The organism is Aquimixticola soesokkakensis (assembly GCF_900172375.1).
GTDB lineage: Bacteria > Pseudomonadota > Alphaproteobacteria > Rhodobacterales > Rhodobacteraceae > Aquimixticola > Aquimixticola soesokkakensis.
Genome location: NZ_FWFS01000001.1, coordinates 453,002 through 565,145 on the forward strand (window position 1 = coordinate 453,002; position 112,144 = coordinate 565,145).

The 112,144-nt window shown below is 61.9% G+C and carries 109 protein-coding genes and 1 tRNA gene (1 of these 110 only partly in view); 59 read left to right on the forward strand and 51 right to left on the reverse strand.

Annotated features, from left to right (window positions below):
- Positions 1-92: 92 nt before the first annotated feature.
- Both rpsE and rpmD read left to right on the forward strand, forming a co-directional pair.
- The gene (rpsE, locus tag AQS8620_RS02220; RefSeq protein ID WP_085835174.1) at positions 93-671 is read left to right on the forward strand and encodes a 30S ribosomal protein S5; all 579 of its coding nucleotides are present in this window, start codon (positions 93-95) and stop codon (positions 669-671) included.
- Between the two features lie 11 nt (positions 672-682).
- A complete protein-coding gene (gene rpmD, locus AQS8620_RS02225) occupies positions 683-871 on the forward strand; it encodes a 50S ribosomal protein L30 (RefSeq protein WP_085835175.1) in 189 nt (62 codons plus the stop codon).
- 226 nt (positions 872-1,097) lie between these two features.
- Here rpmD and AQS8620_RS02230 read toward each other — a convergent pair.
- Positions 1,098-1,174: transfer RNA gene (locus AQS8620_RS02230), tRNA-Met, on the reverse strand.
- 194 nt (positions 1,175-1,368) lie between these two features.
- On the opposite strand from AQS8620_RS02230, the gene AQS8620_RS02235 reads away from it, so the two are divergent.
- Entirely contained in the window at positions 1,369-2,478 is a 1,110-nt protein-coding gene (locus AQS8620_RS02235) for a polysaccharide biosynthesis/export family protein (protein WP_085835176.1), read from the forward strand.
- Positions 2,479-2,565: 87 nt separating this feature from the next.
- Here the strand turns inward: AQS8620_RS02235 and AQS8620_RS02240 are convergent, their stop codons facing one another.
- The 3 genes from AQS8620_RS02240 to puuE are packed head-to-tail and all read right to left on the reverse strand — an operon-like array spanning position 2,566 to position 5,299.
- The gene (locus AQS8620_RS02240; RefSeq protein ID WP_085835177.1) at positions 2,566-3,048 is read right to left on the reverse strand and encodes an ureidoglycolate lyase; all 483 of its coding nucleotides are present in this window, start codon (positions 3,046-3,048) and stop codon (positions 2,566-2,568) included.
- On the reverse strand, positions 3,045-3,878 hold the full coding sequence (locus AQS8620_RS02245) for a bifunctional allantoicase/(S)-ureidoglycine aminohydrolase (RefSeq protein ID WP_085835178.1): 834 nt from the start codon (positions 3,876-3,878) through the stop codon (positions 3,045-3,047). Before AQS8620_RS02245 ends, AQS8620_RS02240 begins: the two co-directional genes overlap by 4 nt.
- Positions 3,875-5,299 (reverse strand): allantoinase PuuE, encoded by a 1,425-nt coding sequence (puuE, locus tag AQS8620_RS02250; protein ID WP_085835179.1) that lies wholly within the window; start codon positions 5,297-5,299, stop codon positions 3,875-3,877. The genes AQS8620_RS02245 and puuE overlap by 4 nt, the downstream gene beginning before the upstream one ends.
- A 146-nt stretch (positions 5,300-5,445) precedes the next feature.
- Between puuE and uraH the strand changes: the two genes are divergently transcribed.
- On the forward strand, positions 5,446-5,805 hold the full coding sequence (gene uraH, locus AQS8620_RS02255) for a hydroxyisourate hydrolase (RefSeq protein WP_085835180.1): 360 nt from the start codon (positions 5,446-5,448) through the stop codon (positions 5,803-5,805).
- A gap of 5 nt (positions 5,806-5,810) precedes the next feature.
- Positions 5,811-7,046, forward strand: a complete 1,236-nt coding sequence (locus AQS8620_RS02260) for a urate hydroxylase PuuD (protein WP_234990350.1) — start codon at positions 5,811-5,813, stop codon at positions 7,044-7,046.
- A 3-nt stretch (positions 7,047-7,049) separates the two neighbouring features.
- Here the strand turns inward: AQS8620_RS02260 and AQS8620_RS02265 are convergent, their stop codons facing one another.
- Together AQS8620_RS02265 and AQS8620_RS02270 are read right to left on the reverse strand one after the other, a co-directional pair.
- Complete coding sequence (locus AQS8620_RS02265; RefSeq protein WP_085835181.1) at positions 7,050-7,880, reverse strand: 2-dehydro-3-deoxygalactonokinase; 831 nt, start codon at positions 7,878-7,880, stop codon at positions 7,050-7,052.
- A gap of 59 nt (positions 7,881-7,939) precedes the next feature.
- Positions 7,940-9,052 (reverse strand): zinc ABC transporter substrate-binding protein, encoded by a 1,113-nt coding sequence (locus tag AQS8620_RS02270; protein WP_159453183.1) that lies wholly within the window; start codon positions 9,050-9,052, stop codon positions 7,940-7,942.
- Positions 9,053-9,172: 120 nt separating this feature from the next.
- Here AQS8620_RS02270 and AQS8620_RS02275 point away from each other — a divergent pair, with 120 nt between their 5' ends.
- From AQS8620_RS02275 to AQS8620_RS02285, 3 genes are read left to right on the forward strand one after another with little or no spacing between them, the layout of a single operon-like run.
- A complete protein-coding gene (locus AQS8620_RS02275; RefSeq protein ID WP_085835363.1) occupies positions 9,173-9,694 on the forward strand; it encodes a Fur family transcriptional regulator in 522 nt (173 codons plus the stop codon).
- Complete coding sequence (locus AQS8620_RS02280; RefSeq protein WP_085835183.1) at positions 9,691-10,476, forward strand: metal ABC transporter ATP-binding protein; 786 nt, start codon at positions 9,691-9,693, stop codon at positions 10,474-10,476. The genes AQS8620_RS02275 and AQS8620_RS02280 overlap by 4 nt, the downstream gene beginning before the upstream one ends.
- A complete protein-coding gene (locus AQS8620_RS02285; RefSeq protein ID WP_085835184.1) occupies positions 10,469-11,260 on the forward strand; it encodes an iron chelate uptake ABC transporter family permease subunit in 792 nt (263 codons plus the stop codon). Before AQS8620_RS02280 ends, AQS8620_RS02285 begins: the two co-directional genes overlap by 8 nt.
- Positions 11,261-12,366: 1,106 nt before the next feature.
- Here AQS8620_RS02285 and AQS8620_RS02295 read toward each other — a convergent pair.
- On the reverse strand, positions 12,367-12,567 hold the full coding sequence (locus AQS8620_RS02295) for a hypothetical protein (protein WP_085835186.1): 201 nt from the start codon (positions 12,565-12,567) through the stop codon (positions 12,367-12,369).
- A 487-nt stretch (positions 12,568-13,054) separates the two neighbouring features.
- Here AQS8620_RS02295 and AQS8620_RS02300 point away from each other — a divergent pair, with 487 nt between their 5' ends.
- The 5 genes from AQS8620_RS02300 (at position 13,055) to AQS8620_RS02320 (ending at position 22,501) form a co-directional block, all read left to right on the forward strand.
- Positions 13,055-16,612 (forward strand): Ig-like domain-containing protein, encoded by a 3,558-nt coding sequence (locus AQS8620_RS02300; RefSeq protein ID WP_085835187.1) that lies wholly within the window; start codon positions 13,055-13,057, stop codon positions 16,610-16,612.
- Positions 16,613-16,701: 89 nt separating this feature from the next.
- Positions 16,702-18,057: a TolC family protein gene (locus tag AQS8620_RS02305; RefSeq protein ID WP_085835188.1), complete on the forward strand. Its 1,356-nt coding sequence runs from the start codon at positions 16,702-16,704 to the stop codon at positions 18,055-18,057.
- Positions 18,054-20,708, forward strand: a complete 2,655-nt coding sequence (locus AQS8620_RS02310) for an ATP-binding cassette domain-containing protein (protein ID WP_442319876.1) — start codon at positions 18,054-18,056, stop codon at positions 20,706-20,708. The genes AQS8620_RS02305 and AQS8620_RS02310 overlap by 4 nt, the downstream gene beginning before the upstream one ends.
- Entirely contained in the window at positions 20,705-21,874 is a 1,170-nt protein-coding gene (locus AQS8620_RS02315; protein ID WP_370737871.1) for a beta-barrel domain-containing protein, read from the forward strand. The genes AQS8620_RS02310 and AQS8620_RS02315 overlap by 4 nt, the downstream gene beginning before the upstream one ends.
- A 21-nt stretch (positions 21,875-21,895) precedes the next feature.
- Positions 21,896-22,501 carry an NUDIX hydrolase gene (locus AQS8620_RS02320; RefSeq protein WP_085835190.1) on the forward strand — a complete coding sequence of 202 codons (606 nt, stop codon included), beginning with the start codon at positions 21,896-21,898 and terminating at the stop codon, positions 22,499-22,501.
- Here AQS8620_RS02320 and AQS8620_RS02325 read toward each other — a convergent pair.
- From AQS8620_RS02325 to AQS8620_RS02360, 8 genes are all read right to left on the reverse strand, one after another.
- Positions 22,498-24,648: a 3'-5' exonuclease gene (locus AQS8620_RS02325; protein WP_085835191.1), complete on the reverse strand. Its 2,151-nt coding sequence runs from the start codon at positions 24,646-24,648 to the stop codon at positions 22,498-22,500. The two genes, AQS8620_RS02320 and AQS8620_RS02325, sit on opposite strands and share 4 nt — an antisense overlap.
- Positions 24,638-25,057: a response regulator transcription factor gene (locus AQS8620_RS02330; RefSeq protein WP_085835192.1), complete on the reverse strand. Its 420-nt coding sequence runs from the start codon at positions 25,055-25,057 to the stop codon at positions 24,638-24,640. Before AQS8620_RS02330 ends, AQS8620_RS02325 begins: the two co-directional genes overlap by 11 nt.
- Before the next feature lie 33 nt (positions 25,058-25,090).
- Positions 25,091-25,612 carry a hypothetical protein gene (locus AQS8620_RS02335; RefSeq protein WP_085835193.1) on the reverse strand — a complete coding sequence of 174 codons (522 nt, stop codon included), beginning with the start codon at positions 25,610-25,612 and terminating at the stop codon, positions 25,091-25,093.
- Positions 25,613-25,622: 10 nt separating this feature from the next.
- Positions 25,623-27,452 carry a DUF294 nucleotidyltransferase-like domain-containing protein gene (locus AQS8620_RS02340; RefSeq protein ID WP_085835194.1) on the reverse strand — a complete coding sequence of 610 codons (1,830 nt, stop codon included), beginning with the start codon at positions 27,450-27,452 and terminating at the stop codon, positions 25,623-25,625.
- Between the two features lie 96 nt (positions 27,453-27,548).
- The gene (locus AQS8620_RS02345; RefSeq protein WP_085835195.1) at positions 27,549-29,276 is read right to left on the reverse strand and encodes a sodium:solute symporter family protein; all 1,728 of its coding nucleotides are present in this window, start codon (positions 29,274-29,276) and stop codon (positions 27,549-27,551) included.
- A gap of 12 nt (positions 29,277-29,288) precedes the next feature.
- Positions 29,289-29,546, reverse strand: a complete 258-nt coding sequence (locus AQS8620_RS02350; RefSeq protein WP_085835196.1) for a DUF4212 domain-containing protein — start codon at positions 29,544-29,546, stop codon at positions 29,289-29,291.
- A gap of 185 nt (positions 29,547-29,731) precedes the next feature.
- Complete coding sequence (acs, locus tag AQS8620_RS02355) at positions 29,732-31,702, reverse strand: acetate--CoA ligase (RefSeq protein ID WP_085835197.1); 1,971 nt, start codon at positions 31,700-31,702, stop codon at positions 29,732-29,734.
- A gap of 308 nt (positions 31,703-32,010) precedes the next feature.
- Positions 32,011-33,024, reverse strand: coding sequence for a LacI family DNA-binding transcriptional regulator (locus AQS8620_RS02360; protein WP_085835198.1), 1,014 nt, complete (start codon positions 33,022-33,024; stop codon positions 32,011-32,013).
- Positions 33,025-33,361: 337 nt separating this feature from the next.
- Here AQS8620_RS02360 and AQS8620_RS02365 point away from each other — a divergent pair, with 337 nt between their 5' ends.
- From AQS8620_RS02365 to AQS8620_RS02400, 8 genes are all read left to right on the forward strand, one after another.
- The gene (locus tag AQS8620_RS02365) at positions 33,362-34,600 is read left to right on the forward strand and encodes an ABC transporter substrate-binding protein (protein ID WP_085835199.1); all 1,239 of its coding nucleotides are present in this window, start codon (positions 33,362-33,364) and stop codon (positions 34,598-34,600) included.
- Positions 34,601-34,720: 120 nt separating this feature from the next.
- Positions 34,721-35,659 carry a carbohydrate ABC transporter permease gene (locus AQS8620_RS02370; RefSeq protein ID WP_085835200.1) on the forward strand — a complete coding sequence of 313 codons (939 nt, stop codon included), beginning with the start codon at positions 34,721-34,723 and terminating at the stop codon, positions 35,657-35,659.
- Positions 35,652-36,572 carry a carbohydrate ABC transporter permease gene (locus AQS8620_RS02375; RefSeq protein WP_370737872.1) on the forward strand — a complete coding sequence of 307 codons (921 nt, stop codon included), beginning with the start codon at positions 35,652-35,654 and terminating at the stop codon, positions 36,570-36,572. The genes AQS8620_RS02370 and AQS8620_RS02375 overlap by 8 nt, the downstream gene beginning before the upstream one ends.
- 21 nt (positions 36,573-36,593) lie before the next feature.
- A complete protein-coding gene (locus AQS8620_RS02380) occupies positions 36,594-37,703 on the forward strand; it encodes an ABC transporter ATP-binding protein (protein ID WP_085835202.1) in 1,110 nt (369 codons plus the stop codon).
- 21 nt (positions 37,704-37,724) lie between these two features.
- Positions 37,725-38,477, forward strand: coding sequence for a sugar phosphate isomerase/epimerase family protein (locus tag AQS8620_RS02385; RefSeq protein ID WP_085835203.1), 753 nt, complete (start codon positions 37,725-37,727; stop codon positions 38,475-38,477).
- Positions 38,478-38,482: 5 nt separating this feature from the next.
- Positions 38,483-39,613, forward strand: coding sequence for a Gfo/Idh/MocA family protein (locus AQS8620_RS02390; RefSeq protein ID WP_085835204.1), 1,131 nt, complete (start codon positions 38,483-38,485; stop codon positions 39,611-39,613).
- A 10-nt stretch (positions 39,614-39,623) separates the two neighbouring features.
- A complete protein-coding gene (locus tag AQS8620_RS02395; RefSeq protein ID WP_085835205.1) occupies positions 39,624-40,694 on the forward strand; it encodes a sugar phosphate isomerase/epimerase family protein in 1,071 nt (356 codons plus the stop codon).
- Positions 40,691-41,785, forward strand: coding sequence for a Gfo/Idh/MocA family protein (locus AQS8620_RS02400; RefSeq protein ID WP_234990351.1), 1,095 nt, complete (start codon positions 40,691-40,693; stop codon positions 41,783-41,785). Before AQS8620_RS02395 ends, AQS8620_RS02400 begins: the two co-directional genes overlap by 4 nt.
- A 32-nt stretch (positions 41,786-41,817) precedes the next feature.
- Here the strand turns inward: AQS8620_RS02400 and AQS8620_RS02405 are convergent, their stop codons facing one another.
- Together AQS8620_RS02405 and nikR are read right to left on the reverse strand one after the other, a co-directional pair.
- Positions 41,818-42,834, reverse strand: a complete 1,017-nt coding sequence (locus AQS8620_RS02405) for an FUSC family protein (RefSeq protein WP_085835207.1) — start codon at positions 42,832-42,834, stop codon at positions 41,818-41,820.
- A gap of 90 nt (positions 42,835-42,924) precedes the next feature.
- A complete protein-coding gene (gene nikR / locus AQS8620_RS02410; RefSeq protein ID WP_085835208.1) occupies positions 42,925-43,398 on the reverse strand; it encodes a nickel-responsive transcriptional regulator NikR in 474 nt (157 codons plus the stop codon).
- 259 nt (positions 43,399-43,657) lie between these two features.
- On the opposite strand from nikR, the gene AQS8620_RS02415 reads away from it, so the two are divergent.
- Genes AQS8620_RS02415 through AQS8620_RS02435 form a run of 5 tightly spaced genes read left to right on the forward strand, consistent with a single transcriptional unit; the run spans position 43,658 to position 47,056 of the window.
- Entirely contained in the window at positions 43,658-44,419 is a 762-nt protein-coding gene (locus AQS8620_RS02415) for a DUF4198 domain-containing protein (RefSeq protein ID WP_085835365.1), read from the forward strand.
- 3 nt (positions 44,420-44,422) lie between these two features.
- The gene (cbiM, locus tag AQS8620_RS02420; RefSeq protein ID WP_085835209.1) at positions 44,423-45,061 is read left to right on the forward strand and encodes a cobalt transporter CbiM; all 639 of its coding nucleotides are present in this window, start codon (positions 44,423-44,425) and stop codon (positions 45,059-45,061) included.
- Positions 45,058-45,624, forward strand: a complete 567-nt coding sequence (locus AQS8620_RS02425; RefSeq protein WP_085835210.1) for a NikL family nickel/cobalt ECF transporter subunit — start codon at positions 45,058-45,060, stop codon at positions 45,622-45,624. The genes cbiM and AQS8620_RS02425 overlap by 4 nt, the downstream gene beginning before the upstream one ends.
- Positions 45,621-46,334: an energy-coupling factor transporter transmembrane component T family protein gene (locus AQS8620_RS02430; RefSeq protein WP_085835211.1), complete on the forward strand. Its 714-nt coding sequence runs from the start codon at positions 45,621-45,623 to the stop codon at positions 46,332-46,334. The genes AQS8620_RS02425 and AQS8620_RS02430 overlap by 4 nt, the downstream gene beginning before the upstream one ends.
- Positions 46,331-47,056: an energy-coupling factor ABC transporter ATP-binding protein gene (locus AQS8620_RS02435; protein WP_085835212.1), complete on the forward strand. Its 726-nt coding sequence runs from the start codon at positions 46,331-46,333 to the stop codon at positions 47,054-47,056. Before AQS8620_RS02430 ends, AQS8620_RS02435 begins: the two co-directional genes overlap by 4 nt.
- On the opposite strand, the gene AQS8620_RS02440 is transcribed toward AQS8620_RS02435, so the two are convergent.
- From AQS8620_RS02440 to AQS8620_RS02465, 6 genes are all read right to left on the reverse strand, one after another.
- On the reverse strand, positions 47,043-47,258 hold the full coding sequence (locus tag AQS8620_RS02440) for a hypothetical protein (protein ID WP_085835213.1): 216 nt from the start codon (positions 47,256-47,258) through the stop codon (positions 47,043-47,045). The two genes, AQS8620_RS02435 and AQS8620_RS02440, sit on opposite strands and share 14 nt — an antisense overlap.
- 4 nt (positions 47,259-47,262) lie before the next feature.
- Complete coding sequence (locus AQS8620_RS02445; RefSeq protein ID WP_085835214.1) at positions 47,263-47,697, reverse strand: 2-oxoglutarate and iron-dependent oxygenase domain-containing protein; 435 nt, start codon at positions 47,695-47,697, stop codon at positions 47,263-47,265.
- Positions 47,697-48,710 (reverse strand): isopenicillin N synthase family dioxygenase, encoded by a 1,014-nt coding sequence (locus tag AQS8620_RS02450; RefSeq protein ID WP_085835215.1) that lies wholly within the window; start codon positions 48,708-48,710, stop codon positions 47,697-47,699. Before AQS8620_RS02450 ends, AQS8620_RS02445 begins: the two co-directional genes overlap by 1 nt.
- A gap of 132 nt (positions 48,711-48,842) precedes the next feature.
- On the reverse strand, positions 48,843-49,700 hold the full coding sequence (locus tag AQS8620_RS02455; RefSeq protein WP_085835216.1) for an ABC transporter permease: 858 nt from the start codon (positions 49,698-49,700) through the stop codon (positions 48,843-48,845).
- 3 nt (positions 49,701-49,703) lie between these two features.
- Positions 49,704-50,504 carry an ABC transporter ATP-binding protein gene (locus tag AQS8620_RS02460; protein ID WP_085835217.1) on the reverse strand — a complete coding sequence of 267 codons (801 nt, stop codon included), beginning with the start codon at positions 50,502-50,504 and terminating at the stop codon, positions 49,704-49,706.
- A 6-nt stretch (positions 50,505-50,510) separates the two neighbouring features.
- On the reverse strand, positions 50,511-51,518 hold the full coding sequence (locus AQS8620_RS02465; RefSeq protein WP_143267386.1) for an ABC transporter substrate-binding protein: 1,008 nt from the start codon (positions 51,516-51,518) through the stop codon (positions 50,511-50,513).
- Positions 51,519-51,983: 465 nt separating this feature from the next.
- Between AQS8620_RS02465 and AQS8620_RS02470 the strand changes: the two genes are divergently transcribed.
- From AQS8620_RS02470 to AQS8620_RS02500, 7 genes are all read left to right on the forward strand, one after another.
- Positions 51,984-52,484: a nucleoside deaminase gene (locus AQS8620_RS02470; protein ID WP_085835218.1), complete on the forward strand. Its 501-nt coding sequence runs from the start codon at positions 51,984-51,986 to the stop codon at positions 52,482-52,484.
- Between the two features lie 47 nt (positions 52,485-52,531).
- Positions 52,532-53,698, forward strand: a complete 1,167-nt coding sequence (locus tag AQS8620_RS02475) for a lipid A-modifier LpxR family protein (protein WP_143267387.1) — start codon at positions 52,532-52,534, stop codon at positions 53,696-53,698.
- Positions 53,699-53,852: 154 nt separating this feature from the next.
- Positions 53,853-54,947, forward strand: coding sequence for a Hint domain-containing protein (locus AQS8620_RS02480; protein ID WP_085835220.1), 1,095 nt, complete (start codon positions 53,853-53,855; stop codon positions 54,945-54,947).
- Positions 54,948-55,232: 285 nt separating this feature from the next.
- On the forward strand, positions 55,233-55,853 hold the full coding sequence (gene rpsD, locus AQS8620_RS02485; RefSeq protein WP_085835367.1) for a 30S ribosomal protein S4: 621 nt from the start codon (positions 55,233-55,235) through the stop codon (positions 55,851-55,853).
- Positions 55,854-56,055: 202 nt separating this feature from the next.
- Positions 56,056-57,141 carry a histidinol-phosphate transaminase gene (gene hisC / locus AQS8620_RS02490; RefSeq protein ID WP_085835221.1) on the forward strand — a complete coding sequence of 362 codons (1,086 nt, stop codon included), beginning with the start codon at positions 56,056-56,058 and terminating at the stop codon, positions 57,139-57,141.
- Positions 57,141-58,079 carry a prephenate/arogenate dehydrogenase family protein gene (locus AQS8620_RS02495; RefSeq protein ID WP_085835222.1) on the forward strand — a complete coding sequence of 313 codons (939 nt, stop codon included), beginning with the start codon at positions 57,141-57,143 and terminating at the stop codon, positions 58,077-58,079. The genes hisC and AQS8620_RS02495 overlap by 1 nt, the downstream gene beginning before the upstream one ends.
- A complete protein-coding gene (locus AQS8620_RS02500) occupies positions 58,076-58,942 on the forward strand; it encodes an extensin-like domain-containing protein (protein WP_234990352.1) in 867 nt (288 codons plus the stop codon). Before AQS8620_RS02495 ends, AQS8620_RS02500 begins: the two co-directional genes overlap by 4 nt.
- A 4-nt stretch (positions 58,943-58,946) precedes the next feature.
- Here the strand turns inward: AQS8620_RS02500 and AQS8620_RS02505 are convergent, their stop codons facing one another.
- Positions 58,947-59,960: a DUF2125 domain-containing protein gene (locus AQS8620_RS02505; protein ID WP_085835223.1), complete on the reverse strand. Its 1,014-nt coding sequence runs from the start codon at positions 59,958-59,960 to the stop codon at positions 58,947-58,949.
- 80 nt (positions 59,961-60,040) lie between these two features.
- On the opposite strand from AQS8620_RS02505, the gene AQS8620_RS02510 reads away from it, so the two are divergent.
- The 3 genes from AQS8620_RS02510 to AQS8620_RS02520 all read left to right on the forward strand — a co-directional run bounded on the left by AQS8620_RS02510 (position 60,041) and on the right by AQS8620_RS02520 (position 63,485).
- Positions 60,041-60,580, forward strand: a complete 540-nt coding sequence (locus AQS8620_RS02510; RefSeq protein ID WP_085835224.1) for a gamma-glutamylcyclotransferase — start codon at positions 60,041-60,043, stop codon at positions 60,578-60,580.
- A gap of 90 nt (positions 60,581-60,670) precedes the next feature.
- The gene (locus AQS8620_RS02515; protein ID WP_085835225.1) at positions 60,671-61,873 is read left to right on the forward strand and encodes a biopolymer transporter ExbB; all 1,203 of its coding nucleotides are present in this window, start codon (positions 60,671-60,673) and stop codon (positions 61,871-61,873) included.
- Position 61,874: 1 nt separating this feature from the next.
- A complete protein-coding gene (locus tag AQS8620_RS02520; protein ID WP_085835226.1) occupies positions 61,875-63,485 on the forward strand; it encodes a peptidoglycan -binding protein in 1,611 nt (536 codons plus the stop codon).
- An 18-nt stretch (positions 63,486-63,503) separates the two neighbouring features.
- Here the strand turns inward: AQS8620_RS02520 and AQS8620_RS02525 are convergent, their stop codons facing one another.
- The 3 genes from AQS8620_RS02525 to gloB all read right to left on the reverse strand — a co-directional run bounded on the left by AQS8620_RS02525 (position 63,504) and on the right by gloB (position 67,899).
- Entirely contained in the window at positions 63,504-64,400 is an 897-nt protein-coding gene (locus AQS8620_RS02525; RefSeq protein WP_234990353.1) for a M23 family metallopeptidase, read from the reverse strand.
- A gap of 75 nt (positions 64,401-64,475) precedes the next feature.
- On the reverse strand, positions 64,476-66,809 hold the full coding sequence (clpA, locus tag AQS8620_RS02530; protein ID WP_085835228.1) for an ATP-dependent Clp protease ATP-binding subunit ClpA: 2,334 nt from the start codon (positions 66,807-66,809) through the stop codon (positions 64,476-64,478).
- Between the two features lie 322 nt (positions 66,810-67,131).
- The gene (gloB, locus tag AQS8620_RS02535) at positions 67,132-67,899 is read right to left on the reverse strand and encodes a hydroxyacylglutathione hydrolase (protein WP_200809577.1); all 768 of its coding nucleotides are present in this window, start codon (positions 67,897-67,899) and stop codon (positions 67,132-67,134) included.
- A gap of 60 nt (positions 67,900-67,959) precedes the next feature.
- Between gloB and AQS8620_RS02540 the strand changes: the two genes are divergently transcribed.
- From AQS8620_RS02540 to AQS8620_RS02570, 7 genes are all read left to right on the forward strand, one after another.
- A complete protein-coding gene (locus AQS8620_RS02540; protein ID WP_085835229.1) occupies positions 67,960-68,706 on the forward strand; it encodes a class I SAM-dependent methyltransferase in 747 nt (248 codons plus the stop codon).
- A 523-nt stretch (positions 68,707-69,229) separates the two neighbouring features.
- A complete protein-coding gene (locus tag AQS8620_RS02545; RefSeq protein ID WP_085835370.1) occupies positions 69,230-69,790 on the forward strand; it encodes a F0F1 ATP synthase subunit delta in 561 nt (186 codons plus the stop codon).
- Positions 69,790-71,325 (forward strand): F0F1 ATP synthase subunit alpha, encoded by a 1,536-nt coding sequence (gene atpA / locus AQS8620_RS02550; RefSeq protein ID WP_085835230.1) that lies wholly within the window; start codon positions 69,790-69,792, stop codon positions 71,323-71,325. Before AQS8620_RS02545 ends, atpA begins: the two co-directional genes overlap by 1 nt.
- A gap of 12 nt (positions 71,326-71,337) precedes the next feature.
- On the forward strand, positions 71,338-72,213 hold the full coding sequence (locus AQS8620_RS02555) for a F0F1 ATP synthase subunit gamma (RefSeq protein ID WP_085835231.1): 876 nt from the start codon (positions 71,338-71,340) through the stop codon (positions 72,211-72,213).
- Between the two features lie 18 nt (positions 72,214-72,231).
- Complete coding sequence (atpD, locus tag AQS8620_RS02560; RefSeq protein ID WP_085835232.1) at positions 72,232-73,653, forward strand: F0F1 ATP synthase subunit beta; 1,422 nt, start codon at positions 72,232-72,234, stop codon at positions 73,651-73,653.
- A 28-nt stretch (positions 73,654-73,681) separates the two neighbouring features.
- The gene (locus AQS8620_RS02565) at positions 73,682-74,101 is read left to right on the forward strand and encodes a F0F1 ATP synthase subunit epsilon (RefSeq protein WP_085835233.1); all 420 of its coding nucleotides are present in this window, start codon (positions 73,682-73,684) and stop codon (positions 74,099-74,101) included.
- Between the two features lie 135 nt (positions 74,102-74,236).
- On the forward strand, positions 74,237-74,584 hold the full coding sequence (locus AQS8620_RS02570) for an H-type lectin domain-containing protein (protein WP_085835234.1): 348 nt from the start codon (positions 74,237-74,239) through the stop codon (positions 74,582-74,584).
- A gap of 80 nt (positions 74,585-74,664) precedes the next feature.
- On the opposite strand, the gene AQS8620_RS02575 is transcribed toward AQS8620_RS02570, so the two are convergent.
- Complete coding sequence (locus AQS8620_RS02575; protein ID WP_085835235.1) at positions 74,665-75,684, reverse strand: ribose-phosphate pyrophosphokinase; 1,020 nt, start codon at positions 75,682-75,684, stop codon at positions 74,665-74,667.
- A gap of 104 nt (positions 75,685-75,788) precedes the next feature.
- On the opposite strand from AQS8620_RS02575, the gene AQS8620_RS02580 reads away from it, so the two are divergent.
- Positions 75,789-76,400, forward strand: coding sequence for a 2-hydroxychromene-2-carboxylate isomerase (locus AQS8620_RS02580; RefSeq protein ID WP_085835236.1), 612 nt, complete (start codon positions 75,789-75,791; stop codon positions 76,398-76,400).
- Here the strand turns inward: AQS8620_RS02580 and AQS8620_RS02585 are convergent.
- The 6 genes from AQS8620_RS02585 to AQS8620_RS02610 form a co-directional block, all read right to left on the reverse strand.
- Complete coding sequence (locus AQS8620_RS02585) at positions 76,397-77,416, reverse strand: threonine aldolase family protein (protein ID WP_085835237.1); 1,020 nt, start codon at positions 77,414-77,416, stop codon at positions 76,397-76,399. The genes AQS8620_RS02580 and AQS8620_RS02585 overlap by 4 nt on opposite strands.
- A complete protein-coding gene (locus AQS8620_RS02590; protein ID WP_085835239.1) occupies positions 77,413-77,901 on the reverse strand; it encodes a YcgN family cysteine cluster protein in 489 nt (162 codons plus the stop codon). Before AQS8620_RS02590 ends, AQS8620_RS02585 begins: the two co-directional genes overlap by 4 nt.
- Positions 77,898-78,836 (reverse strand): bifunctional riboflavin kinase/FAD synthetase, encoded by a 939-nt coding sequence (locus AQS8620_RS02595; RefSeq protein WP_085835240.1) that lies wholly within the window; start codon positions 78,834-78,836, stop codon positions 77,898-77,900. Before AQS8620_RS02595 ends, AQS8620_RS02590 begins: the two co-directional genes overlap by 4 nt.
- 27 nt (positions 78,837-78,863) lie before the next feature.
- The gene (locus AQS8620_RS02600) at positions 78,864-79,319 is read right to left on the reverse strand and encodes a MaoC family dehydratase (protein ID WP_085835241.1); all 456 of its coding nucleotides are present in this window, start codon (positions 79,317-79,319) and stop codon (positions 78,864-78,866) included.
- A 198-nt stretch (positions 79,320-79,517) separates the two neighbouring features.
- Entirely contained in the window at positions 79,518-80,390 is an 873-nt protein-coding gene (locus tag AQS8620_RS02605; protein WP_085835242.1) for a TIGR01459 family HAD-type hydrolase, read from the reverse strand.
- A gap of 85 nt (positions 80,391-80,475) precedes the next feature.
- Entirely contained in the window at positions 80,476-81,396 is a 921-nt protein-coding gene (locus tag AQS8620_RS02610; protein ID WP_085835243.1) for a manganese-dependent inorganic pyrophosphatase, read from the reverse strand.
- 461 nt (positions 81,397-81,857) lie between these two features.
- On the opposite strand from AQS8620_RS02610, the gene groES reads away from it, so the two are divergent.
- The 3 genes from groES (at position 81,858) to AQS8620_RS02625 (ending at position 84,548) form a co-directional block, all read left to right on the forward strand.
- Positions 81,858-82,145 (forward strand): co-chaperone GroES, encoded by a 288-nt coding sequence (gene groES, locus AQS8620_RS02615; protein WP_085835244.1) that lies wholly within the window; start codon positions 81,858-81,860, stop codon positions 82,143-82,145.
- 48 nt (positions 82,146-82,193) lie between these two features.
- Positions 82,194-83,843: a chaperonin GroEL gene (gene groL, locus AQS8620_RS02620; RefSeq protein WP_085835245.1), complete on the forward strand. Its 1,650-nt coding sequence runs from the start codon at positions 82,194-82,196 to the stop codon at positions 83,841-83,843.
- Positions 83,844-84,056: 213 nt separating this feature from the next.
- Positions 84,057-84,548, forward strand: coding sequence for a GNAT family N-acetyltransferase (locus AQS8620_RS02625; protein WP_085835246.1), 492 nt, complete (start codon positions 84,057-84,059; stop codon positions 84,546-84,548).
- Here the strand turns inward: AQS8620_RS02625 and AQS8620_RS02630 are convergent.
- Positions 84,538-85,005 (reverse strand): NUDIX domain-containing protein, encoded by a 468-nt coding sequence (locus tag AQS8620_RS02630; RefSeq protein WP_085835247.1) that lies wholly within the window; start codon positions 85,003-85,005, stop codon positions 84,538-84,540. The genes AQS8620_RS02625 and AQS8620_RS02630 overlap by 11 nt on opposite strands.
- Before the next feature lie 42 nt (positions 85,006-85,047).
- Between AQS8620_RS02630 and AQS8620_RS02635 the strand changes: the two genes are divergently transcribed.
- Complete coding sequence (locus AQS8620_RS02635; protein WP_085835249.1) at positions 85,048-85,878, forward strand: DMT family transporter; 831 nt, start codon at positions 85,048-85,050, stop codon at positions 85,876-85,878.
- 29 nt (positions 85,879-85,907) lie between these two features.
- Here the strand turns inward: AQS8620_RS02635 and AQS8620_RS02640 are convergent, their stop codons facing one another.
- The 3 genes from AQS8620_RS02640 to AQS8620_RS02650 form a co-directional block, all read right to left on the reverse strand.
- Positions 85,908-86,981 carry a 5-(carboxyamino)imidazole ribonucleotide synthase gene (locus AQS8620_RS02640; RefSeq protein WP_085835250.1) on the reverse strand — a complete coding sequence of 358 codons (1,074 nt, stop codon included), beginning with the start codon at positions 86,979-86,981 and terminating at the stop codon, positions 85,908-85,910.
- Positions 86,974-87,483, reverse strand: a complete 510-nt coding sequence (gene purE / locus AQS8620_RS02645; RefSeq protein WP_268805293.1) for a 5-(carboxyamino)imidazole ribonucleotide mutase — start codon at positions 87,481-87,483, stop codon at positions 86,974-86,976. Before purE ends, AQS8620_RS02640 begins: the two co-directional genes overlap by 8 nt.
- 97 nt (positions 87,484-87,580) lie before the next feature.
- The gene (locus AQS8620_RS02650; protein ID WP_085835252.1) at positions 87,581-87,799 is read right to left on the reverse strand and encodes a YdcH family protein; all 219 of its coding nucleotides are present in this window, start codon (positions 87,797-87,799) and stop codon (positions 87,581-87,583) included.
- A 276-nt stretch (positions 87,800-88,075) separates the two neighbouring features.
- Between AQS8620_RS02650 and AQS8620_RS02655 the strand changes: the two genes are divergently transcribed.
- Positions 88,076-88,489 carry an Hsp20 family protein gene (locus AQS8620_RS02655; protein ID WP_085835253.1) on the forward strand — a complete coding sequence of 138 codons (414 nt, stop codon included), beginning with the start codon at positions 88,076-88,078 and terminating at the stop codon, positions 88,487-88,489.
- A gap of 3 nt (positions 88,490-88,492) precedes the next feature.
- On the forward strand, positions 88,493-88,720 hold the full coding sequence (locus tag AQS8620_RS02660; RefSeq protein ID WP_085835255.1) for a DUF1150 family protein: 228 nt from the start codon (positions 88,493-88,495) through the stop codon (positions 88,718-88,720).
- Between the two features lie 158 nt (positions 88,721-88,878).
- Here AQS8620_RS02660 and AQS8620_RS02665 read toward each other — a convergent pair whose 3' ends face one another.
- Together AQS8620_RS02665 and trxB are read right to left on the reverse strand one after the other, a co-directional pair.
- Positions 88,879-90,591 (reverse strand): bifunctional sulfate adenylyltransferase/adenylylsulfate kinase, encoded by a 1,713-nt coding sequence (locus tag AQS8620_RS02665; RefSeq protein WP_085835256.1) that lies wholly within the window; start codon positions 90,589-90,591, stop codon positions 88,879-88,881.
- Positions 90,592-90,963: 372 nt separating this feature from the next.
- Positions 90,964-91,962, reverse strand: coding sequence for a thioredoxin-disulfide reductase (gene trxB, locus AQS8620_RS02670; protein WP_085835258.1), 999 nt, complete (start codon positions 91,960-91,962; stop codon positions 90,964-90,966).
- Positions 91,963-92,192: 230 nt separating this feature from the next.
- On the opposite strand from trxB, the gene AQS8620_RS02675 reads away from it, so the two are divergent.
- The gene (locus AQS8620_RS02675; protein ID WP_085835259.1) at positions 92,193-92,693 is read left to right on the forward strand and encodes an Lrp/AsnC family transcriptional regulator; all 501 of its coding nucleotides are present in this window, start codon (positions 92,193-92,195) and stop codon (positions 92,691-92,693) included.
- 76 nt (positions 92,694-92,769) lie between these two features.
- Here the strand turns inward: AQS8620_RS02675 and AQS8620_RS02680 are convergent, their stop codons facing one another.
- From AQS8620_RS02680 to lgt, 5 genes are all read right to left on the reverse strand, one after another.
- Positions 92,770-93,747 carry a Hint domain-containing protein gene (locus tag AQS8620_RS02680; protein WP_085835260.1) on the reverse strand — a complete coding sequence of 326 codons (978 nt, stop codon included), beginning with the start codon at positions 93,745-93,747 and terminating at the stop codon, positions 92,770-92,772.
- A 335-nt stretch (positions 93,748-94,082) separates the two neighbouring features.
- Positions 94,083-94,265 (reverse strand): hypothetical protein, encoded by a 183-nt coding sequence (locus AQS8620_RS02685; protein ID WP_085835261.1) that lies wholly within the window; start codon positions 94,263-94,265, stop codon positions 94,083-94,085.
- A 294-nt stretch (positions 94,266-94,559) separates the two neighbouring features.
- Complete coding sequence (gene pgeF, locus AQS8620_RS02690) at positions 94,560-95,315, reverse strand: peptidoglycan editing factor PgeF (RefSeq protein WP_085835262.1); 756 nt, start codon at positions 95,313-95,315, stop codon at positions 94,560-94,562.
- Positions 95,312-96,382, reverse strand: a complete 1,071-nt coding sequence (locus AQS8620_RS02695) for a class I SAM-dependent methyltransferase (RefSeq protein WP_085835373.1) — start codon at positions 96,380-96,382, stop codon at positions 95,312-95,314. The genes pgeF and AQS8620_RS02695 overlap by 4 nt, the downstream gene beginning before the upstream one ends.
- Positions 96,379-97,257 carry a prolipoprotein diacylglyceryl transferase gene (gene lgt / locus AQS8620_RS02700; protein ID WP_200809578.1) on the reverse strand — a complete coding sequence of 293 codons (879 nt, stop codon included), beginning with the start codon at positions 97,255-97,257 and terminating at the stop codon, positions 96,379-96,381. Before lgt ends, AQS8620_RS02695 begins: the two co-directional genes overlap by 4 nt.
- 160 nt (positions 97,258-97,417) lie before the next feature.
- Between lgt and AQS8620_RS02705 the strand changes: the two genes are divergently transcribed.
- The 5 genes from AQS8620_RS02705 to AQS8620_RS02725 all read left to right on the forward strand — a co-directional run bounded on the left by AQS8620_RS02705 (position 97,418) and on the right by AQS8620_RS02725 (position 100,671).
- Positions 97,418-97,666 (forward strand): accessory factor UbiK family protein, encoded by a 249-nt coding sequence (locus AQS8620_RS02705; RefSeq protein ID WP_085835263.1) that lies wholly within the window; start codon positions 97,418-97,420, stop codon positions 97,664-97,666.
- Between the two features lie 295 nt (positions 97,667-97,961).
- A complete protein-coding gene (locus AQS8620_RS02710; RefSeq protein WP_085835264.1) occupies positions 97,962-98,465 on the forward strand; it encodes a type III secretion system chaperone family protein in 504 nt (167 codons plus the stop codon).
- 123 nt (positions 98,466-98,588) lie between these two features.
- Positions 98,589-99,404, forward strand: a complete 816-nt coding sequence (gene proC, locus AQS8620_RS02715) for a pyrroline-5-carboxylate reductase (protein ID WP_085835265.1) — start codon at positions 98,589-98,591, stop codon at positions 99,402-99,404.
- Entirely contained in the window at positions 99,401-99,733 is a 333-nt protein-coding gene (locus tag AQS8620_RS02720) for a tRNA-binding protein (protein WP_085835266.1), read from the forward strand. The genes proC and AQS8620_RS02720 overlap by 4 nt, the downstream gene beginning before the upstream one ends.
- Positions 99,730-100,671, forward strand: a complete 942-nt coding sequence (locus AQS8620_RS02725; protein WP_085835267.1) for a 2-hydroxyacid dehydrogenase — start codon at positions 99,730-99,732, stop codon at positions 100,669-100,671. Before AQS8620_RS02720 ends, AQS8620_RS02725 begins: the two co-directional genes overlap by 4 nt.
- 81 nt (positions 100,672-100,752) lie before the next feature.
- Here the strand turns inward: AQS8620_RS02725 and AQS8620_RS02730 are convergent, their stop codons facing one another.
- The 3 genes from AQS8620_RS02730 to carB form a co-directional block, all read right to left on the reverse strand.
- Positions 100,753-101,334, reverse strand: coding sequence for a thymidine kinase (locus AQS8620_RS02730; RefSeq protein WP_085835268.1), 582 nt, complete (start codon positions 101,332-101,334; stop codon positions 100,753-100,755).
- A gap of 85 nt (positions 101,335-101,419) precedes the next feature.
- A complete protein-coding gene (locus AQS8620_RS02735; RefSeq protein WP_085835269.1) occupies positions 101,420-102,727 on the reverse strand; it encodes a DEAD/DEAH box helicase in 1,308 nt (435 codons plus the stop codon).
- A 412-nt stretch (positions 102,728-103,139) separates the two neighbouring features.
- A complete protein-coding gene (gene carB / locus AQS8620_RS02740) occupies positions 103,140-106,412 on the reverse strand; it encodes a carbamoyl-phosphate synthase large subunit (RefSeq protein WP_085835270.1) in 3,273 nt (1,090 codons plus the stop codon).
- 203 nt (positions 106,413-106,615) lie between these two features.
- On the opposite strand from carB, the gene aspS reads away from it, so the two are divergent.
- Positions 106,616-108,394, forward strand: coding sequence for an aspartate--tRNA ligase (aspS, locus tag AQS8620_RS02745; RefSeq protein WP_085835271.1), 1,779 nt, complete (start codon positions 106,616-106,618; stop codon positions 108,392-108,394).
- A gap of 115 nt (positions 108,395-108,509) precedes the next feature.
- Here the strand turns inward: aspS and AQS8620_RS02750 are convergent, their stop codons facing one another.
- Positions 108,510-108,986: a hemerythrin domain-containing protein gene (locus AQS8620_RS02750; protein WP_085835272.1), complete on the reverse strand. Its 477-nt coding sequence runs from the start codon at positions 108,984-108,986 to the stop codon at positions 108,510-108,512.
- Between the two features lie 203 nt (positions 108,987-109,189).
- Between AQS8620_RS02750 and AQS8620_RS02755 the strand changes: the two genes are divergently transcribed.
- Together AQS8620_RS02755 and AQS8620_RS02760 are read left to right on the forward strand one after the other, a co-directional pair.
- Positions 109,190-110,566, forward strand: a complete 1,377-nt coding sequence (locus tag AQS8620_RS02755) for a DUF1800 domain-containing protein (protein WP_085835273.1) — start codon at positions 109,190-109,192, stop codon at positions 110,564-110,566.
- Between the two features lie 9 nt (positions 110,567-110,575).
- Positions 110,576-111,808: a DUF1501 domain-containing protein gene (locus AQS8620_RS02760; RefSeq protein ID WP_085835274.1), complete on the forward strand. Its 1,233-nt coding sequence runs from the start codon at positions 110,576-110,578 to the stop codon at positions 111,806-111,808.
- A 1-nt stretch (position 111,809) separates the two neighbouring features.
- On the opposite strand, the gene AQS8620_RS16995 is transcribed toward AQS8620_RS02760, so the two are convergent.
- Together AQS8620_RS16995 and AQS8620_RS02765 are read right to left on the reverse strand one after the other, a co-directional pair.
- Positions 111,810-111,986: a hypothetical protein gene (locus AQS8620_RS16995; RefSeq protein WP_159453184.1), complete on the reverse strand. Its 177-nt coding sequence runs from the start codon at positions 111,984-111,986 to the stop codon at positions 111,810-111,812.
- A gap of 58 nt (positions 111,987-112,044) precedes the next feature.
- Positions 112,045-112,144, reverse strand: partial view of a response regulator gene (locus tag AQS8620_RS02765; RefSeq protein WP_085835275.1) — the 3' end only. It continues 614 nt past the right edge of the window; 100 of the gene's 714 nt are visible here — the last part of the coding sequence; its start codon lies off the right edge, out of view; its stop codon occupies positions 112,045-112,047.

The window sequence follows — 112,144 nt, forward strand, 5'->3', positions numbered from 1 at the left end:
GAACCGCCCGCGATCCTTCCCGGATTTGCGGGCGTGTTACCTGGATTGGTTCAAGTCGGCGTGCAAGCGCGCCACCATTTAAGGAATGCCCCATGGCAGAACGTGATAACCGTCGGGATAACCGCCGCGACCGCGACGAAACTCCCGAATTCGCAGATCGCCTTGTCGCGATCAACCGCGTCTCGAAAACCGTGAAAGGTGGTAAGCGTTTCGGCTTTGCTGCTCTCGTGGTTGTCGGTGACCAAAAGGGCCGCGTCGGCTTTGGCAAAGGGAAAGCGAAAGAGGTCCCCGAGGCCATTCGTAAAGCTACCGAGCAAGCCAAGCGTCAAATGATCCGCGTGCAGCTTAAAGAAGGCCGCACCCTTCACCACGACGTGAACGGTCGCCACGGCGCTGGCCGCGTTGTGATGCGCACGGCACCTCAGGGTACCGGTATCATCGCCGGTGGTCCGATGCGTGCCGTTTTCGAAATGCTCGGCGTCCACGACGTTGTTGCAAAGTCGATCGGCTCCTCGAACCCCTACAACATGATCCGCGCAACGCTCGAAGGCCTCCGTCAGGAAGCATCCCCGCGTTCCGTGGCGCAACGTCGCGGTAAAAAAGTCGCTGACATTCTGCCCGCTCGTGAGGCCGCTCCGGTCGACGCGACTGCGGTTGCAGAAGAAGCATAAGGATCTGAACCATGGCTAAAACCATCGTCGTCAAGCAGATCGGCTCGCCGATCCGTCGCCCCGCAGAACAGCGCGCTACGCTGATCGGTCTGGGTCTGAACAAGATGCACCGCACCCGTGAACTCGAAGATACGCCTTCGGTTCGTGGCATGGTCCGCTCGATCCCGCACCTCGTCGAGATCGTCGAAGAGCGCGGCTAAGACCTCGGTCTTGGTTTCAAATAGAACGCCCCGCAGGTGACTGCGGGGCGTTTTGCGTTGCGCGGCAGGGGCGGCAGCGACAGAGGGTGTCTGCGCCGGTCCGCGCGCGCAAGGTCGCGCCGAACCACATGGCACGGACACCTCATCGTGCAGACACCTGCGCGCAGACCAAAAACACCGCTCGTGTCGAGCCGTGTTGCGCTTGTCTATGAAGATTTTGGGGTAATGGTAGCGGAGGAGGGACTTGAACCCCCGACACGCGGATTATGATTCCGCTGCTCTAACCAACTGAGCTACTCCGCCGAAGTGCCGCGTAGGTAGACTTTCACGCGCCAAGGGTCAAGCACAAAAAACCTGTCCGCCGCGCTTTCTTGCGCAGGCGCAAAATATAGGGGGCTGATGGCGGGTTTCCCCTATATGCCTGCTGTATCGGGTTGTTTGAAACGATTTTCCGTCCTAATTTGAGGGCGCTGAAATTTTGACGTCCGGGGGGACCGATGAGGGGAATTACTCTGCTGCGCGCCGCAATGGTGGTGATGGCTGTGGCCACGACGGGCTGTTCGCTGCCGCGTGGCGCTGCCATGCAATCTGAGATCACGGGTGCTGCGCGCAACGCCGAGACGGCGGACTTTGCGGTGCAACCTGTGACGCGTGCGGCGTTGCCCGCGTTGCTCAGCTGGCCCTCGACCGACAACACGCCGCGCTACAGCTGGATGGGCCGCACAGGTGGGTCTTCGACGCCGCTGCTTGCCGCAGGTGATGTCATTTCGCTGGTGATCTGGGACAGTGCACAGTCGGGGCTTCTGGCCGGACCGGGGGCCTTGGTGACACCGATGTCCGATTTGCGCGTTTCCGGCGCGGGCGAGATTTTCATCCCCTATGTCGGGAATCTACGCGTCTCGGGCATGTCGCCCGATCACGCGCGTGAAACCATTCAGACTGCCCTTGATGGCTATATTCCGGGCGTGCAGGTCCAACTTGCCGCGCAGCCGGGACGCGGGAATACCGTCGATATGGTCAGCGGTGTCGCCGGACCTGGCGCTTACCCGCTCGTGGATCGCAACACGACCGTCTTGAGCCTGATTGCCCAGGCCGGAGGTGTTCCTGCGGCGCTCAACAACCCGCGGGTCAAGATTTTCCGCGGCTCCAAAATTTACGGCACCTCCCTTGAATCGCTTTATGAAAGCCCTGATCGGGACGCGCTTGTCCTGGGCGGGGACCGGGTGATCGTCACGCCCGACGAGCGTACTTTTCTCGCTCTTGGGGCGACAGGGTCGGAGGCTATGATCGAGTTTCCCAAGGATACGGTGACGGTGGCGGATGCGTTGAGCTTGATTGGCGGGATTTCGGACAGTCGGGCCGATCCGCGCGGTCTGTTGATCCTGCGCAGCTATCCGGCCAGCGCGTTGCGCAGCGGCGGTCCGACCCGCGCGCAGGTCGTTTTCACGGTTGATTTGACCTCGGCGGACGGGCTGTTCGCGGCAAGCAAATTTCCGATCATGCCCGATGATCTGGTCTATGCGACCGAAAGCCCTGTGGCCAATATCCAGACGGTATTCGGGCTTGTGGGGCGTGCGTTTGGCCTATCGAGCACGCTCGGCCTCTAGCCTGTCGGTCCGGCCTGTGTCGCGGAGGTCCTGCGCACGAGCGCGTTACGATCCCCTGCGCCCTAGCGCGTTATGATCCCCCGCGCCTTAGCGCGTTACGATCCAAGGGCTGGGGTAGTGGTATTCTTCAAGATTGGCGGTGGGCCCGATGCGGTCCACCACCGCAAACAGCCCCGGTGCCGCAAGCGGCGTAAGGACGCCGTGCCATGTGCCGCGATGAAAATTGATGGCCTGCGCCCCATCGGTGACAAAGGCGCGCGGCGTGGCTGTAGGACCATCGGCGACAATGACCAAAAACGGATCGCGGCTCATGGGAATGAAGCACTGCGAGCCCTCTGGGTGGCGCTCGATCAGGTCAAGCGTGTAGGGCAGGCTGCGCGCCTCGGCCTGAAAGATCGACACCCCCGCGCGCCCCGCTGTTTCAGCGCCAAAATCAAGCGTTGCACGATCGTGATAGCGTCCGCATTTGCCCGCATTGATGATCTTGTCCGGCGCACCGCTGGCGTCCAGCACATCGCCATAGGGCGCGAAGGCCGGGGCCGAAAGCGGCGCCACCGTGACGCGCCTCATGTCAGGTCCAAGGCCGCGTGGCGATTGACATCTTTGTAGAGCAGATAGCGGAAGGGGCGGCGTCCCGCAGCGTAGCAGGCTTGCGGGCAAAAGGCGCGCAGCCACAAAAAGTCGCCTTCTTCCACCTCGACCCAATCCTGATTCAACAGATACACGCCGCGCCCTTGCAGCACGTACAGCCCGTGTTCCATCACATGGGTCTCGGCAAAGGGAATCGTGCCGCCGGGCAGGAAGGTGACGATGTTCACATGCATGTCGTGGCGCAGATCGTTGGGGTCGACAAACCGTGTCGTCGCCCAGTAGTCCGAGGTTTCGGGCATGCTGATGGCGGTCACCGCCTCATCACTGGTTACGAAACTTTCGGGGCGCTCGATGCCTGCCACATCCTCGTAGCGCTTGCGCACCCAGACAAAGCTGACTGGCGTGTCGGAGGTATTTTCCACCGTCCAGAGTTCGTCGGGCGACAGATAGGCATAGCCGCCATCGCTCATCTCGTGGGTTTGCCCGCCAAAGCGCAGGGTCAGGTGGCCGGCCAGAACGAACAGAACGCCCTGCGCGCCCGCATCCGGTTCGGGGCGCTGCGACCCGCCGCCGGGGGCGATTTCAACGATCAGCTCGGCAAAGGTTTCAGCAAAACCGCTGAGCGGGCGGGCCAGCACCCATGCGCGGCTTTTGGTCCAATGCGGCAGGAAACTGGTGGTGATGTCCGACAGCACCCCGCGCGGAATCACGGCGTATGAATTGGTGAAGACCGCGCGTTCGCGCGCGCGTTGGTTTTGATCGGGAAGGCCGCCGGTGGGGGCGTAGTAGGTCCGTGAAGCGTCGGTCATGCAAAGAGGGCTTTCAGTCGGTGCAGGGCAATCCGTTCCACTTGACGACAGGCGGTATCCAGTTCCGCAGCGCGGTCCTGGGCCAGCCGTGCGTGAAAATTGGCAAGGATCGACTCTTTGCTATGCTCTTTCACCGCGATGATGAAGGGGAAACCGAATTTCGTGGTGTAGGCGGTGTTGAGAGCCTCGAACGTTGCTTTTTCCTCGGCGCTCAGCGCGTCAAGCCCGGCTGAAGCCTGCTCGGCGGTGCTGTCGGCTGTAAGTTGCTTGGCGGCGGCCAGTTTGCCCGCAAGATCGGGGTGGGCGGTCAGCACCCCCAGCCGTTCTGTTGCGCTGGCACTGCGAAAGGCGCGGCACAGGGCGGAATGGACGCCGATCGCGCTGTCATGCGCAGGCCCGAGTTCCAGCCCGTGGGCACGTTCTGCCACCCAGGGCGAATGCTCGAAAATACTGCCATAAAGGTCAACGAAGCGGGCGTGATCCATCTCGCTGGGGCGCTCGATCCGTTTGGGCGGGTGGGTCTTGGCCCAATGCTGCGCAATCTCGCGCCGCGTCGGCGTCCAGACGTCGTCAAACCCCGCGATGTAGTCGAGGAATTTCGCCAGTCCCGCCATCTTTCCGGGCCGTCCGATCAGGCGGCAGTGCAGGCCGATGGACATCATTTTCGGAGCCGTTTCCCCTTCGGCGTAGAGCGTGTCGAAGGCGTCTTTGAGGTAGGTGAAAAACTGCTCGCCCGTGATGTATCCGGGGGCAGTGGCAAAGCGCATGTCGTTGGCTTCCAGCGTGTAGGGGATGATCAGCTGGTCGCGCGCGCCCGCGTCGATCCAATAGGGCAGATCGTCGTCATAAGTGTCGGAAATATAGTCAAACCCGCCCTCCTCGGCGACAAGGCGCACGGTATTGGCGCTACAGCGGCCCGTGTACCAGCCAAAGGGGCGCTCGCCGGTGACTTCGGTGTGCAGGCGAATGGCCTCGGCAATCGCGGCCCGTTCCTCGGCTTCGGGCATGTCCTTGTGTTCGACCCATTTCAGCCCGTGGGACGCAATTTCCCAGCCTGCGTCCTGCATGGCGGCAACCTGCTCGGGGCTGCGGGCAAGGGCAGTGGCCACGCCGTAGATCGTCAGCGGCACCTGCGCGCCGGTGAACAGGCGATGCAACCGCCAAAATCCCGCACGCGCGCCGTATTCATAGATGGATTCCATATTCCAGTGGCGCTGGCCAGGCCAGGGGGCGGCGCCCGCGATATCCGACAGAAAGGCCTCCGAGCCTGCATCGCCGTGCAGGATGTTGTTCTCGCCGCCCTCCTCGTAGTTGAGCACGAACTGCACGGCAACGCGCGCGCCATTGGGCCATTTCGGATCGGGCGCATTGGCCCCATAGCCGATCATGTTGCGTGAATATCGTGCCGGAAGTTTTTGCATGTGCGACAAGCCTTTCGTCCATATGGTCAAAATCTGGACGCTTGCGACGCAAAGCACAAGAACAAGGCATTTGGCCTCAGCAAGTGTTTGCAAGGTTGCGGGATTTCCGACAGCCTAAGCCTTAGATTTGAGCAAATAGAGATCCCATGACCACTGGATACCTGACCACCCACGTCCTGGATACCGCCCGCGGTGTCCCCGCCGATGGCATGAAAATCGACCTGTTTCGCATTCTCGACGACCAGCGCCGCCCCCTTGTGAGCATGGTGACCAATGCGGACGGGCGGACAGATGCCCCGATCCTGCCTGCCAGCGATTTCGCCACGGGCAGCTATGAGTTGCTGTTTCATGCGGGCGATTATCTGCGCGCTTCGGGACAGGCGGGAGACGCCCCCTTGTTTCTTGACCTTGTGCCGATCCGCTTTGGCATCAGTGATCTGAGCAGCCATTATCACGTGCCTTTGCTCCTCTCGCCCTTCAGTTTTTCGACCTACCGCGGGAGCTAACCCAGATGGCTACGAATTTCGCGTTTTTCATGGAATGGATCGAATTTGCCGTCCGCTGGCTGCATGTGATCACGGCCATCGCATGGATCGGCTCGTCCTTTTATTTCATCGCGCTCGATCTGGGCCTGCGCCCCTCCTCCTCGAAGGCCAAGGGCGTGGCAGGCGAAGAATGGCAAGTCCACGGCGGCGGCTTTTATTTCCTTCAAAAATACACGGTTGCGCCGGATCAGATGCCGGATGACCTAATCTGGTTCAAATGGGAAAGCTATTCGACGTGGTTGTCGGGTTTTGCGATGCTGGTGTTGGTCTATTACTTCGGCGCAGACCTTTATCTGGTCGATCCCGACGTGGCGGCGCTCTCCATTGCGGGCGCGATCGCGCTGTCTCTGGCGTCGCTCGGCTTTGGGTGGTTGGCCTATGACGCGCTGTGCAAATCCAGACTCGGTGCGAATTCCACGACGCTGATGGTGGTGCTCTACCTGTTGCTGGTGGGAATGGCTTATGGCTATGCGCAGGTGTTTTCGGGCCGCGCGACGATGATCCACCTTGGGGCCTTCACCGCGACCATCATGACAGCGAACGTGTTTTTCGTGATCATGCCCAATCAACGGATCGTGGTTGCGGATCTCAAGGCGGGCCGCACGCCGGACGCGAAATACGGTAAAATCGCCAAGCAGCGTTCGACCCACAACAACTACCTGACGCTGCCGGTCATCTTCCTCATGCTCTCGAACCACTATCCGCTGGCCTTTGCGAGCAAATACAACTGGTTGGTCGCGGCGCTCGTGTTCTTGATGGGGGTGACAATCCGCCATTTCTTCAACACCAAACACGCTCATAAAGGCAGCCCCTATTGGACCTGGGCGGTGACGGCCGTGTTGTTCGTGCTGATCATGTGGCTTTCGACTGCTGGAATCTATCGCACCAATACCGATCAGGAGACGGCCGCCCTCACGGGGGCTGCGGCGAAATTTGCGCAGGCGGAGGGGTTTGAGGATGTGCACCAGATCGTTCTGGGGCGCTGCGCGATGTGTCACAATTCCGATCCCGGTTGGCCGGGCATGTCCGGTCCGCCCAAGGGGGTGCGTCTGGATACGGCGCAGCGCATCGCGACGCAGGCGCGCGACATCTGGCTGCAAGCGGGGGTGACTCATGCCATGCCGCCCGCGAACGCGTCACATATCGAGGAAGAAGAGCGCGCCGCAATCCGCGCGTGGTACGAAGCGGCGGTGAATGGCTAGGCGTTAGCCGATCTGGGCGCGCGCGGCCCGAAAACCGGCCATGGTCATCGTATCGCGATCTGCGGTGATCACCGGACAGCCCTGCGCACGCAGCACTTCGGTGTAGCGTTTGGTGTTATCGTCCTGTCCGATCACTGCAATCTGCTGTCCAAGCCAATAGGGTTTGGCAACGGCCAGCTCGGTGCCCATGACCAGTCCGCGCAACCGCGCCCGCGCCAACCCCGGCGCAAGACCTTCGCGTTCGGCTTCGGCGTGGAGAGAATAAATGCGGGTGAGCAGACGCTCGGGGCGCTCGAAACCGTCCTCGAACCCGGTCTGGAACGCGACATCATCCGCCCCGCTGCTGCCCACCGTGTGGCGCAGAACCGAGGCCGCAACGAGGCTGTCGATCAGCTCGCCGGTCACAAAGCTTTGGAAACTGACGATTTCGCCGGCGCTGACATGGACCCAGCGGCTCACGGGGCCGGTCATGCAAAGCACGCCATCAAACTGCGGGTTGGTCGTCATGAACCCGGCGATGCGCACCACATCGCCGCGCATCACATCCGCCGGGGCGTTTTGCGCGATGGCAGGAACCAGACGCAGGTCGATCCCGGCATCCGATTGCGCATTTGGCAGGGTGGCAAAGGGTTTGCACGGCACGAAGGAGGCCGGGCTTCCGGTCTCCCCGCTCACCAGAACAAGCGGACGCCCTGCACCGCGCCACGGCGCGATGAGCTGCGCCAGATCTGTGTCGCGCGCGCGGGCGTGGTCGTTGACGGCCCCGTCGCGATCCACGGCCCAAGCACGGACTTCATCCCTGTCGATTTCGACCGCAATCCAGTCCGTTTTCACTAGTCTCTCCTGTCGAGCTTGCGCGCAGTATCAAGCTCGACAGGCGGAGTTTCAATGCCTCACGGGGTGCAGGTGGCGATTGCGGCGGCAATGTCGGTCAGGAGTGTGGCATAAAGGTCAGCCCCCGGCGCAAGCGTCGTGCCCGAAAGGTCGGCCTCGGCATCTTCCACCGTCACCTCGCCGGTGATCGCGCGCGCAAGGGACAGGTTCTGCTGCGGCTCGGCCAAGAGGCACAGCGTGTCGCGCTGGTCTGCGGCGGCGGCGATCTGCGCCCCCAGAGCCGATAGATGCGCCGCACCCGGTTTCGAGGCATCGGACGCGGAAACCGGCAGGATGTCATGCAGCTCGAACGCACGGGCAAAATAGCCGATCGCGTCATGGGTGGTCAGGATTGGCGTGTGTTCATAGGGGGCAAGTGTCGCGCGCAGTTGGGTCGTCAGCGTGGCAAGGCTGGCCTGAAGCAAAGACAGGTTGCGCGCGTAGGTCGCGGCGTTATCGGGATCCTGTGCGCTCAGAACGTCCACCATTTCACGGGCCATGATCTGTGCATTGGCGGGATCGAGCCAGATGTGGGGGTCCACACTGCCGTGGTCGTGTCCCTCCTCAGCGGTGTGATCCGCGTCGCTGTGGTCCGCGTGGTCGTGTCCCTCCTCAGCGGTGTGATCCGCGTCGCTGTGGTCCGCGTGGTCGTGTCCCTCCTCAGCGTCGTGATCGGCGTGGGCGTGGTCCTCTGTGTCGTGATCGTCGTGCTCGGCGTGGGCGTTAGCCGCATCGTGACCCTCATGTTCCGCCTCTCCAAGCGGGAGGAGCGGCAGGTCGGGGGCATCAAGCAGCGCGACAGAGCGCGCTTGGGGCGCAAGCTCGGGCAGGGCGCTCGCAAGCCAGGGCGTCATGGACTCACCGATCCAGAACACCACATCGGCTTTGGACAAAGCCCGCGCCTGCGAGGGTTTGAGTTGGAAATGATGCGGATCAGCTGCGCCGGTCACGATCAAGCTGGGGGTCGCCACGCCCTCCATCACGGCGCTCGCCAGGGCGTGGGTCGCGGGAAGGTCGGTCACAACCATCGGGGCCTGAGCATGGGCGGCGCTGGCGAATGTGGCGAGGAGAAGCGGCAAAGCGCCGCGCGCGGCGCGGTTGGATGTCAGGAGAAAGGGCAAAGGGATGGGCATTGGGCCTCCGGTGCAAAGGGCTTGTCGGTTGCGAAGTGTTATAATAGTACATTTCGCAGAATGACAATCTGCAAAAGTGATAATATCACATTTTGCCGACACCAAACCGAGAGGCCCTTCATGACCGCGCCCACCCCGTCCGACACTGCCGCCGCTTTCGAACGCCACGACCACAGCCATTGCGCGGGTGCGGTGATGCAGGCCGCCGAAGGACGCGCGCGCGCCGAGGGCCTGCGCCTGACCCCCGTGCGGCGGCGGGTTTTGGAGATCCTGCTCGAAGAACACCGCGCCCTCGGGGCCTATGACATTCTCGACCGGCTCAAGGCCGAGGGCTTTGGGCATCAACCACCCGTCGCCTATCGTGCGCTCGACTTTCTGGTGGAGCACGGGCTTGCGCATCGCATCCGCCGCCTCAACGCCTTTGCGGCCTGCATGCATCCCGACACCGACCATGCGCCTGCCTTTTTTATCTGTGCGCAGTGCAGCGCGGTCGCAGAATCCGCGGCAACCCCGTTGCGCGACGCGGCGCAGGCCGCGGGTCTGGCCATCGGTTTTACGATCGAACGGGTGACCATCGAGGCCATTGGTACCTGCCCTGCGTGCCACCCGGGCACCGCCCCCTCCCCACAGGTGCCCTCGTGAGCGCGCCCTTGTTGTCGACACGCGACCTGACCGTCCAGTTCGAGGGTCTGCCCGTGCTGCAAAACGTCAGTCTCGATATCGCGCGCGGGGAAATCGTCACCGTGGTAGGGCCGAACGGGTCGGGGAAATCCACGTTGTTGAAGGCGCTTCTGGGCACCGTCCCGCCCGAATCGGGCTCCGTGCAGCGCGCCCCGGCGATCAGCATCGGCTATGTCCCGCAAAAGCTGGCGCTGGATGCCTCGTTGCCGATCAGCGTGGCACGGTTTTTATCCCTGCCCAAACGCCAGTCTGCAGCGCGAATCGCGGCGCAACTGGATCGCGTGGGTGTGGCAGGGCTTCAGTCCCACCCGATGCAGGGCCTCTCGGGCGGACAGTTCCAACGGGTTTTGCTGGCGCGTGCGCTCTTGATGTCGCCGGACCTGCTGATTCTCGACGAGGCGACTCAGGGGCTCGATCAACCGGGAGTCGCGCGATTCTATCGTCTGATCGAAGAGGTGCGGCGCGACATGGGCTGTGCCGTTTTGATGGTCAGCCACGATCTGCACGTCGTGATGTCGGCCTCGGATCGTGTGATTTGCCTGAACGGGCACGTCTGTTGCCAAGGCACGCCGCATGTCGTGCGCTCGGCGCCTGAATATCGCGCGTTGTTCGGCTTGGGCACCGAAGGCACATTGGCGCTGTACCAACACGAACATGATCACGCGCATGACGCCGAGGGCACCCATATCCACGGCCCCGATTGCGCCCATGCGAAGGCCACTTTGGAGCACAGCCATGATTGACGCTTTTCTGGTGCGCGCCGCGCTTGCGGGACTGGGGGTGGCATTGGCCACCGGCCCGCTTGGGGCCTTCGTCGTGTGGCGGCGCATGGCCTATTTCGGCGATGCGACCTCTCATGCGGCGGTGCTGGGCGTGGCCCTGGCGCTGGGCACGGGGGTGCCTGTCTTTGGCGGGACGCTGGCGGTTGCGCTTTTGATGGCGCTGGCGGTGTCGATTTTGGCATCGCGCGGTCATGCGATGGACACCACCTTGGGGGTTTTATCCCATAGTGCCTTGGCTTTAGGGCTTGTGGCTGTGTCTTTCGTTACCGGCGTCCGCGTGGATCTGGAGGCCTTTTTATTCGGTGATATTCTCGCCGTGTCCTGGGCCGATGTGGCCTTGATCTGGGGGGGCGCCGCCGTGGTGGCGGGGCTGGTCGCGGCACGCTGGTCGCGGCTTTTGACCATGACGCTCAGTGCGGATCTGGCGCAATCTGCGGGAATCAATCCCAAGCGCGAGGGGCTGATTCTCACCCTTGCCATGGCCGTGGTTGTCGCTGTCGCGTTGAAGGTGGTGGGGGCACTTTTGATCGCCGCCTTGCTGATCATTCCCTCCGCGGCGGCGCGCCTTATCAGCCGCTCGCCCGAGCAGATGGCAACGCTGTCGTCTGTGATCGCAGCCCTTGCCGTGATTGCAGGGTTGGGTGCCAGTTGGACATGGGACACGCCCGCAGGCCCCTCGATTGTGGTCTCTGCGGGGGCGGTTTTCCTGATTTTGCAGCTGCGTCCGAAAGGCGCAAAGGTTTAAGGCATCTGCTCTTTAAATCAGCACGATAGTCGGTAATCAAAAAAATAATCGATGATTGTTTACATGCCCTTAAAGATATGTTTTCTTATCACAACTTCGGGAGGCTCGGCGGTGACGTCCGGCGCTTGAAGCACTCGGACGAAGGATTTGGGAGGATCTTTTGTCAGGCAGGAAGGGTCATCTGAGGAGGGGCCTTTTTCCTGTCGAGTGACACTGTTGGACTAAAGGAGTCGCGCTTGAGCGGGAGTGGCATCAGCCGGTCTCGAACCTGATTTGGGAGTATCAGGATGGGAATGGTTCCAACGTTTTCCGGTGATCGTACCGGCGCCCCCTATGGGTCGTGCGCCTGCGGTTTCGGGGAAGGCACCTCGGGAGAGGGTGTTTGGCGAAAGCAGATCGCGCGTGCTTTGGAGAGAGGGCATGCAGGCGATCCAGTTGCGGAGGTGGGAGGCTCCGCAACGACGCCACGTTCAGTGGTACAGCCTGTTTCGCGGTCCGTGCAGGTGATGATGGCTGGCGAGGAGGTGGCCAGCGCAGCAACGCCGCAGAGCCACCCCTTGCCGGCCCTTCACATCGACACCTCCACCACAGCTTGTCCGACTGGCCACATGGGGCCGTCTGGATGTCTGGCTCCGTCTGGTCATCTGGGGCAAGCGGAATGGATTGCCGACACGTTGCGCGGCATGGAGCGGATCGCGCGCGAACAGGCGCTGCCCGAGGCGGCACTGGTTTTGAGTGAGGCGCTGGACGCGCTGGTCCAGCGATGTCGCACTCTTGGAGCTGCCTCTGGTGAACCTGAATCTGGCCCTAATCAGGGGCGACGATAACAAGCCGCCAGCGTGACACGCGGCTGCTTGGCCGGATGACGGTCCGGTACTTCAATCCTCTTGCGCCCCCGACCGGCGATTGGTTTGGCCGCAAGCTCGGCGTGGCAATGCCACGTCCCCTCTCACATCAGAACAGAACGATCCGGCGGAGCGATGGCTTGGCCGGACACGGTGTTCCTGTATGCGCGCGGTTCCGTGGCGCACCGCCCTGCAGGAGCAGGGTGGACCGGAGGAGGAGACCGGTCCGCCCACCCCCTTTCGCGACAGCGGCGACAGGGCCTAGCTGGCAAGGCTGGCCGGATAGCCCGCCTCGGAGAGCGCGCGCAGCATGGCCGCGTCGCCCGCAGCGGAGGTGATGGTGATCAGCCGCGCGTCCGCGTCGATGTTTACGTCTGCGCCATCATCGACGGCTTTGATCGCTTCCAGAATCGGGGCGTGCTGGGCGTCGGGGGTGAGGTCGGGGGTGCGAAAGGTGCTCATGTTGGTCTCCGTAATGTTTCAAACACAACGCGGCGCAGCGACAGAAGTTCAATGGCTGTCACCTTTGCGCGGGGAGAGCGGCGCCCTTCGCCCTGTGCAGCTGTTCCTGACACAAGGCCAAGGGATCAAATCCTGCGGCGAGCTGTTGGCAAATTTGCGCAAATACTGGCCCGAGAGGGGCGCAGTCTGGTATCAAGTGCGGCGCATTAAGGCGGGGCGGGCAACTAGATGTTGTGTTGTGCAACCGCGCTATAGCGTTTGATTTACCTGTCAGGAATGGGGCAGGCGTCAAACCAACATATGGCCCTCGTCCCTACATCTTGATTTGCACTGTAAGAATCTTCCCTATCTTGTGGGAAAATATGGCATTTATGAGGCTCACATCCTTTTGCTACTAGAAAACGAATCGCGTTTTGTGTATGTTTGATCGCAAAATCAGGGTCGTCCGAAAGTAGTCGACCCATCTTGAGGATGTGAGAGTAGTAACATGTTGGACACGAATTACGTTATTCGCGACGCCGCCGGTGCGACCTTTGAAGGCGCAATTTATTCCGACAGCGACGCAGGCTTTGTGCAACTTCCTGCGGGTTCGGACATTTCGCTGAACCTGCGGCAGGCTGAAATCACGCATTACGTGCGCGCGGGCAACGATCTTCAGATCGTGCTGGTCGGCGGCGAGGTGATCACTGTCGAAGGGTTTTACGCCGGCGCTGGAGATCAAAAACTTTTGCTGTCGGATGCGGGCGAAATCGTCGAGGTCGATCTGACGGATACGGGCGATGCGACCCTGCTTGCGGGCTATGATCCCGTTGACTTGAGCGGAAAGTGGAGCGAGTTCGACCAGATGGTCTTTCTCGATCTTGACCGTATCGAGCCTGTCGTCGCGCCGCTCGCGGCTGCGGCCTTGTTTCCGCCGCTCTGGCCCTTTGCAGCGGCTGCGGGTGCTGCGGCTGCGGGCGCGGCGCTGATCGACGGTGGCGGTACGGGGGGCGGCACTGATCCCGACACGGGCACCGACCCTGACACGGGCACCGACCCCGACACGGGCACCGATCCCGACACGGGCACCGACCCTGACACGGGCACCGACCCTGACACGGACCCTGACACGGGCACCGACCCCGACACGGGCACTGACCCCGACACGGATGCGCCGACCGTGAACACGGATCCCATCGTCGTTGCGGGTGACGATGATGCAACGGTCACGGGCACCGGCGGTGCGGGGGACACGGTTTACGTGACCATCGGCGATACCACCGGCAGCACGGTTGTCGGTGAAGATGGCACTTGGGTCGTTGTGTTCGATCCCGAAGACATCCCCGAGGACGGCACCTATGAGACCGAGGTGCTCGTGGTGGATGGCGAGGATGGCTCTGAAACCGATCTGACCGGCCCCCAAGTGCTGGTCGACACCACGCCGCCGGACCTGACCTTCACAACGGGTGTTGAATCCACCGGTGATTTGGTCAACGGAGCGGGCTACGCCGAGGGCAGCGTCGTGATCGGCGGCACAGGTGAAGCGGGCGCAACCGTTGTGGTCACTGTGGCGGACACCGAGATTTCGACGATTGTCGGCGCGGATGGCAGCTGGTCCGTCGGCTTTGATGCCGCAGACGTTGCGGCGGGTGAATATTCCACCGATGTGACGGTCGTCACGACCGATGTCTACGGCAATGCCGCGACCTATTCGGACGTGCTGGTCGTGGATACCGAAGCGGAAAACCTGACCTTTGACGCCGTCACCGGCGATGATGTCATCAACGGGGCCGAGGCCTCGGGCAATGTCACCATCTCTGGCCAGTCCGAAGCGGGCGCCACGGTTGCTGTGACCTTCGAGGGGCAAAGCCTGACCACGACCGTGGGCGCGGATGGCAGCTGGTCGATGACCTTTGACGGCACGCAGCTTCCCGCAGGGGAATACGACAGCACCATCACCGCCACGGTGACGGATGCGGCGGGCAATGCGGCGAGCTTCGAACATGAGGTGCATATCGACACCAACGGTACGGTGACCTTCAACCAGCCGCCCCTGGGGGGGGATTTCATCGCCAACAAGGGCGAAGTCGAAGCCGGCATCACCCTGACCGGCACGGCCGAACCCGGCTCTAGCGTTCTGGTCACAGTGGCGGGCGTGACGCGCGAAGCCTCGGTCACAACCGGCGGGTCGTGGTCGGCAACCTTCGAAAACGGCTCGATCCCGCAAGGCACCTATGACGCCACTGTGTCGGTCGCCGCGACGGATGCCAATGGCAATACCTCCTCGACAAGCGGCAGCTTTGCCATCGACACGGAAACCAATGTCGCGATCTTCTCGGGACAGGCGGGGGGCGACGATACCGTCAACTTCACCGAAGCCGCCGCAGGCGTCAGCTTTAGCGGCTCTGCCGAAGCAGGGTCGAGCGTGTTGGTTACCTTGCAAGGCGTGGCGCGTCAGGTCGTTGCCGGTGCGGATGGTCAGTGGACCGTCAGCTACGGCGCGGGCACCATTCCCGCAGGCGAATATGATGCCACTCTCACGGCGGTCGCAACGGATGCTGCGGGCAACACGGCCACGGCTGTTTCCTCGATCCGTGTCGACACGGTTGCAGGGCAGGTGGCGTTGTCGACGACCCCCATCGAGGGCGACGGCACCATCAACCTGATCGAACAACAAGACGGCGTGATCCTGACGGGCACGGCAACCGCCGGCCTGCCCGTCACAGTCACATTGGGTGACGCTGCTGTGACAGTTATGGCAAGCGCTGCGGGCACCTGGTCGGCCGCCTTTAGCAGCGCGCAGATCCCCCAAGGCACCTACGACAGCCCGATTACGGCGACGATCACCGACGCGGCTGGCAATACCTCGACCGTCTCGGGGGCGGTGCACATCGACACCGAAATGGCGCTGACCTACAATGACACGGCAGGCGGCAGCGACCTTGTGGTCAACGCCGCCGAGGCCGCTGCGGGCGTGACCCTCACCGGCACCTCCGAGCCGGGGGCGACAGTCGTCGTGCAACTGGGCAATGTCAGCCGCACGGTCACAGCCGACGGGGCGGGCAACTGGTCCTCGACATTTGGCGCAGGAACGATCGCGGGCGGCGAATACGACGCGGCAGTCACCGTTACCGCCACGGATGTTGCGGGCAACGTGATGCACCTGAGCGACACCATCGCCATCGACACGCAGGTGAACCACCTCACCACCGTGGGGGCCATCGGCGGCGACGGCATCGTGAACGCCGCTGAAAACGGCGCAGGCTTTGCCATCGGCGGCTCGAGCGAGGCCGGCGCGACCATCGCCGTCACCATCGCAGGCCAGACCTATTCCACCGTTGCCGGTGCGAATGGCGGCTGGAGCGTCACCGTGCCGTCGGGCGCGCTTGCGGGCGGCGAATATGACACCCAGGCGGTGATCACGGCGACGGATCGCGCGGGCAACTCCTCGACCATCACGCAAGGCTTTGCGGTCGATACCGTGGCGGATGCGCCCTATGTTTCGGCCTTCGAGCGCGGCTCGACCGGCGTGCGCGGCATCAACATCACCAACACCGGCGAGACCGTCGATGTGTATCAGGTGGCTGCGGATGGCAACACGTCGGATGTCGGCTTTGACAGCACCTACAACGCCAAATACGGCGAACTCGAGCTGGATTTCGACGCGCCGGTGCCCGATGGCTCGATGCTGGTGGTGACGGCCGAAGATACCGCAGGCAATCAGGCCGACACGCTGTTCGTTCTCGACGACCGCTCGACAGCGGGCGACGGTGTGTACCAGCAGATCAACATGGGCAACGCAGGCTTTGCGCAGTTCGAAATCGGCGAGGTGGACCTCCAGTTTGTCACCGGTGCCGAATTGTCGATCACCGCGCAACAGCTGGAAGGTCTGGCGGATCACACCAACACCCTTACCATTCACGGGGGCGCGGATGACCGCGTTGTCGCGACGGGTGCGGTGGCAACCGGAGAGACAGCCGTCATCGACGGTCAGGCATACGATATCTACACGCTCGGCGACGATGGCACGCTCATCGTTGATCACGACGTCGATATCGTCATCTAAGGCAGGGCTGGCCGGCGGGGAAGGGACCCCATGAGGGTCCTCCCGCCGGACCATTAATCCCCAAGGGCGACACCGTCAGGGAGAGGAACATGGCACACAAACGGATCAGCGCCACGCTGCTGTTTGCGGCACCCGTTCTTTTGTCTGCCTGTATGGGCGGCGAGGGGGCTGGGCTTGCAAACCTGCGCCCTGTTGCCGCCGCGCGTGCGATGGTGTCGGGCGCGCCTTCGGCCCAGACCGTTGCAACGCCAGCGCAGGACACCTCGATTTTCGCCAATCCAACGGGGCAAAAGCAGCCCTCGCCGATCGTGACCAGCCTGCAAGCGCGCAACTCGGTTTTGATCAGCGGCTCGGACTATCAGGCCATCGTGACGGCGGTACTGCAATCGGCATCGGGCGCGACTGCGGCGGATCTGAAAGCGGCGCGCCTGCGTGCCGAAGCCCGTGAGAAAAACTGGTTGCCCACGATTGGCCCCTCGATCAGCCTGACCTCGCTGGGCGATCTGGTCGCCAATATCATCATCGAGCAGGTGATCTACGATAACGGGCGGCGCAAGGCCGAACGCGAATTTGCCCGCGCGGATGTCGAAGTGGCGGCCGTGGGCCTGTCGGAGGCGGTGAACGACCGGCTGGCCGAGGCGCTGACGCTTTATATTTCCGCCGCCAAGGCCCGCGATAAATCCGCAATGGCGGCAACGGGCACCAGCCGGATGCTGGAATTCCAGCGCGTGGTCACAGCGCGCGTGGACGGCGGCGTGTCCAACCCGTCGGATTTGCAGGTCGTGCGCTCGAAAGTGGCGGATATGGAAAGCCTGACCTCGACGCAATCGGAAGCCTCCAACACGGCTCTGGCCGAACTTTCCGCAATGACCACGCGCCGCATCGGCTTGCCCGCCGCGATCCAGCCCATGCCGTTGCCCCAAGCGGATTTGCCCGCCCTGTCGGTGTTGCGCGCGCAGGCCGAGGCCGAGCGTACCCGCGCCGAAGCCGACATCGCCCGCGCCTCTGCCCTGCCCACGCTGGGGGCCAGCGCAGCGGTGGGCTCAAGCAATACCGCCGGCCTGTCGGTGGATGGCGCCGGTTTGGGCTTTGGCACTGCGGCCAGCCGCGAGGCGGCGCAATACAGCGCCCAAGCCGCGCAGGCGCGTGTGATCGACGCGCGTGAGGATGCCACCCGACTGCGGGCGCGTCTGGAAAGCCGCCTGACGGCCTTGGCACGCCAGGACGGGGATGAAGCCGCGCTGGTGCAACAGACCCGCGCCAATTTCCGGTTGTTTTTCGACCAATTCGATGGCGGGCAACGCTCGGTCATGGATGTTGTGAATGTTTATGAACAGATGATCCATCAGGAGTTGGAACATCTGGATGTACAGTATGAAATTGTCCTGACGCAGCTTGAACTTGCACGGCTGACGGGGACGCTTGCCAACGGATCTGACATTTGACGAAGCCGCCAAAGCTGACCTTCAAACCGGGGGGCGCGAAAGCCCATGCAAAGGCGCGCGAGGCGGAGAACCGCGCCAGGGCGGCGGCCGAAGCCGAGGCCGAACGCGCAGCGCAGGAGGCCGCGCGCCAGCCCACTGCGACTGGCGCAGCGGGGCGCAAAGGCGGGGTGTCGCTGTCGCTTGGTGTGTTGAAACCCGCCACACCCGCCCCTAAACCTGCCCCCAAATCCACTTCTGCGGCCAAAGCGCCGGTGACATTGACGCTGGGAACGCCAAGCCCGCTTGCGCCCGCAACCGCAACCCCAATCGACAAAACGCCGACGGCACAGGTAAAGCGCAAACTGGCCACACCGGCACAGGCCGATCCGAAAATCATCACGCCGCAATTCGGCCAGTCCAGCGCCGTGGCGACGCCCGCACCCACCTCAGCGCCCAAGTCCGCACCCAAGCCCTTTTCCGTCGCACCGCCCTCCGCCGTGGCTGGCCCCAAAGCGGGGCCGCCGGACCCGGCGTCCCCTCGACCCGTTCAAACGAGCGCGGTGTTCACCCGCAGATTGGTGCAGCGCGCTGAACTACTGGCCAGTTTCGCCGCGGTGCTGGGCGTCACGGCCATGGTGTCGGATCTGACCGAATGTCTTGCGCAGAGCGGCGATGACAGCACGCCGCCCGAGGCCTTGGCAGGCGCGCTCGAGTTCATCGGGCTGCAAACCGAGGTTTCGGTGGTCGAGGCGCTGACGGCCAGGATCTGGCCCGCGATTGCCCAGATGACCTCAGGCCAATTGGTGTTGGTCCTCGCACAGGACGGCGATGTGTTGACGATTTTCGACCGCACCTGCCCTGACAATCGTGCCGAGGTGCCTTTGCATGAATTCGGGCCGTTTTTCTCCGGTATCGTGGTGCGCGCGGGAAAATCCTTGCATGCAATCGCGCGCGAACATGTGCCGACCACGCCGACCGACCATTGGTTTTGGGGGCAATTTCGCGCGTTTCGCAAGCCGATTGGCGAGATTGCGCTGGGCTCGCTTGTGGCCAATATGCTGGCCGTGGGCGTGGCGCTGTTTTCGCTTCAGGTCTATGACCGCGTGATTCCGCACCAGTCGCAAGCAACCTTGTGGGTGCTGGCCTTTGGCGCTTTTCTGGCCATCGCGATGGAAGGCATCCTCAAACTTGCGCGCTCGCGGCTGATGGACAACGCCGGCCGTCAGATCGAGATGAAAGTGCAGGCAATGTTGCTGGATCGCATCCTGGGCATGCGCTCTGACGGGCGGCCGGCATCGCCATCGGGCTTGTTTGCCTCCATGCGCGAATTTTCCTCGGTGCGCGAGTTTTTCACGGCCTCCACCATCGGCACCATCACCGATGTGCCCTTCATTTTCCTGTTCCTCTTTCTGGTCGCCTCTATCGCGGGCAACCTGATGTGGGTGCTGGTTGCGGGAGGCATTTTGATGGTGCTGCCCGGCTATTTTTTCCAAAAACGCATGATGGCCCTGACGCAAGCCACGCAGGGGGCTTCGGCCAAGGCGTCGCGCATCCTGCACGAAGCAATCTACGAACTCGACACGGTGAAAACCACCCGTGGCGAGGACCGGATTCGCCGGATTTGGGACGAGTTGAACCTGTTGTCCTCGTCCAAATCCTCCGAGCAGCGCAAGCTGGCCGCGATCCTGACCTTCTGGTCGCAAGGCGTGCAGCAATTGACCTATATCGCGGCGGTTGTCATCGGGACCTACCTTGTGTTTGCAGGGGAATTTACCGTCGGCACGATTATCGCCACGGGCATTTTGACCTCGCGCACGCTCGCGCCGCTGTCGTCGCTGGCAGGAACAATGGCGCGCTGGTCCAACGTGAAAACCGCGCTGCAAGGGCTGGATGCCATCGTGCAATCGCCCCAAGAGCAGGCGCAGGGCCGCAGCTACATTCGCAAGGAAGCATTGCAGGGCGCGTTCGAATTGCGCGGCGTCGAATTCCACTATGACGCCGATAGCGCCGCGACGGTCGAGGTCGCAGGAATTTCGATCAAGGCGGGGCAAAAAATCGCGGTCCTGGGATCGAACGGTTCGGGGAAATCCACGCTTCTCAAACTGCTGGCAGGGCTCTACGCCCCGCAAAAAGGGCGCATCCTGCTGGACGGGGTGGATATTGCGCAGATCGACCCGCGCGACCTGCGCCGACAGATCGGGTATCTGGGACAGGATGTGCGCCTGTTTGCCGGTAGCCTGCGCGAGAACCTCAACCTCACGGGGTTGGAGCGCGACGAACACCGGATGCTCGATGCGCTGGATTTTGCAGGGCTTGGCCCTTTTGTACGCAGCCACCCCAAGGGGCTGGACCTTGAAATCCGCGACGGGGGCGAGGGGCTGTCGATCGGGCAGCGCCAGTCGATCGGCTGGGCGCGCTTGTGGATGCAGGATCCGGTGATCTGCCTGCTCGACGAGCCGACAGCCGCGCTGGACCAGACGCTGGAAACCACTCTGGTCAGCCGGTTGGAGACCTGGCTTGCGCAGCGTTCGGCGGTGATTGCGACCCACCGCTTGCCGATCCTCAAACTGACGGAACGCACGGTGATCCTGCAAAACGGGCGCTTGATCGTGGATGGTCCGCGCGACGAAGTGGTGGCCCATCTGACCCGCCAATCAGGAGACCGCGCGTGACGACCTTTGACCACATGCTCGAACGTGACATGCGTGGCCCGGGCTGGGTGATCCGGCTCTGCGCCGTTGCGCTCTTCGTGTTTATCGGCTGGTCCGCGATTGCGCGCGTCGATGAAATCGTGCGCGGCGAGGGCACGATGGTCTCGGCAGAACCGCCGCAAATCATCCAGAACCTCGAAGGCGGGATCGTCGAAGCGCTTTTGGTGCAGGCCGGTGATACGGTCGAGGAAGGGCAGGTCCTAGCCCGCCTGCGCGCAACCCAGTTCCAGACCCAAAGCGACGATCTGCAGGATCAGATCGACGCGCTTGAGGTGCGCAAGCTGCGCCTTGAGGCGGAGTTGGCCGGAGAGAGCAGCTTTGAGGTGCCCGAGGCGCTGGCCGCCCGCTCGCCCGATATCCTTGCTTCCGAGCGCGCGTTGTTGACGGCGCGAATGGCCGATATTGCCTCGCGGGCCAGCGGGGCGCGGGCGGTGTTCGATCAGGCCGATACCGAGCGCAGCCTGATGAACGACATGTATGAAAAGCGGGTGATCTCGCTGCTGGAAGCGACGCGGGCGCGCAAGGCGGCATCGGATGCGCAGCTCAAGCTGGATGAAATCATCACCAGCGCCGATCTGGACCGCGCGCAGGAATATTCCAAGACGCTGGCTGATCTGACCTCGCTCAAGCAGGGGCTGAAACTGGCCTCCGACCAACTGGTGCGCACCACGATTGTCGCACCGATGAGCGGGGTTGTGAACAATCTCAACGTCACGACAATCGGCGGTGTGCTGCGTCCGGGCGAAGAGATTTTCCAGATCATTCCCGGCGGCGATAAAGTGTTCGTCGAGGCGCGCATCAAACCCGAAGACATCGCCAACGTGCAGATCGGGCAGGAGGCAACAATCAAGCTATCTGCTTATGATTACACGATTTACGGTTCGCTCAAGGGCGAGGTGACCTTCATTTCCGCCGATACGTTCGAAGATGATCGCAACCCCAATATCCCGCCATTTTACAAGGTGCGCTCCACGGTGGATCTGGCGCATCTGACCGAGCGGCAGCGCGATATCGCGATCCGTCCGGGGATGCGGGCGACGGTGGAATTGCACACAGGGTCCAAGACGTTTCTCAGCTACCTGCTCAAACCGCTCTATAAATCGCGCGAGGCCTTTCGCGAGCCGTAAGGCCCGCCTAAGGTGAAGGCGATGGAACATGCCCCGATCAGAGATGCCGCGACATTGGTGCTGGTGCGCTTTGACGGCGACGGCCCGCGCGTGCTGATGGGCCAGCGCGGCGCATCGGCGGTGTTTTTGCCCCATGCGGTGGTCTTTCCGGGCGGGGCGGTTGAGGCGCAGGACGCGGGGGCGCCGTTGCGCGGCGGCGTGCCGATGCCCTGTCAGCGGCGCCTGACCAAGGGTGCGTCCGAGGGGTTGGCCCATGCCCTGCAGGTGGCGGCCTTGCGCGAATTGCGCGAGGAAACGGGACTGGTTTTACCCGATGCCTCCAGCTTGCGGTTTATCTTTCGCGCCATTACACCGCCCGCGCGCACACGGCGCTTTGATGCGCGGTTTTTTGTCGGCGATGCGGCTGGAATTCTGGGGGACCCCGATGATTTCAGCGCCGCCGACGGCGAGTTGTCAGACCTGCGCTGGTATCGCTTTTCTCAGGCGCATCGCCTTGGCCTGCATCACGCCACACAGGCGGGCTTGCGCGCGGCACAGGCGGCAATCGGTCCAGCCGGGCTGGTGGATAGCCCCGGGCAGGTCCTGTTTTTTGACGGGCTCGACCCTGCGCTCAAGCCGATCCGCTAGGCCTGCTCGGCGGTCTTTGCGGGGGCTGCATTCAGGTCCTTGAGCAAACGCCCGTGCTGGCGGCTGGCGGCAATCGCCTGACCGAATGTCTCGATCCCGCGCTCGTGCAACATGGCGATCATCTGCACAAAGGCCTGCGCGGTCAGCTGCGTGTCGCCCATCGCCGTATGGCGCAGCTGCGGGGCAACATCTATGCCCAGCCGCGCGCAAATCGCGTCGAGCGAATGATCGGCCTCCTGACCGAACAATACCGCGGACAAAAGGACGGTATCCAGCACAGGGTGATCAAAGCTGCGTTTGATCTGGGCGCTGTGGCGGGCCAAAAAGCCCAAATCGAACGGGGCATTATGGGCGACCAGCACGGCGTCGCGCGCAAAGCTGTGGAACTGGCGCGCCACGGGGCCAATCGTGGGCTGATCGGCAACCATCGCTTGGGTGATCCCGTGAATGGCGCTGGCGCGCGCGGGGATATCGCGTTCTGGGTTGACCAGCCGCTCCAGCTGCTCGGCGGCGATGATGCGCCCGTTCACCACCCGAAGAGCGGCAATTTGAACGATCTCGTCCTCCTCGACCGACAGGCCCGTGGTTTCCGTATCAAAGACCACGCAGCTCAGGTGGGATAGCGGGCGTGCGGCCAGATCGGCGGTCGGATGCTGCCACAGAAGGTCGAAATCATAGGCGACGAGGCGGCGTTCGGGGATGGCATCCGTACGGCGGGCGGGGCGCAGCGGCAGTTTCAACACCGCGCGGCCCAGCCGCCCGAATTCGGGCCAGCAGTCGGTGCCGTGCAGGTCCAGAATGCGCCGCCCCGTCAGATCGGGCAGGCCCGTTTCCAGCGGCTCGTCGAGCCATTTGTGCAGCCGGTCGACAGGCAGCGGTTCGCCCGTCCATCCAAGGGCAATCATGGCGCCGCCGGTGTCGCCGTCTTGTGACACCAGCAACGACAAGGCGCGACCCTGATGGGGGCCGGCGATGGCGCGCGCCAGATGTGCGATAAGCACCGGCAGTGCCGTCGGGTCCACCGAGAGCGGGAGGTTGTCCAGCGTATCGGTCGCGATCGCCAGATCCGCCTGCGCGAGATGGGCTTCGACCGCTTGGGTCAGCCCCTGAGCATCCAGAGTATCCATTGGCCACCAGTCACTTTGCATTTCTTGCGCGCGCGCATCAAGCGACGCAACGGCCTGTGTCACCCGCGCCATGTCGTCGAGCAGCGCACGGGTAAGATAGGGGTTTTGCGCCAGCGTCGGATCGGTTTCGCGGGCGGCGATCACGGTGCGCAGCGACGCAACCGCGGGGCGCAGCGTGTCGAGCGTTTCGAAAATCAACGCCTCGCGCGCGGCAGTCTGCGTCAAGCGGCCGGTGATGTCGTCGAGCGTCAAAATATAGGGCGGCTCCGGCGTCTCGGTGCTGGGACGTTGTAACAGGCGCAGCCGCGCGCCGATCAATGCCTTGCCGTTCACAGTTGCCAGCGTGAGCGCCAGGACGGGATCGTCCGCATCGGGGGGCGCCGTGCACAGGCGGGCATAGGCGGCGCGCACGGGGGCGGGGCGAATGAAGTCGAACAGGGAATGCCCCAGCCCCGTCATCGCGCCGGTTTCAAGCGCCTGCGCGGCGGCCCCGTTGTAAAAGGCAAGGCGATGCGTGCCGGAGGCCAGAATAATGCCCACCGGCAAATCGCCGGTCAGCGCTGCGAGGCGGTCTTTTTCCGCGATAAGCTGAGTGGTCTCGGCTGCGAGGGTCTGGGTCAGGGCGTGGCGGCTGTCGGCAAGATGGCGGGTGACGGCGCGCGCGGCGGGGGCCAGTGATCCAAGGTAGCGGGCGCTGTCGGGATCGATGTCGCGGGCCTGATCCGAGCGGGCGCGCACCAGCAGACTGCCCGCAAGACGCTGGATCGGCTTGGCGAGATGTTCATCGAACAACAGCCAGATCCAGGTGATCATCGCCAGCGCGCCAAAGGCGGCAATGATGCCCGCCAGAAGGAACCCGTCCTGGGGGCGGCCCGTCTGTGCGGTCTTGTTCAGGCCAAGCCACATGCCAAGTCCGATGAGGGCGACAACCGTTCCCGCAAGCAGGGCAAAAAAGCAAAACACCCGTGCGCGCAGGCCAAGGCGGGCGGTCAAGCTGCGGGTGAGACGCTCAATTGCCACGGACCGCCTCCTGATCCTGCAGGGTGGCTTGGGGCGCGTGCAGTGGCGCAAGCCGCGTCACCTCAGCGAGCAGGTCCTCGATTTCAAAGGGCTTCGTCAGCACCGCATCCGCGCCCAGGGCCAGGGCTTTGCGCCGCTCGACAGGCGTGGCGCGCGCGGTCATCAGCAACACGGGAATGCCACTGAAGTCTTCGTCCATGTGCAGTTGCTGGCAAATGTCATAGCCGGATGCTTCGGGGAGTGTCACGTCAAGCAGCACCAGAGCGGGGCGTCGCGCGCGGATATTGGGCAGGGCCTGTGCGCCGGTTTTGATGCGGTGAACTTCGTAACCCGCTCGTTTGAGCAGGATCTCCAGTGCCAGTGCAATGTTGTCCTCGTCCTCGACAAGCAGGATGTAGGATCTGTCCATGCTGTGCCTCCCCGTCGTCCCTCTTTGATTGGTCTAACCGTGTTTACAGGCAGTTGTCAGTAGCGGATCGTCATTTTCAAGCGACACGCCATCGGCCTGCTGCGCTAAATCCACAGGTTGCGCGGGCAATCCGGCGGGAAAATCATAGCGGGTTGCGCTTGTGCAGTCGAAGACCACGGGCACGGCAAAGGCCTCCTTCCAGCGTTCGACAAGGACGATATTGGCGGAGCGCTGATCGGCGTTTTGCGCGTCCGGCCAAGGCGCGATATCCGACAGCGCGATAAAACGCATGACGGTCGGCGCCGCAAAGGTCCAAGGGCGATACAGCCGTGCTTCGGGCACGGCTTGGGCCTTGATCGTGCCCTCGGGCAGATGCGCTACCGTGTTGGGATACCACGCGTATTCATTGAAAATCGTGAAGGCCAGCATCGCGAGCCCTGCGCAGGCCGGCACGATCCAGCCGGGCAGGCCCTTGGCAATGGTTTTGCGCAAAGCGATGGCGATGCCGCCGGCACCCACGCCAAACACAATCGTCGCCAGAAGGTCGTAGAGCATAAACAGCGTCCTATCGTTTTGCCGCGCTGGCACCCAGCGCGGATTGCATGGTGCGCACGATGACGAATGCATCGCGCAAATGGCTGCGTTCGAACGCCGCGAGAGAGGAGGGCGCAAGGAAATTGTCAGGCGTTTGGCCAGTTTGCACGAGGTTTGCCTGATGTTCCAGCCGCGCGGTGGCGATGGTGTCATAGGCGGCAAGCAGATCACGCCCGCCCGCCTCTGACAAGACGCCCGCCTCGATCCCCGCGTCGATGCGCGCGCGGGTGTTCACCGCGCTCAACCGCCCGCGCAAGGCGTAGATGCGGCCCAGATCGACAACGGGGACGACCCCGTTCATTTTCATGTCCAGCCTGTTGCGATGTTCGCCAGAGCGGATGGTCGCAAATCCGCGCAACAGCGACAATGGCGGGACATGGGTCAGCGCGTTGCTGGTCATATGGGCCACAAAGATCGAATTGCGCGCGGCCTGTTCCAGCGGTCCCGATTGCAGAGCCTCAAACAGCCGCGCATCCCCGGCGATGGGGCGCAGGTCGAACATGACCGAGGCCAAAAGCTGGGCTTCGCCGTCGGGTCTCGTGATCCACTGGTCGAAATAGCCCTGCCAGACCGCAAGCGGTTGGCGCCAGCGCCGCGCGCTCGCCATCATGTCGCCGGGGCAATAGACATAGCCGCAGGCGTTCAGCCCGTCGCAGACGCTGCGCGCAAGCTGTTCGAAATAGGGCAGGTCGTCGTCGGTAACACTGTCGTGTAAAATCAGGCAGTTGTCCTGATCTGACACGCCGGTTTGTTCGCGCCGCCCCTGCGATCCACAGGCCGCCCAGCAAAAGGGCACGGGGGCAGGACCAAGCGTCTCTTGCGCCATGCGGATCAGGCGGCGGGTGACAAGATCGGCCACATCGGAAATCTTGCGGGTCACGACATCATGGGCAAGGTGGCTGCCCACCAGTTGCATCAGAAGATTCGGCAGGCGGGCGGTAATCTCGGCCAGAGCGGCAACGGATCGCGCCGCCGAGAGATCGGCATGCATCTGGGCCTGCGAGCTGGCTTGATGGCGCGTGAGGTCGGTTTGGGTGATCATCCCGACAAAGCGGCCTTTTTCGGTGACAGGCAGGTGGGCGATGCCATGTTCGACCATTTCGTGCAGCACATCCGAACCAAGGGCAGAGGGCGGCAGGGTGACCGGATCAGCGGTCATCACCTCGCTGACGGGGCGCGCGGTATCAAGGGCGCCAGCGACCACTTTATTGGTCATGTCGCGCACGGTAACGATGCCCATCAGCCGTTCGCCCCGCACCACGCCAACGCTCGATACCCGGTTGTCGCGCATCAGCCGCGCGCAGTCGCGGATCGACATTTCGGGCGGGCACGACACGGGGGCTTGTGCCATCAGGTCGGCCACATGAAGCGTCATCAAACCCGAGGTCTGGCCGCCGCGCGAGCCTGTGCGGTTGAAATATCGCGCCACCACGGGCGCGTCGCGCAGCAGGGATTTGAACGTCGTCGCGGGCAAAAGGAACAGCTGCAAATCGCTTGCGGCTTTGGCGGTGGTTGCGGCGGTGCCATCACGCAGCAATCCGCGTTCGCCAAAATGGTTGCGCGCTTGCAGGTGGGACACGATTGCCCCGTTCACATCGGTGATTTCAACGGTGCCATCGGCGATCAGGTAGAGCGCTTCAAGCGGCGCGCCTTGCGCGAAGATCACGGTGCCTGCGGGCAGGGTCTTGGCGTAAAATTTGGCCGCGAGTTGGGCCAGCGCGTCCGCGTCGAGCGCGTCGTAGGGGTGGACCGTTTGCAGGAAAGCAAGTGTTTGCCGCGTCTGATCGGGTGTTGGGGACATAACACAGCACCTCCAAGGGGCGGAAAAAAGGGGCGCGGAACCGGATTTCGGTCCCGCGCCCCGAGGTCGGCAGGTCAGACCTGCCTTTTCAGGTGCTTAGTGGTCTTGTGCCGACCCGGCGCCGCGCGGAATGCGGATGCTTTCGACCAGTTCGACCACATGCGCGGGCACAGCGCCCGTGGATTTGGACACGAAATAGGCGACCACAAAGTTGATCAGCGCGCCGATGGCCCCAAAGGAGGTCGACTTGATCGACAGCAGCAGCGGATCGGCATCCGTGAAGCTGTTGGTGTTGGGGATAAAGAACCACCCCTTGTGCAGGAAGATGTAGAGCAGCGTGATCCCGAGACCGGCGAGCATACCGGCGACCGCGCCCTTGTTGTTGATGGTTTTCGAGAAAATGCCCATCATCAGCGCGGGGAAGATCGAGCTTGCCGCAAGACCAAAGGCCAGTGCCACGGTTTGCGCCGCAAAACCCGGAGGGTTGAGGCCCAGATAGGTGGCGACCACGATGGCCACCGCCATGGAAACCCGCGCTGCCAGCAGCTCGTTTTTCTCGGAGATGGCGGGGTTCAGACGGCCTTTGATCAAGTCATGCGAGACCGCAGAGGAAATCGCCAGCAACAGGCCCGCTGCCGTGGACAGGGCCGCCGCCAGCCCGCCTGCGGCGATCAGCGCGATCACCCAACCGGGAAGCTGTGCGATTTCGGGGTTGGCCAGAACCATGATGTCGCGGTTCACGTCCAGTTCGTTGGCGCCTGCGTCACCGACATAGTTGATCAGCCCGTCACCGTTCTTGTCGTCAAAGGTCAGCAAGCCGGTTTTCTCCCAGTTGCTCACCCAATCGGGGCGCGCATCATAGGCCAGTGGTGCCTCGGTGGTGCCATTGGGGTAGACGGTGTTGATCAGGTTCATGCGGGCCATCGCCCCCACTGCGGGCGCGGTGAGATAGAGCAGCGCGATGAACACCAGGGCCCAGCCTGCCGACGAACGCGCGTCCGATACCTTGGGAACCGTGAAGAAACGCACAATAACGTGGGGCAGACCTGCGGTGCCGATCATCAGCGACATGGTGAACAGGAACATGTTCAGCGTGGTGTCGTGCTGTTCGGTGTAGGAGGCAAAGCCCAGATCCGCGAGCAGACCGTTGAGCGTGCTCAGGATCGGTTCACCCGTAGTAACATCGCTGGAGAACAGGCCCAGACCCGGGATCGGGTTGCCCGTCAGTTGCAGCGAAATAAACACCGCCGGAATCGTGTAGGCGATGATCAGCACCACATATTGCGCCACCTGCGTGTAGGTGATGCCCTTCATGCCGCCAAGCACAGCGTAGAGGAACACGATCGCCGCCCCGATGTAGAGGCCGGTGGCGTTCGACACCTCAAGGAAGCGCGAGAAGGCCACGCCAACGCCCGTCATCTGGCCGATCACATAGGTCACGGAAGCGACGATCAGGCAGATCACGGCCACAAGGCGCGCGGTGGGGGAATAGAACCGATCCCCGATAAACTCGGGCACGGTGAACTTGCCGAATTTGCGCAGATAGGGCGCAAGCAGCATGGCAAGAAGCACATAGCCACCCGTCCAGCCCATAAGGTAGGCAGAGGTGTCATAGCCGCCGAAAGCGATGATCCCCGCCATCGAAATGAACGAGGCCGCGGACATCCAGTCCGCACCGGTGGCCATGCCGTTCATCACCGGATGGACGCCACGACCCGCGGCATAGAATTCGGAGGTGGAGCCGGCACGGGCCCAGATTGCGATGCCGATGTATAGCGCGAATGTCGCGCCTACAACCAGCAGGTTGAGCGTAAATTGATCCATGTTTTCTGTCCCTTACTCGTCTACGCCAAATTCTTTGTCGAGTTTGTTCATGCGCGCGGCATAGACAAAAATCAGCACAAGAAAGACGAGGATGGAGCCCTGCTGGGCAAACCAGAACCCAAGGTCCGTACCGCCAACGGGAATGCCCGCCAGCAGCGGGCGCAAGATGATCCCAAAGCCGAAAGAGACGATGAACCAGATGACCAAAGAGATCTTGATGATCCGCATGTTGGCCGCCCAGTAGGCGTTGTTGTCCGAATGATCCGCCATAGCGGTTTCCTCCCATTTTCCCCGATCCCGTTGCGTCGAAGATGGCAAGTCGGGATCGCGTTATGTACCGGCCTGCCACGAGGGCGTGCCGATACCTCCCTGTTTTGTGGCTCTCCTTGCCGCAAAACCGTCAAACGTCCGCCGCAGGCTCCCTCCCGCGACGCACCTTTGTATCAGGTCTCTCCTCAGACCTGTTCGCGCAGCTTCCAAATGGAATTCGCGATCAATTCCTCGACGACCGACGGATCGGCCAGCGTGGAAATATCTCCCATGGCGCCGGTATCGTTTTCGGCAATCTTGCGCAGGATTCGGCGCATGATTTTGCCCGACCGGGTTTTCGGCAGGCCCGGCGCCCATTGGATAAAGTCGGGTTTGGCGATGGGGCCGATTTCCGCACGGACCCATTTTTCCAGTTCCGCGCGCAACGCATCCGAAGGCTCTTGGCCATTCATCAAGGTGACATAGGCGTAAATGCCTTGGCCTTTGACTTCATGGGGGAAGCCGACCACGGCGGCTTCGGCCACTTTGGGATGGGCCACCAGAGCGCTTTCAACTTCGGCGGTGCCCATACGGTGCCCCGAAACGTTGATCACATCGTCTACGCGCCCGGTGATCCAGTAGTAGCCATCTTCGTCGCGCCGACAGCCGTCACCGGAGAAATAATAGCCTTTGTATTGCTGGAAATAGGTTTCCTGAAACCGTTCGTGATCGCCCCAGACGGTGCGCATCTGGCCGGGCCAGCTGTCTTTGAGACAGAGGACACCCTCGGTCGCGGTGGCCTTGAGCTCCTCCCCTGTTGTGGGCTCCAGAACCACCGGCTGAACGCCGAAAAACGGAAGCGTGGCCGAGCCGGGTTTGGTCGGCACAGCACCCGGTAGCGGCGTCAGAAGATGCCCGCCCGTTTCTGTCTGCCACCACGTATCGACGATGGGCGCGCGGCCCTTGCCGACGATGTCGTTGTACCAGTTCCAGGCTTCGGGATTGATCGGCTCGCCCACGGTGCCAAGCAGTTTGATCGAGGAAAGGTCGTATTTCTCCACCCAGGAATTGCCCTGCCCCATGAGCGAGCGCAGCGCGGTGGGAGCGGTGTAAAACTGGTTTACCTTGTGCTTTTCACACACGGCCCAGAACCGGCCCGCATCGGGATAGGAGGGCACGCCCTCGAACATCAGCGTGGTCGCGCCATTGGCGAGGGGGCCGTAGACGATATAGCTGTGGCCCGTCACCCAGCCCACGTCCGCCGAACACCAGAACACGTCGCCCTCGTGGTAATCGAACACATATTCATGGGTGATTGAAGCATACAGAAGGTAGCCGCCGCTGGTATGCACGACCCCCTTGGGCTTGCCCGTCGAGCCGGAGGTGTAAAGGATGAACAGCGGGTCCTCGGCGCCCATAGGCCGCACGGGACAATCAGGTGAGGCCTGCTGCATCTGTGCTTTGACATCCACATCGCGCCCTTCGATCCAGGTGATCTGGTCGCCGGTGTGTTTGACAACGAGGCAGCGCACGCGATCCGAACAATGCAAAAGCGCGGCATCGGCGTTGGATTTCAGGGCTGTCTTGCGGCCACCGCGTGGGGCGCTGTCGGCGGTGATGACAACCTTTGCCCCGCAGTCGTTGATGCGGTTGGCAAGGGCATCGGGAGAGAAGCCTGCGAAAACAATCGAATGGATCGCGCCGATGCGCGCACAGGCAAGCATGGCATAGGCGGCTTCGGGGATCATCGGCAGGTAGATCACCACACGATCGCCGCGCATTACACCCTGTGACAGCAGGACGTTGGCGAAACGGTTCACCTTTTCCGACAGCATGTTGTAGGTGATGTGCTGGGCCTCGGCGGCGGGATCGTCGGGTTCGAAAATGATCGCCGTCTGGTCGCCGCGTGTGGCCAGATGGCGATCCACGCAGTTATAGGCGACGTTCAGAACGCCATCCTCGAACCATTTGATGTCAACCTTGCCGAAATCGAAACTGGTGTTTTTGACGGTGGAATAGGGCGTGATCCAATCCAGACGCTTGCCCTGCTCGCCCCAGAACCCCTCCGGGTCGCTGACCGATTGCGCATACATTTCGTCGTATTTCGCGCGGTCGATATGGGCATTTTTGATGAAGTCGTCCGATGCCGGATACAACTTGGCGTGATCTTGCGCCATGGTAGGTTCCTCCCCGATTTATCTGTGCTCCGCGCAGCTTACTCCCATAGGCTGCACACAGGCTGTGCTCAGTTTACACGAAAGATGTGTCAAATATCTCCTAACCATAAGTCTTAGAGATGTTTTTTTGTAAATGGTTTAACTAAATTTACAGAAAGCATGTAAATTCACTTAACAGATCGCGAAGCGCAAGCAGATCAACGCCTTAGAGGGGACTTTCGCTCTGGTTGTGTTGAGGTGTGGCCGTTGATGCGCCCGGCGCGGCGCGGGGCTGCGTGCCGGCCCGCGTGCCAGAGTTGCGCTTGGCCTTAGCGCGGCACCGCGGTCGAGGCGCGAATCTGCAAGCTGACAGGCAGCGTCACAACATGGTCGCGCGGCACCGATTTGCCGTCGATCAAGTCAAGCAGAACCGTGGCCGCTTCCACGCCCAGTCCAAGCCGGTTTTGGCGGATGGTGGTCAGCGCGGGCAGGAAATAGGCCGAGGTGATGATATCGTCAAAGCCCATGACCGACACATCTCGGGGCGCGTGAATGCCGTGCTTTGACAGGCCATGGATCAGGCCCATCGCCAATTGGTCCGAGGCGCAGATCACCGCTGTCGGGCGCTCGGCCATCTCGACAAAGACCTGCGCCGCTTTTTCGCCCGCCTGAAGGGAAAAATCGCCCTCGAACACCCGACTGTCGGGCAAAGTCAGACCATGCGCCGCCAAGGCCTCTTGTGCTCCGGCGCGCCGCTCGATGTTCAGCACGTTTCCGGCAGGGCCCGCGCAATAGGCAATGCAGCGATGCCCCAGTCCCGCCAGGTAATCAATGGCAAGCCGCATGCCTTCGCGGTTGTCCGAGCGCACCGAGGGAAACCCGCCAGCCATCGGCCATTCACAGGCAAAAACCACGCGGTTTTCCATGCCCGACGCGGCGAGTTCCCTGCGGGCCTCGTCGGAAAATCCGCCATCCAGACAGATCAGCCCATCGGCCCGTGCGTCGCGCAGTTGCGACAACACCGAACGCCCCGAGGGGTGCAGGGATCGATTGTCCGCGACCAAAAGATCGACGCCAGCTTGGGACAGGCGGTCTTGGATGCCCGCGAAGATCGCGGAAAAAAACGGGTTCCCGAGATCCGGCACGAGGGCAAGCACAGAATCAGCCCTTTGGCGGCGCAGGTTGCGTGCCATGGAATTCACTCGGTAGCCATGTTCCTCGACGACCTGCATGACCTGTTCGCGGGTTTGGCGAGTCACTTTTTCAGGGGCCGACAGGGTGCGGCTGACCGTGGCCGTCGAAACGCCGGACAGGCGCGCGATATCTTTGATGCTCAATGACATAGCGCCTCCTCCTTTGGCGTGATGTGCCGGGGTGCCCGGGGTGAAATACGGGGCGGTTCCATGCTGCGTTGTTGCAGTGCTGTAAAGGTTTACATTTTTTCTTGACGGAAATCAAATCGCATGAAACGATCATGTAAACGATTTCAGCGGCGGCTGGGAGGATTGTTTTTGTAATCGTTTACACGCTCAGTGACGGGGAGGACCGCCAGTGAGCGCAACACGACAGGGCGCTGTGAAAGGGGAGGACCTTTGACAGGTATTCCTGCGCAAAAGGACAGTTTTCGACTGTTCTGAGCGAAATCTTAGTCACGGGCGAAAGCCCAAGGGAGGAAGAAAAATGACCAACCGTATTCTCACGAAATTGCTCTGTGCCTCGGCGCTTGTGGCTGTGCCGCTCGCAGCGAACGCCGTCGACCTCGAGATCACCCACTGGTGGACCTCGGGCGGGGAAGCCGCCGCCGTGCGCGCCTTGGCCGAGCAGTTCGAGGCGACAAGCGACAACACCTGGGTTGATGGCGCGATTGCCGGTTCCGGCGGCGTGGCGCGCCCGATCATCATCTCGCGCATCCTTGGCGGCGACCCGATGGCCGCGACCCAGTTGAACCACGGCCAGCAGGCCGTCGAGTTGATCGAAGCGGGGTTGATGCTGGACCTGACGGATATTGCAGAAGCGGGCGATTGGGCCAATATCGTGAACCCGCCCTCCCTTCTGGAGGCCTGCACCGTCGAAGGGCGTGTCTATTGCGTGCCGCTCAACATCCATTCGCCGCAGTGGATGTGGACCAGCCTGAGCGCGTTTGACGCGGCCGGTGTTGCGCCTGCGCAAAACTGGGACGACCTGAAAGCTGCGGCCCCCGCGCTGCGTGAAGCGGGAAAACAGCCCCTCGTTTCCGGTGCGCAGGGCTGGCAATATGCCAACCAATTCAACACCTTCGTTTCCGGTTTGGGGGGTGAGGACCTCTATTATGCTGTGTATCGCGACGGCGATGAAGCGGCGCTGATGGGCACAGAGATGAAAGCGATCTGGGATGAAATCGTCATCACCCGCGACCTGATGGCGGGCACCGCTATTCAGGACTGGAATTTGGCCACCGCCGAAGTGATCAACGGCAACGCTGCTGCGCAGGTCATGGGCGATTGGGCGCAGGGCGAATTCGCTGTTGCCGGTAAAACCGCGGGCTCCGATTACGACTGCATCATCGGCATGGGGCGCGCGCAGCTGATCGCCACCGCGGGCGATGCCTTCTATTTCCCCGTCAACAAGGACGAAGAGGTGACGGCGGCGCAAAAGGAACTGGCGCAGGTGCTGATCTCTCCCGAGGCGCAAGTCACCTTCAACCTCAAGAAAGGCTCGCTGCCCGTGCGCGGGGACATCGACATGAGCACCGCAGGCACCTGCATGCAAAAAGGTCTGGCTGTTCTGGCGGATGGCGGCACGATCGACAGTTCCGACATGCTGCTCTCGCCCGACGCCGTTGGCCAGATTCAGGACATGCTGGTTGATTTTTACGCCTCTGACATGAGCGCCGAAGATGCTCAGGCAGAGTTCGCGAAAATCGTGATGTCGGACAAATAAGATCCTCCCAGCCGGTCCGCCTGCTTTGCGGCAGCGGGCCGGCACCCTGATCTGATCCGACCAGAGCCCCGCTCTGCCCCACCTCGCGCAAGCTTTGCGCGCTCCCTTGGAGGCACCCTGATGACAGCTTTACCCGACCCCGACAGAGGCGCGGTCCGCGCCAAAGCCGCCCCCGCAAGACGCCCGTCGCGGCTGTTGCACAATCCCATGTCCAAAGTCGCAGCCATGCCGATGATCGCCACGGCCTTGGTGATTTTTGTCGGCTGTTCGCTTTGGACCGTGGTTCATAGTTTCACCGATTCCAAATTGTTACCGCGGCTGAATTTTGTCGGGTTCGAGCAGTACGAGCGTCTGTGGTCCTCGTCGCGCTGGATCACCTCGGTTGAAAACATTGCCATTTATGGCGTCACCGCCTTGGTGTTGTCCTTGGTGCTGGGCTTTCTTTTCGCGGCGCTTCTGGATCAACGTATCCGCGCCGAAGGCATCTTTCGCACGATCATCCTGTATCCCTATGCGCTGTCGTTCATCGTGACGGGTCTTGTGTGGCAATGGGTGCTCAACCCCGATTTCGGCATCCAGAATGTCGTGCGCGACCTTGGCTTTGCCAGCTTCAGCTTCGATCCGCTCAACAATCCCGACACGGTGATGATCGCGCTGCTGATGGCGGGTCTGTGGCAAGGCACCGGCCTTGTGACCGTCATCATGCTTGCGGGGCTGCGCGGTGTCGATGAAGACATCTGGAAAGCGACCCGCGTTGACGGCATCCCCGCGTGGAAAACCTATCTTTTCGTCGTCGTGCCGATCCTGCGCCCCGTGTTTGTGACCGCCACGGTGCTGATCGCAACGGGCATCGTCAAACTCTACGACCTCGTGGTCGCGCTCACCAACGGCGGCCCCGGATCGGCCACGCAAATGCCCGCGCTGTATGTCTATGACGCGATGTTTGCCAAACAGAACCTCGCCCAGGGGTTCGCCGCCTCGACCATCATGCTGCTGGCGGTGCTTGTGCTGCTCATCCCGTGGTCCATCCATGAATTCGGAGGAAAGAAACGTGGCTGATCTCTCTGTAAATACGCCCGCCACCCGCCTGCTGGACGGCCCTTCGGGCAAACGCAAGCGCGCGCGCTTCACGCCCAAGCGCATCATGATCTACGGCGCGTTGCTGTTGGTTTCCTTCTATTACCTGCTGCCGCTCTGGGTCATGGTGATGACCTCCCTCAAGGGGATGCCCGAAGTGCGCATGGGCAATATTTTCGCACCACCCGTGGAGATCACCTTTGAGCCTTGGGTCAAAGCATGGGCGCAGGCCTGCACGGGGCTGAACTGTGACGGGCTGTCGCGCGGGTTCTGGAATTCGGTGCAGATCACCGTGCCCTCCGTTGTGCTCTCGATCATCATCGCCTCCGTCAACGGCTATGCGTTGGTCAACTGGCGCTTCAAAGGGTCGGAAATCTTTTTCACCATCCTGATTTTCGGCGCCTTCATCCCCTACCAGGTCATGATCTATCCCATCGTCATCATTTTGCGCGAACTGGGCCTCATGGGCTCTGTCTGGGGGCTGGTGATGGTGCACACGATCTTTGGAATGCCGATCCTGACGCTGCTGTTTCGCAATTATTTTGCCTCGCTGCCCGAGGAATTGTTCAAAGCGGCGCGTGTCGATGGCGCAGGGTTCTGGCGCATCTTTTTAAAGGTCCTGGTGCCGATGTCGTTGCCGATTTTCACCGTGGCCGTTATCTTGCAGCTGACGGGCATCTGGAACGATTTCCTGTTTGGCGTGATCTACACCAAGCCGGCCACCTATCCGATGACGGTGCAGCTCAACAACATCGTCAACTCCGTGCAGGGCGTCAAAGAGTACAACGTCAACATGGCCGCGACGCTGCTGACCGGTATCGTTCCCCTCACCGTTTACCTTATTTCCGGCAAGCTTTTTGTCCGCGGCATCGCTTCGGGCGCCGTCAAAGGCTGACCACAGGAAAGGAATTTCGACATGCTCGACACTGTCCCCCCCGTCTCCTCCGCACTCGACGACATCTCCGTTTCGATCCGTGATCTTGAACTGGCTTTCGGGTCGGTCAAGGTTCTCAAAGACCTCAATATCGACATCCACAAGGGTGAATTCCTTGTGCTGCTCGGTGCCTCCGGTTGCGGGAAATCAACCCTCCTGAACTGCATCGCGGGTCTTTTGGAACCCACGGGCGGGCAGATTTTCATCGAAGGGCAAAACGTCACCTGGGCCGAACCCTCGGAGCGCGGCATCGGCATGGTGTTTCAATCCTACGCGCTCTATCCGCAGATGAGCGTCAAAAGTAACCTCAGTTTCGGGTTGAAAAACGCCAAACTGCCCAAGGACCAAATCGAAAAACGCGTGGCACGTGCCGCGGAAATTCTCCACCTTGGGCCGCTGCTTGACCGCAAGCCGGGGGCGCTGTCGGGCGGGCAACGCCAGCGGGTCGCCATCGGCCGCGCGCTGGTGCGCGATGTGGATGTCTTCCTGTTTGACGAACCGCTGTCCAACCTTGACGCCAAACTGCGCGCCGAACTCCGTGTCGAATTGAAACGCCTGCACCAATCGCTGGCCAACACGATGATCTACGTGACCCACGATCAGGTCGAGGCGATGACCCTTGCCGACCGCATCGCCATCATGAAGGGCGGGGTGATCCAACAGCTTGCCGCGCCGCTTGAAATCTACAACACCCCGGCGAACCTCTATGTCGCAGGATTTATCGGGGCGCCGCCGATGAATTTCATTCAGGGGGCGCTGCGCGGCACCGATTTCGAGGGCATCATCAACGTGCCCATGCAGGGCTACGGGTTCAGCGCGGCGCCCAAAGACGGCGCAGTGGTCTTTGGTATCCGCCCCGAGCATGTGCTGGTGAACGACGCCGCCGCGTCTTGTGCTGTGCAAACCCGAGTTGTCGTCGATGTGGTCGAGCCGATGGGCGCGGACACGCTGCTGTGGTGCACCCTGGGGGGCGATGAATTCCGCATCCGGCTCGACGGGCAAACCCCGATCCGCCAGGGCGACACGATCACCGTGGGGATCGACCCCGCCCGTGCGTCCCTTTTTGACAAAGAAACCGAAATCCGCCTTTGAGCGCTATTCAGGATTGATCCTATGCTTCTCTCACTTCAACTCTTTTCGGCCCGCAATTACACCCCCTACACCGATGTGATTGCGCGTCTTGGGACCTACGGGTTCGACGCCGCCGAAGCGTTTTTTGGCAATTTCGCCGAAGCCGATGCCACCCGCGCCGCGCTTGATGCGGCCGGGATGAAAATGCCGACCGCCCACGTGCCGCTTGATATGTTTGAAAAGGATGCTGAAGGCGTTGCCGACCTCTGCCAACAGCTCGGGGTCAAACGCGCCTTTGCACCGTGGCTGTCCGCCGATGAACAGCCCAAGGATGCCGCGGGTTGGGCCGCGCTGGGCGCGCGTCTTGCCGCCTGTCACGCCGATATGGCCAAACACGGTATCGCATTCGGCTGGCACAACCATGATTTCGAAATCACCCCGCTGGCGGATGGGCAGATTCCGATGGAAATCCTGCTCGACACCGCGCCGATGATCGACTGGGAAGCCGACATTGCCTGGATCGTGCGCGGGGGCGGTGACCCGATCCAGTGGATTGAAAAATACGGGTCGCGCATTGTGGCCGCCCATTTCAAGGACCTCGCCCCCAAGGGCGAAAAGCTGGACGAGGACGGCTGGGCAGATGCGGGCACAGGCACGATGGACTGGCCTGCGATCCTCGGCGCGCTCAAAGCCCATTCGCGCTGTGAAATTCTGGTCGCCGAACACGATAACCCAAATGATTTCGACCGCTTCGCCAAACAGGCCGCGGCGACATTCAAAGCCCTGGGAGCCTGAAAGCGATGAGCAAAGTCCAACGTATCGGCCTGATCGGCTGCGGGAATATTTCCCAATCTTACCTCTCGCGGGCGAAGAATTTCAAAAACATCACCTTCACGGCAGTGGCAGACATCAATCTCGACGCGGCCAAAGCGCGCGGCGCGGAATTCGACGTGCCCGCCATGAGTGTGGACGACCTGATGGCCAGCGACACGGTCGACATCGTGCTGAACCTCACCATTCCGGCGGCGCATTTCGGCATCTCTAAGCAGGCGCTGGAAAGTGGCAAACATGTCTATTCCGAAAAACCCTATGTGCTGACGCTGGAGGAAGGGCGTGCACTCAAAGCGCTGGCGGATGAAAAAGGCCTGCGCGTCGGCTCGGCCCCTGACACTGTGCTGGGCGGCTCGCATCAGCTGGCGCGCCATTTGATCGACACGGGCGCGGTTGGCACCATCACGTCGGGCACCTGCGCGGTGATGTCCCACGGGATGGAAGACTGGCACCCCAACCCCGATTTCTTCTTCGTTCCCGGGGGGGGGCCGATCCTTGATCTGGGGCCTTATTACATCGCCAACCTCGTGCAGCTCATCGGTCCGGTGAAACGGGTCGGCGCAATCACCAGCACACCGTCCAAAACCCGCACCATCGGCAATGGCCCACGGACGGGCGAGGAGATTCCCGTCACCACGCCGACCACGATCCACGCCACTCTCGAATTCGAGCAGGGCGCGGTTGTGACCCTCGTGGCGAGTTGGGATGTGTGGCAAAATGATCTTGCTCCGATGGCCCTCTATGGCACCGAAGGCACGCTGCATGTCCCCGATCCGAACTTTTTCGGCGGCGCGCTGCGCCTTACGAACCGCGCCGAAACGGCAGAGTTGCCGGACTGGGACCACCCGCTTGGCGTCGACAACCGCGAGGTGCCATGGGGCATGGCGGCGGATTATCGCACCACAGGTCTGGCCGATATGGCGCAGGCAATCGCGCAAAATCGCCCGCATCGCTGCAATGACGCCTATGCCTTGCATGTTGTCGAGGTGATGACCGCTATTCTCAAATCCGGTGAGGAGGGCAAATATCTGACCCTGACCACCACATGCGAACGCCCCGATGCGCTCGGCATAAAAGCAGCGCAAGAGCTGCTTGCCTAAGGAGACAAAAATGGCAGACGCCCCCAAACATCCCATCAAAGGCCCCGCAATCTTCCTTGCGCAATTTGCAAGCGATGTTGCGCCTTTTGATACGCTCGAAAACATCGCAGGCTGGGCCGCAGGGCTTGGGTACAAAGGTATCCAGCTGCCCGTGGACCCGCGTTTTATCGACATCGATACGGCAGCGACATCCAAGGACTACTGCGATGAACTGGCGGGCGTCTGCGCCGCGCAAGGGGTCGAGATCACCGAACTGTCGACTCACATCCAGGGCCAACTTGTCGCGGTGCATCCCGCCTATGCGCCGCAGTTTGACGGTTTCGCACCTGCCCAATTTGCAGGCAAGCCGCAAGAACAAGCGGCATGGGCCACAGATCAGGTGATAAAAGCGGGGCAGGCGTCGCGCCACCTCGGCCTTGATGTCGCGGTCGGTTTTTCCGGCGCACTGGCCTGGCCCTATGTCTATCCGTGGCCCCAGCGCCCTGCGGGTCTCGTCGAGGAAGCCTTTGCCGAGCTCGCGCGCCGCTGGATGCCGATCCTGGACGCGCATGACGCGGTGGGTGTCGACTATGCCTTCGAACTTCACCCCGGCGAGGACCTGATGGACGGCGCAAGTTTCGAGCGGTTTCTGGCGCAGGTGAAGGGCCACAAGCGGGCCAATATCCTCTATGATCCCTCGCATTTCGTGCTGCAACAGCTCGATTACCTTGCCTTTATCGACCTCTACCATGACCGCATTCGCGCCTTTCACGTCAAAGACGCCGAATTCAATCCCACGGGGCGCCAGGGCGTTTATTCGGGCTTCGAGACCTGGGAAAACCGCGCGGGCCGGTTCCGCTCGCTTGGCGACGGTCAGGTCGATTTTTCCGCGATCTTCTCGAAACTCACGCAATACGGGTTCGACCGTTGGGCTGTGCTGGAATGGGAATGCGCGTTGAAATCGCCCGCCCAAGGTGCCGCCGAGGGCGCGCCCTTCATCGCGCGCCACATCATCGAACCCACCCCTTTTGCCTTCGATGACTTTGCGTCAGGATCCACCGACCTTGAACAAATTCGCAAGATGTTGGGAGTGAAAGCATGAGCGCACGCATTCGATTGGGTATGGTTGGTGGCGGGCAGGGCGCGTTTATCGGCGCGGTGCACCGCATGGCCGCGCGGCTGGACGACCGTTTCGAACTTGTGGCAGGCGCGCTGTCGTCCGATCCTGAACGGGCAGAGACCTCGGCCCGCGCCCTGGGTCTTGCGCGCAGCTATTCGGATTTCAACGACATGGCCCTGGCCGAAGCCGCGCGCGAGGATGGCATTCAGGCGGTGGCAATCGTCACGCCCAACCACATGCACCTAGCGCCCGCCAAAGCCTTTCTGGCGGCGGGCATCCATGTGATCTGCGACAAGCCGATGACGGCCACTTTGGCGCAGGCCGAAGAGCTGACCGCCATCGCGCAGGCCTCTGACGCAAAATTCATCCTGACCCATACCTATGCGGGTTACCCGATGGTGCGCGAAGCGCGGCGGATCGTGGCGTCCGGCGCGCTGGGCAAAATCCGCGTGGTCAATGTGAACTACGTGCAGGACTGGTTGGCGACCCCTGCGGCGGGCAAGCAGGCAGACTGGCGCGTCGATCCGGCGAAATCCGGCGAGGGCGGCGCGATCGCCGACATCGGCACCCATGCGGCCCATCTGGCGCGCTACGTGTCCGGCCTGCCGATCGACACGGTGGCGGCTGATTTGCAGTCCTTCGTTGACGGCCGTGCGGTGGATGACAACGCCCATGTCATGCTGCGCATGGGCGATGCGCGCGGCATGCTCTGGGCCTCCCAGGTGACTCCCGGTTTCGTCAATGAGGTGAGCTTGCGCATCGGCGGTGAAGATGCCGGTCTGGAATGGTCGCATCTGCGCCCCGAGGAACTGCGCTTTACCCGTTTGGGGGAGCCGTCGCAAATCCTCACGCGCGGCGGGCCGTTCTTTGAGGGCAACGCGCGTGTTCCGGGCGGGCACCCCGAGGGCTACATCGAGGCCTTTGCGCAGCTCTACAGCGACGCGGCGGATGCGATTACGAGTGGCGACATGCCGGCTGATTTGCCGGATGTGCAGGACGGGCTGGACGGGATGCGCTTTGTGGCGGCCTGCATCGCCTCGTCGCGCGCGGATGGCGCCTGGACGGCACTGTAAGCGGGCGCGCGGCGGGGCCGCGCGACACCGCCTCAGGCGTCGAGGGTGGCCCGTTTGTCGAGCTTGAGGATGGTCCAATGCAGCGCGGTCATGAAACCCGCCGCGCCGATCAGCGCGATGTTTGACAGGACCTGCACCTGCAAGGCTTGCCCGCTGGTGCCAACCTCTGCCGAGAGCAGGAAAATAATGTTGATGTTGATCGCCCAGAGGGTGGTTTTGGGGTTGGCGCGCAGGTAGGCGCCAACCGCGAGAAACGGGATCGCGACAAAGATCGCCTCCATTCCGCTCATGCCGGACACATCCAGCACCACACGGTAGGCGACGCCCGCCATCGCGCCGATCATGGAACTGGGGACGATGTTTTTCAACATGCCCTCGGGATTGGGGCGCGACCCGATGATGGTCGAAAAAATCGCCAGCCCCATGGCGATCGACAGGGTCACCACGCCGGGATGCCAGATCACCACTGCCCCGCCAACCAGAACCACCACCGCAGCAATCACCCCGTTGCGCCGCGCGATGTGGTTGCCGTGGTTTACGCGCAGGGGCATGTGCTGGGCGCGCATCGGGGTGAAGGGAAACGTGGTCAGCGTTACCGCGATGACGCCGATCAGCGTGCAGAACATCCGGTCATAGCTGAGGGCCAAGACGGTGCTGTCGACGGTGTGATCCAGCAAGAGGCTGGGCAAAATGATCACGGCCACGGTGATCGAGATCAGCATCGCGGCGTAGCTGAACACGGTGCCGATCCAATAGGCGGTTGCCGTCGCCACCCCGACGGTGAACGCCATGAGCAAAAGATGCAGGGTCTTGCCATCGGTCAGCGTCAGTGCGCTGATCGCAAGGGCCGCACCGATCAGCGTGCCGATCACGCGCAAGACAGCGCGTATGACCAGATCTTCGCGAAAGGCCTGGGACACCACCCAGACCGGCATCGCCGCCCAATAGGGATGTTTCAGCCCGAGGAATTGCGCCAGCACGAGCGCGCCTGCCGCGGCCAGAAACAATTGCGCCGTGCGAAAGGAGACGGGGCCAGGGAAGACGGTCATGGGGGCGTACCTTTTGAATTCGCGTTCTCCCCGATAGCCATTCTAGGGCGGGGCCGCCGCCCGCCAAGAGCGGCGCATCAAAAAGGACGCCTAGAACCCGCTTTGCACCTTGATGTGACTGTGGGAATGGGGCGGACCCTCGTTGTGGACATGTTCCACCGCATCCTCGACGACGGGGATCAGCCCCAGTGTACCATGCATCACGCCGCGCTCGACAAACAGCGCTTCGGCATAGCTTTGCACATCCACCACGCGGCCCCGCATCACCACCACATCCACCATCGTGGAATGATCCAGCGGCACGGACATGGAGGCAACGGTTTGATCGTGGCGGTCAAGGCGGCTCTGGGGGACACGCGCCGCCAGATTGCGCACGCTTTGATCAACGACATAGCTCATCACCCCGACACATCCGGCCTCTTGGGGGCCTGCGTGACGGGCGCGCAGCGCTTGGCGCAACAAGTCGCGAATGGCTTCAGAGCGGCTATGGCCGCCTGTGTCGCGCAGATAGGCATCCACTTCGCCCGCCAGCGCGTCGTCCAATGTGATCGTGGTGCGCTGCATAGGCGGCCCTTTTCCCTTGCGACTGGGGGCAGCGTAAACCACCCGCAACGCAAGGGGAACACCCATAGAATTTTTGCCGCAATGCCGCATTTTCGGCCCCGTGCCCTTGCGGGGGATGTCCGGAGTATGATTTATTGTCCCGTAATTCATACTTTCTACCCTCCCACCAAAGTGATCTGACATGCTGCAATGCCTTCGTCGCGAACGCCCTTCTCTGTCGCCTGTTCCCGCGCATCTGCCCAAGTCAAAGACGCGAAATATGGCGGTGCTGCTCTGTGCGCTGGGGGGGGCACCGGCCCTGCCGGCGCAGGCGCATTTCCTGCAAGTCATCCCCTCGACGGATGTTGCGCCCGAAGGCGGCGCGGTGACCTTGGACCTCAGTTTCACCCACCCGTTCGAGGGCGGGCCTGTGATGGCGCTCGACAAGCCGCAATCCCTCACGCTGACCCAGAACGGCACCACCAGCGACCTGACGGCGCGACTGGTACAGACCCCGACAGGCTGGGGCAGTAGCCTGTTTCTGGCCGAACCGGGGGCAGCGGTGATCGGCGTGACGCCCGAACCCTATTGGGAACCGGTCGAGGGCAAATTTATCCAGCATTTCACCAAGGTGATCGTCGACAGCTATGCCTCGGGCGAGGGGTGGGACCGGTTGCTGGGCCTGCCGGTGGAAATTCAACCCCTGACGCGCCCCACCGGAGTATGGGCGGGGAACCTGTTCAGCGGTGTGGTGCTGAAAGCGGGCGCGCCCCTTCCCTTTGCCGAGATCGAGGTGGAATTCATCAATGACGGGGCAACGGGCGAGGTCGTGGTCGCGCCCAATGATGCCTTCGTCACGCAGGTGCTCAAGGCCGATGCGAATGGCACGTTTTCCTATGCCATGCCGCGCGCGGGATGGTGGGGCTTTGCGGCGCTGACCGAGGCCGATACGCCGATGGTCGCGCCCGATGGGCGCAGCGTCCCCGTCGAAGCGGGGGGGCTGATCTGGGTGCGCGCCACTGACATGTCGGGCGGGGCCTAAGGTATGGCGCATATCCCGGATGGCATTCTTTCTGCGCCGGTTTTGATTGCAGGCGCGGTGGTGACGGCAGGCGGTGTGGCCTTGGCGCTGCGGTCCATGGACGAGCGCGCCATCCCGCGCGCGGCCATCCTTGCGGCGGTGTTTTTTGCCGGATCTCTGGTCTCGGTTCCGATGGGGCCTGCGTCGGTGCATTTGCTGTTCACGGGGGTGATGGGCGTTTTGTTGGGGACGGGGGCTTTTGCGGCCGTTCTGACGGCTTTGATGTTGCAGGTGCTGTTGTTCGGCGTTGGCGGATTGACCACTCTGGGCATCAACACGCTGAATATCGCGCTGCCTGCGGTGGTCGCGGGCGCGATCTTCGGCCCGCTGATCCGCAGCACCGCGCGCCCGTCGCGCGCCAGTGGCTATGCGGCCTGTGCGGCGGTTCTGGCGGTGGCGGGGACTGCGGGTTTGGTGGCGCTGTCCCTCTGGCTCTCCGATCCGGCCTATACCCCTGCGGCGCGGGTGATGGCGCTGACCTATCTGCCGCTTGCCCTGGCTGAAGCCGCTGTGAGCGCGTCCGTTGTGGGGTTCATCAAACGCGTGCAGCCCGATGCGCTTGCGCCGCGCGCGCAAGCGGCGCATCCGGTGGTCACACCATGATCCGTGCGCTTGTCCTTTTGTGCGCGCTGCTCGTCGCCTCGCCTGCTTTTGCGCATAAACTCAAGGTCTTTGCGACGCTGACGGACCGCACCGTTTCGGGATATGCGTTTTTCATCGGCGGCGGGCGGGCGCAGGGCGCGCAGTGGCAAGCCCTCAGCGGCGAGACGGTTCTGGCCTTTGGGACGACCGATGATGCGGGCGGATTTTCCTTTGCGGCGCAGCGGCCCCAAGCACCGCTTGTCGTGACCGTTGACACCCGCGAAGGCCATATCGCGCAGGCGATTTTGCCCCCCGAGCGCTGGGCGCAGACCGCCTTGGCGCAGGATGCGCAGGGGGCGGCCCCGACATCCACCGTGCCCCAAACGCCTGCCACACCTGCGCCCGCGCTTGCCCAAAGCCTTGAGCGGATCGTCAGCACCGCGGTGCAGCGCGAAACCGCACCGCTTCTGGCGCGGATCGAGGAAATGGATGCGCGGATGCGGCTGACGGATATTATCAGCGCGCTCTGTCTGATTGCGGGGCTTGCGGGCGTTGCGCTTTGGGCGCTGCAGCGGCGCAGATGACGCAGGACCTGCGCCCCTCTTTGGCCTGCGCGCTGATTTTGGTCCTTGCGGTGTCGCAGCTTGCAAGCCTGAGCACCGCCCTCGGCGCATTGGCCTCTACGGTGCTTGGGGGGCTGATCTGGCAGCGCGCGCGGCTTGTGGCGCACAAGCGCCGCCTTTTGCATCTTGAGGTGTTCTTGCTGCTGGTGCTGCTGACCTTGCCTTTCACGGTTGCGGGCACCGCGCTATTTTCGCTTGGTCCGCTCGTTGCGAGCGTCGAGGGCGTGGCGCGCGCGCTTCTGGTTGTGGCCAAGATAAGCACGGCGGTGCTGTTGATTACCCTGTTTCTGGCGCAGGCCGAACCGCTGGCCCTTGCGCGGGCGTTGCACGCGGCCCCGCTGCCCAAACCGCTGCTGCGTCTGATCAGCCTGACCCTGCGCTATCTGAGTGTCGTGTCGGATGAATTCAACCGGCTGCGCGAGGCTGCAAAAGCGCGCAGTTTTCGGCCTGCAACCACTCTGCGGACATGGCGGGTGATGGGGCTGATGATGGGCACGATGCTGCTGCGGGCGCTGTCGCGGGCAGATCGCATTTCCGAGGCGATGCGCGCGCGCAGCGGGGCGGGGCACATGCCGCACCTGCCGCTGCCAGCCCTGTCACGCCGTGATCACCTGCGGATCGGCGCAAGCCTGATTGGCGCCCTCTTTTTGACTGTGATGGATCGCCTATGACCGCCCCTGTTGTGCTGGACCGTTTGAGTGTAACGCGCGATGGCCTGCCCGTTTTGCGCGAGGTCTCCCTGACGCTGGCGCCGCGCGACCGGCTGGCCATCGTCGGGCCGAACGGGGCGGGAAAAACCACTTTGTTGCGCGCCATTATGGGCCTGCAAGTGCCCAGCAGCGGCACAGTTGCCCTGTTTGGCCAGACCTGCACCCACGAGGCGGAGTTTCGCAGCCATCGCCCCCGCATCGGGTTTTTGTTCCAAGACAGCGATGACCAGTTGTTTTGCCCCACAGTGGTCGAAGACGTGGCGTTCGGGCCGCTCAATCTGGGCCAGAGCAATGCGCAGGCGCTCAAGATCGCCCGCGAGACGCTTGCGCATCTGGGGATCGCGGCGCTGGCCGAGCGTCTGGTGCATAAGCTGTCGGGGGGCGAAAAGCGGCTGGTCTGTCTGGCGGGGCTTTTGGCGATGCGCCCGCAGGTTTTGCTGCTCGATGAGCCCACCAACGGCGTGGATGCCGAGAACGGCGCACGGCTGCGCGCGGTTTTGCACGGGTTCGAGGGCGCGATGATCATGGTCAGCCATGACGACGGGTTCGTGGCCGATCTGGCCAACCGCGCGCGGTTGCTATCGGGCGGGTGCCTGCAAGAGGCCGACATTCACGATCACGCGCATCTGCACCGGCACCCGCATGTGCATCCGCGCATGAAAACAGACCCTAATGCTGGATGAAATCGCCCAGAACTCCGAGTGCGCCGGTAACGCCCATGCCGCCGCCCGAATGCCCCACAAGGGCCACAGACCCGTTGATCGCCGCAGCGGATCGCACGATCTGCGCGATGATATCCGCGCCGGTCGTCCCCGTGTCCCACGCCCATGCGCCCTGCCAGGCGCCGTGGATCAGATGAGCGTCGGAGCAGAGGCTGCCTGGCACTGTCTCACGCTTTGGCGGCATAGGTGCGGGCATACATGGCCCGCAGATGCTGCTCGACAGTGATCGGCGGGGAGGCCGGCCCTTGCCGGGGGTCAAGGCTTTGCCCGCCCAGCACCTCATAGCCGCGATTGCAGGGCGAATTTGCCTTGTCGAGGGCGGTTTTGGCCGCCACCGGCAGATCGAACAGCGCGCGGGTCTGTTCCATGACCGCCGTCATCAACCCATGGGGGACGCCGTGTCCGGTCACATAGAAAAAACCGTGCGCAAGGCAGGCCTCGCGCATCTGTGCGCCGACTTTTGCGCGTTTGTCGGTATCACTCGACACCAGATCGCTGATGTCGATCATTGGCAGGCTGGCAGGCATTGCGACCTCTTTTCGCTCCAAAGTCTGGATGGAATTGCCCTGCGCGGCGGAACCTGCGCGCAGGGCTTGGGGCATTATGCCTTTTGGGCGGGTTTGCCGGCGAAATTCGCGTTCAGGCGCATTTGCATGTAGTCGCCCGCCGTCATCGGGTCATATTTGCCCTCGGGGCCTTCAAGCATCGTGTCCTTGTTGGCCTGACAGAAAAAGGCCATCGACTGGCGCGGACCCATATATTCGCCCTCTTTGGGCATCCGCACGCGATGCAGGTTCGACATCAGCTTGTCATCGGACCAGCGCATCAGCATGTCACCGATGTTGCAGGTGATCACACCGCCCAAAGGGGGCACATCCGTCCAGGCCAGATCCCCGCTTTCGGCATCCTTTCCGGGGCAGAGTTGCAAGCCGCCGTGTCCCTCGCGCTGGTGCAACAGTGTCAGGCAATCGTAATCCGTATGCGCCCCCGCGCGCCAGAATTTGAAATCTTCAGGCGTGGCGTCCTCCATGCCCAGATAGTTGATCAGGCGCAGGGTCGATTGATAGTGCGGGCTTTCGGGGTCATGGCCATCGGTGAAGAAATCGCTGTGAAAGCCAAGCTTGTCGGCAAAGCAGGACAAGACCTTCATGCCGACCATCCAATTGTGCCGCTCAAAGGCCAGCATTGTCGCCTTGAAGCCCGCAACCTCTTCGCCCTTGGGCCAAAGCGCGCCCTCGCCCATGCGCGGCAGGGTGATCTGGTAGCTTTCCTTATTGTCGGGCGTGCCCGTCGAGGGGCGCACCTGCGCCTTGAATTCCCAGCCTGCATTCGTGCCCTTGCGCAGCGGGTATTGCGCTTTGGTGTCCTGGGGCAGGGCAAAGAATTCCGCAGATAGGGCAAAGGCATCGTCGATCAGCTCGAGGGGAATGCCATGGCCTGTCAGTTGGAAAAATCCGATTTCGGTGGCGGCTTTCCACAATTCTTCGGTGATCTCGGCCTTGCGGTTGAAGAAATCCGACATGTCGATGCGCGGGATGTCGCGGTGGATTTCGCTGCCCATGCCGCCAAAGCCGGCTTCCTTGTTCAGTTCTTTCAGGGCGTAATTAGGTGTCATCTTTGCAGTCTCCGGTTGATGCGGGCGGACCCGCCTGAGGGGACCGGAGCAATGACCGCGCCTTTGCGCTGACTGCTTCTACTCCGGAGGATCGCGCACAGGGCGCGCGCGAATGGCGAATTAAATGGCGCCTTAACGGGTCTCTTTGGGCAGGGACCACGGAAAGAGGCGTTTCTGGATCTGGGTGACGATCTGAAAGAGCAGCAGCGAAAGCGCGACCAGCAAAAACAGCCCGGCCCAGGCTTGGGGCAGTTTGAACATCGAGGTCGAGAACTGGATGAAATAGCCAAGCCCCGCATCCGCCGCGACAAATTCCGCCACCACCGCGCCAATCACCGACAGGGTGATCGAAATTTTCAGCCCCGAAAAAATGTACGGCAGGGCATAGGGAATGCGGATTTGGGTGAATTCACGGTAAGCGGGTGCATTCAGCGAGCGCGACAGCTCGATCAATTCGGGGGGTGTGGCCATCAGGCCCGTTGTCATCGACACCACGAGCGGAAAGAAGGAAATCATGAAGGTAATGACCACGCGCGGCGCGTCATCCGTGCCAAGCACCACGATGATGATCGGCGCGACGGCCACGACAGGCACCGACTGGATCACCACCAAAAGCGGATAGAGGCAGCGGGTGAGAAAGCGGGATTTCGCAAGGCCGATGGCGATGGGCAGCGACACGGCGATGGCGACGACATAGCCCAGCATGGCCACGCGAAAGGTCGACCAGACATGTTCGGCCCAGCGGGCAAAGGACACGGCGCCAAAGCCCTCGACGATGCGCGACGGGGGCGGCAGCACGTAGGTGGGCACCTGAAAGGCGCGGGTGAGGGTTTCCCACAGGATGAGCACCAGTAAAAATGTCAGCCCCGGCAGGAGGGCAGGCGTCTCGATCAGCCGCTCGCGCAGCGGCGGTTTGATCTGCGGCGCGCCCGCTTGGGCGGCCTTGGACGGGGCGGGGGCCGTGTCGGAGGTATCGGGGATCGCCGTCATGGGTCAGGCCGCCTCTGGTTTTGGGGAAGGTTTTGCGGGTTTGATCAGCAAGCTGCGCAGATGGGCGGCAAATTCCTGCACTTCGGGCGCGCGCAGGGATTCCTCGCTGCGCGGGCGGCCCAGCGGCACCTTGAGGTCGGCAATGACCCGCCCGGGACGTTCGGACATCACCAACACCCGATCCGCCAGAAGGACCGCTTCGGGGATCGAATGGGTGATGAACATCACCGTCTTGGGACTGGCTTGCCACAGGCGCAGCAATTCATAGCCCATTTCGTCGCGCGTCAGCGCATCAAGCGCGGAAAACGGTTCGTCCATCATCAACAGATCGGGGTTGAGGAACAGCGCGCGGGCAATGCCCACCCGTTGTTGCATGCCCCCCGACAATTCGCCCGGCAGGCGTTTGCCAAAGCCCCCCAAACCCACGGTTTCCAGTATCTCGCGCGCGCGGTCGCGGTGTGCGGGGCCAACGCGCCCCTTGGTGTGTTTGACGGGGAAAACCACGTTCTCCTCGACGCTGGCCCAAGGCAGCAGCGTGGGTTGCTGGAACACAATGCCCACATCCTCGCGCGGGCGGGTGACGGGCAGGCCGAGCACCGTGATCTGGCCGGCGCTGGGCATCATCAGACCCGAAGTCAGCCGCAATAGGGTCGATTTTCCGCAGCCCGACGGGCCCAGAACGGCCACGAATTCATGCTGCGCGACCTCAAGGTTCACCCCGCCCAAGGCGGTCAGAGGGCCGCTTTTGGTCGCAAAGACCTGAGCGACATCTTGAAACGAAATGGCGGGCGGGGCGAGGGTCATGCAGGCTTACTCCTGAAAGCCGTCAGCGATGATGCTGGCAGGATCAAGCGCGGACTCGTCCAGCCCCTGGGCCTGCGCCACCAGCGACCAGGTATTGGCCACGCGCGCGGGCAGCAACGCCCCAAGCCCGTCTTCGTCGGTCTGGGAATTGAACGCCAGAACCGAGGCATCCAGCCACGAACCTTTCACATCCTCGACCCCCAGTTCGGGCACCATCGCGGCAACGTCGGCCGCGGCCTGATCGGGATTGGCCTGGGCAAATTCCATCGATTTCTTGAAGGCTTTGACAAAGCGTTTGGCGACATCGGGGCGCTCGGTGAGGAAGGTGTCGGAGGCCACGAGAGTCGCGGAGTACAATTCGATCCCCGCATCCGACCACGGCAGAACGATGACGCCTTTGCCCGCGTCCTCGCCCTGGTTCATGTAGCGGGTGATATCGGTGACCCATGCGATGATCGCATCGGTTTGCCCCGTCATCAACAGCGGCCCAAGCGCGCCCGGATCGGCTTTGGTCAATTCGATGTCGGCCTCTGACAGGCCGTTTTCCGACAGAACCAGCGGCAGGAAGATATTGGAGGAGGTAAAGGGCGAGGTGGCAACCTTCTTGCCAGCCAGATCGCTGATGGAGGTGATGCCGCTGTCCATCAGCGTGTAAAAGGCGTGCGGGCCTTTGTTGAAGATCGACATGACGGCTTTGACGGGCACGTCATCGGTGGCAACGGCGGCCATGATCGCCTCCATGCCCGCAGAGCCGATGTCGGAGGTGCCTGTGGCGATTTTTGTGATGGCCTCGGTTGACCCGCGTCCGCCTTCGATAGAAATGTCCAGGCCCTCGTCGGCGCAGAACCCCTGCTGCACGCAGACATAGATCGGGGCTTTGTCACCGCCCGGCAGCCAGTCAAGCTGGTAGGTCACGTGGTCTTGCGCAAAGCTGGCGGCAGGCAGTGCGCCAAGCGCAAAGGTCAGCGCTGCGGTCGTGCGGGCAATCTTGGTTGGTGCGATCTTGAGGCGCATAGATGGTCCTTTTTTTCCCTGTTGGCTTAACTGCGGTTTTGCGCGCGCAGGACGCTGCAGTGTCCCCTGCCAGATGCCCCGTGCGTGCAATTTGAAAGCCGTTTTTTTTGTGTGTGTAATCGAGAGAGCCTAGTTCATCCGGTTTGTCGCGCCGCGCCCGTTATCGGGTGCGCAGTCGCTGCTGCTGGATGAGCAATGTCAGAGCTGGCTTTGGGCCGATACTCACCGCTTCTACTCAAGGTCAGACTGGCAAAGGCGGGTGTGCGCTGTCACGCAAACCGCGCTTGGTGCCGGTTTTCTGGCGACATCTGCCGCGTTGTTGGGCGAAACTGGCGGCTATGGGCTAATAATTGTGCAAATCTTGCGCGCAAACAGGGCGTCGGGACGCAGAACGGGGGGCGAACCTTGCGGAATCGCCGTGGCGCGCCGCGCAGTGCCGGTGAGGTCCCAATTGGAAACATCATCATGACACAGACGCGTACCGTAACACCCGAACAAGACATCGCCCTGCTGACCCGCTCGATCGAGCTTGCCACGGAGTCGCGTGCGCGCGGCGACCACCCCTTTGGCGCGCTTTTGGCAGGGCCGGACGGCGCGGTACTGCTGGAGGCGATGAACACCTGTGGCTCCAAGGGGGATCGCACCGGCCATGCAGAGCGCAACCTGATGACGCAGGCCTCCATTGCCTATGCGCCGGAGTTTCTGGCGCAATGCACGATGTACACCAGCGCCGAGCCCTGCGCGATGTGCGCCGGTTCGGTCTATTGGGCGGGGGTCGGGCGGGTGGTCCACGGCATGTCCGAAGTCGCCTTGAAGGCGCTGATCGGTCCCGACCCTGAAAACCTGACGATGGATTTGCCCTGCAGGGCGGTTTTTGACGCGGGGCAACGCAGGGTCGAGGTGGTCGGCCCGTTGCTGTCGCGCGAAAGCGCCGTGGTGCATGAAGGATTCTGGGAGGGGCTTTAAGCGCAGGCCCCGCCACCTCCCTGCGCGAAAGGCCTCAAAAGAGGCCCGTGAAAAGAGCACGCGGCGATAGATTGTTGCGCAATGGCAACCTTGCGCGGGTCGAATTGATCCGGCATGAGCGGTTTTTTGCTTTCTTGGTGACAGGGGCCGCGGGGTGCGACATCACGATACCGACCCCGAAGAACCATAAGAATTCACGGAGCACCGAGCAGATGCGCATTCCTCAGGCCCTTTTTGCCCTTTCCTTTGTCTTTGGCCTCGGGGCGCAGGCCCTTGTCGCGCAAGAGGCAGGTGGTGCGTCGCGCACCAGCGCTTCCACAGGGAACGCGGGCATTGCCATGGGCGATAGTGCGGTCGAGCCGGACGCCTATCGCCAGCGCCGCTTTCATCTGGGCTTCGGGCGGCTGTTTTCCAACGACCGTCTGGGCGATGGCAAAGACCGCTGGCGCACGGGGTCCTATGTGATTTCCAACGTGCGTGGCTATGATTGGGACGGTGAATTGCCCGACAGCTTCGGGTCGCTGGTCGAATATCGCAGCCGCTCGGAAATTATCGCGCCCTCGAATGTGTCCAACCCCGATGAAGGCGCGCGCCGCCACGCCGGTGTCCTGTCGTTCGGTGCGCACACGATGTGGCAGTACGAAGGTGTCGAACTGGCCCTGGGCGCGGATGCGGTGTTCGTCGGTCCGCAAACCGGCCTTGGAAAGTTTCAAAAGTGGATTCACGAGCGCACGGATAACCCCTTGCCCGATCTGAGCGACCAGATCGAGGATGCATTCTACCCGACCTTGACCTTCGAGGCCGGCAAGACCTTTTCCTACGGGCTGCTCGACGTGCGCCCCTTTGCGCAAACCATGATCGGATCGGAAACCTTGGTGCGCTTTGGCGGGGATATCCTGCTTGGGTGGGTGGGCCACAAGGACGTCTGGCTGCGCGATGTGACCACGGGGATACGCTACGCCGCGACCCGCGAGGAAGAAATGGGCGGCTCCATTTTTATCGGCGCGGATGTGGCCAAAGTCGCTTCCAGCAAATTCCTGCCCGGCGATGAGGGCTATGAGCTGAGCGATCTGCGCAAACGCCTGCGGGCAGGCTACCGTGTGCAGGGTGACAAATTGGGGATTTTCTACGGCATGACCTATCTGTCGCCGGAATTCGAAGGCCAGTCCGAGGGGCAGGTCACGGGATCGGTGCAGTTCAAACTGCGATTCTGATCACAGCGGCCCCCGCCGCATTTCACATGTTCTAAACCATAGGTCTGCGTCGAAACGAAAGTCTTAACAAAGTCTTGGGCCTGTGTTAGCGTCACCGCAATAAAAATGAAAATCAGCGGTCCAACGAGGCCGCGCAGTTGGCAGGTATACAGGCATGGAAACGGGCTCGAGCGGCACGTTTGTCATCGCATGGTCGCAGGTGGAACTTGAGGGTTTCGTCGATGCATCGCTTTCGGCAGTCACCATCGGCGCTTCGTTGCGCTGGCGGGGGGCAGCGATCTGTGTGGACAAAAAGACAGATATTCTTGTGCTTTCGGGCGCGCAAGAGACGGTGGCCCTGCGCGGGCGGGCCGCAAATTCGGTGCATCGCATCAATGGCAGGCCCTTTGACGGTCCCTCCTCCGGTGGCTCGCAGGAGGTCCAGACCCATCTGATGGAAGACGGGTTCGATGTCACCGACGGCGTTGCCCAATATTCCTTTTTCGTCATTGACCGACCCGATGGCGACCCGTTGCTGATGTGTCACGGCGCGATGCCGCCCGTGGGGGCGGAACTTTGGGTCGTGCGCAGCTATCTGGTGCCGCGCGCGCGGTTGCTTCCTGAAGGGCAGGGCTTTGGACAGGTCTCTGAACGGGCGACTGTCTGCTTTACGGCAGGCACGCAGATCGAGACAGCGCAGGGCAGTTGCGCGGTTGAGGCGTTGCGGGTAGGCGATCTGGTGCAAACGGCGGATAACGGTCTGCAACCTGTGCGCTGGATCGGCGCGCGCAAATTGTCCGGCGCGCGTCTGTTTGCAATGCCCTGGGTGCGTCCGGTGCGTCTTCGCCAAGGGGCTTTGGCGGGCGCCTTTGGCAATGGCGGGCCGCAGCGCGATCTGTTGGTGTCACCCGATCACCGAATGGTGCTGCGCGGAGCGCCCGCGCGGGCATTGTTCAACGAGTCCGAAGTCTTTGTGCGCGCTGGCGATCTGGTGGATGGCGATCGCATTCAGGTCGATCAAAGCCTGACCGCGCTGACCTATGTGCATTTGATGTTCGACGCCCATGCTGTGGTGATGGCCAATGGCTGTGCGACAGAAAGCTTCCACCCCGAAGGCGCGGACCTGCGCCATCTGTCCCAGAGCGCCCGTGCCGCCCTGTTCGACAGGTTTCCCCAAATTGCGCAAGACAGCTGGCGCTACGGCCCGCTGGCACGCCGCGCCCTTGCCCCCGCAGAGGCAGCCCTGTTGCGCTATGGCTATGTGCGCTAGGGCTTTAACGCCGGTCTGCGTGGTTTTTGAGGCAAAGATCCGCGCAGCGCTTGACTCCCCATCAGCGGCCTATATAAGCCGCCCATCCTGACCCGTACCTTGTGCGGGAAAGGTCATTTGGTGTTGGTGGCCCCCGCAAGGGGATGCCTGTCGGCCAGGTCGGTAACTGCATCCAATATGCATAGTCCGGCGGACGCAAAGGACAGCACCTTTCACATGCAGCCAGCGGGCGCAGGGCATTCGGTCCCGCATTTGCTGGCGCACCACTTTGAAAGGATCCAGATTGTGACCAAACGCACATCTGCCAAGTACAAAATCGACCGCCGCATGGGCGAAAACATCTGGGGCCGCGCGAAATCGCCGGTCAATCGTCGTGAATATGGCCCCGGCCAGCACGGTCAGCGCCGCAAGGGCAAACTGTCCGACTTCGGTATCCAGCTGCGCGCCAAGCAAAAACTCAAAGGTTACTACGGTGACCTGACCGAGAAACAGTTCCGCCGCATCTTCGCAGACGCCGAGCGTATCAAGGGCGACACGGGTGAAAACCTCATCGGCCTGCTCGAATCGCGCCTCGACGCGGTTGTGTACCGTGCGAAATTCGTGGCGACCGTCTTTGCGGCCCGCCAGTTCGTGAACCACGGCCACGTGACCGTGAACGGCAAACGCGTGAACATCCCCTCCTACCGCGTGAAAGAGGGTGACGTCATCGAAGTGCGTGACCGTTCCAAGCAGCTTGCTGTTCTGCTCGAAGCTGTGGCTTTGACCGAGCGTGACGTGCCCGATTACATCGACGCCGATCACAACAAAATGGTTGCGACCTTTGTGCGCAAACCCGGTCTCTCCGATGTGCCCTATCCGGTGCAAATGGAACCCAACCTCGTCATCGAATTCTACGCACAGAACTAAGGTTTGCGGGGCAGTTGCCTCGCATCCGGTTCGTGCCGATCCTTGCAAAGGCCGCTCCATCGGGGGCGGCCTTTCGCGTTTGTGGCATTTCAAACCTACTCGGCGCTTTGTTGAAAATAACGCAGGCGCTGCGCCTTCGGATGTCTGGTCACAGCCCCTCCCCTTGGCTAGAAGAGGCCGGACGATATTTACGGGGGCTGTTATGGCTGAGACGATCAAACCCAAGGCAGGCATTATGGACATCGCGCTTTACGTAAGCGGCGAAAGCCATGTTGACGGCCACACGGAGGTTCTCAAACTGTCGGCCAACGAAAACCCCTACGGTTGTTCCGACAAGGCCAAGGCGGCCTTCCTGCGCACGGCCCAGACTCTCAACCGCTACCCCGGCACGGATCACCGCGCGCTGCGCGCCGCGATTGGCGAGGTCCACGGCCTTGATCCCGACCGGCTGATTTGCGGTGTCGGATCGGATGAGGTGCTTCAGTTTATCGTGCAGGCCTATGCCGGTGAGGGCGACGAGATCATCACCACCCAACACGGGTTTTCGATGTATCCGATTTTGGCCAAAATGGTGGGGGCGACGCCGGTCACCGTGGGCGAAGACGAGCGGGTCATCGACGTGGACGCGATTTTGGCTGCGGTCACGACGCGCACGCGCGTGGTGTTCCTGGCCAACCCCGCCAATCCCACCGGCACGATGGTCGAGCGGGGCGAGATGGAACGCCTTGCCGCCGGATTGCCCCGCAGCGTGTTGCTGGTGCATGATGGGGCCTACGCTGAATTTGTCGAAAATTTTGACGGCGGCGCGGCGCTTGTTGATGCCTATCCCAACGTGATCATGACCCGCACCTTTTCCAAGATTTACGGTCTGGGCGGGCTGCGCGTGGGCTGGGGCTATGCCAGCCGCGAGATCATCGATGTGCTGACGCGGCTGCGCCAGCCTTTTAACCTGTCGGAAATCCAGATGGCCACCGCAGAAGCCGCTGTACGGGATCGCGATTTCGTCGAACGGTGCCGCACTGAAAACGCCAAATGGCGCGAATGGCTGCGCAATGCACTGGTGCAAATGGGGGTTGGTTGCGATGCAAGCCATGCCAATTTCGTGCTGGCGCGCTTTGAGAACCCCCAAGAAGCCGAGGCCTGTAATGCCGCTCTGCGTGCCGACGGGATCATCGTGCGCCCTGTCAAAAGCTACGGGCTGCCACAGGCGCTGCGCATTACCGTGGGCGACGAAAGCGCGTGTCGCCGCGTGATCCATGTCATTGCCACGTTCAAAGGCATTCGCTGATGGCTGTGATGTACAACCGTGTCGCGCTGTTGGGGCTTGGCCTGATTGCAGGCTCCCTGTCGCTGGCACTCAAACGCGGTGGCCTTGCGGGGGAAATCACCGGCTATGCCCGCTCGCCCGACACCCGCGCAACGGCGGCCGAGATCGGCCTTGTGGATCGCGTCTGCGACACGGCGCATGCTGCGGTAAAAGACGCCGATCTGGTGGTGCTCTGCGTGCCGGTCGGGGCCATGGGGGCCTTGGCCGAAGAGATTGCGCCGCATCTCAAACAGGGCGCGGTGGTCAGCGATGTCGGCTCGGTGAAGAAGGCGGTGATCGAGGCAGTCGGCCCGCATATCCCTGAAGGCGTTCACTTTATTCCCGCCCACCCGATGGCGGGGACGGAGCATTCCGGGCCGCGTTCGGGATTTGCGGAACTCTTTGACAACCGCTGGTGCCTGATCGTGCCCGCCGAGGGCAGCCCCGAGCCCGAGATCGCGCGGCTCGAACAGATGTGGCAGGCGATCGGGGCCAATACCGAGCGGATGGAGGTCGAGCATCACGATCTGGTCTGCGCTGTGGTCAGCCATATTCCCCACCTCATCGCCTATACGATGGTCGGTGTGGCGGATGATCTGAACCGCGTGTCGGACTCCGAAGTCATCAAATTCTCGGCTGCGGGCTTTCGCGATTTCACCCGTATCGCGGCCTCCGACCCGACGATGTGGCGCGATGTGTTCCTGACCAACAAAGAGGCCACGCTGGAGGTGCTCGGGCGCTTCACCGAAGAGCTGTTTGCGCTGCAACGGGCGATCCGCACCGGCGATGGCGATCAATTGTTCGACTATTTCACCCGCACCCGCGCCGTGCGGCGTGGTATCATCGACGCCGGTCAGGACACCGCAGCGCCCGATTTCGGACGCGCGAACAAGCCAAAGACCTCGGAGCCGAATGGGTGAGCGCGCGCGCGCCTTTTGTCGCAGCGGTGGTCTGCGCGGCGGCGGTGATCGTTGCGCTCTGGCCCGCGGTGGCACAGGCCGATCTTGCGCGCTCGCCGGTGCCGGTGCCGCGTCCCGGTGGTGACATCGTCTCCCCGCCGCCCGTGCCCGCTGACGCAGCGTCGATGGCGCAGCGCCCCCTACCGCGACCGGGCAGTGCGACGCTCCCCCTGTCGGCCTCTGCCTATGTGCCGCAGGGGATGATTGCCTCCCCGCGTCCCACACATCGGCCGGATCGTGGGGCGGACCGCGCGCAGCAGGCAGCGCTTGCCCCCGCACCCTCAGCACCCAAGGCTGCCAGCTTCGCAGGCTCTGTCTGCGGCGTCGCGGCCATCAAGGGAACGCGGGTCGGGTCTGTTCCGGGCGCGGGCGCCTGCGGCATCGAGGAGGCGGTCAAGGTGACCTCGGTTGCGGGCGTCGGCCTGTCTTCCGCGGCCACGATTGATTGTGCGACCGCGAAGGCCTTGAATACATGGGTCGAAACCAGCGCCAAACCCGCTTTGGCGCGCAACGGCTCCAGCCTGTCAAAGCTGCTGATCGCCGGAAGCTATGCCTGTCGCGGGCGCAACAACGTCAAGGGCGCAAAGCTGTCGGAACATGCGAAAGGCCATGCGGTGGACATCGCGGGCTTTGCGCTGACAGCGGGCAAGCCCTTGAGCGTGCTCAAGGATTGGCACAGCCCCGCAGGCGCGGTTTTGAAAGAGATGCACAAGGGGGCCTGTGGCCCGTTCGGGACGGTGCTGGGCCCGGATGCCAACGCCGCCCACAAAGACCATTTCCATTTCGACACAGCGCGCTATCGCTCGGGCAGCTATTGCCGGTAGGGCCCTAGCGGATCACCAGCTTGGGTGCAGGGCCAAGCGGGATTGGCCCGAGAAACACCTGACCGCCAGTGAAGTTCAGCGTCACGTCCAGCCGTTCGGGGTTGGGGCCAAAGCGCGCAATCAGTCCCACGGTGCCCTCGATCAGCCCCGCCATATCTGCGGGAATCGATCCCGAGGCCACGCCCAGCCGGATCATTTCGCGCCAGTTTTCCATCCGAACCTCCAGCTTGCCCGTCGGATCTCCCTCGCCATCAATATCCAGAACACCCGCCGCGCGCAGGGCCAGATCGCCCCAGACCGCGTTGAAATCGCTGATCACGATGCGCTCGGGTTGGGGGCGCAGCGTTTCGATGGCGCGCAGGGACCACGGCGTGTCGAATTTCGTGGTCACATCTGCCGAGAGTTCCGTCAACCGGTCTGGAAACAGCCCGCGCGGGTCCAGTTGCGCCTTGAACGCGGGAGTGGGGGCCAAGCCGTCCAGCGCGAAAGTGCTTCGAAGCGTGTCGCGCCCTGCCTCGGTGGCTTGGGTGTCAACCGTGCCGCGATCCAGCGTAAAGCCCCAGCCCAGATCGGACACCACGGCCAGTTCGCGCAGCGCGACGCGCGCGGCGTTGACCTCGAAGCCAAGCGAAGGGGCGACATCCAGCGTGGCCGACACGGCCGTGTCGCGCAGGTTGATTTTCTGCAACGGCGTGGCAAGCAGCGCCTCTTGGGGCAACACCATCGTCACGCTGTTGGGGCGGCGCGAGCGGGCTTTGATCGCCAGATCGGGCGCTGTAAGGGCAACGCCGGTCGCCGGATCGGCCAGAGCGGGCGCGCGGATCACGGTGTCGAAGGTCGCGGGAAAGCCTGTGGTCTCGACGCTGGCATAGTCGGCCTGCCACCCGAGGGTCGCGCGCGCATCAAACCAGGACGCGATCGACCGCTCGATGCTGCGCGCTGTGTAAAACCAATAGCCGACGAACAGCAGAGCTGCCAAAATCGCCACGCTCAGCAGCGCCTTGATCGGATGTCGCATTTTATCCCCTTTTGTGACGCTTTCGCCTGACTGTCAGAGTGGTATGTATGGCGCAAGGCACCCTAAGGAAAGGTCTCCTCATGCGCCCGCTTTGGGTCTTTGGCTATGGATCGCTCATCTGGAACCCCGGATTCGAGCCGGTGGAACAGGTGATTGCGACGGCGACAGGCTATGCGCGCCGCTTTTGCATGTGGTCGATCCACCACCGCGGCACGCCCGAGGCTCCGGGTCTGGTGCTGGCATTGGACGCCGATATCGATGCTGCCTGTAGTGGTGTGGCGTTTCGCGTGGCCGATGCCGATGCGGATGCAGTGCTTGCGGCCCTGCGCGAGCGCGAGTTGGTGTCTTCGGCCTATTTCGAGGTCAATCTGCCGCTTTCCTTGTCGGATGGCCGCCGCATCGACGCCGTGACCTATGTGGTCGATCCCGAACACAGGCAATACACAGGGGCGCTGTCGCTCAAGCGTCAGGCCCAGATCATTGCGCAGGCCAAAGGCGGGCGCGGCCCCAATTGCGACTATCTGGTGAATACCGCCCAGGCCTTGGCGGGCATGGGCCTGCACGATCCCGAGCTGGAGGAACTGGTGCGGCTTGTCGCGACAGACACCGCGCGCCGCTAAAGCGCACTGACGATAAGTTTTATTGGCATGCGCCGCCGCAAACCCCTAGGCTGGGCGCAACAAACAGGCAGACAAGTCAGGACACAAGCGATGGACCAGCGGAACCCCGAGGTCGAGCTGCATTTCTCGCAACCGGTGCGTCAGGTGACCCTGATGCTCATCGTGCTGGGGCTGACGGCCTTTGGCGTCTATGTGGCTGCGCCGCGCGTCGCAGGTGTGTTCCTCTCAAGCCCCTATCTGAACGGGTTTATCGCCTTTGTTTTTGTGATGGGCGTGTTGTCGTGCTTTTGGCAGGTGCTGCAACTGATCCAGTCGGTGAACTGGATCGAACGCTTTACCGGCTTTCGTCCCTCGGGTGAAACGCCGGTTGCGCCGCGCCTTTTGGCCCCGCTTGCGGCGCTGATGCGCAGCCGTGGGAAGCGGACGCAGATTTCGACCACCGCGGCGACCTCCATTCTGGATTCGGTGGCGACACGGATCGACGAGGCGCGCGAAATTACGCGCTATATTTCCAACCTTTTGATCTTCCTCGGACTTTTGGGGACGTTCTACGGGCTTGCCACGACTGTCCCCGCCGTTGTCGATACCATCCGCTCGCTCGCACCCGCCGATGGCGAAACTGCCGCCGATGTGTTTCCCCGCCTCATGAGCGGCCTTGAAGAACAGTTGGGGGGCATGGGCACGGCCTTTGCCTCGTCGCTTTTGGGTCTGGCGGGGTCGCTGGTGGTGGGGCTTTTGGAATTGTTCGCCAGCCACGGGCAGAACAGGTTTTTCCGCGAGCTTGAGGAATGGATTTCGACCTTTACCCGCATCGGATTTGCCAGCGAGGGGGACACTGGCGATGCGCAGGCCGGTGGCATGATGGACTATGTCAGCGCCCAGATGGACGCGTTGCAGTCGCTGTTCGTGCAATCGGATGTCTCGCGCGCCCTCGTGGACGAGCGGCTCGGCACGCTTGCCACATCCATCGAGCGCATGACCGGCGTGATGGAAGCACGGGCGACAGCGGCGACACCGGGGCAGGAGGCCGCGACGGCGCAGGCGCTCACCCGCCTTGCCGAGGGGCAGGAGCGGTTGATTGCGCTGCTTGAGCGCCGTGACACCGCGCAGGGCGCACAGCCCCATCAAGACGCCGAAAGCCGGATGCGGTTGCGCTCGATGGATGTGCAACTGCTGCGTATTCTGGAAGAAATTTCTGCCGGCCGTCAGGAAAGCCTTGCCGAAGTGCGCGCCGATATCGCCGCGCTGACCCGCGCGGTCCGCCAAAGCGCGGGCCCTGCGTCGGGGCGCTAGCATGGCCAGACTGTCACGCGCATCGCAACGCATGAACGGCGCGATCTGGCCGGGATTCGTGGATGCGATGACCTCGCTGTTGCTGGTCCTGATGTTCGTGCTGTCGATCTTTATGATCATGCAGTCGATCCTCAGCGAAACCATCACCGGACAGGAAAACGAGCTGGACGCGCTGACCTCCGAGGTCAATGCTTTGGCGCAGGCTTTGGGGCTGGAACAGCAGCGCAGCGATGGTTTGCAAACCCAGGTCGCGGGCCTGACGGCGACCCTTGAGGCGGCGCGCGACAGCGCGCGCGAACAATCGGACCTGATCGCGGCGCTGACTGCGAAAAACGATGCCGCCGTAGCGCGCATCGCCAGTTTCGAAGACCAGGTCGCAAGTCTGATCGCCGCGCGCGATGCGGCCTTGGGCGAAAACGAGGCGCTTGTGGCCTCGGTCGAGGATCTGCAATCCGCGCGTGCGCAACTGATCAACGAGCAGGAGGCCATGCAACTGGCGCTGGCCAAAGCGCGCGACGAAATCGATGCCAGCAGCGAGGCGGCGCGGCTTGCGGCGGCGCGGCGCGAGGCCTTGCAGGCGTTGATCGCGCAGATGAAAACCGATGCCGAGGCCAATGAGCAAGCGGTGAGCGCGGCGCAGGCCCGTGTCGAGGAGGCCGAGGCGGCGCAGCTTGCCGATGCTGCCGCGCTTGAGGCCCTGCGCGCGCGGTTTGAAAACGCGCAAACCGAACTGACGGCGATGACGCTGGCGCTGGAGGAACAGCGCAAACAGGCTGAGGAGACGCTGACCTTGCTGGCCGCTGCGCGTTCGGCCCGCGACAGCCTGAGCGAAGAGTTGCAAGCTCAGGCCGCAGCGATGACGCAGAGCGAAAAACAGGCGGCGCTCCTTGCGACCGCGCGCGCGCAACTGGCCGAGGAAGAGGCGCAAAGTGCCCAAAGCCAGCGCCAGATGGCCGCGCTAAACGCGCAAGTTGCCGATTTGCGCAGCCAACTGTCAATTCTACAGGGCATTCTGGACGAGAGCGCCGATCAGGACAGCGCCGCACAGGTGCAGATCGACACATTGACCTCGCGCCTCAACGCAGCGTTGGCACGGGTGGCTTCGGAGGAACGCAAACGCGCCGCTCTGGAAGAGGCCGAGCGCAAGCGGTTGGAACGCTACCAGTCGGAATTCTTTGGCAAGCTGCGCGATATTTTGGGAGATCGTGACGGCGTGCGCATCGTTGGCGACCGGTTTGTGTTCTCGTCCGAAGTTCTGTTCCAGCCAGGCGCTGCGACTTTGTCGCCTGCGGGGCGTGCCCAAATCGCGCAGGTGGCGGGTCTGTTGCAGGAGGTCGCGGCAGAGATCCCGCCGGAAATCGACTGGGTGATCCGCGTGGATGGCCACACGGACATCACGCCGCTGTCGGGCACGGGGCTGTATCGCGACAATTGGGAACTCAGTCAGGCGCGCGCCCTTTCTGTGGTGCGCTTTATGACCAATTCGCTGGGCTTCCCGCCCGAGCGGCTCGCGCCAACGGGATTTGGCGAATACCAACCCGTGGCCCCGGGGAATTCACCCGAGGCCCTCGCGCAGAACCGGCGGATTGAATTGAAACTGACGGAAAAATAGCGATCACGACAAACGCAGTCAGGGCGTGATGGTGAGGGCGATGGTGAGGCTGTCGATCTGCGCGCCGTCACGCCACATTTCGACCGTTCCGCTATAGGCTCCGACGGCCCAATCGGTCCCGCGTTTGCCAATCGCGCGAAACAGTTGCGCCTGTGTGCGTTCCAGCGGAACGGTTTGGCGCAGGATGTCGCCAGAGGGACCGGTCAGGCGGAGTTGCAAGCTGTCGCCCGCCTGCGCCCCGAACGCATAGCCCCAGAGCACAAGGGCCGGGGCCGTTGCGGGCAGGGCCTGCGCGGCGGCGGTGCCTGCTTTGATGTCGTCAAAGCTGGGAATGGCGGCGGAAAACCCCGCAGCGATCAGCCCCCCTGCGTCATAGGCAGGCGGGGTTTCCCAAAGCGTTTGCGGCGCATCGGTGCCACAGGCGATCATGCCGTCGGGGTTGAACGGATCAATGACCGCGCCCTCGTGGCGCAGCGACAGATGCAGATGGGGAAATTCGGTCGCTCCCGAAAGCCCCACCGCGCCAAGGCGCGTGCCCGCACCAACACGCTGGCCCGATTGAACCGTGATCGACCCCTGTTTTAGGTGGCAATACTGGGTTTCCCAACCATCCCCGTGATCGATCACGACACCATTGCCGCATTCGATACCGCTGACGTCGGGGGCGTTCGGGGTTTGCTGGGACTGGTCGGGGACGCCATCGCGTATACCGCGCACCACACCCGGAGCAGCGGCCAGAACCGCGACATCGGGTGACAAGGCGGCGCGGGAGGGCAGGGCGAAATCAGTGCCTTTGTGACCGTCATAGCTGAGCGGCGCGCAGGTGAAATCGGCGGCGCCTGGGCCGGGGTCCGTGTCGACGTAGTTCTGGATGTAGCAGGTCTCGCCCGGGGTACAGTCAATGGGGAGCCGCAAAACAGGATCCCTCGCCACGGCAGGCGCGGCGAGGGAGATCAGTGTCAAAGTGAGGCAGGATAGTCTCACCGAAGGTTAGTCCGCCGTCAGCAGGGGCGGCTTTTTGGAGGCGGAGATGCGCGAGCCGGCTTCCTCGATCTGCAGATCCAGCGCGCCGTCTTTGACCGCGACTTTGACCACACCGCCCTTGGCCAATTTGCCAAAGAGCAATTCTTCGGCCAGCGGCTTTTTGATGTATTCCTGAATAACGCGGCCCAGCGGGCGCGCCCCCATCTTGTCATCATAGCCTTTGTTGCCAAGCCATTCCGCAGCCGGTTTCGTCAGTTCGATATGCACGTTGCGGTCCATCAGCTGGGCCTCGAGTTGCAGCACGAATTTCTCGACCACTTGCAAGATCACGGATTTGGGCAGCGGCGCGAAGGAAATGACCGCGTCCAGACGGTTGCGGAATTCCGGCGTAAAGGTCCGTTCAATGGCGGCGGTATCCTCGCCTTCGCGACGATCGCGCCCGAACCCGATGGCTTCTTTCGCCTGCTCGGTTGCGCCCGCATTCGAGGTCATGATCAGGATCACGTTGCGGAAATCCACTGTGCGGCCGTTATGATCGGTCAGCTTGCCGTTATCCATCACCTGCAACAGGATGTTGTAGACGTCAGGGTGGGCCTTTTCCATTTCATCCAGCAGCAGGACGCAATGGGGATGTTGGTCGATGCTGTCGGTCAGCATGCCGCCCTGATCAAAGCCGACATAGCCCGGAGGCGCACCGATCAGACGCGAAACCGCGTGTTTTTCCATGTATTCGGACATGTCAAAGCGCAGCAATTCCACGCCAAGGCTGTCGGCGAGTTGCTTGGCGACCTCGGTTTTGCCCACGCCGGTCGGCCCTGCGAACAGGTAGTTGCCGATGGGTTTTTCCGGCTCGCGCAGACCGGCACGCGCCAGCTTGATGGCCGAGCTGAGCGCTTCGATAGCTTTGTCCTGACCGAAGACCACGCGTTTGAGCGTCATTTCCAGATCTTTGAGGATCATCGCGTCATCTTTGGACACGTTTTTCGCCGGAATGCGGGCGATTTTGGCAACCACCGCTTCGATTTCCTTGGCGCCGATGGTTTTGCGGCGCTTGGATTCGGACACAAGATGCTGCGCCGCCCCCGCCTCATCGATCACATCGATGGCCTTGTCGGGCAGTTTGCGGTCGTGAATATAGCGCGCGGAAAGCTCGACGGCGGATTTGATCGCATCCTGCGTGTAGCGGATGTCGTGGTGTTCCTCGAAATAGGGTTTGAGGCCCAACAGGATTTTCACCGCATCATCCACCGAAGGCTCGTTGACGTCGATTTTCTGGAACCGGCGCGCCAGCGCGCGATCCTTTTCGAAATGCTGGCGGAATTCCTTGTAGGTCGTGGACCCCATGCAGCGCAGCTTGCCACCCGCGAGGGCGGGTTTCAGCAGGTTGGAGGCATCCATCGCGCCGCCGGATGTCGCGCCCGCCCCGATCACGGTGTGGATTTCGTCGATGAACAGCACGGCATCGGGGTGGTCTTCAAGTTCCTTGACGACCGCTTTCAGCCGTTCCTCGAAATCGCCGCGATAGCGGGTGCCCGCCAGAAGCGCGCCCATATCGAGCGAGTAGATGGTCGATTTGGACAGGATTTCGGGGGTAGCGCCATCGACGATCTTGCGCGCAAGACCTTCGGCGATGGCGGTTTTGCCCACGCCCGGATCCCCCACCAGCAGCGGGTTGTTCTTGCGGCGGCGGCAGAGCACCTGAATGCAACGCTCGACCTCATGATCGCGCCCGATCAGCGGGTCAACGTCGCCCTTTTTGGCTTTGACATTGAGGTCCACGCAATATTTGCCAAGCGCGGTCTCTTTTTCTTCGGCGGGGGCGGCGGAGGATTGGGTGCTTTCGCCGTCCTCATCCATGTCCGAGGCCCCCTGCACGGGGCGGGTTTCGCCAAAAGAGGGGTCTTTGGCGACGCCATGGGCGATGAAATTCACCGCATCGTAACGGGTCATGTCCTGTTCTTGCAGGAAATAGGCGGCGTTGGTTTCGCGTTCGGCAAAGATCGCGACCAGCACGTTGGCGCCGGTGACCTCGGTGCGGCCGGAGGATTGCACGTGGATTGCGGCGCGCTGGATCACGCGCTGAAACGCCGCCGTTGGCACGGCTTCGGAGCCCTCGACATCGGTGACGAGCGTTGACAGCTCTTCCTCGATGAAATCGACAAGGGTTTTTCGCAACTCTTCAAGATCGACACTGCACGCCTGCATGACGCGGGCTGCATCCGGCTCGTCGATCAGGGCGAGCAACAGGTGTTCCAGGGTAGCCAGCTCGTGACGGCGCGCATTGGCTTGCGCAAGTGCGGCGTGGATGGCTTGCTCGAGAGTGTTCGAAAAAGATGGCACGTCGGAGTGCTCCTTGCATTCTGGGTCAGGAGGGGCGCCGGGCCCGCAACCAACCGTGGCCTCATATTGTTAAAGTTCGATTGAAATGCGCGCGCTTCAAGTGGTTTCTGTCATCACGCCGTCATTTTTTCTGAGTGGTCAAAAAATGGGCAGTGTGAAAACAGGCGTGTCGAGCCAATTTGGCCCGTCTGTCTTAATGACATATGAACGCGGCGCGCGGGATCAAGGGTTGTCGATCGTGTGACTGTGCGCCCCGTCCCGCCAGCGGCGCGCAGACAGGCTGGGGCAATGGGCGCGGCATCAAGGGGACGAAGGCGCGGAGCTAGAAGCGGTCCTTGCGGGCTCGAATCTCGGTAAAGGCATCGACATCCTGCGCACCCGACATGTCGAGCAGGTCTTTTATATGGGGAAGATGCGCGCGCAAAAACGGATTGGTCGCAAGCTCCTCGGCCAGCGTCGAGGGCACGGTCGGCACGCCCTTGGCGCGGGCGGCGGTGATGGCGGCCACGCGATCCGCAAGGTCGCTGTTCTCGGGTTCGATGGTTTGGGCAAAGCGCGCGTTCGCGGCCGTGTATTCGTGGCCGGAATAGATCACGGTATCAGAGGGCAGGGCCGCAAAGCGCGTCAGTGTTTCCCACATCTGCGCGGGGGTGCCTTCGAACAGGCGGCCGCAGCCCAAAGCCATCAGACTGTCCGCGCTGAACAGGGCGCGGCTGTCGGGGATGTGAAAGGCGATATGGCCAAGGGTATGGCCATCCGCCCCCATCACATGCACCTCATGGCCGACAAAGTTGAAGCTGTCGCCCGCGGCCAGAGCCTGATCGAGCGGCGGCAAGCGATGCGCATCGGCTTTCGCCCCGACCACCTGCGCACCCGTCGCTGTCACGATCTGCGCGATGCCATCGGTGTGATCCGCGTGATGATGGGTCAGCCAGACCTCGTGCAGATCCCACCCACGGGTTTTCAGAGCGTCCAGAATGGCCTGCGGGTCGGCGCTGTCGACAAGCGCGGTCCGCCCTGTGGCCTCATCATGCACCAGAAAGTTGTAATTGTCCGAACGGGTTGCGAGGGTGACGATCTCAAGAGGCATGGTAATTTCCACCGTTCGGGTTAAGCTGTCTCCAATCTGGGCCTTTTTGCTGCGGTTTCAATGCATCACGACGTCGTCGATCTGAAGAATTTCTATTACCGCACCGGATTGGGGCGGGCGGCGCAGCGTGCGATCCGCGATCAGGTCACAACGCTGTGGCCCGAAGCGCAGGGGCAAACCGTGGCCGGTTTCGGCTTTGCGGTGCCGCTTTTGCGCCCCTATCTGGGGGATGCGCGGCGCGTGATCGGACTGATGCCGCAACAACAGGGCGTCATGCATTGGCCTGCGGGGCTGCCCAATGTGTCGGTGCTGTGTCAGGAAACGCTCTGGCCGATCCAGACTGGGCATGTCGACAAGCTGGTGGTGATGCACGGGTTGGAAACGACGGAAAACGCCCCTGCGCTACTGGAAGAATGCTGGCGTGTGCTTGGCCCGGGCGGGCGGGCCTTGTTCATCGTGCCCAATCGCGCGGGGATGTGGTCGCGCCGCGAAGGCACGCCCTTTGGTTTTGGCAAACCCTACACGTTGAGCCAGCTGGAAACCCAACTCAAACGCGCGCGCTTTGTGCCCGAGCGGCATTGCGCCGCACTGTTCCAGCCGCCGTCCCATTCGCGCTTCTGGCTGCGCTGGGGGCGGCTGTGGGAAAAGATCGGGCGCAATCTTGCCACGCATTACGCCAGCGGCGTGTTGATGGTCGAAGTGTCCAAACAGGTCTACGCGCCGACACAAAACGGCACGCCCGAAGCGCTGCGTCGCCCCGCGCGCAAGGTCGAGTCCCTGCGGCCTGCGGGCGCGAAACCAATTTAAACGTCCTGCGGGCGGGGACGCGGGCGTGGCGCGGGCGTGGCAGAGGGCCGCGCATCCGTAGCGGGGCGATAAGTTTTGTGCACAAAGGCCCCGCAAAACGTCCCGCCTCCCCCATCGCTCAATGAGAGAAGACTGCGCAAACGCGGCGCCTTTGATCAAAAGCTGCGACAAAATGGTGCAGGTGGGCGGGGGTTGATTTGCGGATATGTTGCGCCGCCGCATCACTGGTGCACTGCCTGTTTCGCGGGCGGTGCAGGTCAGAATCGCAAGGAAAATGCGCGCAGAGGCAATGCATTCGTAACTTTTTATTAAGACCGAATCTGTCGCAGGCGTAAAACCCCAGTAAAACAAAGCGCGACGCGACGAATGTGGGAAGAGGATAAGTGCCTCAAACGGTTGCTAGGCGGGGAATGCTCTGCTACACCCACGCCGATTTTGCTGCACGTGTGATCCCACATTTGCGGCTCAAGCTGCCTTATCCGGACCCTCCGGTGTAGGCCCCAAAGACAGCGGAAGGGTGGACGTGTCCGAACCAGCTTCGATCTCCCGCGGTATTGCCGCACGCTATGCTTCGGCCATTTTCGAATTGGCCAAGGAAGACAATGCGCTCGTAGCACTCGAGGGGGATATTGATACCCTTCGTGGCGCCTTGGCGCAAAGCGCCGATTTGCGTGATCTGATTTCTTCGCCCGTTTACGGTCGCGACGAACAGGCCGCAGCCATTGCCGCCGTTGCCCAAAAGGCCGGTCTCAGCGGCTTTGTCACGAATTCTCTGGGTCTGATGGCGGCCAAGCGCCGCCTGTTCGTCCTGCCCCAGTTGCTCGACGCTCTCTCCGCGTTGATCAGCGAAGAAAAGGGCGAAGTGCATGCGGATGTCGTATCTGCCAAAGCGCTTACGAAAACACAGTCCGACAAACTCGCCAAGTCGCTTGCGGCCTCTATCGGCAAGGATGTCAAACTCAATGCGACCGTTGATGAAACCCTCATCGGCGGTCTTGTCGTCAAGGTTGGTTCGAAAATGATCGACACGTCGATCCGCTCGAAACTCAACTCCCTCCAGAATGTAATGAAAGAGGTCGGATAATGGGAATCCAGGCAGCCGAAATTTCTGCGATCCTCAAGGAGCAGATCAAGAACTTTGGCCAGGACGCCGAAGTTGCTGAAGTGGGCCGCGTGCTCTCCGTGGGCGATGGCATTGCCCGCGTTCACGGTCTGGACAACATCCAGGCCGGTGAGATGGTCGAATTCCCCGGTGGTATTCGCGGCATGGCGCTGAACCTCGAAGCCGACAACGTCGGTATCGTGATCTTCGGCTCCGACCGGGACATCAAAGAAGGCGATGTCGTCAAGCGCACGAACTCCATCGTGGACGTGCCTGCTGGTGACGCCCTTCTGGGTCGCGTTGTCGATGGCCTTGGCAACCCGCTGGATGGCAAAGGTCCGATCGAAGCGAGCGAGCGCCGTATCGCCGACGTCAAAGCGCCGGGCATTATCCCCCGTAAATCCGTGCACGAACCGATGGCGACCGGCCTGAAGTCCGTGGACGCCATGATCCCCGTTGGCCGTGGCCAGCGCGAGCTGATCATCGGTGACCGTCAGACCGGCAAAACCGCCGTTGCTCTGGATGCGATCCTCAACCAGAAGTCCTACAACGACGCGGCGACCAAAGAGTACGACAAGCTGTACTGCGTTTACGTCGCTATCGGTCAAAAACGCTCGACCGTTGCGCAGCTTGTGAAAAAGCTCGAAGAAACTGGTGCGATGGAATATTCCATCGTGGTCGCGGCAACCGCCTCCGACCCTGCGCCGATGCAGTTCCTTGCGCCCTACGCCGCGACCGCAATGGCGGAATATTTCCGCGACAACGGCCGTCACGCGCTGATCATCTACGATGACTTGTCCAAACAGGCCGTGTCCTATCGCCAGATGTCGCTCTTGCTGCGCCGCCCGCCGGGTCGTGAAGCCTACCCCGGTGACGTGTTCTACCTCCACTCCCGCCTGCTCGAGCGTTCGTCCAAACTGAACGAAGATTTCGGTGCTGGCTCGCTCACCGCGCTGCCGATCATCGAAACCCAAGGCGGCGACGTTTCGGCGTTTATTCCGACCAACGTGATTTCGATCACCGACGGCCAGATCTTCCTTGAAACCGAACTGTTCTACCAGGGGATCCGTCCCGCTGTGAACACCGGTCTGTCGGTGTCGCGCGTGGGCTCCTCGGCGCAAACCAAGGCGATGTCCTCGGTTGCCGGTCCGGTGAAGCTCTCGCTCGCTCAGTACCGCGAGATGGCCGCTTTCGCCCAGTTCGGTTCCGACCTCGACGCCTCGACCCAGCGCCTGCTGAACCGTGGTGCGCGTCTGACCGAACTGATGAAGCAGCCGCAATATGCGCCGCTCACCAACTCGGAAATCGTCTGCGTGATCTTTGCAGGGACCAACGGCTACCTCGATAAAGTCGCCGTCTCCGACGTCGGCCGCTTCGAAAAAGGTCTGCTGGAATTCCTGCGCGGCAAGCGTAAGGACATCCTCGACTGGATCGCAGCCGAAGATCCCAAGATCAAGGGCGAGCCCGCTGACCGTCTCAAGGCTGCTCTCGACGAATTCGCCGCAGACTTCGCGTAAGAGGGGGGAAACATGCCCAACCTCAAGGATCTTAAAAACCGGATCTCGTCGGTCAAATCGACCCGCAAGATCACGAAGGCCATGCAAATGGTGGCCGCCGCAAAATTGCGGCGGGCACAGGATGCTGCCGAAGCCGCACGCCCCTATGCAGAGCGTTTCAACGCTGTGCTCGGGTCGCTTGCGGCCGGCGCTGGCCAATCCGAAGGCGCGCCCCGGCTTTTGGCCGGGACGGGTTCCGATCAGGTGCAGCTTCTCGTCGTGATGACCGCAGAACGCGGTCTGTGCGGCGGCTTCAACTCGTCGATCGTCAAACTGGCCCGCACGCGGATCAAGGCGTTGCAAGCTGACGGCAAAACCGTGAAAATCCTCACCGTGGGGAAAAAGGGTCGCGAGCAACTGCGCCGTGACTTCAGCGATCTGATGGTCGGCCACATCGACATGTCCGAAGTCAAACGTCTGGGCTATTCGAACGCGCAAGATATCGCGTCCGACGTGCTCGCGCGCTTTGATGCGGGCGAATACGATGTCGCAACGATCTTCTACGCGCGGTTTGTCAATGTCGTGACGCAGGTCCCGACCGCCCTGCAAGTCGTGCCGGCTTCCTTCGAAGCTGCCGAGACCCCCGAAGATGTGGCCCCCTACGACTACGAGCCCAGCGAAGAGGCCATTCTGGCCGATCTGCTGCCGCGTGGTGTGGCGACCCAGATCTTTGCGGCTCTGTTGGAAAATGCGGCCTCCGAACAGGGTGCGCGCCAGTCCGCAATGGACAACGCAACCCGCAACGCAGGCGAAATGATCGACGATCTGACCATCCAGTTCAACCGGACCCGTCAGGCTGTCATCACCAACGAGCTTATCGAAATTATCTCGGGCGCTGAAGCGCTCTAAGAACCGGAGATTTGAAACATGGCTGAAGCAAAAGGCAAAATCACGCAGGTGATTGGCGCCGTCGTGGACGTTCAGTTCGAGGGCGAACTGCCCGCTATTCTGAGCGCTCTGGAAACCGACAACAACGGCAACCGTCTGGTTCTGGAAGTCGCGCAACACCTTGGCGAAAGCACCGTCCGTGCCATCGCTATGGACGCGACCGAAGGTCTGGTGCGTGGTCAGGCTGTCACCAACACCGGCGCGCAGATCACGGTTCCCGTGGGCACCGCGACCCTGGGCCGCATCCTCAACGTCACCGGCGATCCCGTTGACGAAAAAGGCCCTGTGAACGAAACCGCCCGTCGCCCGATCCACGGCGATGCACCGGCGTTTTCGGAACAGTCCACCGCGACCGAAATCCTCGTGACCGGCATCAAGGTTATCGACCTTCTCGCGCCCTACACCAAAGGCGGCAAAATCGGCCTCTTCGGTGGTGCGGGTGTGGGCAAGACCGTTCTCATCATGGAACTGATCAACAACATCGCAAAAGTGCACTCGGGCGTGTCCGTGTTCGCCGGTGTGGGTGAGCGGACCCGTGAAGGGAACGACCTCTACCACGAGATGATCGAATCCGGCGTTATCGTTCCCGACAACCTGTCGGAATCGAAAATTGCGCTGGTTTACGGCCAGATGAACGAGCCTCCCGGTGCGCGTATGCGGATCGCCCTGTCGGGTCTGACCATCGCCGAGCAGTTCCGCGATGACACGGGTTCGGACGTTTTGTTCTTTGTGGACAACATCTTCCGCTTTACCCAAGCCGGTTCGGAAGTGTCCGCTCTGCTTGGTCGTATTCCTTCGGCTGTGGGCTACCAGCCGACGCTGGCGACCGACATGGGCGCGATGCAGGAACGGATTTCCTCGACCAAAAACGGGTCGATTACCTCCGTTCAGGCCGTCTACGTGCCTGCGGATGACTTGACCGACCCTGCACCCGCAACCTCCTTTGCCCACCTTGATGCGACGACCGTTCTGGACCGTTCGATCTCGGAAAAAGGCATCTATCCGGCTGTGGATCCGCTTGGCTCGACCTCGCGTCTTCTCGACCCGCTGGTCATCGGCGACGAGCACTACAAAGTGGCGACCGACGTTCAGCAGACCCTCCAGCGCTACAAGTCGCTGCAAGACATCATCGCCATCCTCGGGATGGACGAATTGTCGGAAGAGGACAAACTGGCCGTGGCACGTGCGCGTAAAATCGAGCGCTTCCTGTCCCAGCCCTTCGACGTGGCCAAAGTGTTCACCGGCTCCGACGGTGTGCAGGTTCCGCTCGAAGATACGATCAAATCGTTCAAAGCCGTTGTGGCTGGCGAGTACGACCACCTCCCCGAGGGCGCCTTCTACATGGTTGGCGGCATCGATGACGTGATCGCTAAAGCCGAGAAAATGGCCGCAGACGCTTAATTGCGGATAGCGGAAGAAGGAGGCCAATATGGCAGACCTGTTCCAGTTCGACCTCGTTTCGCCTGAGCGCAAGCTTGCTTCCGTTCAGGCCACCGAGGTGATCATCCCCGGTTCCGAGGGCGACCTCACGGCGATGGCAAACCACGCACCGACGATCCTGACCCTGCGTCCGGGCGTCCTGACCGTGGTGTCCCCCGCTGGCGACGAATATTTCGTCGTCACCGGCGGCTTTGCCGAGCTTGGTCCTGACGGCGTGTCCGTTCTGGCCGAAGTGGCTGTGCCCAAAGACGAGATGACCAACGAGTTCATCAACTCGTTGATCAAAGGGGCCGAGAAGGCGCATGCAAATGCCCATCCCGACGCAGCCCATGCCGCCGCCAAGTTCCTGTCGGACCTTGTGGCTGTGGGAACGCACATCGGTTTGGACCCCAACCAGCCCTCGATCTGACCTTCGGGGGATCGGGACGCGACCTACGGGAAAAGACAAAGGCTCCGCAGAAATGCGGGGCCTTTTGCCTTTTGGGCTTCAAATCCCACAACTTATGCGATTATTTAAAGAAAAGCCGTGGGCCGTAGAGACTATATGCAAAAAATCCGTACCCATACTTTGGGGATCGACAATGGCTCGATCCTGCTGTTTTCCGATTTTCAGGATGGTGGCGCGATGTGGACCGGCAAGGGTCCGCGCGAGTTGCGGCGTATCGTGGAATTTACAGAAAGCTTCGCCGCGCCGCCGGTCGTCAACGTCTCGATCTCGATGCTGGATATCGACCAGCAAACCAACCACCGCGTTGATATTTCTGCGGAAATGGTGAACGAGGAGGGTTTCGTCATCGTGTTTCGGACATGGGGCGATACCCGCGTTGCACGGGTGCGCGCCGATTGGGTGGCCTTTGGATCGCTCAAACATGAGGACGAGTGGGAGGTCTGACCTTTTCCCCGTCCAGCAAATGAAAAAGGCGCCGCTGCGGATCGCAGGGCGCCTTTTGCTGTGGGGTGGTGCTGCGCGGCTCAGTACTGCGTGTACAGCCCCTCATAGAGCGGCCCGAGCGTGTCGTCGTCAAAGAGCGACGACACGGAGGTGCCGTTCCACGTGTTGATGATCGCTTGCGCAAACAGGGGCGCGGTGGGCACGATGCGGATGTTGGGGCAATCGCGCACGGCTTGGGTCGCCTCGATCGAATCGGTAATCACCAGCGACTTCATCACCGAATTGGTGACGCGTTCGACCGCGGGGCCCGACAACACACCGTGGGTGATGTAGGCGTGCACTTCGGCAGCGCCATGTTGCAACAGGTTCTCTGCGGCTTTGCACAGGGTGCCGGCCGTGTCGCAAAGGTCATCCACGATGATACATTTCTTGCCGGTCACATCCCCGATCACGGTCATTTCCGCGATTTCGCCGGGCTTTTCGCGGCGCTTGTCGACGATGGAGAGCGGCGCATTGATGCGCTTGGCCAATTCGCGCGCCCGCGCCACACCGCCAACATCGGGGGAGACCACCATGATGTCGTCCATCTGGCCTTTGAAATGATGCATGATGTCGAGGGCAAAGACCGGCGAGGCATAGAGGTTGTCCACCGGAATGTCGAAAAAACCCTGAATCTGTGTCGCGTGCAGATCCATGGTCAGGATGCGCTCGATGCCGGCCTCGACCATCATATTCGCGACGAGTTTGGCTGAGATCGGCGTGCGGGCCTTGGTGCGGCGGTCCTGACGGGCATAGCCGAAATAGGGGATCACGGCGGTGATGCGACCCGCCGAGGAGCGGCGCAGCGCATCGGTCATGATCAGCAATTCCATCAGGTTGTCATTGGCCGGATTCGATGTCGGCTGGATGATAAACATATCCTCGCCGCGCACGTTTTCGTAGACCTCGACGAAAATCTCGCCGTCATTGAAACGCTCGACACGCGCATCGACCAGCCCCACGTTCATCCCGCGATGCATTGACATGCGGCGGGCGATGGCGTTGGCGAGCGTGCGGTTGGCATTGCCCGAAATAAGTTTTGGATCGGTAGCGGTTGGCATCGGCAGCTGTCCCCTGCTGTATTCCATAACGGAATCGTGACGTTGCGGCTCCATTACCACCCCGTTAGGCTTATGGAAACACACCGCCTGCAAAGGGTCCGCAAATGCCGCAGATCGACTACTATTTTTCCGTCCTATCTCCGTTTTGCTATCTGGCGAGCGACCGGCTGGAACAGATCTGTTCGGATCATGGTTACGCAATCACCTATAAGCCGGTGGACACGCTTACGCTCTATGACCGCATCGGCAGTCCGCGCCCCAATGCGCGCTGGGAGGGGCGGCAGGCCTACCGCCTCCAGGAACTTGCTCGCCTGTCCAAACAGCTCGATATGCCGCTGACGCTCAACCCTGCGCATTGGCCCACGAATGCAGCACCTGCCTCTTATGCGGTGATTGCGGCGCAGACAGTGGCGCAGCGCGAGGGCAAGGGCGATGTCGGCCTGCTGGTGCGCCTGTTGCTTGGGGCGCTTTGGGCGGAGGAACGCGATGTCGCCGAGGATGCGGTGATCGCCGACTGCCTTGAGGGGGCGGGATTTTCGCGGGCTCTGACGATGACGGGCATGCTCGAAGGGGCCGAAGCCTATCCGCGCAACCTTGAGGATGCGGTGGCGGCGGGGGTGTTTGGCGTGCCGTTCTACATCACGCCCGACGACCAGCGGTTCTGGGGACAAGACCGGCTGCGCGAGCTGGACATGACCCTGCAAGGCGCACTCTAAAGCGCCGCGAGCACCGCATCGATCTCGCTGGCGGTGGTTGACCAGCTGGTCACAAACCGCAGGCGTTGGCCTGCCCCTTTGGGTTCGCCGTAGGCCTGCACCCCCGCAGCCTCCAGCCGCGTCACCTGCGCTGCATCGACATCGACAAAAACGATATTGGCCTCAACCGCGAAGGCGGGCGCAATTTCGCGCGCCCGCAACCCTGCGTCAAGCCGCGCGGCCATCGCATTGGCGTGGCGCGCCCACTCAAGCCAGCGCGCCTCGGTAAACGCCGCGTCGAACTGCGCGCCAAGGTAACGCCCCTTGGAGGCAAGCTGGCCCGCGCGCTTGCGCCTGACCTGCGCCTGCCAATGCGCTGAGGGATCAAACAGCACGACCGCCTCAACGTTCATCAGCCCGTTCTTGGTGCCGCCAAGCGACAGCACATCCACACCGGCGCGATGGGTCAAATCTGCAGGCGCAGCCCCCGTTGCAGCAAGGGCATTGGCCAGCCGCGCGCCGTCCAGATGCACGGGCAGGCCATGGGATTTCGCAATGGCGCAAAGCTGCGCGGTCTGCGCGGCGCTGTAAACTGTGCCGACCTCGGTCACATTCGTCAGCGACAGCGCCCCTGCTTGCACCATGTGTACGCTGTGCTCTTGCGCGCACAACAGCGCCTCAAGCGCCGCTGCCTCAATGCGCCCGTCCGCGCCCGCCACCAGCGCCAGCTTGGCCCCGCTTGTGTAGAATTCCGGCGCGCCGCATTCATCCATTTGGATGTGGGCCGTCGGATGGCACAGCACGGACTGCCAAGGCTGCACCAATGTCGCCAGCGCCAGCGCATTCGCCGCCGTGCCCGTGGTCACAAACAACACTTCGGCTTGCGGGGCCTCGAAGACCTCGCGAATCTGGGCGGTGGCGCTCTGACAGGCGTCATCGCCCCCGTAGCCCTTGGCATAGCCCGCATTCACCGCGCTCAGCGCCTCCCAGATCACGGGATGCACCGCGCTGGCATTATCGGAGGTAAGCCAGATCATGACCTGTCTTTCGGGGGATTGAGGCCCATGGGCTCTTCGATCAGATAGTCTTCCCACTCGTCTTCGCCGATGGAAAATTCCGGCACCGTGATCCCTTGGGCCGAGACGCCCGCCGCATGCACGCTGTCCGGGTCACCGGTGAGAAGAGGATGCCAGTCGGGCAGCGACTTGCCCTGCCACAACAGCCGATAGGCGCAGGTTTGGGGCATCCAATAGGCATGTTTTGGCAAAGTTTTCGCCGTCAAAACAATGCATTCGGGCACGATGGATTTGCGCACCTCGTAGTTTGAACACAGGCAGCTTTCATCGTCGAGAAGGCGACAGGCCACACGGGTCAGAAAGACCTCGCCACTGTCGGCATCTTCGATCTTGTTGAGGCAGCATTTCCCGCAGCCGTCACAAAGCGCCTCCCATTCCTGCGGGCGCAGCCGGTCCAGCGGATATTTTTCCCAGAACCGCGGGCGCAGGTCCCGATCACCGCTCATGTCGCGCGCACGGGCGTGCCGAGGATCTCGCGCGCTTGCACGCAATCGGCATCCATCTGCGCCACCAAGGCCTCGAGCGTGGTATAGGCCACTTCGGGCCGCAAATAGCGCACCAAAGCCACCGACAGATCCTGCCCGTAAAGATCGCCTTTGAAATCAAAGAGAAAGGTCTCAAGGCAGGGGCGATTGTCGCCAAAGGTCGGTTTGACCCCAAGCGAGGCCGCCCCGTGGTAATGCCCCTGATACGGCCCGGTCAGAATGTCGATTTTCACGGCATAGACGCCGAATTTCGGCGGCAAAAGCCCGTCGATAGACATGTTGGCCGTGGGGAAGTTCAATGTGCGCCCGCGCTTGTCGCCATGCTGGACCGGACCGTCGATCCGGTGCCAGTGGCCAAGCATTTCAGCGGCCTTTTCAGGCTGCCCCTCGCTCAAAGCCGTGCGGATCGCCGAGGAAGAGGACACGGTGCCATCGGTGGTTTCCAGCAAGTTGGCGACCGTCACGCCAAAGCCCATTTCACGGCCAAAATGCACCAAATCGGACGCGGTTCCCAAACGGTTCTTACCAAAGCAGAAATCGGCGCCCACGACAACATGGCGCAATCCCAACCCGTCGACGAGCACCTCACGGGCGAACCGCTCGGGCGTCATCGCGACCATCTCGCCATCAAAAGGCAGTTCAAAAAGCTGCTCGACCCCCAGTTTTGCCAAACGGTTGGCCTTGGCTTGCGGGTTCATCAGCCGGAAAGGGGCTGCGTCGGGTTTGAAATATTCGCGCGGATGCGGGTCAAAGGTGACAACGCTGAGCGGGCCTTGGGCGCGGGCGATGTCGATCACATGGCGGTGGCCCAAATGGACCCCGTCAAAATTGCCAATCGCCGCAGAGGTGCCGCGCGCGGTTTCGGGCAGGCCCGTCCAATGATGATGTCTGTCCATGCGTCCCCCGCGGGGAACACCCCGCCGTCAGTCGAACTTCCGGCTCGGCGCCAGTACCAGCGCCTCCCCTTTCAGGACGGTGGTATCGCCTACAGAGCAACGACATTCAAGGGAAACACGGCGTTTGGCATGGAGGATATCGGTCACGGTCACTTGCGCAAGCACAACATCCCCGGGACGCACGGGGGCAAGGAACTTCAGGTTCTGGCCCAGGTACACAGTCCCGTGCCCCGGAAGCTGCTCGCCGATGACGGCAGAAATCAACCCCGCCGTCAGCATCCCATGGGCAATCCGCCCGCCAAAAATCGTGTCGCGGGCATAGTCATCATCCAGATGGACGGGATTGTGATCGGTCGAAACCTCGGCAAACAGCGCGATATCGCGATCGGTAACGGTCTTGCGCAAAAACCGCGTCATCCCGATTTCGATATCCTCGATGCAAATGGTTCCGCGCGCAAAATTATGAAGCGAGGTATCCAGCATGACAGTCTATCCTGTGGCAAATCCAAAAGGCTACTGCGCTGCAGCATAGCAGGATAAACCGCGCGCAACAATCCTGCGCGCAATTATATTATACCAATGTCCAATGCTGATAAATTTTATTTCACGCGCGCAGCATCCCTGCGCCGGCTTGGGGCTTCTTTCGGATAAAAATACCCGACCCCGCCAACCACCCTGCGCCTAGCGCAGGAAGGAAATCGAATAGGTCGGGTTCATGCCTTGGGTTTCAAGCCAGCCCTCAAGCATCTGCGGATCGGGGGCATTGGGGTCCTCACCGAATTCCTTCGCCGCCAGACCGCCGGTGATGAACAGCGTGTCCAATCCTTCGCCCATGCCGCCCTGAATGTCGGTGTGGATCCCGTCACCGATGCACAGGATGCGGGGATCTTCCAGATCGGCGGTTTTGCTCAAACGGCGGCGCGCAAGGTCGTAGATCGGCGGGTGGGGCTTGCCGAAATAAAGGCTCTCGCCGCCCATCTCGGTGTAGAGCTGCGCCAGCGCCCCCGCACACCATTCGCGCGTCTCACCGCGGTCCACGACAATGTCGGGGTTGGCACACAGCAGCTTGAGACCCTTTTGCTTGGCATAGAGGAAATCGGCGCGATAGACGGACGGATCGGCCATCGCATCTTCGGGGCCGGTGCAGACAATGCCCTCGGCCTCGGCCAGCGGGACACGGTGCACATGGGCAATGTCGGGCACGATATCCATCGGCTCCAGAAATTGCGTCTCCGTTTCGGTGCCGATGAAATAGACTTTTGACCCGACCGCACCGATGAACATCGCCATCCGCGCCGAATCGCCGGAGGTGGCAATCGCATCAAAAGCCGCGCGCGGCACACCAAACCCTTCGATCTGGGTCTCCACCGAGCGCCACGGGCGCGGCGAATTGGTCACCAGCACCACATAGCCGCCGGTGTTGCGATAGGCGACCAGGGCTTCACAGGCTTCGGTATAGGCTTCGATCCCGTTATGCACGCAGCCCCACAGGTCCACGAAAAGGGCGTCGTAGTCGGCGGCGATATCGGTGAGGCTGGAAATCAGCTTGGTCATTTGAATGTCTCGCGATGCAAAAAAGGCGCCCCCAAGGAGCGCCTTTGATGTAGCGTGATCGGGCCGCGATGACCAGTGTGATGCCTCAGAGTTTGAGGTTCGGGATGATCTGTTTCTTGCGCGACATGACGCCGGGCAGGACCACAAGATCGCCGGTCACGGTCGCACCGAACGATTTCTCGGCCACGGTTTTCACCAGATCGTTGGGGACGAACAGCGTGGCTTCCTCGTTGAGGATGTCCACGACAAACAGCAGCACCTGGTCCACGCCGTCTTCCTTGGCGACCTCTTGGAAGGAGGTCATCAGGCTGTCCTTGCGGTCCAGCACGATCTTGGGTGCGGTGGTTTCCAGCACGGAAACGCGGAATTTCGTGCCCTCGACGGCGTATTCTTTGGAATCCATGCGGATCAGCTCGGCGTCGGAGAAGGCGGAGACATCGGATTTCGCCTCGAACATTTCCGACGCATAGGCCGCAATGTCGATCTTCAATTCGCCAGCGAGTTTTTCGGCCAGCGCGCGGTCCACATCGGTCGTGGTGGGCGAGCGGAATTCCAGCGTATCCGACAGGATGCACGACAGCATCAGCCCCTTGACCCAATCGGGCATTTTCGCCGCATCCTCGCCCATCAGATCGTACATGATGGTGGCGGTGCAGGCCAGCGGGCGGATGGTGATGTCGATCGGGCCTTTGGTTTCCAGACCGCCGACCAGCTTGTGGTGGTCGATGATGGCTGTCACGTCCAGATCGTTGACATTGGCGGGCAGCTCGGCGGGGTTGTTGGTGTCAACGATGACAGCCGACTGGCCTGCGTCGAATTCGGTGACGATGCGCGGCTTGGGGCAGTCCCATTTTTTCACGACGAACGCGGCTTCGGTGTTGGGCTCGCCCAGCAGCACGGCTTCGGCTTTTTCGCCTTTGATCTCGTTGAGATACCACGCCCAAATGATGGGCGAGCCGGTGGAATCGGTATCGGGGGATTTGTGGCCGAAAACGAGGGTGGTCATGTGCAATGCGTCCCGTGTCATAAAAGGAGGTTTAATTTCGGCGCTCTTATAGGCGGGCGGGCGGCCCTTGTCACGCCTTGAGCCTCTGTCGTCGCGGGCAGGTTGTGCGCGATTGTCCGCCGGGGGCAAAAACGCGCAGCCAGAGGGTTGAAAGGGGGCGTCGCAATGCCGACCTACCGAGGAGAGCGATGCAGAATGACCCGCATCGTTTGGAATTGAGGTGGCACATTCTGCCGGTCTTCGGGGCCGCGCGGACCTGCGGGATTTTCGCGAAAATGCCACAGGGTTATTTTTGGCAAACACGCTGAAAATGCCTGTAAACCAAAGCAAATTGACGACAAATTTTTTCCCACTAATTCGGTTGACAGGGCGAAAATCGCTGCCTAACTATGCCTCCGTTAGCACTCGCATCTGCTGAGTGCCAACGCAGAATAGAAACTTTGAGCGAAGGAGCCTCAGAGATGGCATTTAAACCGCTGCACGACCGCGTTGTAGTTCGCCGCACCGAAAGCGACGAGAAAACCAAAGGCGGCCTGATCATCCCCGATAGCGCCAAAGAAAAACCCGCTGAGGGTGAAGTCATCGCCGTTGGCGAAGGCGCACGCAAAGATTCGGGCGAGCTGATCGCCCCCTCCGTCAAAACAGGCGACAAAGTGCTGTTCGGCAAATGGTCCGGCACCGAAATCACCCTCGACGGTCAAGAACTTCTGATCATGAAAGAAAGCGACATCCTCGGCATCATCGCCTGAGATCGTTTTTCTTCCTAACTTCAACTCAAGACGACAAGGAGCAAGCTCATGGCTGCTAAAGACGTCAAGTTTAACACCGACGCCCGTAACCGGATGCTCAAGGGTGTGAACATCCTTGCAGACGCTGTCAAAGTGACCCTCGGCCCCAAAGGCCGCAACGTTGTGATCGAGAAATCCTTCGGCTCGCCGCGCATCACCAAAGACGGTGTGTCGGTTGCCAAAGAGATCGAACTCGAAGACAAGTTCGAAAACATGGGCGCGCAAATGGTCAAAGAAGTGGCCTCGCGCACCAATGACGAAGCCGGTGACGGCACCACCACTGCGACCGTTCTTGCACAAGCCATCGTCAAAGAAGGCATGAAATCGGTTGCGGCTGGCATGAACCCGATGGACCTCAAGCGCGGCATCGACCTTGCGACGGCGAAAGTTGTCGAAGCGATCAAAGCAGCGGCCCGTCCCGTCAACGACAGCGACGAAGTTGCACAGGTCGGCACGATTTCGGCCAACGGCGAAGCCGCTATCGGTCGTCAAATCGCGGATGCGATGCAGAAAGTCGGCAACGAGGGTGTGATCACCGTCGAAGAAAACAAAGGCCTCGAAACCGAGACCACTGTTGTCGAAGGCATGCAGTTCGACCGCGGCTACCTGTCGCCCTACTTCGTGACCAACCCCGACAAGATGGTTGCAGACCTCGAAGACTGCATGATCCTCTTGCACGAGAAAAAACTGTCGTCGCTCCAGCCGATGGTGCCCCTGCTCGAGCAAGTGATCCAGTCGCAAAAGCCGCTGCTGATCATTGCCGAAGACGTTGAAGGCGAAGCGCTGGCGACCCTCGTGGTCAACAAACTGCGCGGCGGCCTGAAAATCGCAGCTGTCAAAGCACCCGGTTTCGGCGATCGCCGCAAAGCCATGCTGCAAGACATCGCGATCCTGACCGGCGGCCAAGTGATTTCCGAAGACCTCGGCATGAAGCTTGAGTCCGTGACCATGGACATGCTCGGCACCGCGAAAAAAGTCACCATCACCAAAGACGAAACCACCATCGTCGACGGTCATGGCAACAAGGGCGAAATCGAAGCACGCGTTTCCCAGATCCGCACGCAGATCGAAGAAACCACCTCCGATTACGACCGTGAGAAACTGCAAGAGCGCGTTGCCAAACTGGCAGGCGGCGTTGCCGTTATCCGCGTCGGCGGCATGACCGAAGTCGAAGTGAAAGAGCGCAAAGACCGTGTGGACGATGCTCTCAACGCAACCCGTGCGGCTGTCCAGGAAGGCGTGATCGTCGGCGGTGGCGTTGCTCTGGTGCAAGCTGGCAAGTCCCTCGAGGGTCTCGCCGGCGAGAACTCCGACCAGAACGCCGGTATCGCCATCGTGCGCAAGGCTCTCGAAGCGCCGCTGCGTCAGATCGCTGAAAACGCCGGTGTCGACGGTGCGGTTGTGGCCGGCAAGGTCCGTGAATCCACTGATCTCACCTTTGGCTTCAACGCTCAAACCGAAGAATATGGCGACATGTTCAAATTCGGCGTGATCGACCCTGCCAAAGTGACCCGTACGGCTCTCGAGGATGCAGCATCCATCGCTGGCCTGCTGATCACCACCGAAGCCATGATCGCTGACAAGCCCGCCAAAGACGGCGCGCCTGCTGGCGGCATGCCCGACATGGGCGGCATGGGCGGCATGGGCGGCATGATGTAAGCCACGCGCTTACAGCCGTTTACACGCTTTGGGAACGGGGGCCTTCGGGTCCCCGTTTTCGTTTTCAACCTTGCCTTGTAAACGTTCACGGCGAGGGGTTTTGCGACGATTGTGCCGCGTAGCAGCATTTAATGCGGGGCGGGGTCATTTGTGCGCTTGTAGTTCTTCCTCGACGCTCGGCATCATTGTCCTGACAAATTAGGGGTTTCGCTCATGCAACTACGTCCAGTCGTACCCGCCGATGATATCCGGATTTCGATCCTGCTTGATGAGGTGTTCGAGGGGCCGATGATGTGGCAGTTCGTCAAGACGCTGCGCCGGATGAATGATGTCGCGCTTGAACGCATCGCCGAAGTTGAGGGCAAAGCGGTCGGCTACATCTGTTTTTCGCGCAATGCGGCCCCGCAGGACTGGTGTACCCTCTCCGTCGTTGCGGTCGCGCCCTCGTATCAACGCGAAGGACGGGGCCGGCAGTTGATCCATATGGGGCTCGCTGACGCCAAACGCATCGGCGTCAAGGCCGTGACGGTGATGGGGGTGCCCGAGTATTTCCAGCGCGTCGGCTTTTCCGCGCCGGCCGCGCGCAATCTGGAACTGCCTTTTGGCAAGGGGCAGGTGTCGCTTTATCCCATTGCCGCAGGAACAGGGCTTGCGAAAACGGCTGTCGCCTTTTCTGCGGCCTATGACACGGCGATCAGCGGATGATCGGCTCAAGCGGATCGTAGCGCGCGGCCGCTCCGGCGGGGCCAAAGGCCACGGCCGCCAGCGCGTCCGGTTTTGCATGAAGCGTCGCCAAATCCGCCTGTGATGCCCATCTGTAGTGACTGACGACGCCCTCGCTATCCTGCCAGTCGCCGATCTCGCCGCTGCCCGCAAGCGTGCAGTGGAAAAACAACTCCACCTGATGAAAGCTGCCCCTGGGATCGTGAAATTCATTGACCAGAGCCAGTGCGCCGACCTCGATCCTGAGGCCACATTCCTCAAAGACCTCCCGCTTGAGGTTGTCGGGCAGGGAGGAGCCGCGCTCGACCCCGCCGCCGGGCGCGCACCACAGCCCGCCTTTGAGGCCTTTGTAGGCATTGACGAGCAGCAGGCGACCCTGATTGACTAGCAAAGCCCGCACGGCAAGGCGCGGGGCGGGAATGGGCAAAGGATCTGACATGACATGCACCCTGCGGCGCGGCGTCTTGCGTGACAAGCGCCAATGAAACTTTTTGTCCTCACGGCGCTGGCGATGATCGCTTTTGCGGCCAATTCCGTCCTCAACCGTCTGGCACTGACGGGTGATGAGGCGGGGCCTGCCGCCTTTGCCGCTGTCCGTGTTGCGGCGGGGGCGTTGGTGCTTTGGGCGTTGGTGCGCTGGCGTAGCGGTGATTTTCCCGACCTCAAAACCGCGCGCTGGCCGATGGCGCTGGCACTGCTCACCTACATGCTGGGCTTTTCCTTTGCCTATGTCGCTTTGCCGTCGGGGGCGGGGGCCCTGGTGCTGTTTGGCACCGTGCAGGTGACGATGTTTGCGGGGGGCGTCCTGGGCGGGGAGCGCGTGCCGCCGCTGCGCTGGCTTGGCGCGGGCGTTGCCTTGGCGGGGCTTGGCTATTTGCTCTGGCCCGGCGGGATGGCCCTTCGTTTGCCGATCGGGGCGGTGGCGCTGATGGTGGCCGCAGGCATTGGCTGGGGGATCTATTCCTTGCTGGGGCGCGGTGCCAAAGCGCCGCTTGCGCTGAGCGGGTTGAATTTCGCGCTGGCCCTGTTGCCCTGCGCGGCTCTCTGGCTGGTGTTGCGCGACGCGCTCTCCCTCAGCGCAACCTTGGCCGCCCTCACCTCCGGCGCGGTGACATCGGGCCTTGGCTATGCGCTGTGGTACGCGATCCTGCCGCAACTGGGCGCAAGCCGCGCGGCGGTGGCGCAGTTGACCGTGCCCGTCATCGCGGTGTTGGGGGGTGTTTTGTTGCTGGGCGAGGCGCTGTCACTGCGGCTGGTGCTTGCTTGCGCCCTGGTCCTGGGCGGGGTGGGCTTGTCGCTTGTGAAACGGTAGCGACAAGCCATGGTGTTGCGCGGGCAGCGTTAGGCAGGGCCAAGAATGCGGTTCACGTGGCCCATTTTGCGGCCCTTTTTGGCCTGCGCCTTGCCGTAGAGATGGATCGCGACCTTGCCGTCTTTGGCAAGCTCTGGAATGCGGTCCACATCGTCGCCGATCAGGTTGAGCATCTCGACGTTGGAATGGCGTTGACCATCGCCCAAGGGCCAGCCTGCGACCGCGCGGATATGCTGTTCAAACTGGTCAATCGCGCAGCCGTTTTGCGTCCAATGTCCCGAATTATGAACGCGCGGGGCGATTTCATTGACCACAAGGCCCTTGGCGGTGACAAAAAGCTCGACCCCCATCACGCCGACATAGTCCAGCGCATTCAGGATCTTGGCGGTCAAGAGAACCGCATCCATCTGCTGGCTTGAGGTCAGCGTGGCGGGCAAGGTGGTGGTGTGCAGGATGCCGTCCACATGCACGTTCTCGCCCGGATCGAAACAGGCGACATCGCCGTTCAACCCGCGCGCGCCGATCACGGAAATCTCGTGGGTAAACGTGACAAACCCCTCAAGAATCGCCGCATTTCCCGCCATATCGGCGAGGGCCTGAGGGGCGTCTTGGGCGGATTTGATCCGCGCCTGCCCCTTGCCATCATAGCCAAAGCGGCGGGTCTTGAGGATCGCGGGGGCGCCAATTTCCGTCAGGGCCTCGGCCAGATCAAACTCGTCGTCAACGGCCGCGAAGGGCGCGGTCTGAAGACCCAGACCGTTCAAGAACGCCTTTTCCGTCAAGCGGTCTTGCGACACGGCAAGCGTGCGGCGGTTCGGGCGGATTGGTGTGAGGCTTTCAAGAAGGTCCAGCGCCGAAGTGGGGATGTTTTCGAACTCGTAGGTGATCACATCGACAGAGTCGGCAAAGCGTTTCAGCGCGGCCTCGTCGTCATAGGCGGCTTGCAGGTGAAAATTCGCAACATGGCTGGCGGGGCAGTCGCCCGCCGGTTCAAAAATGCAGGTTTTAAAGCCAAGGCGCGCGGCGGCGACAGACAACATGCGGCCAAGCTGGCCACCGCCAAGAATACCGATCGTCGATCCGGGGGCGAGCATTTCAGACATCGGCGGGCTCGTCGGGAATGGAGGCTGACAGGGCCTCGCGCCACGCATCGAGGCGCGCGGCCAGACCGGCATCGCCAATCGCCAGAATGCCAGCGGCCATCAGGCCGGCATTGGCAGCCCCTGCCTCGCCAATCGCCATGGTGGCGACCGGAAAGCCCTTGGGCATCTGCACGATGGAATAAAGGCTATCGACGCCGGACAAGGCGCGGGTCTGGACCGGAACGCCCACAACGGGCACGCGGGTTTTCGACGCCATCATGCCGGGCAAATGCGCAGCGCCCCCCGCCCCCGCGATGATCACTTGCAATCCGCGCTCGGCGGCGGTTTTGCCGTAAGACCACAGGCGATCCGGGGTGCGATGCGCCGATACAATCTTGGCCTCATAGGCGATGCCGAGTTCATCCAGAATGTCCGCGGCTTTTTTCATCGTCGGCCAGTCGGACTGGCTGCCCATGATGATACCGACTTTGACGGGCGTCGTGACGGTGGTGTCTGCGCTCAAGGCCAATCCCCTTTTCCCCAAAATTCGAGAGCCGCACTATAGCGTTGCCATGGGGCGCTGCAATCACTTGGGACGCCTGCGCCGCGCTTGGGCGGCTTTAAGCGATGATATCGGGGGTCAAATTATCCTCGATCACCGCAATCCTGTCCTTGATGGCCAGCTTTTGCTTCTTGAGGCGGCGGATGCGCAACACATCGGCCTTTCCCGTCTCCTCAAGGGCGTGGATAGCTTCGTCGAGGTCACGGTGTTCGCGCCGCAGGACTTCAAGCTTGACGCGCAGCACCTCATCGGTGCCCATTTGGGAGGACATGTTCATGTTAGCCTGTTCCGCGAGAATGAGTCGCAGCCTGAGTGTGTTGCTCTACCTATACCGCGCCCCCGCTTAATCACAAAGATTTTGCGAAAATTCCGGGGTTTTCACGCAGGCAAGGACAGCCCAGCCCGTGACCAGCGGGCACAGCCGCGCGCCGGGCGGGGTTTTGCGGGGGCTAATGGGGTTGTGATCGCGGCGCAGGCTTCCCATATTCTTGAAAAGGGTCGCCAATCACGGGGCCTGACACGACAACGTCGCTTGAGCATAAAGGACGTGAGAATGACCAAAATGACCTTGGGGGCGCACCCCTTTTTGCTTGGATTTGATCAGCTTGAACGTCTGGTCGAGCGCACGGCAAAATCCGATGCAGGTGGTTATCCGCCTTATAATATTGAACAAACCAGCGATAATTCCTTTCTCATCACGCTGGCTGTTGCGGGGTTTCATGATGACGATCTGTCCTTGACCCTTGAAGACCGCCAGCTTGTTGTGCGCGGTCGCATTGCCGAGGACAGCGTCGAGCGCGTGTTCTTGCACCGCGGTATCGCGGCGCGTCAGTTCCAGCGCTCCTTTGTGCTGGCAGACGGTGTGGATGTGAAAGGCGCGCGGATGGAAAACGGGCTGTTGCACATTGAATTGCAACGATCTGTCGCTGACTGCGTTGTTCAAACGATTGAGATCAGGAAAGGCTAAGTCATGGATACCAAGTACGAAGCACTCCCCGAGGCGGCCGAACGTATCGTCTATGTGCGCGCAATCGAGGTTGCGGAGCTGCCCGACGACGTCAAAAGCCACGCCGGTGGTTTGGAGCGCGTCTATGCGGTCTACACCGAAGCGGGCGAGCGCGTGGCCTTGGTCAAAGACCGCACGATGGCCTTTGCCCTGGCGCGCCAGAACGAACTTGCGCCGGTGTCGGTCCACTAACCTGCACTGCGCCGCCCGATAGATGGCGGCCGGTCGTTTGCGATTTTGCGCGCAAACCGCCAAGCATGGAAACACGACCTAGAAATCGACAGAGAAACCGACAAAGAAAAACGCCCCGAAGGATCCTTCGGGGCGTTCTTTTGTCTGGTCTGGGCGGCTTATTCGCCAGCGATCAGGCCCATAGCTTCGAGCTTGAGCAGCACTTGGTGGGCGCAGTTGTCCACATCGGTGCCTTCGGTCTCGATGCGCAGCTCGGGGGATTCGGGCACATCGTAGGGATCGGAAATGCCGGTGAATTCCTTGATCTTGCCTTCACGCGCCAGCTTGTAGAGACCTTTGCGGTCGCGGCTTTCGCATTCCTCAATGGAGGTGGCGACATGCACTTCGATGAAGGCCCCGAAGGCTTCGACATCTTCACGCACGGCGCGGCGGGTGGTGGCGTAGGGCGCGATGGGCGCACAGATCGCGATACCACCGTTCTTGGTGATCTCGGAGGCCACATAGCCGATGCGACGGATGTTGAGGTCGCGGTGCTCTTTGGAGAAACCCAGTTCCGAGGACAGGTTCTTGCGCACGATGTCACCATCAAGCAGCGTCACGGGACGACCGCCCATTTCCATCAGCTTGACCATCAGGGCATTCGCAATGGTGGATTTGCCCGAACCGGAGAAGCCGGTGAAGAACACGGTGAACCCCTGCTTGGAACGCGGCGGCTTGGTTTTGCGCAGTTCTTTCACGACCTCGGGGAAGGAGAACCACTCGGGGATTTCCAGACCTTCGGCCAGACGGCGACGCAACTCGGTGCCCGAGATGTTGAGGATCGTGATGTCGTCTTTATCTTCAATCTCGTCGATGGCTTCGTATTGCGCGCGCTCGGCGACCCAAACCATGTGTTTGAACGGCACCATTTTGATGCCCATTTCCTCTTCGTGCTCTTTGAAGAGGTCTTGTGCGTCGTAGGGGCCGTAGAAATCTTCGCCCTGGCTGTTGGAGCCGGGGCCTGCGTGGTCGCGGCCGACGATGAAGTGGGTGAGACCGTAGTTTTTACGGATCAGACCGTGCCACACAGCCTCGCGCGGGCCTGCCATGCGCATGGCGAGCGGCAGCAGCGACATCGTGGTGGTCGAAGCGGGGTATTTGTCGAGCACGGCTTCGTAGCAGCGCACGCGGGTGAAGTGATCCACGTCGCCCGGTTTGGTCATGCCCACAACGGGGTGGATCAACAGGTTGGCCTCGGCTTCGCGGGCTGCGCGGAAGGTCAGTTCCTGGTGCGCGCGGTGCAGCGGGTTGCGGGTCTGGAAGGCCACGATTTTGCGCCAGCCGAGCTTGCGGAAATAGGCGCGCAGCTCGTTGGGGGTGTCGCGACGGGTGCGGAAATCATAGTGCACGGGCTGTTGGATGCCGGTGACGGGGCCACCAAGGTACACGTTGCCAGCGGTGTTGTGCAGGTAGTTGACCGCGGGGTGCTTGGAATCATCCGCACCAAAGACCTTTTCGGCCTCTTTGGATTTGTTGGGCACCCAGTTGTCGGTGACGGTCATGGTCGCAAGGATCACGCCCTCCTGGTCGCGCAGGGCGATGTCCTGACCCGCTTCAAGCCCCTCGGCGAATTTTTCGGACACATCCAGCGTGATCGGCATCGGCCAAAGCGCGCCGTCTGCCAGGCGCATGTTGTCGACAACACCGTCGTAATCGGCTTCGGTCAGAAAGCCTTTCAGCGGGTTGAAGCCGCCATTCATCAAGAGTTCGAGGTCACAGATCTGGCGCGGGGTCAGATCCCAGCTGACCAAATCAGCGGCTTCGACTTTGAGTTTTTGCGCGCTTTCGTAGGAAACGAAAAGCTCGGGGATGGGGGCGAGATTTTGTGCCATAGGGTTATCGCTGCCTTCAATACTGGCGTCATATAGTGCGCGAGTTTCGCGCTTGAGAAATAATTGCGGCCTGCGCCACTGCAGGCGGGATAGCTTGGGGCGCAGCGTCAAGGCAATGCTCGCGGCGGATTTTTACGCAAAAGAGGCCGAAAAGCCGCAGAATTTGCGAAAACCGGACAAATTTTCTGCTTTGAGGAAGCGGGCGGCACGATTGTCCCCCGCCTGCCCAAGGGGGACTGTTGCGGCTTTGCGGGGCAATCGCCGCCCCGCCCCGTTTTTGTCGCGTTGTGGCGCGCGCGCCCGCGCGTGGCCATAAAAAACGGGGCCGACTCTTTGCGTCGGCCCCGCTGGGTTTGATCCGTTTTGGACCTCTTAGATGCGCAGTTTTTCTGCCGGGCCCTCGACGGTGCCGACATTTTCGCCTTCGGCCAGGCCTTCGGAGGCAAGGAAGCGCTCGGCATCAAGAGCGGCCATGCAGCCCATGCCCGCAGAGGTCACGGCCTGACGGTAAATGTGATCGGTCAGATCGCCCGCCGCAAAGACGCCCGCGATGGAGGTTTCGGTCGTGCCCGGTTTGACCGACACATAGCCGCCCGAGTGCAATTCCAACTGGTCCTTGACCAATTCGGAGGCCGGTGCGTGGCCGATGGCGATGAACACGCCCTTGGCGGGCAGTTCAGTGATCTCGCCGGTCACGGTGTTCTTGGCGCGTACGGCTTCGACGCCAAGGGGGCTGCTTTCGCCGACGATTTCCTCGATCGCGTGATTCCAAAGCACCTCGATTTTGGGGTTCTTTTGCAAACGGTCCTGCAGGATCTTTTCCGAGCGCAGGAAGTCGCGGCGGTGGATCAGCGTCACTTTGGACGCAAAATTGGTGAGGAAGAGGGCTTCTTCAACAGCGGTATTGCCGCCACCGACCACGATCACTTCCTGACCGCGATAGAAGAACCCGTCGCAGGTAGCACAGGCCGACACGCCGAAGCCTTTGAATTTCTCTTCCGAGGGCAGGCCCAGCCATTTTGCCTGGGCGCCGGTCGCCAGAATCACCGCATCTGCCGTATAGGTCACGCCGCTGTCGGATTGGGCGGTAAAGGGCCGCTTGGACAGGTCCAGTTCCGAAATATAGTCGGAAATGATTTCCGTCCCCATCGCTTTGGCATGGGCTTCCATGTTGACCATCAGGTCGGGACCTTGGATTTCGGTGTGGCCGGGCCAGTTTTCGACCTCCGTCGTGATGGTCAGCTGCCCGCCCGGTTGCAGGCCTTGCACCAGAACAGGTTCCAGCATGGCCCGGCTGGCATAAACGGCGGCGGTATAGCCTGCGGGACCGGAGCCGATGATGAGCAGACGGGTGTGTTTGATCTGGGACATGAGCGACCCCTTTTTGTAAATAACTGCGCAAGCGTGATCAGAGACTGCATATAGACCTGCGATGCGCCGCATGAAACCCCCTTGCACAGGGCGCGGCGAATGCACTTGCAGTGCGCAACGCTCTGTTGCATCTAGCGCAAGTTAGACGGAAGGATGTTGCGCAAGTGTGAAATAATGTTGCGCACAGCGGATGATTTCAGTATCCTTCGATCAAATTGCAGGAGCGCACCATGGCTGGACACAAGCTTGATGAAATTGACCGCAAAATTCTGGCGGAGCTTCAGGCCGATGGGCGCATGACCAATGTCGAGCTTGCCAAGCGGGTGGGGATTTCGGCGCCGCCGTGCCTGCGCCGTGTGCGTACGCTTGAGGATACGGGCTATATCAAAGGCTACCATGCCGAAGTCGACGCCCGCGCGCTGAGTTTTGAAGTTCAGGTGTTTGCGATGGTCGGGCTGGTCAGCCAGGCCGAATCCGATCTCGCTGCCTTTGAAGACCGCTGTCAGGACTGGCCGCTGGTGCGCGAGTGTCACATGCTCAACGGTGAAGTGGATTTCGTGCTGAAATGCGTCGCGCCGGACCTCTCGAGCTTTCAGAGTTTTCTGACCGGTCATCTGACATCGGCGCCGAATGTGGCGAGCGTGAAAACCTCGCTGGTGATCCGCTGTCGCAAGGATCAGCCGGGTGTTCCCTTCGACGTGCTTGAGGAGCGCCTCGCGCAACGCGCCTGACGGGTGTCTGGTGAAAATAGGCAAAAGGCGCGCAGGATTTGATCCGCGCGCCTTTTTCTATGCCGGTTTGAGGGGCTCACGCCGCGTCAAGTTTTTCCAAATCCCCGACGGACAGGCGCGCCAAGGCCATCGCGCCAAAGTCGCCCAACTCGTGGATATGGGGAAACAGCGCCATGAATTGGGCGCGCAGGGGCGGCGGCAGCTGCGCAGAGGCGCTTGCGCCGGGGTGGTAGGTTTCTACCGGAAATCCGTTCACTTTGATCAAACGGTGCTGTGCAAGCGCGATGTGATAGGTGCGCACAGAAGCCATCGGGGTGACATTGATCACGCTGATCCCATCGGCCAGAGCCGCAATGGGCACCAGGGCCTGATCGGTCCCCAGATAGCTGCGCAGCGCCGGAGCGCGGTGCAAAATTCGCGCGTTTGGCCCCAGCATCAGGTCCAGGCCGGGACGGCCAAAGCCGAAACTATCCGCAGCAACGCGGTAGAGCGCACAAGGGCCGTCAACAGCATCGGGCGTGACCTGCATCGAGCCGATCCAGTCGACGGCCATCGGCGCGCCGTCCACCGTGTCGACCAAATCACCGGGCAACAGATCTTCGACTGCGACCGGACCGTTTGGCGTGGCAATCAATGCCCCGCGCGCCAACGCCGAAAAGGCGGCTTCAAAGACCGCAGTTGCGGGGGCGCGCTGCGACAGATCAAGGATGTCGCCGTTCGCGCCCCGCCAGAGCACCTCGTACTTGCGCAATGGCAGGGACTCGACAGGGGCGGGGGGGACCAGCGGCGCAGCGGCGGGTGCCGTGCGCGGGGCGCTGTCATCATACAGACATGCGGGGACGGCTTTGCGCGCGCTGGCCGCCGCCATCGAGCTGGAACGAACGCGCCGCACGGTCCATGCGGTTGCCGGTTTCGCGACGGCCTTGCCATCGACGCAGTCGTGCATCGCGGAATTGACGTTGGGCGTGGATTTGGGCGTGGCGCTTTTCGCAGCAGATGTGCGTTGCGCGCCGGTGCGCGCCGCGTGGGGCGCCGACAGGTGGGGGTACGACATGTCTTTCGTCCTATGTCTGGCGAAGCGGCATCGGGAATATGCCACCCCAGCAATCGGCCCCCACCGACTTCAAAGGGAATACCGAAGCTTTCGCCGCCGCGGACACGGCTGTCAAAAATATCTCCAAACCGGCGCCAGACTGGAAATAGTCGCGCCGCACAGCAGGGTTTGTTGCGCCACTGGCCGCAAATGCTGCCACATTTCACCCAAAGCGCCCGAGTGGCGCGGATCGTTTCCCGAATCAAAAAGGCCGCCCCGCATCTCTGCTTGGGCGACCTTGTCGGGTTTTATCCTGTCCATCCCGCCCTCCCGGCGGAACCGACAGGGGCAGGAGATCAGGCCGAGCGCAGCGCGGCGCGGGGCGCGGGGGCGACATAGGTGCCCTCGGCGCGGGCGCGCAAGCGGGCCTTCGCGGTATCGCGCATTGCGCGGTTCGTGCCACGGGCCCAAGGCATTTGCGCATCGGTTTTTGCGCTTTGCTCAATCATCGAAGTCATCCAACGGCGTTGTTTGTTCATGTCTCGATCTCCCTAATGCGCTGCAAGAGCGCCTTGTCTGATGACAGTGTTATGACGGTTCAATGCGGCAAGGGTTTGACGGTGGTTAGCAGCCATGCAAAAAACGTAACTGCAGGTATGATTTTTTTAATGCTCTGAAAAAACTGTATTTTTTGCCCTGTCGAACAATGCATGGGCGGGATTGCTCATTGTTTCTGGCAAATTTGAGGCAAAACGCGCCGGATTCGGGCGATATCGAATGTTCGGGCGCGGCCATTTATCGCCTCCGATCCCGGGTTCAAGTGCCCAAAGCGCTTAGAGTGCGATTGTCGCGATCAATCGCCCGTAGTCTGCTTCTTTATTGTGCACCGAGCGGCGATAGGAAAAGAAGCGGTCGGGATCGGAGTAGGTGCAATGGCGGGTCCATTCGGCAAACCCGATGCCGGCTTCGCGCAAACGGTACAATCCATAGGCCGGTAGATCGAACATGTAGCGGTCGTCCTGACCGTTCACGAAAAAGCGGGCGTTGTCTTCGTCGGCGTCCAGAAAGGTTTCCAGAAACTCCGGCCCGACCTCATAGGCGCGCTGTGAAATCGACGGCCCGATCACAGCGGCGATGTTTTCACGCTGCGCACCAAGCGCCACCATCGCATCGATCGTTGCATCGAGCACCCCGTCCAGCGCACCGCGCCAGCCCGCATGTGCCGCACCGACGACTTTGGCGTGCGGATCGGCAAACAGGACCGGCTGGCAGTCGGCCGTCAGAATCGCAAGGACGAGTCCGGGCGTTGCCGTCACGAGCGCATCGGCGCGCGGCGGGGTTGCGGGCGGCTCGGACAGGGTTGCAACATCTGCCGAATGCACTTGATGCACGCCGCACAGATGGGTGGGGGCGACCGCCATGGCCGCTGCCACGCGCGCGCGGTTGATGGCCACGATGTCGCTCTGGTCCGACGATCCGTTGCCGCAGTTCAGCCCTTCGAACACGCCCGAAGACGCGCCGCCCTTACGGGTGAAAAAACCGTGTGTCACGCCGTCCAGCGCGTCGGAAGTCAGGATTTCTAGCGTCATGCGTCGTATCCGGCAGGGCAGGGGGCGTGTTGCGGGAAGAGGGCAATCGTCTTGAACAGCGAACCCATTTCTTGGGGGGAGGTCAAGCGGTTAAACGCCGCGACATGGGCCTCGAGAGCGTCGCCCTGCAGCTTCATCGCCAATGCCTGCGCGCGGGCGACAATTCCCAGGTGACCCAGAATTTCGCCCTGTGTCATCAGGGCGCTCGCCTGCGCCCCTTCGCGGCGCGCCTGCACGGCAAGGGGTTCGAAATCCACATGGGCCGTCAGATCGGCGTGTCCGGGGCGGGCAAGCGGGTCAACGGGGTGGTGGTCTTCCAGGGCCTGGAAGGTGTCGCCCAGACTGTGCCAGCCGCCATAATCGAAAATCAACGCGACCCCGCCATGGGCCACGATCCGCTGCGACAGGGCGCTGATATGGCCCGCCGCTGCGGGGCAAACTTCGACAATATCGCCTGCGCTCGTGTCGCTCAGGCGGTGGTCCAGCGCGCGGATCGGTGCCGGTGCGGACAGGCCAAGCGCCAGCGCATCACCGTCCATCCCCACCATCGTTTCGCGCCAGCCCTGTGCATCGCGGGTGAACTGGCGGATGGGCAGCGCGTCGAAAAACTCGTTCGCAAGCAAGAAGAGCGGCTGCTCGGGGAGCGCGGCGAGATCCGGGCAATGGGTGATGTGATAGGCCGCAAGCGTGTCGCGCTGGACCTGCTTCAGGCGGGGGGAGGCTTCGATCAGGGTGATCTGTGCGGCCGCGTGAAAGCCGGGCACGGATTTTGTCGCGCGCAACACATCGGCCATCAGCGTGCCGCGACCGGGGCCGACTTCGGCAAGCGTGAAGGGCGCGGGCGCGCCTTGGTCCAGCCAGCTTTGCGCCAGACACAGCCCCAACAATTCACCAAACATCTGGCTGATTTCCGGCGCGGTGATGAAATCGCCTTTGGTCCCGAAGGGCGCGCGGGTGGTGTAATAGCCGTGCTCTGGGTGCAGCAGGCACTCGGCCATGTAATCGGCCAGCGGGATCGGCCCGTTTTGCGCGATCCGGCGTTTGAGGATGTCGGCCAACGCACTCATGCGCGCGGGGCCCGCCACGCCCGTGCCGCAAGCACAAGTCCAAGCAGCAGCATCGGCAGGGACAACAGTTGCCCCATCGACATGCCAAGCGCCACATGCCCAAGCGGATTGTCCGGCGTGATGAATTGCCCGTCTGCCTGACGGAAGAATTCGACGATGAACCGCGACAGCCCATAGCCGGCAAGGAACAGCCCAAGGATCAGCCCGCGCCGTTTGAATGCGCCAAAGCGCCATGCCAGTACGATCAGCAGGCTCCCGAGGATCAGCCCTTCCATCCCCGCCTCATAGAGCTGCGAGGGGTGGCGCGCGCAGGGGCCGATCACGCCGGGGCAGTCTTGGGCAGGATCGGAGGGGAACACAACGGCCCAGGGCAGGGTCGAAGGGCGGCCCCAGAGTTCGTCGTTGATGAAATTGGCGATGCGTCCAAGCATCAGACCCGGAGGCGTCGCCATCGCCATCAGGTCGCCCAGGGACAAAAGCGCGATTTTATGGCGCAGCCCATAGGCCAGCGCCGCAATCACGACGCCCAGGAAGCCGCCGTGAAACGACATGCCCCCGGTCCAGACCATGGGAATTTCCACCGGATTGGCCAGGTAATATCCCGGTCGGTAAAAAAGAACATAGCCCAGACGCCCCCCGACGATCACCCCGAGAATGATCCATGTCAGCAGGTCTTCGAAGTTCTGCGGGGCCATTGGCGCGCGGTTGGAAGGCCAAAGCCGGTCGCGCGCGAGGGCGGCAGTGCACAGCTTCCACGCGATCACGATGCCCGCGATATAGGCCAGCGCATACCAGCGCAGGGCAAAGGAAAACCCGCCCAGAGTGATCGAAAAGATCTCGGGCGAGAGGTCGGGAAATTGGAGTACGGCGGGCATAATCGTCATCATGGCGGCATCTGTGGCCGAGTGGCGGGTGAAGTCAACACCCGCGCGTTGCTCTCGGCGCGGCCTTGCGCGCTTGTGAAATCCGCGACCGCGCCCCATATAAGGAAGGAACCTCGATTTTTGCCCCGCTAATTGCCTTTGGAGGCCCGTGATGCAAACCCGTACCAAGATTTTCGACGACCTGTCCCAACTGATGACCAATGCCATGGGCGTGGCACAGGGTGCCAAGGACGAAGCCAATACCGCCGTGAAAGGCATGTTGGATCGCTGGCTGGCCGAGCGTGATTTCGTCACCCGTGAGGAATTCGATGCGGTTAAGGCCATGGCGACCAAGGCGCGCAGCGAAAACGAAGCGCTTGCGGCCCGCCTTGCGGCGCTTGAGGAAAAGAACGGCGCCTGAGCACCACCACAGGCAGACAACACCATGCAGGCGGCGTCCTTTTGCGAGGGCGCCGTTTTCTTTTGTCCACATGTCCACAGGGGCACCTACCTGCCCTAGATTTAGCCACAGGATCTGGGGGTAAGTCAGGGATTGGCACAATAGGTGGGGATAACGCAGAAATAATCCTTTACAGGCTGTTAAGGCTGCACCACCATATCTGGTAAGGGAATGTAAAAAGAACGCATCCCTAGAGCAGGCACCAAGTCTTAGTGGCGCTGCCGCACCACTGGGCTACAGCAGATGAGGCCGCGTGATGGCGTATACTGAGCACTCTTTTTCCTCCGATGAAATCCACCCGATTGACCTGTGCGAGCATCTCGCCGAGCATAATGATTGGGAATTCGACCGCGTCGCCGATGACCAGATCGCCATGGCCGTCGAGGGCCAGTGGCGCACCTATTCCATCACGCTGGCATGGTCCGATTTTGACGAGACCCTGCGCCTGATCTGCACCTTCGAAATGGAGCCGCCCGCAGACAAATTGCTGCAGCTCTATGAGGTCCTTAACCATATCAACGATCAATGTTGGGCCGGAGCCTTTACCTATTGGCCCGAGCAAAAGATGATGGTGTTTCGCTACGGCTTGGTTCTGGCAGGCGGTCAGCTGGCCAGTCCCGAACAGGTGGATCGTCTGATCAGCGCGGCCGTGACCTCTTGCGAACGGTATTATCCGGCGTTCCAACTTGTGGCCTGGGGAGATCGTTCAGCGGCCTCTGCCATGCAGATCGCCATGGCCGAAGCTTACGGGCGGGCCTGATCACGGCGCGGTCGCGCCCGCTTGTACGTGCATCCCCGCAGATGACCGGCACGCCGTTGCGCTTGGCGCAGCGTTGACTAGAGTGGCCCCCTGAATTTGCGCAAGCTGTTAGGGGGCTTTTTCGTGGACATGACTGATCTGAAAACCCGCGGTCTGGTGATCGTGGGCTGTGGCAAAATGGGCAGCGCGATGCTCAAGGGCTGGCTGGCAAACGGGCTCGCGCCCAGCAGCGTCACCGTCATCGCACCGCGCCCCTCCGCATGGTTGCAATCTGTCGAGGGCCTGCGACTGAACGCTATGCCCGATACGCCTCCCGCGATGGTGATGCTGGGCGTCAAGCCGCAGATCATGCCCGATGTCATGCCCGATGTCGCGCGGTTTGCGGGCGGGCAAACCCTGTTCCTGACCGTGGCTGCGGGCTTGCCGATCGCGTTTTACGAGGCGGCGCTGGGCGCACGGACACCGCTGGTGCGCGCGATGCCCAACACGCCAAGTGCCATCGGGCGCGGGATCACGGCAATTGTCGGCAATGGCGCGGCAGATGAGGCGGACCTTGATCTGTGCGAGCGCCTGCTTGGTGCCGTGGGGCAGGTCGTGCGCCTCGAGGGCGAGTCCCAGATGAATGCGGTGGCCGCTGTGTCTGGCTCCGGTCCGGCCTATGTCTTCCACCTGATCGAAACGCTGGCCGCCGCGGGCGAGGCCGAAGGGTTGCCTGCCGACATGGCGCTAAAACTGGCCAAAGCCACCGTCGGCGGTGCAGGGGCCCTGGCCGAGGAAAGCGACATGTTGCCCTCCGAACTGCGCGTGCAGGTCACCTCGAAAGGCGGCACCACGGCGGAGGCGCTGAAGGTGCTGATGGACGCGCAAACCGGCTTCGCGCCGCTGCTGAAACGGGCGGTGCGCGCAAATATCAACCGCTCCGAGGAATTGGCGAAATGATCGACTTTGACGATTTCCTGAAGGTCGATGTCCGTGTCGGCACCATCACCCACGCCGAACCCTACCCGCAAGCGCGCAAACCGGCGATCAAGCTGACGATTGATTTTGGCGACGAGATCGGCGTGAAACGCTCCTCGGCGCAGATCACGGCGCATTACACGCCCGAGACGCTCGTCGGCAAACAGGTGCTCGCCGTGGTCAATTTCCCGCCCCGCCAGATCGGCAAATTCATGTCCGATGTTCTCGTGCTGGGCCTGCCCGATGCAAGCGGCGAGGTTGTGCTTGTCGGTCCCGATCAGGCGGTTCCTGACGGAGGGCGCCTGCATTGAAACTTTTGATCACCCGCAGCCTGCCCGACACAGTGATGGCGGCTGCAAAGGCACGTTTCGAGGTCACAGCGCAGAACTGTCCGCTCACACCGACAAGCGCGCGCGCCGCGTTCGAGGCATTTGATGCTGTGATCTGCACCATCGGCGACGACCTGACAGCAGCGGCCTTCCCCCAAACCCCGCGCTGCAAAATCCTGGCGAATTTCGGCGTCGGAACCAACCATATCGACGTGACGGCCGCCCAACGGGCAGGAGTCGCGGTGACAAATACCCCTGGCACGGTCACCGACGCGACAGCCGACATCGCCCTTACGCTGATGTTGATGACAGCGCGCCGCGCCTCGGAAGGCGAAGCCCTCGTGCGACGGGGGGGCTGGAGCGGCTGGCATCCCACGCAGCTTTTGGGCCTGCACATGACAGGCAAAACGCTTGGCGTCATCGGCATGGGCCGGATCGGAAAAGCCATCGCCAAACGCGCGCATTTCGGCTTTGACATGAAGGTCGTTTTTCACAACCGCTCGCAGGTTGCCGGTTTCGCCACCCCTGCAACGCAACTTGCAACCCTGCAAGAGGTCCTCTCGTGTGCGGACATTGTCCTGATCGCCGTGCCGGCGACGCCGGACACCCGTCACCTGATCGGCTCGGCAGAAATCGCACAGATGAAGCCGTCAAGCCTGCTGATCAACATCGCACGCGGGGACATTGTTGAGGAAGCGGCGCTGATAGACGCCTTGCAAAGTCAAAAAATCGCGGGCGCCGGGCTGGACGTCTACGAACATGAGCCGCAGGTGCCCGCCGCGCTGCGGGCATTGACCAATTGCACGCTTCTGCCACATCTTGGTACGGCAGCACTGGAAGTGCGCGAGGCGATGGGCCGCATGGTACTCGACAATCTTGACGCGTTTGCCACAGGTGCGCCGCTTCCCAATCCGGTCTAGCGGTTTCTTTCGGATAAAAATACCCAAGGGCGCGCCTTCTGCAGTCTGTACGATCTTGGGTATTTGGGTCCGAAAGAAGCCTCAGGCGCGCTCGACGGCCTGACGCCAGTGCTTGCGGCAGAGCGAAACGTAGCGCTCGTTGCCGCCGATTTCGACCTGTGCGCCCTCGCGGATGACGTGGCCATCGGCGTCCTGGCGCACCACCATCGTTGCCTTTTTTCCGCAGTGGCAAATCGTGCGTACTTCGCGCATCTCGTCTGACAGCGCGAGCAAAGCGGCCGATCCGGGAAAGAGATTGCCCTGAAAGTCCACCCGCAGCCCGTAGCACATTACCGGCACATTCAGATCGTCTACGGCACGGGCGATTTGCCAGACCTGATTGTGGCTGAGAAACTGTGCTTCGTCGATGAAGATACACGCCACGCTTCCTTGGCCAAGGCGGGCGTTGATCTTGGCGAACATGTCCTCATCGGGGGCGAAGGTGTCGGCGGGATCACCGATGCCGATGCGCGAGGCGATCATGCCTTCGCCCGCACGATTGTCAAATTGCGCGGTGATCAGATAGGTCTCCATACCGCGCTCACGGTAATTGTGGGCGGCTTGGAGCAGCAGGGTCGATTTGCCTGCGTTCATCGTGGAATATTGGAAATAGAGCTTGGCCATGACGCTGGGTTTAGCCCCAGAGCCTGTGTGACTTCAAGCGTCACAAGTGCAAAACGCCACCCGTGAGGATGGCGTTTTGTTTGGTTCAGGCTGCGGTGGTGCGGCGCGCGCGTTGCGGGCGGCGCGGCTTGGCGTTGGTGCGGCCTGCAGGGTTGCCGCCGGATTTTTGACCGCCGCCCTGTTTGGTGTGCCCACCGCCGTGCCCACGACCGCCGCCGCCACGACCGCCACGACCGGATTTCTTGGCGGGGATTTCTTCGGCTAGAGGCGCACGGCCGGAGGCCACGGGAATGGAGATGCCCATGACTTTTTCGATGGCGCGCAAGTCCGATACTTCCTCGGCGGCGCAGAACGCGACAGCTTTGCCTTCACGACCCGCGCGGGCCGTCCGGCCAATACGGTGCACGTAGTTTTCCGGCACATTGGGGAGGTCGAAGTTGTAGACATGGCGCACATCGGGGATGTCGATGCCGCGCGCGGCCACATCCGTCGCCACGAGGATTTTCAGCTCGCCGTTGCGGAAGGATTTCAGCGTGCGTTCGCGCTGGCCCTGGGATTTGTTGCCGTGAATCGAGCCTGCCGAGAAGCCAGCCGCGGTGAGCTGTTTCATCAGGCGTTCTGCACCGTGTTTGGTGCGCAGGAAGACCAGCGCCAGTTCATCGCGGTGCTCTTTGATCAGCTCTTCGAGCTTTTCGCGCTTATAGGCCTGCGGCACAAAGTGGATTTCCTGTTCGACCTTGTCGGCGACCTTACCGGGAGTCGAGACTTCGATGCGGATCGGGGAGGTCAGGAAAGCGCCAGCGATTTCCGCCATTTGCTTGTTCATCGTGGCCGAGAACAGCATGGTTTGACGTTCTTTGGCAAGCAGCGGCACCAATTTGCGCAGCGCATGGATGAACCCGAGATCAAGCATCTGGTCGGCTTCATCGAGCACGAGAAAGCTGGTTTCATGCAGCGACACGGCGCGACGATCAATCAAGTCGATCAGACGGCCGGGGGTCGCGACCAGAATGTCGGTGCCGCGCTCAAGGCGTTTGATCTGGGGGTTGATGCCGGCCCCGCCGACAACGCGCGCCATTTTCAGATGCGTGCCGTTGACGAATTCGAACAGGTTGTCGGCGATCTGGTTCACCAGCTCGCGGGTCGGCGCAAGGATCAGCGCGCGGGCGGTTTTGGGGGCGGGTTTGGAGCCCGCTTTCATCAGCAGGTCGAGCAGCGGCAGACCGAAGGCGAGCGTTTTGCCCGTACCGGTTTGCGCCAGACCCATCACGTCGCGACCGTTCATCACTTCGGGGATGGCGCGGGCCTGGATCGGGGTGGGGGCGTCGATGCCGTTATCGGCAAGAACCTTGAGAAGACGCGGCTGGAGGCCGAGCATCGTAAAATCAGTCATATTTATCCTGTAAGCGGTGCCGCATGCCGGCAGAGCGCAAAATTGGCCCGACCCGCGCGAGACGCACGGGCAAAGCGTAGGGAGCGGGAAGGTTGTCGGAGCTGGCACCGAATGTGCGTGCCCCGTTATCCCGCCGGACCCCTCGCGTGACATGGGAACCAGAATTGGCCGTTTGGCCTGTGTCGACACCTGAGGCGCTTGATCCTGTTGGAGCCCTTTCGGGAGCGCGGCTGCTCACGCGGCAGCAAGGGGTGTCGATGGGTGGCAGATGGGGCACTTTGGCGCAGAAGTCAAGATTATTCGCCGCATAGCAGCGCAAGGACGCATTGGGGGCCAAGGCCAAGCACCGGCGGGACATGCAAAACGCCCCGCCGGTGAGGGCGGGGCGTTCGGTGTCGCGCTCAGCGGGCGCTTACATTTCTTGCAGAGACATCACGCCAATTTCGCCCTCTTCGCGCGATTTGATCGCAAAGGCGGCGGCATGGGCACCGGCGGCGGTCGTGAAGTAGGGGATCTTGTCGTAGAGTGCGACAGAGCGGATTTCGCGGCTGTCTTCAACGGCTTGGCTGCCTTCTGTGGTGTTGAGCACCAGCGCGATGTCGCCGTCTTTAAGCATGTCCACGATGTTGGGACGGCCTTCATAAACTTTGTTCACGATGGTCGCTTCGACACCGTTTTGCGTCAGGAACGCGCCGGTTCCGCGGGTGGTGATCAGCACAAACCCCATCTGGGTGAGGGCCTTGGCCGCATCCACGATGGCGGGGGTTTTGTCGCTGTCTTTGAGCGAGATGAACACGCGACCCTCGGTGGGCAGAATAGTGCCCGCGCCAAGTTGCGCCTTGAGGAAGGCACGGTGGAAATTGACATCCGAGCCCATGACTTCGCCCGTCGAGCGCATTTCCGGACCCAGAATCGTGTCCACACCGGGGAAACGGGCGAAAGGCAGAACCGCCTCCTTGACCGCGAAACGACCGGTTTTCGAGCTGTCGACCAGATCGAAACTGGCCAGCTTTTCGCCCGCCATGACGCGCGCGGCGATCGAGGCGATGGGCGAGCCGACGGCTTTGGCCACAAAGGGCACGGTCCGCGAGGCGCGCGGGTTCACTTCGATCAGGTAGATCACCCCGTCCTTGACGGCGTATTGGATGTTCATCAGGCCCACGACGTTGAGTTCCAGCGCCAGCGCGCGCGTCTGGACGTGCAGCTCATCGATGATCTCCTGGGGCAAGGAATAGGGCGGCAGCGAACAGGCGCTATCGCCCGAATGCACACCGGCTTCCTCGATGTGCTGCATGATGCCCGCAACATGCACGTCGGTGCCGTCGCAAAGCGCATCCACGTCGATTTCGACCGCACCCGAGAGGTAGCTGTCGAGCAAGACAGGGCTGTCCCCGGAGACGACCACAGCGTCGCGGATGTAGCGCTTGAGCTGGTCCATGTCGCGCACGATTTCCATCGCACGGCCGCCCAGAACATAGGAGGGGCGAATGACCAGCGGGAAGCCGATTTCCTGCGCGATGGCAAGAGCTTGCTCGTCGGTCGAGGCGATGCCGTTCTTGGGTTGCTTGAGGCCCAAACGGTTCACGAGGTCTTGGAAGCGCTCGCGGTCTTCGGCCAGATCGATGGCATCGGGGGTGGTGCCGAGGATCGGGATACCGGCGTCTTGCAGCGCATTTGCCAGTTTGAGCGGGGTCTGGCCGCCGAACTGGACGATGACGCCGTGCAGCGTGCCATTGTCCTGTTCGACACGCAGGATTTCCATCACATGTTCAAAGGTCAGCGGCTCGAAATAGAGCCGGTCCGAGGTGTCGTAGTCGGTCGACACGGTCTCGGGGTTGCAGTTGATCATGATGGTTTCATAGCCCTGCTCGGTCAGCGAGAAACAGGCGTGACAGCAGCAATAATCGAACTCGATCCCTTGACCGATGCGGTTGGGACCACCGCCCAGAATGACCACTTTCTTGCGATCCGAGGGGCGCGCTTCGCATTCGACCTCGCCCATGACCGGGCTTTCGTAGGTCGAGTACATGTAGGGCGTCTGCGCCTCGAATTCGGCCGCGCAGGTGTCGATGCGTTTGAACACGGCTTTGACGCCGAGGTTGTGACGCGCGCGGCGCACATTGTCCTCGTCGCGGCCCGTCAGCGTCGCAAGGCGGGCATCGGTAAAGCCCAGCATCTTGACGCGGCGCAGGCCCTGTTCGGTCACCGGCAGACCCTCTTTGCGGATCTCTTCCTCGGCATCGACGATTTCACGGATACGGGCCAGGAACCACGGATCATAGCTGTTGGCGGCCTGGATTTCGTCGTTGGTCAGCCCGTGGCGCATGGCTTGGGCGATGACGCGCAGGCGGTCGGGGGTGGCCACCGACAGCGCCTTGATCACGGCGGATTTTTCCGGCGCGCCTTCGATCTCGATCTCGTCGAAACCGGTGAGGCCGGTTTCCATCGAGGCCAGCGCCTTTTGCATCGATTCGTGGAAGGTCCGGCCAATCGCCATGACCTCGCCCACGGATTTCATCGCCGTGGTCAGTTCGGCCTTGGCCCCGGCAAATTTTTCGAAGGCAAAGCGCGGGATCTTGGTGACCACATAGTCGATGGTCGGCTCAAAAGACGCGGGCGTCACTTTGGTGATGTCGTTGTCCAGCTCGTCGAGCGTATAGCCCACAGCCAGTTTCGCCGCGATTTTGGCAATCGGGAAACCGGTCGCTTTGGACGCCAGCGCCGAGGAGCGCGACACGCGGGGGTTCATTTCGATCACCACCATGCGGCCATCGGCGGGGTTCACCGCCCATTGCACGTTGGAGCCGCCGGTTTCGACGCCGATTTCGCGCAGCACGTTGATCGAATGGGTGCGCATCAGCTGGTATTCTTTGTCCGTCAGCGTCAGGGCGGGGGCGACGGTCACGCTGTCGCCGGTGTGCACGCCCATGGGGTCGACGTTTTCAATGGCGCAGACGATGATGGCGTTATCGGCCGTGTCGCGCACCACTTCCATTTCGTATTCTTTCCAGCCCAAAAGCGACTGGTCGACGAGGATCTGCGCCATGGGCGAGGCCTCAAGCCCCGAGCGGCAGTAATATTCGTAGTCGTCGCGGTTGTAGGCCACGCCGCCACCGGTGCCGCCCAGCGTGAAGGCGGGGCGGATGATCGCGGGCAGGCCGATCTCTTCCAGCGCGTCGAGGGCCTCGGCGACACCGGCTTTGATGTCGAACTTGCCGTTCTCTTTCTTGGGCGCGGTGACGATGGTCGCCTTGGGGTTTTCGATGCCCAGACGATCCATGGCCTCGCGAAACAGCTTGCGATCCTCGGCCATTTCGATGGCCTCGCGTTTCGCGCCGATCAGCTCGACGTTGAATTTCTCAAGCACTCCCATGTCGGCCAGCGCCAGCGCGGTGTTGAGGCCCGTTTGACCGCCCATCGTGGGCAGGAGCGCATCGGGGCGCTCTTTTTCGATGATCTTGGCGACAACTTCGGGGGTGATCGGCTCGATATAGGTGGCATCGGCCATCCCGGGATCGGTCATGATGGTCGCGGGGTTCGAGTTCACCAGGATGACACGGTAGCCTTCCTCGCGCAGAGCCTTGCAGGCCTGTGCGCCGGAGTAGTCGAACTCGCAGGCCTGGCCGATAATAATTGGCCCTGCGCCGATGATCATAATCGAAGAGATATCGGTTCTTTTCGGCATGGGAATCCCCTTATGGCACAGCGCAAATTCGCGGCTTTATACGCGCTGGGGTGAGCGGTGCAAGGGGGCAGGCTGCGCCGATTGCCCCTTTCCACGCGGGGTAACGCAGGGCAGAACGGCGCGAACAGGCGCAAAGCCTTGACTTTCAGCCGCGCGCGCGGTGTATCGGCGCGACGAATTCGCAGTTTTCGAGGACAGCCGACATGCACGCCTATCGCAGCCATACTTGCGCCGATCTGACACAAGCCAATGTGGGCGACGAGGTCCGCCTGTCGGGCTGGGTCCACCGTATCCGCGACCACGGCGGCATTCTGTTCGTCGATCTGCGCGACACCTATGGCATGACGCAGGTTCTGTGCGACCCCGACAGCCCTGTCTTTGCCGAGTTGGAAAAGGTGCGCGCCGAATGGTGTATCCGCATCGACGGCACCGTCAAAGCCCGCGCGCCCGAACTGGTGAACCCCAAGATCCCGACCGGCGAGATCGAAGTCTTCGTGCGCGGTCTCGAAGTACTTGGCGCGTCCAAGGAACTGCCGCTGATGGTGTTTGGCGATCAGGAATACCCCGAGGAAACCCGCCTGAAATACCGCTATCTCGACCTGCGCCGCGAGGCGATGCAGCGCAACATGAAACTGCGCTCGGATGTGGTTGCGGGTATGCGCAAACGCATGTGGGACAAGGGGTTTCGCGAATGGCAAACGCCGATCATCACCGCCTCCAGCCCCGAAGGCGCGCGCGATTTTCTGGTGCCCTCGCGTCTGCATCCGGGCAAATTCTACGCCCTTCCCCAAGCCCCCCAGCAGTTCAAACAGCTGATCATGGTCTCGGGCTATGACAAATATTTCCAGATCGCGCCGTGTTTTCGCGACGAAGACCCGCGTGCCGACCGCTCGCCCACCGATTTCTACCAGCTTGACCTCGAAATGAGCTTTGTCGAGCAGCAGGATATTTTCGACACCATCCAGCCGGTGCTGACGGGGATTTTCGAGGAATTCGGCGGGGGGCGCAAAGTTGACCAGACATGGGAGCAGATCAGCTACCGTGATGCTGCGCTGTGGTACGGCTCCGACAAGCCCGACCTGCGCAACCCGATCAAGATGCAGGTGGTCTCCGAGCATTTCGCAGGCTCGGGCTTTGCCATTTTCGCCAAGCTTCTGGAACAGGACGGCACCGAAATTCGCGCCATTCCTGCCCCCACGGGCGGGTCGCGCAAATTCTGCGACCGGATGAACGCTTTCGCCCAGAAAGAAGGTCTGCCCGGCATGGGCTATATTTTCTGGCGCGATCAGGGCAACGGGATCGAAGCCGCGGGCCCCTTGGCCAAAAATATCGGCCCCGAGCGCACGGAAGCCATCCGTCAGCAACTCGGTCTGGGGGTGGGCGATGCGGCCTTCTTCCTCGGTGGCAAGCCCAAGGCCTTTGAACCCGTCGCAGGGCGCGCGCGCAACGTGATCGGTGAGGAACTGGGGCTGACCGACAAGGACCGCTTTGCGTTTGCGTGGATCGTCGATTTCCCGATCTATGAAAAAGACGCCGAAAGCGGCAAAATCGACTTTGAACACAACCCCTTCTCGATGCCCCAAGGCGGCATGGACGCCCTCAACGGTGATCCTCTGGAAGTGCTTGGCTACCAGTATGACCTCGCTTGCAACGGCTACGAATTGGTGTCGGGCGCGATCCGTAACCACAAGCCGGAAATCATGTTCAAGGCGTTCGAGATTGCGGGCTACGGCAAGGAAGAGGTCGAGAAACGCTTTGGCGGCATGGTCAACGCCTTCCAATACGGCGCGCCGCCCCACGGTGGCTGCGCGGCCGGTATCGACCGTATCGTGATGTTGCTGGCCGATGAGGCCAACATCCGCGAAGTCATCATGTTCCCGATGAACCAGCGTGCCGAAGACCTGATGATGGGCGCGCCCAGCGAACCGATGAACGAACAGCTGCGTGAATTGCGCCTGCGGGTGCTGCCGCCCGAGGCATAAACCCCGCATCGCTTGACGGGACAAAGGCGCTCCTGCGGGGGCGCCTTTTTTGCTGTGGTGCGCCATAGAAAAGGCCCGCCTGCGCAGACGGGCCTTTTCCGCGAGGGGGGAGGGATCAGTCCTCCAGATGATCCTCGCGCTTTTTGTCGACAAGCGTCAGTTCGTCTTCCTTTCGCTTGAGGAATTTCGCGCCGAACGCATCGTTATGTTCCATGCCGATCACCTTTCTGGCGCGGGTGAACAGTTCGTCCTCTTCCTCGTCCATGTGATGTTCGTAGTCGTGCTTGAGCTGCTTGAATTTGACCAGCCACGCGCCCGAGGACATGTCCATTTCTTGCAGTTCTTCCATCAAATCATCCATTGCGGCATGTTCTTCAACCGAATGGCGCGCCGAATCCTGTCCCCAGGTTTCGGCCATCAGGGTCGAATAAAAAGTCTCTTCCTCGGCAGCGGCGTGACTTTTGACATCGTAGAAAAATGCGTGCCATGCCTCGCGGCGTTCTTTCGTGTCGCCCTGCGTGTCGGCGATCGTGTTCAGCAACGCGCGGTGATGTTTGTGATCTTTTTCAATGGCGTCATAGATGGAGGGCATCGGGCTATCCTGTCTGATGAGGGGTGTCTTTCTGGTTGCCATGGGAACGCGCGCTGCATTGGCTTGGTTCCCCCGCCCCCCTACGCGCATTTTCGCTGCGGTGCCGCGAACGTGAGTGCGCGGCGGGGCGAATTGTGGTAGAGCTTGGGACCAATACCGCACGCGACACCGCCCGATCTTTGGACCGAGAAACCGATACGCGCATGAGCATTTTTCCCACCGATATTTCCCCGCAAACCCGCAACCTGATCCGCTTTGGCTACGGGCTTTCGCCGCTTGGCGCGCCTGCTGCCAGCACGGCTGCGCTGATCGACGGGTTGCGCCAACCCGATGCCATGGTTGCCAAATTCCCCCAGCCCGGTTTCGAGGAAGCCGCCGTGAACGGTCAGGAACAACGCAAGGCAACGGTGCGCGGACGCAAAGGTGACGAGGCCGAAAAACAACGCGGGCGGGCGCTGCGCACCTGGGTGAATGATGCGCGATACCGCGCGCCTGCCATCGCCATCGCGCGCATCCTCGAGACGCAAACGCCATTTCGCGAACGTCTGCATTGGCATTGGGCGAACCATTTCGCGCTGCGCGATACTTCCTCTTTGTACCGCGCCGCGACGGCCGGTTTCATCGATGAAGCGATCCGCCCGCATCTGGCGGGGCGGTTCGCCGATATGCTCAAAGCGGTCGCGCTGCATCCGATGATGTTGCTCTATCTTGATCAGCGCAACAGCTATGGCCCCAATTCGCAGCACGGGTTGCGCGACGGGATGGGCCTGAACGAGAACTATGCGCGCGAGCTGCTGGAATTGCACACTTTGGGCGCGGGCTATTCGCAAGACGACGTGCGCCAAACGGCAGAATTGCTGACCGGACTGACGGTGTCGGCGCAAAAAACCTTCGAATTCAAACCGGAAATGGCCGAACCGGGCGCGGAAACGGTGCTGGGCAAAAGCTATGGCGGACCGCGCGTCAACAAGCAGTCGCTGCAGGCAATCGAGGCCTTTCTCGACGACCTTGCGGTGCATCCGCAAACAGCGCGCCACGTGTCGATGCGCCTTGCGCGCCACTTTGTGGCGGATGTGCCGGAGGAAGGGCTCGTTGCGGCGATGGCCGATGCGTTTTCGACGACCAAGGGCGACTTGCCCAGCGTGTATGAGGCGATGATCGAGCACCCGTCAACCAGCGCGCGGTTCGGTGACAAGATCAAACCGCCCTTCACCTATCTTGCGTCAAGCTGTCTGGCATTGGGGCTGCGCGGCGCTGAGGTCATGGCGCTGGAGCCGGAGGCGGTCAACAGGCTGATCGGTGAACCGCTGGCACGGATGGGGGATTTCTTTTTGCGCCCGCCAAGCCCGGAAGGGTTGCCCGACGAGGCGCAGGCCTGGATCACGCCGCAGATGCTGGCTGCGCGGGTGGAATGGGCGATGAACATGCCGTTTTCCCCCAAACAAGAGCCGCGTGATCTGGCGCAAAGCGTGCTGTCGGGCAGCGCGCGTGAGTCCGTGATCGAGGCCGCAGGACGCGCCGAGACCCGCCGTGAGGGTGTTGGTCTCGTGATCGCTTCTCCCGAATTCAACCGTATGTAAGGGCTGGATATGACAGGATTTCCCAATCTCGACCGCCGTCGCTTTCTGCTGGGCGCTGCCTGCTCGGTGGCCGCGCATCCGTTGATGACGCAGGCCAGTTTTGCCGCCGCACCGGGGGAGAACCGTTTGGTGGTCATTTTGCTGCGCGGGGCCATGGATGGGCTGGATGTGGTGCGCCCCGTGGGTGATCCGGCCTTTGGATTGCTGCGCCCCGACCTTGGCAGCTTGGCCGTGCGCAATGATAGCCTGCCGCTGACGGGCCCTTTCGCGCTGCATCCCGAACTGGCAGAGCTGATGCCGCTTTGGAACAGTGGCGAACTGGGATTTATCAACGCGACCTCAACGCCCTACCGCGGGACGCGGTCGCATTTCGATGGTCAGGATATTCTGGAAACCGGAATGTTTGCGGGGGTAGATGGATCGGGCCAATCCGGGCGCGATGGCTGGCTGAACCGCGCGCTGGGCTTTGTGCAAGGGGCCGAGGCGCAAACGGCAATTGCCGTGGGGCGCGAACAGTCCTTGCTGCTGGAAGGCCCAAATCCTGCCCAATCCTGGGCGCCGGACGAGGCATTTTCCCTGTCGCCGCAGGCCGAAAACCTGCTGCGAGGCTTGTATCATGACGATGATTTGTTTCGTGACGCCTCTGAAACGGCCTTGTTTTTGACGGATACGGCCCAAAATGGCGGTGCAATGGCGAGCGAGATGAACGGCATGGCACCGGACATGGATATGTCGGCGCAAAAGGCGGCAACCGCGCAGGCACTGGCGTCCTATGCGGCCACGCGCCTGACCGGCGATGCGCGCATCGCGTCGTTTTCGGTCTCTGGCTGGGATAGCCATGTGCGTCAGGACCGCACGCTTCTGCCCGCGCTGCGCGAGCTGAAATCCGCGATTTTGACATTGAAGGCGGGTTTGGGGGCCGCTTGGGGCAGCACGACGATCATCGCCATGACAGAATTTGGCCGCACCGCTGCGCAAAACGGCGGCGGTGGCACCGATCACGGAACGGGCGGCTTGGCCGTTCTTGCGGGCGGAGCTGTTCGGGGCGGGCGGGTCTATGGCGATTGGCCCGGACTTGAGGAATCTGCTCTCTACGAGCGGCGCGATTTGACGCCAACCTCCGATGTGCGCGCCCATACGGCTTGGTTGATGGCCTCGCTTTACGGATTGGATCGTGCTGCGCTTGAGGGCACTGTCTTTCCCGGCCTCGATATGGGCAGGGATGCGAATTTGCTGCTTTAGGCTAGGGTGTGGCGTGAGCGGCGGCGAACTGCGACACCTCGGCGCGCGGGTCAAGCATGCCAAGGCGCACGGACAGCCCGAAGGTCAGGGCGATCAGCCCGGTGCACAGCACCAGGCGGTCAAATGACAGCGCGCGGCGCAGGGTAAGGGGCGGGCTTTTGTATACCGTTTTTTTCATAGCGTGACATCCTGTGGCAGGTTGCTGAGGGTCTGGTCTGCTGGTGAAAATGCAGCCGTTATACAACGCGGCGATGTTCCAGGCGGGTCTGGACAAGTCCCGCGACCCGCGCCAGATCCGGCCCCCAAGGGGTGCCCTGTTCGCGGCTTGCGGCCAGA

Coding starts and splice junctions, on each gene's coding strand:
- rpsE (WP_085835174.1), top strand. CDS start 93: ATGGCAGAACGTGATAACCGTCGGGATAACCGCCGCGACCGCGACGAA.
- rpmD (WP_085835175.1), top strand. CDS start 683: ATGGCTAAAACCATCGTCGTCAAGCAGATCGGCTCGCCGATCCGTCGC.
- AQS8620_RS02235 (WP_085835176.1), top strand. CDS start 1,369: ATGAGGGGAATTACTCTGCTGCGCGCCGCAATGGTGGTGATGGCTGTG.
- AQS8620_RS02240 (WP_085835177.1), bottom strand. CDS start 3,048: ATGAGGCGCGTCACGGTGGCGCCGCTTTCGGCCCCGGCCTTCGCGCCC.
- AQS8620_RS02245 (WP_085835178.1), bottom strand. CDS start 3,878: ATGACCGACGCTTCACGGACCTACTACGCCCCCACCGGCGGCCTTCCC.
- puuE (WP_085835179.1), bottom strand. CDS start 5,299: ATGCAAAAACTTCCGGCACGATATTCACGCAACATGATCGGCTATGGG.
- uraH (WP_085835180.1), top strand. CDS start 5,446: ATGACCACTGGATACCTGACCACCCACGTCCTGGATACCGCCCGCGGT.
- AQS8620_RS02260 (WP_234990350.1), top strand. CDS start 5,811: ATGGCTACGAATTTCGCGTTTTTCATGGAATGGATCGAATTTGCCGTC.
- AQS8620_RS02270 (WP_159453183.1), bottom strand. CDS start 9,052: ATGCCCATCCCTTTGCCCTTTCTCCTGACATCCAACCGCGCCGCGCGC.
- AQS8620_RS02275 (WP_085835363.1), top strand. CDS start 9,173: ATGACCGCGCCCACCCCGTCCGACACTGCCGCCGCTTTCGAACGCCAC.
- AQS8620_RS02285 (WP_085835184.1), top strand. CDS start 10,469: ATGATTGACGCTTTTCTGGTGCGCGCCGCGCTTGCGGGACTGGGGGTG.
- AQS8620_RS02295 (WP_085835186.1), bottom strand. CDS start 12,567: ATGAGCACCTTTCGCACCCCCGACCTCACCCCCGACGCCCAGCACGCC.
- AQS8620_RS02300 (WP_085835187.1), top strand. CDS start 13,055: ATGTTGGACACGAATTACGTTATTCGCGACGCCGCCGGTGCGACCTTT.
- AQS8620_RS02305 (WP_085835188.1), top strand. CDS start 16,702: ATGGCACACAAACGGATCAGCGCCACGCTGCTGTTTGCGGCACCCGTT.
- AQS8620_RS02320 (WP_085835190.1), top strand. CDS start 21,896: ATGGAACATGCCCCGATCAGAGATGCCGCGACATTGGTGCTGGTGCGC.
- AQS8620_RS02330 (WP_085835192.1), bottom strand. CDS start 25,057: ATGGACAGATCCTACATCCTGCTTGTCGAGGACGAGGACAACATTGCA.
- AQS8620_RS02335 (WP_085835193.1), bottom strand. CDS start 25,612: ATGCTCTACGACCTTCTGGCGACGATTGTGTTTGGCGTGGGTGCCGGC.
- AQS8620_RS02340 (WP_085835194.1), bottom strand. CDS start 27,452: ATGTCCCCAACACCCGATCAGACGCGGCAAACACTTGCTTTCCTGCAA.
- AQS8620_RS02345 (WP_085835195.1), bottom strand. CDS start 29,276: ATGGATCAATTTACGCTCAACCTGCTGGTTGTAGGCGCGACATTCGCG.
- AQS8620_RS02350 (WP_085835196.1), bottom strand. CDS start 29,546: ATGGCGGATCATTCGGACAACAACGCCTACTGGGCGGCCAACATGCGG.
- acs (WP_085835197.1), bottom strand. CDS start 31,702: ATGGCGCAAGATCACGCCAAGTTGTATCCGGCATCGGACGACTTCATC.
- AQS8620_RS02360 (WP_085835198.1), bottom strand. CDS start 33,024: ATGTCATTGAGCATCAAAGATATCGCGCGCCTGTCCGGCGTTTCGACG.
- AQS8620_RS02365 (WP_085835199.1), top strand. CDS start 33,362: ATGACCAACCGTATTCTCACGAAATTGCTCTGTGCCTCGGCGCTTGTG.
- AQS8620_RS02370 (WP_085835200.1), top strand. CDS start 34,721: ATGACAGCTTTACCCGACCCCGACAGAGGCGCGGTCCGCGCCAAAGCC.
- AQS8620_RS02380 (WP_085835202.1), top strand. CDS start 36,594: ATGCTCGACACTGTCCCCCCCGTCTCCTCCGCACTCGACGACATCTCC.
- AQS8620_RS02385 (WP_085835203.1), top strand. CDS start 37,725: ATGCTTCTCTCACTTCAACTCTTTTCGGCCCGCAATTACACCCCCTAC.
- AQS8620_RS02390 (WP_085835204.1), top strand. CDS start 38,483: ATGAGCAAAGTCCAACGTATCGGCCTGATCGGCTGCGGGAATATTTCC.
- AQS8620_RS02395 (WP_085835205.1), top strand. CDS start 39,624: ATGGCAGACGCCCCCAAACATCCCATCAAAGGCCCCGCAATCTTCCTT.
- AQS8620_RS02400 (WP_234990351.1), top strand. CDS start 40,691: ATGAGCGCACGCATTCGATTGGGTATGGTTGGTGGCGGGCAGGGCGCG.
- AQS8620_RS02405 (WP_085835207.1), bottom strand. CDS start 42,834: ATGACCGTCTTCCCTGGCCCCGTCTCCTTTCGCACGGCGCAATTGTTT.
- nikR (WP_085835208.1), bottom strand. CDS start 43,398: ATGCAGCGCACCACGATCACATTGGACGACGCGCTGGCGGGCGAAGTG.
- AQS8620_RS02415 (WP_085835365.1), top strand. CDS start 43,658: ATGGCGGTGCTGCTCTGTGCGCTGGGGGGGGCACCGGCCCTGCCGGCG.
- cbiM (WP_085835209.1), top strand. CDS start 44,423: ATGGCGCATATCCCGGATGGCATTCTTTCTGCGCCGGTTTTGATTGCA.
- AQS8620_RS02425 (WP_085835210.1), top strand. CDS start 45,058: ATGATCCGTGCGCTTGTCCTTTTGTGCGCGCTGCTCGTCGCCTCGCCT.
- AQS8620_RS02430 (WP_085835211.1), top strand. CDS start 45,621: ATGACGCAGGACCTGCGCCCCTCTTTGGCCTGCGCGCTGATTTTGGTC.
- AQS8620_RS02435 (WP_085835212.1), top strand. CDS start 46,331: ATGACCGCCCCTGTTGTGCTGGACCGTTTGAGTGTAACGCGCGATGGC.
- AQS8620_RS02445 (WP_085835214.1), bottom strand. CDS start 47,697: ATGCCCCAAGCCCTGCGCGCAGGTTCCGCCGCGCAGGGCAATTCCATC.
- AQS8620_RS02450 (WP_085835215.1), bottom strand. CDS start 48,710: ATGACACCTAATTACGCCCTGAAAGAACTGAACAAGGAAGCCGGCTTT.
- AQS8620_RS02455 (WP_085835216.1), bottom strand. CDS start 49,700: ATGACGGCGATCCCCGATACCTCCGACACGGCCCCCGCCCCGTCCAAG.
- AQS8620_RS02460 (WP_085835217.1), bottom strand. CDS start 50,504: ATGACCCTCGCCCCGCCCGCCATTTCGTTTCAAGATGTCGCTCAGGTC.
- AQS8620_RS02465 (WP_143267386.1), bottom strand. CDS start 51,518: ATGCGCCTCAAGATCGCACCAACCAAGATTGCCCGCACGACCGCAGCG.
- AQS8620_RS02470 (WP_085835218.1), top strand. CDS start 51,984: ATGACACAGACGCGTACCGTAACACCCGAACAAGACATCGCCCTGCTG.
- AQS8620_RS02480 (WP_085835220.1), top strand. CDS start 53,853: ATGGAAACGGGCTCGAGCGGCACGTTTGTCATCGCATGGTCGCAGGTG.
- hisC (WP_085835221.1), top strand. CDS start 56,056: ATGGCTGAGACGATCAAACCCAAGGCAGGCATTATGGACATCGCGCTT.
- AQS8620_RS02495 (WP_085835222.1), top strand. CDS start 57,141: ATGGCTGTGATGTACAACCGTGTCGCGCTGTTGGGGCTTGGCCTGATT.
- AQS8620_RS02505 (WP_085835223.1), bottom strand. CDS start 59,960: ATGCGACATCCGATCAAGGCGCTGCTGAGCGTGGCGATTTTGGCAGCT.
- AQS8620_RS02510 (WP_085835224.1), top strand. CDS start 60,041: ATGCGCCCGCTTTGGGTCTTTGGCTATGGATCGCTCATCTGGAACCCC.
- AQS8620_RS02515 (WP_085835225.1), top strand. CDS start 60,671: ATGGACCAGCGGAACCCCGAGGTCGAGCTGCATTTCTCGCAACCGGTG.
- AQS8620_RS02520 (WP_085835226.1), top strand. CDS start 61,875: ATGGCCAGACTGTCACGCGCATCGCAACGCATGAACGGCGCGATCTGG.
- gloB (WP_200809577.1), bottom strand. CDS start 67,899: ATGCCTCTTGAGATCGTCACCCTCGCAACCCGTTCGGACAATTACAAC.
- AQS8620_RS02540 (WP_085835229.1), top strand. CDS start 67,960: ATGCATCACGACGTCGTCGATCTGAAGAATTTCTATTACCGCACCGGA.
- atpA (WP_085835230.1), top strand. CDS start 69,790: ATGGGAATCCAGGCAGCCGAAATTTCTGCGATCCTCAAGGAGCAGATC.
- AQS8620_RS02555 (WP_085835231.1), top strand. CDS start 71,338: ATGCCCAACCTCAAGGATCTTAAAAACCGGATCTCGTCGGTCAAATCG.
- atpD (WP_085835232.1), top strand. CDS start 72,232: ATGGCTGAAGCAAAAGGCAAAATCACGCAGGTGATTGGCGCCGTCGTG.
- AQS8620_RS02565 (WP_085835233.1), top strand. CDS start 73,682: ATGGCAGACCTGTTCCAGTTCGACCTCGTTTCGCCTGAGCGCAAGCTT.
- AQS8620_RS02570 (WP_085835234.1), top strand. CDS start 74,237: ATGCAAAAAATCCGTACCCATACTTTGGGGATCGACAATGGCTCGATC.
- AQS8620_RS02575 (WP_085835235.1), bottom strand. CDS start 75,684: ATGCCAACCGCTACCGATCCAAAACTTATTTCGGGCAATGCCAACCGC.
- AQS8620_RS02580 (WP_085835236.1), top strand. CDS start 75,789: ATGCCGCAGATCGACTACTATTTTTCCGTCCTATCTCCGTTTTGCTAT.
- AQS8620_RS02585 (WP_085835237.1), bottom strand. CDS start 77,416: ATGATCTGGCTTACCTCCGATAATGCCAGCGCGGTGCATCCCGTGATC.
- AQS8620_RS02590 (WP_085835239.1), bottom strand. CDS start 77,901: ATGAGCGGTGATCGGGACCTGCGCCCGCGGTTCTGGGAAAAATATCCG.
- AQS8620_RS02595 (WP_085835240.1), bottom strand. CDS start 78,836: ATGGACAGACATCATCATTGGACGGGCCTGCCCGAAACCGCGCGCGGC.
- AQS8620_RS02600 (WP_085835241.1), bottom strand. CDS start 79,319: ATGCTGGATACCTCGCTTCATAATTTTGCGCGCGGAACCATTTGCATC.
- AQS8620_RS02605 (WP_085835242.1), bottom strand. CDS start 80,390: ATGACCAAGCTGATTTCCAGCCTCACCGATATCGCCGCCGACTACGAC.
- AQS8620_RS02610 (WP_085835243.1), bottom strand. CDS start 81,396: ATGACCACCCTCGTTTTCGGCCACAAATCCCCCGATACCGATTCCACC.
- groES (WP_085835244.1), top strand. CDS start 81,858: ATGGCATTTAAACCGCTGCACGACCGCGTTGTAGTTCGCCGCACCGAA.
- groL (WP_085835245.1), top strand. CDS start 82,194: ATGGCTGCTAAAGACGTCAAGTTTAACACCGACGCCCGTAACCGGATG.
- AQS8620_RS02625 (WP_085835246.1), top strand. CDS start 84,057: ATGCAACTACGTCCAGTCGTACCCGCCGATGATATCCGGATTTCGATC.
- AQS8620_RS02630 (WP_085835247.1), bottom strand. CDS start 85,005: ATGTCAGATCCTTTGCCCATTCCCGCCCCGCGCCTTGCCGTGCGGGCT.
- AQS8620_RS02635 (WP_085835249.1), top strand. CDS start 85,048: ATGAAACTTTTTGTCCTCACGGCGCTGGCGATGATCGCTTTTGCGGCC.
- AQS8620_RS02640 (WP_085835250.1), bottom strand. CDS start 86,981: ATGTCTGAAATGCTCGCCCCCGGATCGACGATCGGTATTCTTGGCGGT.
- AQS8620_RS02650 (WP_085835252.1), bottom strand. CDS start 87,799: ATGAACATGTCCTCCCAAATGGGCACCGATGAGGTGCTGCGCGTCAAG.
- AQS8620_RS02655 (WP_085835253.1), top strand. CDS start 88,076: ATGACCAAAATGACCTTGGGGGCGCACCCCTTTTTGCTTGGATTTGAT.
- AQS8620_RS02660 (WP_085835255.1), top strand. CDS start 88,493: ATGGATACCAAGTACGAAGCACTCCCCGAGGCGGCCGAACGTATCGTC.
- AQS8620_RS02665 (WP_085835256.1), bottom strand. CDS start 90,591: ATGGCACAAAATCTCGCCCCCATCCCCGAGCTTTTCGTTTCCTACGAA.
- trxB (WP_085835258.1), bottom strand. CDS start 91,962: ATGTCCCAGATCAAACACACCCGTCTGCTCATCATCGGCTCCGGTCCC.
- AQS8620_RS02675 (WP_085835259.1), top strand. CDS start 92,193: ATGGCTGGACACAAGCTTGATGAAATTGACCGCAAAATTCTGGCGGAG.
- AQS8620_RS02680 (WP_085835260.1), bottom strand. CDS start 93,747: ATGTCGTACCCCCACCTGTCGGCGCCCCACGCGGCGCGCACCGGCGCG.
- AQS8620_RS02685 (WP_085835261.1), bottom strand. CDS start 94,265: ATGAACAAACAACGCCGTTGGATGACTTCGATGATTGAGCAAAGCGCA.
- pgeF (WP_085835262.1), bottom strand. CDS start 95,315: ATGACGCTAGAAATCCTGACTTCCGACGCGCTGGACGGCGTGACACAC.
- AQS8620_RS02695 (WP_085835373.1), bottom strand. CDS start 96,382: ATGAGTGCGTTGGCCGACATCCTCAAACGCCGGATCGCGCAAAACGGG.
- lgt (WP_200809578.1), bottom strand. CDS start 97,257: ATGCCCGCCGTACTCCAATTTCCCGACCTCTCGCCCGAGATCTTTTCG.
- AQS8620_RS02705 (WP_085835263.1), top strand. CDS start 97,418: ATGCAAACCCGTACCAAGATTTTCGACGACCTGTCCCAACTGATGACC.
- AQS8620_RS02710 (WP_085835264.1), top strand. CDS start 97,962: ATGGCGTATACTGAGCACTCTTTTTCCTCCGATGAAATCCACCCGATT.
- AQS8620_RS02720 (WP_085835266.1), top strand. CDS start 99,401: ATGATCGACTTTGACGATTTCCTGAAGGTCGATGTCCGTGTCGGCACC.
- AQS8620_RS02730 (WP_085835268.1), bottom strand. CDS start 101,334: ATGGCCAAGCTCTATTTCCAATATTCCACGATGAACGCAGGCAAATCG.
- AQS8620_RS02735 (WP_085835269.1), bottom strand. CDS start 102,727: ATGACTGATTTTACGATGCTCGGCCTCCAGCCGCGTCTTCTCAAGGTT.
- carB (WP_085835270.1), bottom strand. CDS start 106,412: ATGCCGAAAAGAACCGATATCTCTTCGATTATGATCATCGGCGCAGGG.
- aspS (WP_085835271.1), top strand. CDS start 106,616: ATGCACGCCTATCGCAGCCATACTTGCGCCGATCTGACACAAGCCAAT.
- AQS8620_RS02750 (WP_085835272.1), bottom strand. CDS start 108,986: ATGCCCTCCATCTATGACGCCATTGAAAAAGATCACAAACATCACCGC.
- AQS8620_RS02755 (WP_085835273.1), top strand. CDS start 109,190: ATGAGCATTTTTCCCACCGATATTTCCCCGCAAACCCGCAACCTGATC.
- AQS8620_RS02760 (WP_085835274.1), top strand. CDS start 110,576: ATGACAGGATTTCCCAATCTCGACCGCCGTCGCTTTCTGCTGGGCGCT.
- AQS8620_RS16995 (WP_159453184.1), bottom strand. CDS start 111,986: ATGAAAAAAACGGTATACAAAAGCCCGCCCCTTACCCTGCGCCGCGCG.